General features: G+C 67.8%; 111 protein-coding genes, 1 pseudogene and 1 riboswitch. Of the genes and pseudogenes, 72 read left to right on the top strand and 40 right to left on the bottom strand.

Features of this window, described 5'->3' with window-relative positions; translation table 11 throughout:
• Positions 1-513 precede the first annotated feature (513 nt).
• Positions 514-687, top strand: coding sequence for a hypothetical protein (locus IG65_RS37955; protein ID WP_156055757.1), 174 nt, complete (start codon positions 514-516; stop codon positions 685-687).
• Between the two features lie 247 nt (positions 688-934).
• On the opposite strand, the gene IG65_RS0124930 is transcribed toward IG65_RS37955, so the two are convergent.
• The 3 genes from IG65_RS0124930 to IG65_RS0124925 form a co-directional block, all read right to left on the bottom strand.
• Positions 935-1,909 (bottom strand): HNH endonuclease signature motif containing protein, encoded by a 975-nt coding sequence (locus tag IG65_RS0124930; protein ID WP_081879742.1) that lies wholly within the window; start codon positions 1,907-1,909, stop codon positions 935-937.
• 383 nt (positions 1,910-2,292) lie between these two features.
• Positions 2,293-3,420, bottom strand: a complete 1,128-nt coding sequence (locus IG65_RS37090) for an ImmA/IrrE family metallo-endopeptidase (RefSeq protein ID WP_231509407.1) — start codon at positions 3,418-3,420, stop codon at positions 2,293-2,295.
• Positions 3,395-4,105: a hypothetical protein gene (locus IG65_RS0124925; protein WP_197039910.1), complete on the bottom strand. Its 711-nt coding sequence runs from the start codon at positions 4,103-4,105 to the stop codon at positions 3,395-3,397. The genes IG65_RS37090 and IG65_RS0124925 overlap by 26 nt, the downstream gene beginning before the upstream one ends.
• 575 nt (positions 4,106-4,680) lie before the next feature.
• Between IG65_RS0124925 and IG65_RS0124920 the strand changes: the two genes are divergently transcribed.
• From IG65_RS0124920 to IG65_RS38635, 3 genes are all read left to right on the top strand, one after another.
• Entirely contained in the window at positions 4,681-7,335 is a 2,655-nt protein-coding gene (locus tag IG65_RS0124920; RefSeq protein ID WP_156055756.1) for an FHA domain-containing protein, read from the top strand.
• Positions 7,336-7,547: 212 nt separating this feature from the next.
• Entirely contained in the window at positions 7,548-9,950 is a 2,403-nt protein-coding gene (locus IG65_RS0124915) for a serine/threonine-protein kinase (RefSeq protein WP_051756818.1), read from the top strand.
• A gap of 290 nt (positions 9,951-10,240) precedes the next feature.
• Positions 10,241-10,396 (top strand): DUF6131 family protein, encoded by a 156-nt coding sequence (locus IG65_RS38635; RefSeq protein WP_167356738.1) that lies wholly within the window; start codon positions 10,241-10,243, stop codon positions 10,394-10,396.
• A gap of 129 nt (positions 10,397-10,525) precedes the next feature.
• On the opposite strand, the gene IG65_RS0124905 is transcribed toward IG65_RS38635, so the two are convergent.
• Together IG65_RS0124905 and IG65_RS0124900 are read right to left on the bottom strand one after the other, a co-directional pair.
• Positions 10,526-11,383: a cyclopropane mycolic acid synthase family methyltransferase gene (locus IG65_RS0124905; protein WP_030517379.1), complete on the bottom strand. Its 858-nt coding sequence runs from the start codon at positions 11,381-11,383 to the stop codon at positions 10,526-10,528.
• A 162-nt stretch (positions 11,384-11,545) separates the two neighbouring features.
• Positions 11,546-13,504: a heavy metal translocating P-type ATPase gene (locus tag IG65_RS0124900; RefSeq protein ID WP_030517378.1), complete on the bottom strand. Its 1,959-nt coding sequence runs from the start codon at positions 13,502-13,504 to the stop codon at positions 11,546-11,548.
• 94 nt (positions 13,505-13,598) lie between these two features.
• Between IG65_RS0124900 and IG65_RS0124895 the strand changes: the two genes are divergently transcribed.
• Positions 13,599-13,961, top strand: coding sequence for a metalloregulator ArsR/SmtB family transcription factor (locus tag IG65_RS0124895; RefSeq protein WP_030517377.1), 363 nt, complete (start codon positions 13,599-13,601; stop codon positions 13,959-13,961).
• Positions 13,962-14,198: 237 nt separating this feature from the next.
• Positions 14,199-14,543, top strand: a complete 345-nt coding sequence (locus tag IG65_RS0124890) for a YrdB family protein (protein ID WP_030517376.1) — start codon at positions 14,199-14,201, stop codon at positions 14,541-14,543.
• Between the two features lie 34 nt (positions 14,544-14,577).
• On the opposite strand, the gene IG65_RS0124885 is transcribed toward IG65_RS0124890, so the two are convergent.
• Together IG65_RS0124885 and IG65_RS0124880 are read right to left on the bottom strand one after the other, a co-directional pair.
• Complete coding sequence (locus IG65_RS0124885) at positions 14,578-15,093, bottom strand: L,D-transpeptidase (RefSeq protein WP_051756816.1); 516 nt, start codon at positions 15,091-15,093, stop codon at positions 14,578-14,580.
• A gap of 172 nt (positions 15,094-15,265) precedes the next feature.
• Positions 15,266-16,054 carry an SDR family oxidoreductase gene (locus IG65_RS0124880; RefSeq protein WP_030517374.1) on the bottom strand — a complete coding sequence of 263 codons (789 nt, stop codon included), beginning with the start codon at positions 16,052-16,054 and terminating at the stop codon, positions 15,266-15,268.
• Positions 16,055-16,153: 99 nt separating this feature from the next.
• On the opposite strand from IG65_RS0124880, the gene IG65_RS0124875 reads away from it, so the two are divergent.
• The 4 genes from IG65_RS0124875 to IG65_RS0124860 all read left to right on the top strand — a co-directional run bounded on the left by IG65_RS0124875 (position 16,154) and on the right by IG65_RS0124860 (position 17,908).
• Complete coding sequence (locus IG65_RS0124875) at positions 16,154-16,777, top strand: TetR/AcrR family transcriptional regulator (RefSeq protein WP_156055755.1); 624 nt, start codon at positions 16,154-16,156, stop codon at positions 16,775-16,777.
• An 18-nt stretch (positions 16,778-16,795) separates the two neighbouring features.
• Positions 16,796-17,173, top strand: a complete 378-nt coding sequence (locus tag IG65_RS0124870; protein ID WP_030517372.1) for a glyoxalase superfamily protein — start codon at positions 16,796-16,798, stop codon at positions 17,171-17,173.
• A 64-nt stretch (positions 17,174-17,237) separates the two neighbouring features.
• A complete protein-coding gene (locus IG65_RS0124865; RefSeq protein WP_051756812.1) occupies positions 17,238-17,690 on the top strand; it encodes a DUF2752 domain-containing protein in 453 nt (150 codons plus the stop codon).
• Positions 17,691-17,719: 29 nt separating this feature from the next.
• Positions 17,720-17,908, top strand: a complete 189-nt coding sequence (locus tag IG65_RS0124860; protein ID WP_030517370.1) for a hypothetical protein — start codon at positions 17,720-17,722, stop codon at positions 17,906-17,908.
• 16 nt (positions 17,909-17,924) lie between these two features.
• Here IG65_RS0124860 and IG65_RS0124855 read toward each other — a convergent pair whose 3' ends face one another.
• Positions 17,925-19,226 carry an aminotransferase class V-fold PLP-dependent enzyme gene (locus tag IG65_RS0124855; RefSeq protein WP_036525640.1) on the bottom strand — a complete coding sequence of 434 codons (1,302 nt, stop codon included), beginning with the start codon at positions 19,224-19,226 and terminating at the stop codon, positions 17,925-17,927.
• A 212-nt stretch (positions 19,227-19,438) separates the two neighbouring features.
• Positions 19,439-19,552, bottom strand: a riboswitch (SAM riboswitch).
• Between the two features lie 107 nt (positions 19,553-19,659).
• The gene (locus tag IG65_RS0124850; protein WP_081879746.1) at positions 19,660-20,124 is read right to left on the bottom strand and encodes a flavin reductase family protein; all 465 of its coding nucleotides are present in this window, start codon (positions 20,122-20,124) and stop codon (positions 19,660-19,662) included.
• Positions 20,125-20,309: 185 nt separating this feature from the next.
• Between IG65_RS0124850 and IG65_RS0124845 the strand changes: the two genes are divergently transcribed.
• Positions 20,310-21,131: a crotonase/enoyl-CoA hydratase family protein gene (locus IG65_RS0124845; RefSeq protein ID WP_030517367.1), complete on the top strand. Its 822-nt coding sequence runs from the start codon at positions 20,310-20,312 to the stop codon at positions 21,129-21,131.
• A gap of 129 nt (positions 21,132-21,260) precedes the next feature.
• Here the strand turns inward: IG65_RS0124845 and ppa are convergent, their stop codons facing one another.
• Positions 21,261-21,752 carry an inorganic diphosphatase gene (gene ppa, locus IG65_RS0124840; RefSeq protein WP_030517366.1) on the bottom strand — a complete coding sequence of 164 codons (492 nt, stop codon included), beginning with the start codon at positions 21,750-21,752 and terminating at the stop codon, positions 21,261-21,263.
• A 268-nt stretch (positions 21,753-22,020) separates the two neighbouring features.
• Here ppa and IG65_RS0124835 point away from each other — a divergent pair, with 268 nt between their 5' ends.
• From IG65_RS0124835 to IG65_RS0124815, 5 genes are all read left to right on the top strand, one after another.
• Positions 22,021-23,448 (top strand): D-alanyl-D-alanine carboxypeptidase/D-alanyl-D-alanine-endopeptidase, encoded by a 1,428-nt coding sequence (locus IG65_RS0124835; RefSeq protein ID WP_081879740.1) that lies wholly within the window; start codon positions 22,021-22,023, stop codon positions 23,446-23,448.
• Positions 23,449-23,462: 14 nt separating this feature from the next.
• Complete coding sequence (locus IG65_RS0124830) at positions 23,463-24,599, top strand: zinc-dependent metalloprotease (protein WP_081879739.1); 1,137 nt, start codon at positions 23,463-23,465, stop codon at positions 24,597-24,599.
• Between the two features lie 173 nt (positions 24,600-24,772).
• Complete coding sequence (gene tilS / locus IG65_RS0124825; RefSeq protein ID WP_051756826.1) at positions 24,773-25,705, top strand: tRNA lysidine(34) synthetase TilS; 933 nt, start codon at positions 24,773-24,775, stop codon at positions 25,703-25,705.
• 24 nt (positions 25,706-25,729) lie between these two features.
• Complete coding sequence (hpt, locus tag IG65_RS0124820) at positions 25,730-26,284, top strand: hypoxanthine phosphoribosyltransferase (RefSeq protein ID WP_030517362.1); 555 nt, start codon at positions 25,730-25,732, stop codon at positions 26,282-26,284.
• A 376-nt stretch (positions 26,285-26,660) separates the two neighbouring features.
• Positions 26,661-27,542 carry a LysR family transcriptional regulator gene (locus IG65_RS0124815; protein ID WP_030517361.1) on the top strand — a complete coding sequence of 294 codons (882 nt, stop codon included), beginning with the start codon at positions 26,661-26,663 and terminating at the stop codon, positions 27,540-27,542.
• A gap of 22 nt (positions 27,543-27,564) precedes the next feature.
• Here IG65_RS0124815 and IG65_RS0124810 read toward each other — a convergent pair whose 3' ends face one another.
• The 3 genes from IG65_RS0124810 to IG65_RS0124800 all read right to left on the bottom strand — a co-directional run bounded on the left by IG65_RS0124810 (position 27,565) and on the right by IG65_RS0124800 (position 31,867).
• Positions 27,565-28,941, bottom strand: a complete 1,377-nt coding sequence (locus IG65_RS0124810; protein WP_369801585.1) for an amidase — start codon at positions 28,939-28,941, stop codon at positions 27,565-27,567.
• A gap of 554 nt (positions 28,942-29,495) precedes the next feature.
• Positions 29,496-30,335 (bottom strand): SDR family oxidoreductase, encoded by an 840-nt coding sequence (locus tag IG65_RS0124805; RefSeq protein WP_030517359.1) that lies wholly within the window; start codon positions 30,333-30,335, stop codon positions 29,496-29,498.
• Entirely contained in the window at positions 30,332-31,867 is a 1,536-nt protein-coding gene (locus IG65_RS0124800; protein WP_036525638.1) for an aldehyde dehydrogenase family protein, read from the bottom strand. The genes IG65_RS0124805 and IG65_RS0124800 overlap by 4 nt, the downstream gene beginning before the upstream one ends.
• A 469-nt stretch (positions 31,868-32,336) precedes the next feature.
• Here IG65_RS0124800 and IG65_RS0124795 point away from each other — a divergent pair, with 469 nt between their 5' ends.
• Positions 32,337-33,731 (top strand): CdaR family transcriptional regulator, encoded by a 1,395-nt coding sequence (locus IG65_RS0124795; RefSeq protein WP_030517357.1) that lies wholly within the window; start codon positions 32,337-32,339, stop codon positions 33,729-33,731.
• 4 nt (positions 33,732-33,735) lie between these two features.
• Here the strand turns inward: IG65_RS0124795 and IG65_RS0124790 are convergent, their stop codons facing one another.
• Positions 33,736-33,984: a DUF2277 domain-containing protein gene (locus tag IG65_RS0124790; RefSeq protein ID WP_030517356.1), complete on the bottom strand. Its 249-nt coding sequence runs from the start codon at positions 33,982-33,984 to the stop codon at positions 33,736-33,738.
• A 217-nt stretch (positions 33,985-34,201) separates the two neighbouring features.
• On the opposite strand from IG65_RS0124790, the gene IG65_RS0124785 reads away from it, so the two are divergent.
• On the top strand, positions 34,202-35,023 hold the full coding sequence (locus IG65_RS0124785) for a DUF1266 domain-containing protein (RefSeq protein WP_030517355.1): 822 nt from the start codon (positions 34,202-34,204) through the stop codon (positions 35,021-35,023).
• A gap of 6 nt (positions 35,024-35,029) precedes the next feature.
• Here the strand turns inward: IG65_RS0124785 and IG65_RS0124780 are convergent, their stop codons facing one another.
• Complete coding sequence (locus IG65_RS0124780) at positions 35,030-35,953, bottom strand: hypothetical protein (protein ID WP_030517354.1); 924 nt, start codon at positions 35,951-35,953, stop codon at positions 35,030-35,032.
• Between the two features lie 311 nt (positions 35,954-36,264).
• Here IG65_RS0124780 and ftsH point away from each other — a divergent pair, with 311 nt between their 5' ends.
• The 21 genes from ftsH (at position 36,265) to IG65_RS0124675 (ending at position 57,594) form a co-directional block, all read left to right on the top strand.
• On the top strand, positions 36,265-38,673 hold the full coding sequence (ftsH, locus tag IG65_RS0124775) for an ATP-dependent zinc metalloprotease FtsH (protein WP_030517353.1): 2,409 nt from the start codon (positions 36,265-36,267) through the stop codon (positions 38,671-38,673).
• Between the two features lie 75 nt (positions 38,674-38,748).
• Positions 38,749-39,420, top strand: coding sequence for a GTP cyclohydrolase I FolE (folE, locus tag IG65_RS0124770; RefSeq protein ID WP_036525602.1), 672 nt, complete (start codon positions 38,749-38,751; stop codon positions 39,418-39,420).
• 10 nt (positions 39,421-39,430) lie between these two features.
• Entirely contained in the window at positions 39,431-40,402 is a 972-nt protein-coding gene (gene folP / locus IG65_RS0124765; protein ID WP_081879737.1) for a dihydropteroate synthase, read from the top strand.
• On the top strand, positions 40,399-40,791 hold the full coding sequence (folB, locus tag IG65_RS0124760) for a dihydroneopterin aldolase (RefSeq protein ID WP_030517350.1): 393 nt from the start codon (positions 40,399-40,401) through the stop codon (positions 40,789-40,791). The genes folP and folB overlap by 4 nt, the downstream gene beginning before the upstream one ends.
• A complete protein-coding gene (gene folK, locus IG65_RS0124755; protein WP_030517349.1) occupies positions 40,788-41,324 on the top strand; it encodes a 2-amino-4-hydroxy-6-hydroxymethyldihydropteridine diphosphokinase in 537 nt (178 codons plus the stop codon). Before folB ends, folK begins: the two co-directional genes overlap by 4 nt.
• A gap of 22 nt (positions 41,325-41,346) precedes the next feature.
• A complete protein-coding gene (locus IG65_RS0124750; protein ID WP_036525631.1) occupies positions 41,347-41,817 on the top strand; it encodes a DUF3180 domain-containing protein in 471 nt (156 codons plus the stop codon).
• Positions 41,818-41,887: 70 nt separating this feature from the next.
• Positions 41,888-42,955: a DUF6779 domain-containing protein gene (locus IG65_RS0124745; RefSeq protein ID WP_030517347.1), complete on the top strand. Its 1,068-nt coding sequence runs from the start codon at positions 41,888-41,890 to the stop codon at positions 42,953-42,955.
• Between the two features lie 90 nt (positions 42,956-43,045).
• Positions 43,046-44,029 (top strand): diiron oxygenase, encoded by a 984-nt coding sequence (locus tag IG65_RS0124740; RefSeq protein WP_030517346.1) that lies wholly within the window; start codon positions 43,046-43,048, stop codon positions 44,027-44,029.
• Between the two features lie 296 nt (positions 44,030-44,325).
• Positions 44,326-45,201, top strand: a complete 876-nt coding sequence (locus IG65_RS0124735) for a Rossmann-like and DUF2520 domain-containing protein (RefSeq protein ID WP_051756823.1) — start codon at positions 44,326-44,328, stop codon at positions 45,199-45,201.
• A complete protein-coding gene (gene panC / locus IG65_RS0124730) occupies positions 45,201-46,226 on the top strand; it encodes a pantoate--beta-alanine ligase (protein ID WP_081879735.1) in 1,026 nt (341 codons plus the stop codon). Before IG65_RS0124735 ends, panC begins: the two co-directional genes overlap by 1 nt.
• 14 nt (positions 46,227-46,240) lie before the next feature.
• Positions 46,241-46,660, top strand: coding sequence for an aspartate 1-decarboxylase (gene panD / locus IG65_RS0124725; RefSeq protein ID WP_030517343.1), 420 nt, complete (start codon positions 46,241-46,243; stop codon positions 46,658-46,660).
• Positions 46,661-46,681: 21 nt separating this feature from the next.
• On the top strand, positions 46,682-47,476 hold the full coding sequence (locus tag IG65_RS0124720; RefSeq protein WP_030517342.1) for a type III pantothenate kinase: 795 nt from the start codon (positions 46,682-46,684) through the stop codon (positions 47,474-47,476).
• Between the two features lie 175 nt (positions 47,477-47,651).
• Positions 47,652-48,311, top strand: a complete 660-nt coding sequence (locus IG65_RS0124715; RefSeq protein ID WP_081879734.1) for a cysteine dioxygenase family protein — start codon at positions 47,652-47,654, stop codon at positions 48,309-48,311.
• Positions 48,308-48,745 carry a rhodanese-like domain-containing protein gene (locus IG65_RS0124710; RefSeq protein ID WP_030517340.1) on the top strand — a complete coding sequence of 146 codons (438 nt, stop codon included), beginning with the start codon at positions 48,308-48,310 and terminating at the stop codon, positions 48,743-48,745. The genes IG65_RS0124715 and IG65_RS0124710 overlap by 4 nt, the downstream gene beginning before the upstream one ends.
• Before the next feature lie 165 nt (positions 48,746-48,910).
• Positions 48,911-50,377: a lysine--tRNA ligase gene (gene lysS, locus IG65_RS0124705; RefSeq protein ID WP_030517339.1), complete on the top strand. Its 1,467-nt coding sequence runs from the start codon at positions 48,911-48,913 to the stop codon at positions 50,375-50,377.
• 114 nt (positions 50,378-50,491) lie between these two features.
• Entirely contained in the window at positions 50,492-50,857 is a 366-nt protein-coding gene (locus tag IG65_RS0124700; protein WP_030517338.1) for an Lsr2 family protein, read from the top strand.
• 238 nt (positions 50,858-51,095) lie between these two features.
• Entirely contained in the window at positions 51,096-51,719 is a 624-nt protein-coding gene (locus tag IG65_RS0124695; RefSeq protein WP_030517337.1) for an FHA domain-containing protein, read from the top strand.
• 111 nt (positions 51,720-51,830) lie between these two features.
• Complete coding sequence (locus tag IG65_RS0124690; RefSeq protein ID WP_051756810.1) at positions 51,831-52,805, top strand: triacylglycerol lipase; 975 nt, start codon at positions 51,831-51,833, stop codon at positions 52,803-52,805.
• A 323-nt stretch (positions 52,806-53,128) separates the two neighbouring features.
• Entirely contained in the window at positions 53,129-55,678 is a 2,550-nt protein-coding gene (locus IG65_RS0124685) for an ATP-dependent Clp protease ATP-binding subunit (RefSeq protein WP_030517335.1), read from the top strand.
• Between the two features lie 145 nt (positions 55,679-55,823).
• Positions 55,824-56,609, top strand: coding sequence for a phytanoyl-CoA dioxygenase family protein (locus IG65_RS0124680; RefSeq protein ID WP_036525600.1), 786 nt, complete (start codon positions 55,824-55,826; stop codon positions 56,607-56,609).
• 76 nt (positions 56,610-56,685) lie between these two features.
• Positions 56,686-57,594, top strand: coding sequence for an LLM class flavin-dependent oxidoreductase (locus tag IG65_RS0124675; protein ID WP_030517333.1), 909 nt, complete (start codon positions 56,686-56,688; stop codon positions 57,592-57,594).
• Between the two features lie 24 nt (positions 57,595-57,618).
• Here IG65_RS0124675 and IG65_RS0124670 read toward each other — a convergent pair whose 3' ends face one another.
• Together IG65_RS0124670 and IG65_RS0124665 are read right to left on the bottom strand one after the other, a co-directional pair.
• On the bottom strand, positions 57,619-58,284 hold the full coding sequence (locus tag IG65_RS0124670; RefSeq protein WP_030517332.1) for a response regulator transcription factor: 666 nt from the start codon (positions 58,282-58,284) through the stop codon (positions 57,619-57,621).
• Entirely contained in the window at positions 58,281-59,492 is a 1,212-nt protein-coding gene (locus tag IG65_RS0124665; protein ID WP_051756808.1) for a histidine kinase, read from the bottom strand. The genes IG65_RS0124670 and IG65_RS0124665 overlap by 4 nt, the downstream gene beginning before the upstream one ends.
• Before the next feature lie 126 nt (positions 59,493-59,618).
• Here IG65_RS0124665 and IG65_RS0124660 point away from each other — a divergent pair, with 126 nt between their 5' ends.
• The 3 genes from IG65_RS0124660 to IG65_RS0124650 all read left to right on the top strand — a co-directional run bounded on the left by IG65_RS0124660 (position 59,619) and on the right by IG65_RS0124650 (position 62,014).
• Positions 59,619-60,611 (top strand): ABC transporter ATP-binding protein, encoded by a 993-nt coding sequence (locus tag IG65_RS0124660; RefSeq protein WP_081879733.1) that lies wholly within the window; start codon positions 59,619-59,621, stop codon positions 60,609-60,611.
• Complete coding sequence (locus tag IG65_RS0124655; RefSeq protein ID WP_030517329.1) at positions 60,608-61,456, top strand: ABC transporter permease subunit; 849 nt, start codon at positions 60,608-60,610, stop codon at positions 61,454-61,456. The genes IG65_RS0124660 and IG65_RS0124655 overlap by 4 nt, the downstream gene beginning before the upstream one ends.
• 114 nt (positions 61,457-61,570) lie before the next feature.
• Positions 61,571-62,014 (top strand): OsmC family peroxiredoxin, encoded by a 444-nt coding sequence (locus IG65_RS0124650; RefSeq protein ID WP_030517328.1) that lies wholly within the window; start codon positions 61,571-61,573, stop codon positions 62,012-62,014.
• Between the two features lie 61 nt (positions 62,015-62,075).
• Here the strand turns inward: IG65_RS0124650 and mhuD are convergent, their stop codons facing one another.
• Complete coding sequence (mhuD, locus tag IG65_RS0124645; RefSeq protein ID WP_030517327.1) at positions 62,076-62,390, bottom strand: mycobilin-forming heme oxygenase MhuD; 315 nt, start codon at positions 62,388-62,390, stop codon at positions 62,076-62,078.
• Between the two features lie 44 nt (positions 62,391-62,434).
• Here mhuD and IG65_RS0124640 point away from each other — a divergent pair, with 44 nt between their 5' ends.
• From IG65_RS0124640 to IG65_RS0124630, 3 genes are all read left to right on the top strand, one after another.
• Positions 62,435-63,178, top strand: coding sequence for an alpha/beta fold hydrolase (locus IG65_RS0124640; RefSeq protein ID WP_030517326.1), 744 nt, complete (start codon positions 62,435-62,437; stop codon positions 63,176-63,178).
• A gap of 125 nt (positions 63,179-63,303) precedes the next feature.
• Positions 63,304-64,476: an acyl-CoA dehydrogenase family protein gene (locus IG65_RS0124635; protein ID WP_030517325.1), complete on the top strand. Its 1,173-nt coding sequence runs from the start codon at positions 63,304-63,306 to the stop codon at positions 64,474-64,476.
• 130 nt (positions 64,477-64,606) lie between these two features.
• Positions 64,607-65,437, top strand: a complete 831-nt coding sequence (locus IG65_RS0124630; protein ID WP_030517324.1) for an enoyl-CoA hydratase/isomerase family protein — start codon at positions 64,607-64,609, stop codon at positions 65,435-65,437.
• A 75-nt stretch (positions 65,438-65,512) separates the two neighbouring features.
• On the opposite strand, the gene IG65_RS0124625 is transcribed toward IG65_RS0124630, so the two are convergent.
• The 6 genes from IG65_RS0124625 to carD form a co-directional block, all read right to left on the bottom strand.
• Positions 65,513-65,809: a hypothetical protein gene (locus IG65_RS0124625; RefSeq protein WP_030517323.1), complete on the bottom strand. Its 297-nt coding sequence runs from the start codon at positions 65,807-65,809 to the stop codon at positions 65,513-65,515.
• 75 nt (positions 65,810-65,884) lie between these two features.
• Entirely contained in the window at positions 65,885-66,853 is a 969-nt protein-coding gene (gene rlmB / locus IG65_RS0124620) for a 23S rRNA (guanosine(2251)-2'-O)-methyltransferase RlmB (RefSeq protein ID WP_030517322.1), read from the bottom strand.
• A 61-nt stretch (positions 66,854-66,914) separates the two neighbouring features.
• Positions 66,915-68,300, bottom strand: a complete 1,386-nt coding sequence (cysS, locus tag IG65_RS0124615; protein WP_030517321.1) for a cysteine--tRNA ligase — start codon at positions 68,298-68,300, stop codon at positions 66,915-66,917.
• Between the two features lie 238 nt (positions 68,301-68,538).
• Complete coding sequence (gene ispF, locus IG65_RS0124605; RefSeq protein ID WP_030517320.1) at positions 68,539-69,021, bottom strand: 2-C-methyl-D-erythritol 2,4-cyclodiphosphate synthase; 483 nt, start codon at positions 69,019-69,021, stop codon at positions 68,539-68,541.
• Positions 69,022-69,035: 14 nt separating this feature from the next.
• Positions 69,036-69,812, bottom strand: a complete 777-nt coding sequence (gene ispD, locus IG65_RS0124600) for a 2-C-methyl-D-erythritol 4-phosphate cytidylyltransferase (protein ID WP_081879732.1) — start codon at positions 69,810-69,812, stop codon at positions 69,036-69,038.
• Between the two features lie 10 nt (positions 69,813-69,822).
• Complete coding sequence (gene carD, locus IG65_RS0124595; RefSeq protein WP_019931623.1) at positions 69,823-70,311, bottom strand: RNA polymerase-binding transcription factor CarD; 489 nt, start codon at positions 70,309-70,311, stop codon at positions 69,823-69,825.
• A 272-nt stretch (positions 70,312-70,583) separates the two neighbouring features.
• Between carD and IG65_RS0124585 the strand changes: the two genes are divergently transcribed.
• From IG65_RS0124585 to disA, 3 genes are all read left to right on the top strand, one after another.
• Positions 70,584-71,312 carry a hypothetical protein gene (locus tag IG65_RS0124585; protein WP_030517318.1) on the top strand — a complete coding sequence of 243 codons (729 nt, stop codon included), beginning with the start codon at positions 70,584-70,586 and terminating at the stop codon, positions 71,310-71,312.
• Positions 71,313-71,364: 52 nt separating this feature from the next.
• A complete protein-coding gene (gene radA / locus IG65_RS0124580) occupies positions 71,365-72,768 on the top strand; it encodes a DNA repair protein RadA (RefSeq protein ID WP_030517317.1) in 1,404 nt (467 codons plus the stop codon).
• A 110-nt stretch (positions 72,769-72,878) separates the two neighbouring features.
• Complete coding sequence (gene disA / locus IG65_RS0124575) at positions 72,879-74,006, top strand: DNA integrity scanning diadenylate cyclase DisA (protein WP_369801584.1); 1,128 nt, start codon at positions 72,879-72,881, stop codon at positions 74,004-74,006.
• A 36-nt stretch (positions 74,007-74,042) separates the two neighbouring features.
• Here the strand turns inward: disA and IG65_RS0124570 are convergent, their stop codons facing one another.
• Together IG65_RS0124570 and IG65_RS0124565 are read right to left on the bottom strand one after the other, a co-directional pair.
• On the bottom strand, positions 74,043-74,696 hold the full coding sequence (locus IG65_RS0124570; RefSeq protein ID WP_030517315.1) for a hypothetical protein: 654 nt from the start codon (positions 74,694-74,696) through the stop codon (positions 74,043-74,045).
• Between the two features lie 148 nt (positions 74,697-74,844).
• A complete protein-coding gene (locus IG65_RS0124565) occupies positions 74,845-75,468 on the bottom strand; it encodes a carbonic anhydrase (RefSeq protein ID WP_030517314.1) in 624 nt (207 codons plus the stop codon).
• Positions 75,469-75,629: 161 nt separating this feature from the next.
• On the opposite strand from IG65_RS0124565, the gene IG65_RS0124560 reads away from it, so the two are divergent.
• On the top strand, positions 75,630-76,517 hold the full coding sequence (locus IG65_RS0124560) for an A/G-specific adenine glycosylase (RefSeq protein WP_030517313.1): 888 nt from the start codon (positions 75,630-75,632) through the stop codon (positions 76,515-76,517).
• A 138-nt stretch (positions 76,518-76,655) separates the two neighbouring features.
• On the opposite strand, the pseudogene IG65_RS0124555 reads toward IG65_RS0124560, so the two are convergent.
• The 5 genes and pseudogenes from IG65_RS0124555 to kstR all read right to left on the bottom strand — a co-directional run.
• Positions 76,656-77,546, bottom strand: a pseudogene (locus IG65_RS0124555) (metal ABC transporter permease); the annotation flags it as partial.
• On the bottom strand, positions 77,543-78,382 hold the full coding sequence (locus tag IG65_RS0124550) for a metal ABC transporter ATP-binding protein (protein WP_030517311.1): 840 nt from the start codon (positions 78,380-78,382) through the stop codon (positions 77,543-77,545). The pseudogene IG65_RS0124555 and the gene IG65_RS0124550, both read right to left, overlap by 4 nt.
• A 230-nt stretch (positions 78,383-78,612) precedes the next feature.
• A complete protein-coding gene (locus IG65_RS0124545) occupies positions 78,613-79,542 on the bottom strand; it encodes a metal ABC transporter solute-binding protein, Zn/Mn family (protein WP_081879729.1) in 930 nt (309 codons plus the stop codon).
• A 136-nt stretch (positions 79,543-79,678) separates the two neighbouring features.
• A complete protein-coding gene (gene otsB, locus IG65_RS0124540; RefSeq protein WP_030517309.1) occupies positions 79,679-82,252 on the bottom strand; it encodes a trehalose-phosphatase in 2,574 nt (857 codons plus the stop codon).
• Between the two features lie 166 nt (positions 82,253-82,418).
• Positions 82,419-83,075, bottom strand: coding sequence for a cholesterol catabolism transcriptional regulator KstR (gene kstR / locus IG65_RS0124535; protein WP_030517308.1), 657 nt, complete (start codon positions 83,073-83,075; stop codon positions 82,419-82,421).
• A gap of 150 nt (positions 83,076-83,225) precedes the next feature.
• Between kstR and IG65_RS0124530 the strand changes: the two genes are divergently transcribed.
• The 6 genes from IG65_RS0124530 to IG65_RS0124505 are packed head-to-tail and all read left to right on the top strand — an operon-like array spanning position 83,226 to position 90,348.
• A complete protein-coding gene (locus tag IG65_RS0124530; protein ID WP_030517307.1) occupies positions 83,226-85,409 on the top strand; it encodes an acyl-CoA dehydrogenase in 2,184 nt (727 codons plus the stop codon).
• Positions 85,410-85,463: 54 nt separating this feature from the next.
• Complete coding sequence (locus tag IG65_RS0124525; protein ID WP_030517306.1) at positions 85,464-86,633, top strand: acyl-CoA dehydrogenase family protein; 1,170 nt, start codon at positions 85,464-85,466, stop codon at positions 86,631-86,633.
• Entirely contained in the window at positions 86,618-87,787 is a 1,170-nt protein-coding gene (locus IG65_RS0124520; protein WP_030517305.1) for an acyl-CoA dehydrogenase family protein, read from the top strand. The genes IG65_RS0124525 and IG65_RS0124520 overlap by 16 nt, the downstream gene beginning before the upstream one ends.
• A 22-nt stretch (positions 87,788-87,809) precedes the next feature.
• Positions 87,810-88,760 (top strand): bifunctional MaoC family dehydratase N-terminal/OB-fold nucleic acid binding domain-containing protein, encoded by a 951-nt coding sequence (locus IG65_RS0124515; RefSeq protein ID WP_036525613.1) that lies wholly within the window; start codon positions 87,810-87,812, stop codon positions 88,758-88,760.
• Positions 88,757-89,176 (top strand): MaoC family dehydratase, encoded by a 420-nt coding sequence (locus IG65_RS0124510; RefSeq protein ID WP_030517303.1) that lies wholly within the window; start codon positions 88,757-88,759, stop codon positions 89,174-89,176. Before IG65_RS0124515 ends, IG65_RS0124510 begins: the two co-directional genes overlap by 4 nt.
• Positions 89,173-90,348 carry a lipid-transfer protein gene (locus tag IG65_RS0124505; protein ID WP_030517302.1) on the top strand — a complete coding sequence of 392 codons (1,176 nt, stop codon included), beginning with the start codon at positions 89,173-89,175 and terminating at the stop codon, positions 90,346-90,348. Before IG65_RS0124510 ends, IG65_RS0124505 begins: the two co-directional genes overlap by 4 nt.
• 40 nt (positions 90,349-90,388) lie before the next feature.
• Here the strand turns inward: IG65_RS0124505 and IG65_RS0124500 are convergent, their stop codons facing one another.
• Positions 90,389-90,991 (bottom strand): TetR/AcrR family transcriptional regulator, encoded by a 603-nt coding sequence (locus tag IG65_RS0124500; RefSeq protein WP_231509404.1) that lies wholly within the window; start codon positions 90,989-90,991, stop codon positions 90,389-90,391.
• An 87-nt stretch (positions 90,992-91,078) separates the two neighbouring features.
• Here IG65_RS0124500 and zapE point away from each other — a divergent pair, with 87 nt between their 5' ends.
• The 6 genes from zapE (at position 91,079) to IG65_RS0124470 (ending at position 96,466) form a co-directional block, all read left to right on the top strand.
• Positions 91,079-92,185 (top strand): cell division protein ZapE, encoded by a 1,107-nt coding sequence (zapE, locus tag IG65_RS0124495; RefSeq protein WP_231509403.1) that lies wholly within the window; start codon positions 91,079-91,081, stop codon positions 92,183-92,185.
• Positions 92,186-92,298: 113 nt separating this feature from the next.
• On the top strand, positions 92,299-93,237 hold the full coding sequence (locus IG65_RS0124490) for a DUF4129 domain-containing protein (RefSeq protein WP_231509402.1): 939 nt from the start codon (positions 92,299-92,301) through the stop codon (positions 93,235-93,237).
• Between the two features lie 5 nt (positions 93,238-93,242).
• Positions 93,243-93,737, top strand: coding sequence for a hypothetical protein (locus IG65_RS0124485; RefSeq protein WP_030517298.1), 495 nt, complete (start codon positions 93,243-93,245; stop codon positions 93,735-93,737).
• Positions 93,738-93,786: 49 nt separating this feature from the next.
• Complete coding sequence (locus IG65_RS0124480; RefSeq protein ID WP_030517297.1) at positions 93,787-94,749, top strand: MoxR family ATPase; 963 nt, start codon at positions 93,787-93,789, stop codon at positions 94,747-94,749.
• Positions 94,746-96,020 (top strand): DUF58 domain-containing protein, encoded by a 1,275-nt coding sequence (locus IG65_RS0124475; RefSeq protein WP_030517296.1) that lies wholly within the window; start codon positions 94,746-94,748, stop codon positions 96,018-96,020. The genes IG65_RS0124480 and IG65_RS0124475 overlap by 4 nt, the downstream gene beginning before the upstream one ends.
• Positions 96,017-96,466, top strand: coding sequence for a hypothetical protein (locus IG65_RS0124470; RefSeq protein ID WP_030517295.1), 450 nt, complete (start codon positions 96,017-96,019; stop codon positions 96,464-96,466). Before IG65_RS0124475 ends, IG65_RS0124470 begins: the two co-directional genes overlap by 4 nt.
• Before the next feature lie 271 nt (positions 96,467-96,737).
• Here IG65_RS0124470 and IG65_RS0124465 read toward each other — a convergent pair whose 3' ends face one another.
• Positions 96,738-97,601 carry a MaoC family dehydratase gene (locus tag IG65_RS0124465; RefSeq protein ID WP_030517294.1) on the bottom strand — a complete coding sequence of 288 codons (864 nt, stop codon included), beginning with the start codon at positions 97,599-97,601 and terminating at the stop codon, positions 96,738-96,740.
• A gap of 124 nt (positions 97,602-97,725) precedes the next feature.
• Complete coding sequence (gene kstD, locus IG65_RS0124460; protein WP_081879744.1) at positions 97,726-99,429, bottom strand: 3-oxosteroid 1-dehydrogenase; 1,704 nt, start codon at positions 99,427-99,429, stop codon at positions 97,726-97,728.
• Positions 99,430-99,580: 151 nt separating this feature from the next.
• Here kstD and IG65_RS0124455 point away from each other — a divergent pair, with 151 nt between their 5' ends.
• The 6 genes from IG65_RS0124455 to IG65_RS0124430 all read left to right on the top strand — a co-directional run bounded on the left by IG65_RS0124455 (position 99,581) and on the right by IG65_RS0124430 (position 104,496).
• Positions 99,581-100,366, top strand: coding sequence for a 2-keto-4-pentenoate hydratase (locus IG65_RS0124455; protein ID WP_030517292.1), 786 nt, complete (start codon positions 99,581-99,583; stop codon positions 100,364-100,366).
• A gap of 10 nt (positions 100,367-100,376) precedes the next feature.
• Positions 100,377-101,288, top strand: a complete 912-nt coding sequence (locus IG65_RS0124450) for an acetaldehyde dehydrogenase (acetylating) (protein WP_030517291.1) — start codon at positions 100,377-100,379, stop codon at positions 101,286-101,288.
• 13 nt (positions 101,289-101,301) lie between these two features.
• Positions 101,302-102,351 carry a 4-hydroxy-2-oxovalerate aldolase gene (gene dmpG / locus IG65_RS0124445; protein WP_030517290.1) on the top strand — a complete coding sequence of 350 codons (1,050 nt, stop codon included), beginning with the start codon at positions 101,302-101,304 and terminating at the stop codon, positions 102,349-102,351.
• Positions 102,352-102,528: 177 nt separating this feature from the next.
• Positions 102,529-103,014: a hypothetical protein gene (locus IG65_RS0124440; RefSeq protein WP_156055753.1), complete on the top strand. Its 486-nt coding sequence runs from the start codon at positions 102,529-102,531 to the stop codon at positions 103,012-103,014.
• Between the two features lie 348 nt (positions 103,015-103,362).
• Positions 103,363-103,968: a TetR/AcrR family transcriptional regulator gene (locus tag IG65_RS0124435; protein ID WP_030517288.1), complete on the top strand. Its 606-nt coding sequence runs from the start codon at positions 103,363-103,365 to the stop codon at positions 103,966-103,968.
• 120 nt (positions 103,969-104,088) lie between these two features.
• A complete protein-coding gene (locus IG65_RS0124430; protein WP_030517287.1) occupies positions 104,089-104,496 on the top strand; it encodes a cupin domain-containing protein in 408 nt (135 codons plus the stop codon).
• A gap of 73 nt (positions 104,497-104,569) precedes the next feature.
• Here IG65_RS0124430 and IG65_RS0124425 read toward each other — a convergent pair whose 3' ends face one another.
• Positions 104,570-104,887, bottom strand: a complete 318-nt coding sequence (locus tag IG65_RS0124425) for a hypothetical protein (protein ID WP_030517286.1) — start codon at positions 104,885-104,887, stop codon at positions 104,570-104,572.
• Complete coding sequence (locus IG65_RS0124420; protein ID WP_030517285.1) at positions 104,887-106,110, bottom strand: Rieske 2Fe-2S domain-containing protein; 1,224 nt, start codon at positions 106,108-106,110, stop codon at positions 104,887-104,889. The genes IG65_RS0124425 and IG65_RS0124420 overlap by 1 nt, the downstream gene beginning before the upstream one ends.
• 225 nt (positions 106,111-106,335) lie before the next feature.
• On the opposite strand from IG65_RS0124420, the gene hsaA reads away from it, so the two are divergent.
• From hsaA to IG65_RS0124395, 5 genes are all read left to right on the top strand, one after another.
• Positions 106,336-107,505 carry a 3-hydroxy-9,10-secoandrosta-1,3,5(10)-triene-9,17-dione monooxygenase oxygenase subunit gene (gene hsaA / locus IG65_RS0124415; protein WP_030517284.1) on the top strand — a complete coding sequence of 390 codons (1,170 nt, stop codon included), beginning with the start codon at positions 106,336-106,338 and terminating at the stop codon, positions 107,503-107,505.
• Positions 107,505-108,386: a 4,5:9,10-diseco-3-hydroxy-5,9,17-trioxoandrosta-1(10),2-diene-4-oate hydrolase gene (gene hsaD / locus IG65_RS0124410; protein ID WP_030517283.1), complete on the top strand. Its 882-nt coding sequence runs from the start codon at positions 107,505-107,507 to the stop codon at positions 108,384-108,386. Before hsaA ends, hsaD begins: the two co-directional genes overlap by 1 nt.
• A 67-nt stretch (positions 108,387-108,453) precedes the next feature.
• The gene (gene hsaC / locus IG65_RS0124405; RefSeq protein ID WP_030517282.1) at positions 108,454-109,353 is read left to right on the top strand and encodes an iron-dependent extradiol dioxygenase HsaC; all 900 of its coding nucleotides are present in this window, start codon (positions 108,454-108,456) and stop codon (positions 109,351-109,353) included.
• Between the two features lie 23 nt (positions 109,354-109,376).
• Positions 109,377-109,967 carry a 3-hydroxy-9,10-secoandrosta-1,3,5(10)-triene-9,17-dione monooxygenase reductase subunit gene (gene hsaB, locus IG65_RS0124400; protein ID WP_030517281.1) on the top strand — a complete coding sequence of 197 codons (591 nt, stop codon included), beginning with the start codon at positions 109,377-109,379 and terminating at the stop codon, positions 109,965-109,967.
• Positions 109,968-110,191: 224 nt separating this feature from the next.
• The gene (locus IG65_RS0124395; RefSeq protein WP_030517280.1) at positions 110,192-111,100 is read left to right on the top strand and encodes an AraC family transcriptional regulator; all 909 of its coding nucleotides are present in this window, start codon (positions 110,192-110,194) and stop codon (positions 111,098-111,100) included.
• A 57-nt stretch (positions 111,101-111,157) separates the two neighbouring features.
• Here the strand turns inward: IG65_RS0124395 and IG65_RS0124390 are convergent, their stop codons facing one another.
• From IG65_RS0124390 to IG65_RS0124375, 4 genes are all read right to left on the bottom strand, one after another.
• Positions 111,158-111,907: a DUF427 domain-containing protein gene (locus IG65_RS0124390; protein ID WP_030517279.1), complete on the bottom strand. Its 750-nt coding sequence runs from the start codon at positions 111,905-111,907 to the stop codon at positions 111,158-111,160.
• Position 111,908: 1 nt separating this feature from the next.
• Positions 111,909-112,778: a helix-turn-helix transcriptional regulator gene (locus IG65_RS0124385; RefSeq protein ID WP_030517278.1), complete on the bottom strand. Its 870-nt coding sequence runs from the start codon at positions 112,776-112,778 to the stop codon at positions 111,909-111,911.
• Entirely contained in the window at positions 112,775-113,296 is a 522-nt protein-coding gene (locus IG65_RS0124380; RefSeq protein ID WP_030517277.1) for a DUF6879 family protein, read from the bottom strand. Before IG65_RS0124380 ends, IG65_RS0124385 begins: the two co-directional genes overlap by 4 nt.
• A partial coding sequence (locus IG65_RS0124375) for a hypothetical protein (RefSeq protein ID WP_231509401.1) occupies positions 113,274-113,685 on the bottom strand: 412 nt, incomplete at its 5' end. The genes IG65_RS0124375 and IG65_RS0124380, both read right to left, overlap by 23 nt.

The raw sequence follows: 113,685 nt of genomic DNA, 5'->3' as shown, positions 1-113,685 counted from the left end.
TGTCCACTGTCGCCGCCGCCGCACTTCGCCGCGCAGCCGCCGGACCTCCGGCAGGCTGCGGTCCGGCGGGCGCGTCGGTGCGTCGGCGGCACCCCGAGCGCGCTACGCCTAGGTACCTGACTGGCTCACTTCCTGCATCGAACAACCGAGGCAGTGCTGGGCGCGACGTCAGCCGTACCCGACCTGGCCTCCCGCAGTCGGGACCGAAGGCACCGGCAACCAGCCCAGTCAACCGGCTGTGGTCACCACCGGTAGCCGATCCCCGAGGAAGCTCACCAGGATTCCGGTAATGGTGCCGGCGCAGTTCGGTTCCGCACCAGCAGGTTTCGGCGCTCACCGATCCTTCCCCATTGCTATGGACGATCTGCCGAAGGCATACCACCGGCCTAGGGCACTCCAAAGGGCGCATTCGCGTCAGCTTCGCTGATGGGCATTCGCCCACCCTTTTCCGCACCCCACACCGATGGTCTGGACAAGCCCAGATCGACCACAGCAACGAGGAAGGACCTCCCGATGAGCACCACCACCACTTACATCTGCGGAATCCGCGGTTGCGACGCCCCCACCACCGAAATCCAGCCCGCTCTGTTCGGACGCACCACCTACCGCTGCCGGCCGCACCACCTCCAGGACCTCGCCAGCCAGGCCGCCGCCGACGCCTACGACCCCGCAGCCGCCTACGAGTGACCCGGAGGGGGCTCCGGCCCCCTTCCCACCGCTTCGGCCACCGGCAGCGCCGCCGGTGAGTGAGTCGCCAACGACGTCGACTCCGGCCGATCACCCCGGTGCTGGTCACACCGGGACACCGGTCACCCGGTGCGGACGACGGTCCTTCCGTCCGCATCGGGTCACCGCCACGGTTTCAGTTCGCGCGCTGCCGAATTCGCCTTATATCTATAGATAGAAGGAGTGCCGGCCCCCGACTCACGCTGGGTCAGCTGTCTTCCTTGCGGTGGGCGGTCCAGTGCAGTTCGAACCATGTCCGCTGCTCCGGAGTGATCGGGATCGTGAGTGGCTTGCCGTGCAACTCGCCGTAGGTCGCGAAACCGCGGTATCCGTCGGAGACGTCGATCAAGTCGTTGCCGTCGACGGCGATCTCCCCGCGGTCGAACAGCGTGTGCAGGTCCCGGCGCAGCAGGATCCCGCCGTGCTCATGATGCTTGCCAACCTTGGCGTAGCTGTACAGGTGGCAGGCGTCCAACACCGTCTCGGGCAGGTCCCCGGTGAACGCACACCGCGCCTTGTACTTGGCCAGCAAGCTTTTGCGGAATTCTTTTTGCCCGAGCCGTACCCGGGTCGGCCGTGTGGTGTGACCGCCCTGGATCTGCTTCGCCACCGCGTCGAGCGGGCCAAACACGTCCGCGCCAGCCACTCCTATCGCCGCGGCTCGGAACGCGGCCCAGTCCAACGCCCGGAAACTGTTCTGCGACTTCGGTTTGTCACAGAACGCTCGAAGTTCCTTCGCGGTGAAGTCGCCGGCCAGATCCACCCAGGCTTGTCCGTGGTCGGAACGGAAGGTCTCGACATCGACGTCTTCGAAGTCCGGATCGTCGAAGAGGTTGCCGCACCTACCGCAGCGGAAGATGGGGCGCATCGTTTTGCGCGCTTCGTAGTTCGTCGTTCGGCATTTCGCGTTCGTGCATCGACCGCGACGCTTCACCGCTCGGCCGGTCGTGATCTTCTCGATGACCGACGCACCCAACGACTCAATCTCGTCCCACAACACCACGATGTCGCCAGGACGGACGTTGCGATGGTTGGGAACCGTACTGTCCCAGCTATATCGGCGCGAAGGGTCGTCATCGTACTTGTCGCCGCCACCCAACCGGCGATACGCCGCCTTGGACATCACCAACCACGCCTGGCGATCCTTCGCGTCGGGCAACGACGCCACATCCTTCTTCGCCACAACTCCCCATAACGACTCAGAAGCCGCGCACCCCACGCGGCCGGCACAGGATCAGTATGGGCACACCCTCCGACACGTACCGACCGATCCGGGGGTAGTTGCGCGACCTCCGGCCGCGTGGCCCTGGTTGTGGCCGGCCTGCATTGTGATCCCGCGCCCCTCCAGCCTCAAGGGCGCCTACGGCGTCAGCTTCGCTGATGGGCATCCGCCCACCCTTGACCCCGGAGCCTCTACGCGAGAAGGGCAGGCCATAGCGGGCAGGCGGAAGCCAGCCCACCCATGTACGCATCCCGACCACAACCAGGGCCACGTGTGGGCATCCTCTGGCTGTGCGTCGCTGCTGAAAGACGCCAAGGCAGAAGCAACACGCAAGGTCGAGGGGTTCAGCTGGGGCCAGATCCGATCTTGTAGACGGAACCGCCTGGCTGTCTGCGACCGGAATTCTCATGAGGAGTGGGTACGACTGATCGCAAGACAGCAGGGGGAATAGCTAGAGGCTCCGCAGCGGCTCTGTATGGCCGATGTCCGAACCGTCGGCTGAGGAGAGTCCACAACAGCAGTGGGCTCTCATTGCCCACTTCCACGGGCTCTTCCTTTCGCCAGCCCTTAGCCGATAGCTGAACGAAAAGTGATCTCTTGCGGCTGTCGCTAATCAGATCGAGGGCGGCCGCTCGCATGATCAGAGCTTGAATCGAGACGCCCCAAGTCGCCTTGATTCTGGCGTAGTCCGTCAGATTCGTTTTGTCGGAGAGGATGTCGACTGCTCGAGACTGCGGAACGAGTAGCGCCGCCGCGAACTTGTTCGCCTCATCTTCGGGGTCTACAGCTCGCGGACGGAAGGTGTGCAGCACCATGTGCCCAACTTCGTGCGCAATCGTGAAGCGTTGCCGGTCTCCGTGAGTACCGGGAAAAAAGCCTACGAGCCCGATGGATCCCAAGCCTCCCCAGTACGAAGCTCCAAAATGCCCGCCACCAACAGGCGCTTCGTCGCCATCGATTTGGGAAGGAACTAGCGGCGCAACCGCAACCCCAGCGCGCTCAAGTGCTCGCGTCAGGTGTGGGATCGGAGCATTTGGCGCTAATCGCAGTGCTTCTCTCGTTTGGTCGGCGATCTCATTGATTTCCTCATCAGAGAGCGATTCCTTGCTGACGAACGGCAGATCCGCGACCGGGTACTTGCTCTCGCTGATCAAGCCGTCCGACACTCGATAGCTCTCGCCGTACCAACGATGAATCCGGCGCGTCATGGTTTTGCTCGCGCCGGATAGCTTCCGAAACCGTAGCGAATCCAAGGGGATTGAGCTCGACTCGACATGGAAGAAGCTGACGGGGGTGCCGGTCACGTTTGCGATCAGCTCTAGCTCAGCGTCGGTGGCATCGCGAGATTGGGTCTCCACATCGGAGACCCACGTCTGGCCCAGGCCTGTCATGTCGGACAACTGCTTCTGTGTGAACCCGAATAGTTCACGTAACGCACGTAGCCGTTCACCCGGAGAGGCCGGGAGCATCATCACCACCTTCCTCTTCCCCCGCGTCGGGCATCCACAGATCCAAGCCTTCGTCAGTAGGCAAGAACTCCAGCTCGGACAGCTCTTCAGCGGTCTCCGGGAGCACGAAGTCAAGGTCAGCCTTGGCTTTCTCACCGTACTTCCAGGCGCCAATAGTACGGACGATGCGGAAGGTCGGTGCCTTCGACTCTGGGTGTATAAGCCAGATGCCAAGGAGTCGATCGTTTGCCTCTCCTTCTATAGGCATCTGAGGCGGCAGCGATGGGTTGCTGTAGTAGGCCTTGCGCGCTCCGTTGGTGCCCGGAGGAGGGATGTGGTCGTCAACATGGGCATGCAACAGGCGCAACCGATAGCTCCCATCAGTCAGCCATAGAGCGCCGTTCTGGGCGTGATTGCCGCTCAAGATCCATGAGCCAAGAGTGCCGGGTGTCGCCTCGCGCAGCTTGTAATGAGCTAGCGCCCGGATGGTGTGGGTGGCAAACCACCGATAGAGGTCGTCGCCCTCTAGCTCAGGGAACTTCTCCAGCCGTGTCTGCTCGGCCCAAGCGAAGGTGTCATGAAGCGGTTCGCACAGATCGGAGAGTGCTGTACGAACCCGCTCCACGTGTTCCTTAATCATGGCGAAGATATTATCAGCCGAAAAGTTAAGTCGCACGGATGTTCGACCATGGATTTTGTCGCGTTGCACACAGAGCGACGGTGACGACACCGGTTGACGACAACGCTGACGACAACGACCGGCAACCAAAACCTTCGCGACAAGACCGCGCCAGAACCATTGGTGCTGCTCAGCGCTGTGTCACGACCCTCGTAATGAAAAGGTCGGGGGTTCGATTCCCCCAGGCGGCTCCATACTTCCTGGTAGAGCCGGTTTCCGGCTCCCATGATTCGGCCCCCGAGGGGCCGCAATCACAGCTAATTCCCAACTAATTCGGCTGACGTCGCAGGTCAGCGCGTTCCGCTGACAGCACGATCGAGCGCATCGGCAGCAGCGTGGTGGGCGCCTTGGTACAGCGGGGCTCGTGGTGACGTTCGAAGGTATGGATCCCGCGTTCGACCTGCCTGCGGGCGCTTCTGGGACCGACACCGGCCGAGCAGGTGGAAGACGCGTAGCGCGGTCACGGCTGTGGGAAAAATATGGGATGTGTCGGAATTCCGGCGCGATGAATCAATGGGAATATTCAGCTTCGACATTCTGCTCAGGTTCGATCGAATTGGTATTACCGATCCCGTCACGGTGATTTCCGCGGCTGGTTCGGTCGGGTGCCGGTGCAGCGGCTGCACTGCCTCGTCAGCGGCTGCCGGGTGGTGGTGGCTCTCCACTCGCAGGTCGTTCTCGCTGGTCAGCGCGGGTTAGGGCGGCGCGAGAATGGAGCAGAGCGGACACTGCTAGGGAATTTCCGGTCGCCGGCTTTTACGGCGGTAGGGCGTTTCAAGTCGTATACTCCCGTTATGGCGGATGATCAGTCCTCCACAGAATTTCCCGAGGCGCCCGTTCTTGTGGTGCAGACGCGAGAGCGCGTCTATCGGCTGCGCGCGGGAGGTTCATACAATGTCGGCCGCGATCTGGCAGCCGACATCGTGGTGACCGATCCGCGGGTATCTTCCGTGCACGCCGTCTTGGAGCGCGGGTCGGACGGTTGGGAAATCGAGGACGCGCACAGCCTCAACGGCACCTTTTTCGACGGTCAGCGCGTCGATCGGATGCTGATCGATCATGACGAGACGTTCCAGCTCGGTCACGCCGTGAACGGCGAGCAGTTGGCCTGTTCGGTGGAGGGGCAAAAAGGACAGCACGGCGGCGAGTCGTCCGGCGATATCGGCGGCGACACGATGCTCGTCCCCGATCCCGGCTACCAGCTCGATGATGAAGCCACGATGACGACGGTCCATCCGGGGGGCCGCCCCCGGCGGGTTGCGCGGTCGTCGCCTCCGACGGCTCATCCCACCGCGGTCGTCCGGATCGTCTCGGACACCCTCCGGATCGGGCGGGCCTCCGACAACGACATCGTCGTGCCCGACCTCATGGTTTCCCGTCATCACGCCGAACTGCGGGTGACCGGCGCAGGCGGGTATCGGGTCGTCGACCTCGACAGCCACAACGGCACCTACGTCAACGGCGCCCGGGTCGATTCGGCGGACCTGTCCGAATCCGACTTGATCGGCATGGGGCACACCACCTACCGGCTGGTCGGCGACGAACTGCGGGAGTACGTCGACACCGGTGACGTGTCGGTCTCGGTGCAGAACCTCATCGTGCGGACACCGGAAGGCAAGGTTCTCCTCGACGAGGTGAGCTTCCCGATTCCGCAGCGCTCGCTCGTCGGGGTCATCGGACCCAGTGGAGCGGGCAAATCGACGTTGCTCGGCGCGGTGACCGGGTTGCGTCCGGCGACAGAGGGGACGGTTCGTTACGACGGACGCGACCTCTACACCGACTACGACGAACTCCGCCACCGCATCGGACTGGTTCCGCAAGAAGACATCCTGCACAGCCAACTTCCGACGCGGCGCGCGCTACTGTACGCGGCCGAACTGCGCTTCCCCGGTGACACGCGCCCCGAGGAGCGCGAGCAGCGGGTCGACGAGGTCCTCGCCGAGCTCGGCTTGGCCCGGCATGCCGACACCCGCATCGATAGGCTCTCCGGTGGCCAGCGCAAACGGGTGAGCGTCGCACTGGAGTTGCTGACCAAACCGTCTCTGCTGTTCCTCGACGAGCCGACCTCCGGCCTCGACCCGGGCCTGGACAAGACGGTCATGGATATGCTGTCCGAACTGGCCCACGACGGGCGCACCGTGATCGTCGTCACCCATAGTGTCGCGAACCTCGATTCCTGCGACCGCCTCCTCGTGCTGGTACCCGGCGGTCGGCTGGCCTATTACGGACCGCCCGCGGAGGGGTTGCAGCAGTTCGGGCAGCGCAGTTGGGCCGAGGTGTTTCAGTCCTTCGAGCGCGAGGAGGACCGCGACTGGGCTGCTGAATTCCGGGAATCGCCACGCTTCGAGCAGTACGTGGCGGTCGGGCCGACCGACGATGTCGGCCCGGCGGACGTACACGCACCGGCACCCCCGCCCGCGTCGCAGTCCAAGCTCAGCCAGCTCAGTACGGTGTGCCGGCGATACCTGGCGGTCATCGCCTCGGACCGAAGTTACCTGGCGCTGCTCGGCGTGATGCCGCTGATTCTCGGTGGCTTGATCGCCGCGGTGCCGTCGGGCGAGGGTTTCGCCGGGGCGCCCGGAACAAACACCGATGCCCCCACCAAGCTCATGATCTTGATATTCGGTGCCTGTTTCATCGGCACCGGCAACTCGATTCGCGAGATCGTCAAGGAGCAGACGATCTACCGCAGAGAACGCGCGGCCGGACTGTCCGCAGGGGTCTACCTGATGTCGAAGCTCCTGGTCTTGGGCTTGATCACCATCGTGCAGGCGGCGGTGCTGTTCTTGATCGGCACCATCGGGGTGAGCATGCCGGCGAAAGGCGTATTCACCTCGGTCCCGCTGGAGTTGATCCTGGCGATGGCGATACTCGGCATCGCCTCGCTGGCGTTGGGCTTGCTGGTCTCGGTGTCGGTCAACACATCGGAGAAGACGCTGCCACTGCTGATTGTGCTGTCCATGGCGCAACTGGTGTTCACCGGCGGTTTGGTACGGCTGCCCGGCACCCCTGTTCTGGAACAGCTGTCCTACCTGTCGCCGTCCCGCTGGGGCTACGCTGCGGCAGCGTCCACCCTCGACCTGGACACCCTGTCGCCGCACAATGGCGCACCCGACCCGCTGTGGCGACATACCCTGGGCACGTGGCTGCTCGACATGGGGGTCGTCGCCGGCCTGGGGGCCGTCTTCCTCGCGCTGGCCGGATACCGGCTGTATCAGCTGCGTCCACGGCGGCGCGGCGCCCGCCCCGCACGGATTTGACGCCGACGAACCGATTACGTCACGACCTCGAAGACGTCGCCCGGCTTGATGTAGTCGTAGAAGGCCTTGGCGCCCCGGGGGCCGACCGGATGTAGCCGTGCGATTTCTCCTCGATCGGACCGCCTCTCGGGGATGATGGTGTTGGGTGTGCGGATTGCATCCAGCGCTTCACCGACCGGCCAGTGTACGGTTCGGATTCGACAGGAGCGGATATGACCGACGGCTCCGGCTCAGACAGCGGCTTCGGACGATCAACGGCCGGACTCGAATCCGGCGCGGTGGCCGCCTTCGCAGCCGCGTGGGAATCGGCTGCCCCGGCCCCGGCCATCAGCGATTACCTGCCCGACGCAGAGACCTTGCGCTTGGACGCGTTGATCGAACTGATCCGCGTCGACCTGCGCCAGCGCTGGCTGCGCCGGCCCGCGCTCACACCGTCCGGCGGACCCGAGCCGCCCCGCAAGCTGCTGCGGAACTACTGCGCGGAATTCGCCGAGCTGTCGCCGGACCGCGTTCCGGCCAGCCTGGTCTATGAGGAGTTCGTGATCCGCCGGCACAGCGGCGAGCGGGTCGATCCGCGCGAATATCTGCGCGAATATCCCGCGCAAGCGCCCGAGCTGAGCGAGTTGCTCAATGCCGACGACGAGGATCGCAGCACTCAACGCGCCGGTGCGGACCCGACTGCCATCGCCTCGACCATGGTCGCCCCCGAGGGCACCCGCACCACGGGCCACCTGTTCGCCGAACAGGAGACGACGGGATCGCAGGTCGCTCGGCTGGACAGCATCCGGGTAGGCGATTGCATCGATGATTTCGATCTGCTCACCGGGCTGGGTAGCGGAGCCTTCGCGCGGGTGTTCCTGGCCCGGCAGCGCTCGTTGCAGCGGCTGGTGGCGGTGAAGATCTCCGCCGACCGCGGCACCGAACCGCAGACGCTGGCCCAGCTCGACCACGACTACATCGTCCGGGTCTTCGACCAGCGGCTGCTGGGCGAACTGGACCCGCACGGCGATTCCCGCAGCCGCCGACTGCGGCTGCTGTACATGCAGTTTCTGCCCGGTGGCACCCTGCTGGGTCTGTTGCGCCGGGTCCGGTCCACCCCTGCCGACCAGCGCAGCGGTCGGTTGCTGCTGGCCGCGGTCGACGCCGCGATGGAGGAGAAGGGTGAGATCCGCCCGACCGATTCCAGCGTGCGCGCCGAGATCGCGGCGCTGTCGTGGCCGGAAACCGTGGCCTGGCTGGGCCGCCGGCTCGCCGAGGCGCTGGCCTACGCCGACGAGCACGGCGTGCTGCATCGCGACGTCAAACCGGCGAACGTGCTGCTCACCGCGGAGGCGGTGCCGAAACTCGCCGATTTCAACATCAGTTTCAGCCGCGAGGTGGCCGGCGCCAATCCGGTGGCGTACTTCGGTGGGTCGCTGTCGTACATGTCGCCGGAACAGTTGGAGGCCTGCCATCCCGGCTACCGCCGTTCCGCCGACGATCTGGATACCCGTTCCGACATCTACTCGCTGGGTGTGGTGCTGTGGGAGCTGCTGACCGGTGCCAAGCCGTTCGACGACAGCACCGCGGGTGAGCGCAGCGACTCCACCGCGCTGGGGGCGATGCTCGCACGTCGTCGTGCTGGTGTGGATTCTGCTGCGCTGCAACGGGTTCCGCCCGATTGTCCGGCGGCACTGTGCAGGGTGTTGCTGACCTGTCTGGCGCCCACGCGTGACAAGCGATGGTCCAACGGCAACGAACTGGCCCAGCAGTTCGAACTGTGCCTGGACGCGCGGGCCCGCGAACTGGTGGACCCGGCACCCACGAGCTGGCGTTTCCGGGCGCGGAGGTGGATGGTGCCGCTGGTGGTGCTGGCCTATGGCACCCCGAATGCGCTTGCGGCCGTGTACAATACGGTGCACAATCGAAACCTGATCATCGACCGGATGAGTGTGCCCGCCCAACAGACATGGTGGATTTTCACCATCACGGTGAACGCGGTCTTCTTCCCGGTGGGCGTCTTGACCGTGATGTACTTGTCGCGCTATCTACTCACCGTTCCGCGCGGTATGCGGCGCGGACGCGAATATGACTCCCGGATACTCGCCCGAGCCAGATCCGATGCCCTGCTGTTCGGTGATCGGTGTGTGGTGGTGGCGTTCTCGCTCTGGAGCCTGGCGGCGATTCTGTTCCCGCTCGTGCTGCACTTCGCGACCCACGAGCTCACCGGACAGGCGATCGTGCACTTCTTGGGCGGGCTGCTGGTGTGCGGCGCGATGGCGGTGGCATATCCGTTCTTCCTGGTGACGTTCTACTTGGTCCGCTGCGTCTACCCGCTGTTTCTTCGGCACGGCGACGTCAACCCCGAGGATGCGGTGCAACTGCGCCGGCTCGATCGCCGCTGCAACGGATATCTCGCGGTGGCGGCGTCGGTGCCACTGCTGGCGGTGGCCGGGGTGACATTCCTGCCGGTGAGCGATACTCCGAAGGTCATCGACGCCGTGCGGGTGTTGTGCGTGGGGTCCATCGTCGCCTTCGTGGTCGCCTATGTGCTGTTCCGGGCGCTCGAGGCCGATCTGCGCGCACTGGAGCGAGTGGTGGATCCTGAACATCAGGAGGCTGCCGGTCGGCCATGAGTTTCATGGATATCGGATCGGACCGCGGTTAATCCGCGGTGGCGGCGGTGGCACCTCCGAGTTCCTTCCCTTATCGGAAGGAAGCGGCGCGCCGACGACTCCGTTCGTCGTCGGACGCCGCGCGAAGCGATTGCTGCATCGCCTCTTCTGCGCCCTGTACAGCAGCTCATCCATCCGGTGAAGAGAGTTCGTTTCACTCCCGGATATCCGGGTATCGGATGTTTCGAGCCACCGCTGATCGCAGCCGGTCGCCGGATCGGTGCGAGGTGAGCGAAAGTGAGGAGATTGCTGTGATCACTCTCGGGGTTGTCCTTCTGGTTCTCGGTTTCCTGCTCGGGATTCCGATCCTGTGGACGTTGGGCATCATCGCGCTGGTCGTGGGGGCCGTGCTGGCTCTGATGGGAGCGCTGGGGCGCCCGGTGGCCGGCCGCGCGCACTACTTCTAGCGCACTCGGCCGCCGCGGACTACGCGCGGTAGCGGTGTGACCACGCGACCGCCCCGGAAACGCTTTCCGGGGCGGTTTTGCATCTACCGCGCGCACTCACCGAAGCAGCAGAGTTCGGTGGCGGGACCGTTATGCCAGCAGGATGTGCTGGCGGACGTCGATGTAGCCGTCGCGGAACAGGTCTGCGCAGCCGGTGAGGTAGCGGACGTAGCGGTCGTAGACGGTGGGGGAGGTCAGGGCGATGGCTTCGGGGCGGTGGTCGCGGAGGGCCTGGGCCCAGAGGTCGAGGGTGTGGGCGTAGTGCGGTTGCAGGGATTGGACGTCGTGGAGGGTGAAGCCGGCCCGTTCGGCGTATTCGCCGATCCACTGGGGCTGCGGGAGTTGGCCGCCGGGGAAGATCTCGTCGATGACGAACTTGCTGAATGCCAGATATTCGTGGGTGACGGGGATGCCCATCTCACGCAGTTGGTGGCGGTGGAAGCCGATGATGGTGTGCAGCATCATGCGGCCGTCCGGGGGCAGCAGGTCGTGGCAGCGGTCGAAGAACGCGTCGTAGCGTTCGCGCCGGAAGTGTTCGAAGGCTCCGATCGAGACGATCCGGTCGACCGGCTGGTCGAATTCCTCCCAGCCGCGCAGGTACACCTCACCGGTGCCGGGCGGCAGGCCGTCCAGCAGGTCGCGCACGTGCTCGTACTGGTTGCGGCTCAGCGTCAGGCCGATCACGCGCACGCCGTATTTCTCGACGGCGCGCATCATGGTGGAGCCCCAGCCGCAGCCGATGTCGAGCAGCGTCATGCCCGGATGCAGATCGCATTTGCCGAGCGACAGGTCGATCTTGGCGAGCTGTGCCTGTTCCAGGGTGAGGTCCGGTTCGCGGAAATACGCGCAACTGTAGGTGCGCGTGGGATCCAGGAAGAGAGCGAAGAAATCGTCGGACAGGTCGTAGTGGGCCTGCACGTCGGCGTAGAACGGTGACAGATCGGTCATGGTGACCTCTGGTGGTCGGTTTCGGGAACGTTCTGCCTCTGAAACGAGATACCCCGGCGGTGGGTTCGCCCCGCCCGCCGCACCATGCGCGCTCGACCAGTATGCACCTCTCGCTGCGGTGGGGTGGCGCGATCGGCGGATCGGCCGAGCCCGGCGAAGCCGTCAATCGGCCCGGCGTGCCGTCCCGCTCTCCCAGGCGTGGCCGCGCAGCAGGCGCAGACCGTTGAGTCCGACGATGACGGTGGAACCTTCGTGACCGGCGACGCCCAGTGGTAGCGGAAGGTGGCCGACGAGATCCCAGGTGATCAGGACGGCGATGAATATCGCGGCGATGATCAGGTTGGCGATCACGACGCGGCGCGCGCGACGGGACAGGGCGATGACCGCGGGGACGGTGGTCAGGTCGTCGCGGATGACGACCGCGTCCGCGGTGTGCAGGGTGAGGTCGGACCCGTTGCCGCCCATGGCGATTCCGGCGTGGGCGGCGGCGAGCGCGGGTGCGTCGTTGATACCGTCGCCCACGGCGGTGACGCGGTCGCCCGCGGCTTCCAGTTCCGCGATCGCGGCGACCTTACCTTCCGGCAGCAGGTCGGCCCGGATGTCGGTGAGTCCGAGGCGGGCGCCGAGCTGCCGGGCGGCGGCGAGATTGTCGCCGGTGAGCAGCACCGGTGCGGCTCCGGTGATTTCGGTCAGAGCGTCGACGGTATCCGCTGCTTCGGGGCGCGTCTGATCGGTGATGCCGAGAATCGCGATGGTTCGGCGATCGCGCCGCACGATCACAGCGGTGTGCCCCGCGTTCTGTATCTCGGCGACGACTGCCGCGGCAGCGGCGTCGGCCGAATCCAAGAGCGCAGCAGGCGATCCCACCCCGATGCGGTGACCGTCCACCGTGGCGGTGACCCCGCGTCCGGGCTGTGCGCTGAAGTCCTCGACGGACGGCAGCGTGAGTCCGCGCTCGCGACCGGCCCGGACGACCGCGGTGGCCAGCGGATGCTCGCTGGAATATTCCGCACCAGCGGCCCAGCGCAGGACCTCCTCCGCCGTGCCCGGGCAATCGGGCAGCACACGGATGTCGGTGAGTTCGGGCACGCCGCGGGTGAGCGTGCCGGTCTTGTCGAAGGCCACGCGGGTGGTGCTGCCCAGACGTTCCATCACGACCGCCGATTTCACGAGGACGCCGTGCCGGCCGGCATTGGCGATCGCGGCGAGCAGGGGCGGCATGGTGGACAGCACCACCGCGCACGGCGAGGCGACGATCATGAACGTCATGGCGCGAAGCAGCGAATCCCGCAGCGCCGCACCGAAGAACAGTGGCACGGCGAAGACCGCGAGCGTCACCGCGACCATGCCCACCGAATAACGCTGCTCGATCTTCTCGATGAACAGCTGCGCCCGCGCCTTCGTCCGGCCGGCCTGTTCGACCAGGGCGGCGATCCGGGCCACGACGGAGTCCTCGGCGCGGCGACCGACCCGCACCCGCAGGACACCGGTGCCGTTCGAGGTTCCGGCGAACACGTCGTCACCGGGCGATTTGTCGACCGGCATGGGCTCACCGGTGATGGTTGCCTGATCGACTTCGCTCGCGCCCGCGACGACCGTGCCGTCGGCCGCGATGCGATCGCCCGGGCGGACCAGGATCACATCGCCGACCGCGAGATCGGCTGCCCTGACGATCGTTTCGACACCGTCGTCGATTCGGGTGGCGGTGTCGGGTGCCAGATCGAGCAGTCCGCGCACCGAATCCTCGGTGCGCGCGGTCGCGAACGCCTCCAGCGCGCCCGAGGTGGCGAAGATGACGATCAGCAGCGCGCCGTCGGTGACCTGCCCGATCGCGGCGGCGCCGATCGCGGCCACCACCATCAGTAGATCGACGTCCAGCGTCCTTTCGCGCAGGGCGCGCACTCCGGCCAGGGCGGGTTCCCAGCCGCCGGCGAGGTAGCAGGCCAGATAGAGCGACCACCACACCTCGGGGGGTGTGTGCAGGATCCGGGCCACCGAGCCGATCGCGAAGAGCAGGAGAGCCGCTGCGGCCCAACGGATTTCGGGAAGTGCGAACAGCCGGGTCCGCCGCGCGGGTATCGCCGTGAGCGCGGCGGGACGCGTGGCGGCCGGTGCTGACACGAAAAACCTCCGAGGATCGGGAGCGGGCAACCTGAGAATAACAGAACACGTGAAGAGGTCTTCATGTATACCTGGTCGGCTAAACTTCACCGTTATGGGACATGGCGTCGAGGGCCGCGATCGGCCGATCGCCCGGCTGGACGGTGAGTCCGCCGCGCATGTGGCGACCACCCTGCAAGCCCTGGCCACGCCAAGCCGGCTGCTGATCCTCAGTGAATTGCGCCAGGGGTCGCGGCCCGTCTCCGAGCTCGCCGAGGCGGTGGGGATGGAGCAGTCCGCCGTCTCTCATCAGCTCCGTCTGCTGCGCAACCTCGGGCTCGTCACCGGAACCCGCGCCGGGCGCAGCATCGTCTACAGCCTGTACGACACGCACGTCGCGCAGTTGCTCGACGAGGCGGTGTATCACAGCGAGCATCTGCGTCTCGGCCTGTCCGATCGACCGCGAACGGCCGGCTGAGAACGTCTTCTCGGCACAGTGATCCGGTGTATTCGCCGGCTTTCCTTGTCTGCGCCCGTCGATTTCGGCGCTTCGACGGTCTCGCTCGCGCATTGGGTCGATCCTGCGATCTCCCCGGCGGGCCTGCTCTCCCAGCGCCGTCGCGTGCGGCAATCCCCAACGGTTGACAACGCCTCCGCTCTAGCGCACACTGCTCTTATTAGAGAGCGCTGCTCTCAAGTTAGCGAGAGGGCAGTCATGCAGGAGCTGTGGAAGTGGGCCAATCTGACCGTCGCGTTCGCCGCGGAGGTGGGCGCGCTGGTGGTGCTGGGACTGTGGGGCTGGCGCGTCGGCGACAACACCGTGGTGAAAGTCGTTCTGGCGCTGGGCATCCCGTTGGCCGCCGCGGTGGTGTGGGGAATGTTCGCGGCGCCGAAGGCGAGTTTCGATATTCCGCTGCTCGCGGTGATCACCAAGATCGTGGTGTTCGGAGGCGCCGCGGCCGCGCTGTGGGGGCTGGGGCACCGGGTGGCCGCGGTCGTTTTCGCGGGCATTGTGATCGCGAATCTGCTGGCGATCAAACTGGGCCACCTGAATTCGTAGCGCGCCGACCCGGAATCCGGGCCGGCGCGTACGGTCACGGCACGACTTCGAAGACGTCGCCCGGATTGACGTAGTCGTAGAAGGCCTTGGCGCCTTCGGGCGTCATCCGGATGCAGCCGTGGGACTGCTCCTCGATCGGTCCGATGTGGGTGGCGATATCGCCGTTGAAGAAGACGGCCCAACGCATTTCGGCGTTGTGCATGGTGCTCCAGTGGTACGGCTCCTTGAACGCGACGTGGAAGGTGCCGGGCGGTGTCTCATACCCGGGCCGCCCGTGCGAGATGGGGGTCGGGCCGTAGACCACGCGGCCGTTGTCCATCAGCCAGCCCTCGTTGGTCGACAGCCGCAGGCACGCGCGCGCCGCGGCCGAACAGGGCGCCGAGATCTGGCCCGGCGGGGAGGGTACGAGTTGCGGAATGCCGGGGATGTCGGGGCCGCCGGGCCACACCGGGTCGGCGCCCGCGGGCAGCGTGACAGCGAATCCGGCGGCCGCGATCGCCGTCGCGGCCGCCGCTCGGATCGTCCATCGGGTGATGCTCGTGCAGTTCATATGCGTCCGACCTCTCTACCCGGCCCGCTGTCCGGCCGGGCCGGGCGGCGGGCACATTCGTCGACAAGCTGGGACGGCACCGTAGGCGACCGATGTGTGCTCGATCACAGTGCATAGTTGATCATTGTGACCTGCCGAGCGCGCAGATGGTACGGAAGAATCCGCGTTGTTATCACAAATCGGGCAGGCCGAGTTCCAGGTTGGGTGCGGCGATACCGCCGTCGATCTCCAGAATCTTGCCGGTGATATAGCTGCCCGCGGGCGAGCAGAGGTAGACGATGCCGGCCGCGATATCGGTCGGATCACCCAGCCGATGCAGCGGCGTATCCGCCTCCATCTTCGCCTTGACCTCGGGATTCTGTGCCACGACCTCGAGTGCGGAGGTCAGCACCGAACCAACCGCGATGGCGTTGACCCGGATCCGCGGCGACAGATCCGCGGCGGCCAGCCGGGTCCAGTGCACGAGCGCCGCCTTGGCCGTGCCGTAGGCGAGGAAGCCGCGCCCGGGCGCCCGGCCCATCATCGAGGAGATGTTGACCACCGAGCCGCCCTGGCCGGCGAGCATGTGCGGAACCGCCGCGCGGGTGAGGGCGTGCGCGGTCGAGACGTTGAAGCGGAAGGCCTCTTCGAGGAATTCCGGCGAGGTGGTCAGGAAGGTGTTCGGCATGGTGCCGCCGACATTGTTGACCACGATGTCGATGCGGCCGAACTCCGTGGCGGCGGCGTCGGCCAGTGCCGTGACGGCGTCGAGGTCCGATAGATCGCAGGCCACGGCGAGGGCGCGCCGGCCCGTCGCGCGGATCTGCTCGGCGACCGCGTCCAGTTGTGACTGCGTGCGCGCGGCGATCGCCACATCGGCGCCCGCCTCGGCCAGGGCGAGGGCGGTGGCGGCGCCGATACCGCGGCCGGCGCCGGTGACGACGGCGACCCGGCCGTCGAGTCGGAATTTGTCCAGGATCATCGCTAGTCCTCTCGTTGGGTGTCCTCGCAGTGTTAAGAATTAGTTCTTAACTGTCAAGGACTAGTACTCAATTCGCTGGTAGGACGTATCGTACTCAGGGTGGAAGCAGTAAGTGCCCGGGAGCGGTTGATGATGGCGGGGGAACGGTTGATCGCCGAGCGGGGATATCTGGTCCCGCTGCGCGATATCGCCGCCGCGGCCGGGCAGCGCAACAACTCGGCGATCCCCTATCACTTCGGCTCGCGCGACGGACTCGTCGAGGCCGTGGTGCAGCAGCGGCTGGCGACCCTGGAGGTGCGCCGGCTGGAGTTGCTGGCGCAGCGGCCGGCCGCGACCGGCGACGATGTGCACACGCTGCTCGACGCGCTGGTCATCCCCATGTTCGAACTGGGGGCGCGGAACGAGAATTCGTATTACGCAAGGTTTCTCGAACAGATCCGCACCCATCCGGCGGTGTCGGACGCGGCCAATCTGGACAGCGCCGAGCGGACCTCGGTGCGGGTGATCGTGGGTGGGCTGGACCGCGCGCTCTCGGACCTGCCACCACGCTTGCGGCATCGCCGGCTGCGCAGTCTCACCACGGTGCTGTTCGCGCTGCTGGCCGACCACGAACGGGCCGTCGAGGCGGGCCGGATCGCCGCCGACGACCGCGAGGCCTGGGACCAGGTCATCGATATGCTCGCCGGCACTCTCACCGCGCCGGTCACGACGCGGGCCCGGTGAATATGTGACGATCGGGCCATGCACATCGACGCGATCGGATTCGCCGCTCCGATACCGGTATTGCGGATCTACGACGTCGGCCTGGCCTACGAGTTCTACCGGGACTTCCTGGGTTTCACCGTGGACTGGGAGCATCGGTTCGGCGCGAATTTCCCGCTGTACGCGCAGGTTTCGCGCGCGGCGGCCCGGCTGCATCTCAGTGAGCATCACGGCGACGGCACTCCGGGATCGGTGGTGTGGATCGCTGTGGACGATATCGACGCCTGGCAATCCGAGTTGGCCGCGGCGGAATACCGGTTCGCCAAACCCGGGCGCCCGGACGACGGCCCCGGCGGCCGGGGTTTCGCCGTGACCGACCCGTTCGGCAACATCCTGCGATTCGCGCAACCGGCCTGAACCGACATCCGGCGGCGGGGTGACGGCTGGCGGCTCACCCGTACCGCCGATTACCGTGAACACTGTGGATATCGCGCGAGAGCTGCCCGGCGAACGGTCGGTGCCGCGCACCGGATGGCGTACTCAGGGCGGGCCGCTGCTGGCGGCCGGTGCGGTGATCGCCGCGGCTACGGTGCTGCACTTCCGCGATCCGCACAGCCCGGGGGCGTACGGGATCTGTCCGTTCTACGCGCTGACCGGATGGTGGTGCCCGGGATGCGGTGGATTGCGCGCTGTGCACAATCTCACCGAAGGACGGGTGCTCGACGCGCTGCACAGCAATGTCTTCGTGCTTCCGCTGCTGCTCACCCTCGCACTGTGGTGGGGACGGTGGGCCCTGGGCCGCTGGCACGGCAGAGCCGACACCGCCTTTCCGTTCACCCTTCGTGGCCAGGCGCAATGGTGGTTGATCGGGCTGCTCGTGGTGTTCACCCTCGCCCGCAACACCCCCTGGGGTACCTGGTTGGCCCCGGTCTAGGCGGGCATGCTGGAAGCATGACCCAGGAAATCGCTGATTCACTGAAGGCTCGGGTGCGCGAGAAGATGCTGCGCCAATTGAACGAGGACGGCGCGCCGGACCCCGAGCAGGACGACCCGCGCCAGATCGCGATCGAGAAGGACCTCGAGGCCATCGAGTCCGTTCCCGACGGCGATCCGCTGATCGAGGAATTGGCCGCCCGCTACCTGGTGCCGTGAATCGGATCGCGCTGGATCAGAGTGTGCACGGCGCCGCGCCGTGCGCCGCCTCGGTCAAACCCGGCCGGGTCTCCGGCAGGGGCGACCACTGTCCGCCCGCATACGTGTAGTTCCACGCAGCGCCGTCTCGAACCAATCGACGCAGCGCCTCGAGCAGTCGATCCACATCCGCGACCGACGTGCCCAGGCCGACGCTCGCGCGCACCGCGCCGTCGACGCCCAGCCGGTGCAACAGTGGATGAGCGCAGAATCGCCCGTCGCGGACGCCGATGCCGAACTCGGCCGACAGATACGCCGCGACGCGTCCGGGCTCGAACCCGTCGACGGTGAACGCCACGATGCCCACACCGTCGGCGCTGTCGGAGAAGATTCGCAATTGCCGCACTCCCGCAACGGTTTCCAGTCCGTCGCGCAGGCGGCGAATCAGGTGGTGTTCGTGCTCGACCACGGCTTGTTCGTCGAGAGCGCTCAACGTTTCGCAGGCCGCCGCGACGGCCGCCGCGCCCAAGACGTTCGGTGATCCCGCCTCGTGCCGCTGCGGTGCGGGCGCCCAGTGCGCCTGTTCGGTGGTGACGGCGGTGACCGCTCCGCCCCCCGCCAGATACGGCGGGGCCGCGTCCAGCCAGTCCCGCCGACCCACCAGCACACCGGCGCCGAAGGGCGCGTACAGCTTGTGCCCGGAGAAGGCCAGATAGTCGATGCCGGTTCCGCCGGATTCCGCGAACGCCTGCAGGTCGATTCGGCGGTGCGGGGCCAGCTGCGCGGCATCGACCAGGATGCGGGCGCCGTGCCGATGGGCGAGCGCGGTCAGTTCCGCCAGCGGCAGCACCTCGCCGGTCACATTCGACGCCCCCGTAATCGCAAGCAGCGCAGCCGGTTCGGCGCACAGCTCGGCCTCGATCCGGTGCAGCGTCTCCGCGATCGTCTCGGCGGCGGGGACCACCCGGCGGCCGCGGCGCGTCCAGGGCAGGAAGTTCGCGTGATGCTCGATATCGAGCACCACAGTGTCGCCGGGAACGCAGCAGGCCAGCAGATTCAGCGAGTCGGTGGTGTTGCGGGTGAACACCACGACCTGGTCGTCGGCGCAGTTCACCGCCCGGGCCACCGAAACCCGTGCCGCCTCGTAGCAGTCGGTGCTGATGCGGGAGGCGTATCCGGCGCCGCGGTGCACGCTGGCGTAATAGGGGAGCAGCTCGTTCACACGGTCGGTGACCTGGGCCAGGGCGGGGGCGCCGGCGGCGTAGTCGAAGTTGGCGTAGGTACGGAAACCGCCCTGTACCAACGGAACTCGTAGATCGCACCCGGAGACCCGCGCGATCGGTTCACCGGTGCGGCAGGAACGGGTGCCATTGCCGGCGCAGTCCGACGCCGAGCAGGTGCAGGCGGTGCCGGAGCGGGAGGCGCAGCCTCGGTGAGAGCAAACCTGTTCCGGGACAACGGTTTCGGCGGTGGCGGCGGCAATTGTCGAGACAGCAGTACGCATCGGGACGATCCCTTTGTTCAGGGACTCCGGATGTGGAGGGTGATCGGAGTCCGCGCTTGCCGTGCTCGGTCGAGCAGCGGCCAGGTCGTCACCCGGAGCACCCCACCGCGGAGGAGGGTTGCCGACCAGCTAGCCGGGGCTTGACGCTGGTACTCGTGACCTGAGCCGAGATTGGCAGAATTCGCCGGGCATTGTCAAGCGCCGACATCCGGCGAGAAGGTGCGCCGCGCCGCCCGGCAATCGTGAGATGCGTGAAACAGCTTGTGGCTCAGTCCAATCCGGCCGGGCGATGATAGGTGCCGTTGTAGTACAGCAGCGGGTTGCGCATCGGTTCGCCAACGGTGTCGTCGTGTACGCGGGTGACCAGTCCGACGACCAGAGTGTGGTCGCCGATGGGGATCAACCGGTGCACCGTGGCGCGCACCCAGATCGGGGTGCCGTGCAGCACCGGCTCGCCCGTGTCGAGCGTCGACCACAACTCCGGGTCGGCGAAACGCTGTTCGGCGGCGCGCGAAAACCGCTGTGCCAGATGCTGTTGATGTTCGCCGAGGAAGTGCACGACGACCGAATCGGCCTCGGTCATCGCGTCGATGGACGAGGAGGTGTGCGCGATGTTGAACGAGATCAACGGCGGATCCAGCGACAGCGAGGCGAAGGAGGTGGCGGTGAATCCCACCGGGCGTTCCGGCCGGCTCAGGGTGACGATCGTCACTCCCGCGGGGTAGTGGCGCATGGCGGCTCGGTACTGCGCTGCGGTGACGCCGTCGTGCTGAGGTCGGAGATGCTCGGGTTCGAGATCGGCCAGCTCGGCGTCGGGTCGCTGGGAACTGCTCACGCTTCCAACCTACGTCGTGCCCGCTCTCCCGCAATCCCGACCGCTGTTCCGGTGCCGCCGAACTGCCCCGATACGCTGTACGAATGAGTGATTGGAAGGCTTTCGACGTCGAGCGCACCGGTCACGTCGCGCGAGTGACGCTGACCGGACCCGGCAAGGGCAATGCCATGGGCCCGGATTTCTGGAGCGAGTTGCCGCTGATCTTCGGCGAGCTGGACGCCGACCCGGAGATCCGCGCGATCGTGCTCACCGGTTCCGGTAAGCACTTCTCCTACGGTCTCGATCTGCCCGCGATGAGCCCGACCTTCGGTCCGCTGCTGGCCGAAAAGGCCCTGGCCGCACCGCGCACAGATTTCCTCTACGAGATCCGGCGCATGCAGGCCTCGGTGACCGCGGTCGCCGACTGCCGCAAACCCGTGATCGCCGCGATCTCCGGCTGGTGCGTGGGCGGCGGACTCGATCTGATCGCCGCCGCGGATATCCGTCTGGCCAGCGCGGAGGCCAGCTTCAGCCTGCGCGAGGCCAAGGTCGCCATCGTCGCCGACATCGGGTCGCTGCACCGGTTGCCGGGCATCATCGGCGAGGGCCATGTGCGCGAGCTCGCCTACACCGGCAAGGACATCGACGCCGCGCGCGCGGAGAAGATCGGCCTGATCAACGACGTCTACCCGGACCAGGAGGCGGTACTGGCCGCCGCGCACACACTGGCGGAGGAGATCGCCGCGAATCCGCCGCTGGTCGTGCAGGGCATCAAGGACGTGCTCGATCAGCCCAAGGCCGGCAAGGTGGCCGACGGGCTGCGGTACGTGTCGGCGTGGAACGCGGCCTTCCTGCCCTCGGAGGATCTGACCGAGGCGATCCAGGCCGTCTTCGAGAAGCGCAAGCCGAACTTCCAGGGCAAGTAGCGCTCGAGCCGGCGGCCTGCCGACACGGCTGCCGAATCGGCGAGAGCGCCCGCGGGACGCATACGCCCGCGAGCGCCCTCGCTCGGTAGGGATGCCCGGCGGCCCGGCGGCGCGGGTCGCCGGCGGCACTCAGTGCCCGCCCTGCTCCTGCAGCCGCTTGAACGCCTCATCGGCGAGAGTCTCGGCCTTGGCCCGGCCGTCCCAGCCGTCGACCTTGACCCACTTGCCGGGCTCGAGGTCCTTGTAGTGCTCGAAGAAGTGCTCGATGGCCTTGCGCTCGAACTCCGGGATGTCGTTGACGTCCTGGATGTGATCCCAGCGCTTGTCACCGGCCGGAACCGCGACGACCTTCTCGTCGCCGCCGGCCTCGTCGCTCATCAGCAGCACACCCACCGGACGGGCCTCGACGATCACGCCGGGGAACACCGACTCGGGCAGCAGCACCAGGCAGTCCAGCGGGTCGCCGTCGGACCCCAGGGTGTTCTCGATGTAGCCGTAGTCGGCCGGGTAGACCATCGGGGTGTAGAGGTAGCGGTCCAGCCGCACCCGACCCGTCTCGTGGTCGACCTCGTACTTGTTGCGCTGCCCCTTGGGGATCTCGATGGTGACGTCGAACTCCACGTAATCTCCTTCGTCCGATGCGTATGCGTTGATGCGGTACGGCTGCTCGCCGGCGTGTGCCGCGGCCGACTCGCCGACCGGTTCGGTGGCCTGCCGACTCGCCAGCTCGTTCGGTGGAACGCCGGCGAGGTGAGGATAGTGTGGTCGATGCGCGCATGGGTGCGGCAGGGAGCGTCCGCCTCACACGGGTGAATAGGGAGACAGCTGTCACGTGGTAGGTCGAGGTAGGAAGAACATCGGTGGGCTGGCCGCTCGCCGACGCCGCAATATGTGGGTCGCGGTGCTGGTCGCAACCGTTGTCGCCGTCGTCGTGGCCACGGTCGCCCTGGTGACGGTGCGCCCGTGGACCGAGGAATTCCGGCACGGGGGTTTGACGATAGCCGCACCCCCGGCCCCCGTGAAGCCTTTTCCGCAGCTGAATCCCGCCTCGGCGAGTGCGCCCGAACCCAGCCGCCAGGGCCTGGCCGATGCCCTGTCGCATGTGGCGACCAGTCCGGACCTGGGCAATTTCGCCGGATCGATCTCCGACCCCGACACCCGCGCCACGCTGTGGAGCGCCGATCCGGACAAGCCGATGATCCCGGCGTCCACCCTCAAGGTCATGACCACGGCGGCGGCCCTGCTGGTCCTGCCGCCGGACCATCGGCTCACCACCCGGGTGGTGGCCGGTGCGGCGCCCGGTGAGGTGGTGCTGGTCGGCGCCGGCGATCCCACCCTGACCGCGCAGGCCGACGGCAAGGGGTACTACCCGGACGGGCCGAAGTTGTCGGATCTGGTGGCCCAGATTCGTGCCGCCGGCCATTCGGTCGACACGGTCGTCGTCGACACCTCGCTGTATTCGGGCCCGACCTCACCGGCCGGCTGGGATCCGGCCGATATCGCGGGCGGTTCATGGGCGCCGATCGAACCGGTGATGATCGATGGCGGTCGCCTCGACCCGCTCGTCGAATATTCGCCGCGTTCGGCCACTCCCGCCTTGGACGCGGGTCGCCGGCTGGCGCTGGAGTTGGGCGCCGATCCCGCGAAGGTACGGCTGGGCAAGGCCGCGCCCGGCGCCGCCGAACTGGCCCACGTGGAATCCGCGCAGCTGCGAGACCGGTTGCGGGACATGATGATTCACTCCGACGATGTGCTCGCCGAGACGATCGGCCGGGAGATCGCCGCGGCGACCGGTGGTGAGCAGTCGTTCGCCGGTGCCGCCTCCGCCACCTTGACGGCGTTGAAGGCGGCGGGTTTCGACACCGCGGGCGTCACCCAGATCGACAACAGCGGACTGTCCACCGACGACCGGGTTCCGGCGCGATTGCTCGACCGGATCATCGCCGAGTCGGCCGCGTCCGCGCGGCCGGGCGGTGCGGATCCGGGCGGGACCGCCGCGCCCTCGGTCGTCGACACCGGTGACAGCGCCGCGGTCGCCTCTCCGCTGGCGCCACTGCTGGACTATCTGCCGGTCGCCGGTGGTACCGGATCGCTGGCCGTGCGGTTCGTCGACGGCGGTCCCGAACGCACCGGAGCGGGCTGGGTGCGCGCCAAGACCGGAACTCTGTCCGTGTCGAGCGCGTTGGCTGGGTATGTGTTGGATCGCGACGGCCGGGTCATGACCTTCGCGCTGATGTCGAACGATCGGCCCCCCGAGGCCAGCCGCCCGGCATTGGACGCCGTCGCCACCACGCTTCGCAACTGTGGATGCTCCTGACGGGTGGAAATGCGATGACCGGATCCGGTGACCCCGCCGATGGCCGTACCGCCGACGATGCCGCGGTCGCCGGTCGCGAACCCGTGGAGGTGGCGACGAACTCGGCCGCGAAGCGCTCGGTGCTGGCCGGCTCGGTCGATTGGCAGCTGGCCGCACGCGCCGGTAGCGCCGTCGTGCCGTCCGGTCCCCGCACCACGCGGTATTCGGCCGAACAGGTCGTCCAGGAACTGTCCGAGGCGTCCGTGCGGGCCGAGGGCCCGGTGCGCGAGGTGAGTCTGCTGCTCGACGACCAGCCCGTTCCGCAGGCCACGATCGTCGATCGCCGCGGCTGGATCCGCGCGGCCGCCGAATCCATGTCCGAACTCACCGGGTCCGCCGACGACGAGCGCGGCCGTTTCGCCGGGAAACCGGCCGGTGTCCAGGCCGGGGCGATGCTGGCCTTCCTGTCCACCGCGATCCTCGGCCAATACGACCCGTTCAGCGGGCCGGACGGCACCCTGTTGCTGGTCGCCCCGAACATCATGGCCGTGGAACGCGCACTCGGCGTCTCGCCCAGCGACTTCCGGCTGTGGGTGTGCCTGCACGAAGTGACGCATCGGGTGCAGTTCTCCTCGGCGCCCTGGCTGGGCGACTACATGAAGCGCAACGTCGACACTCTCGGCGCCGTCGGCGACGAATCGGTGAACGAGGTGCTGACCCGGCTGATGGAGGAGTTACGCCGCCGGCGCGACAACGGTGTCAGCGACGATCCGGCCGATCGCGGGATCCTCGGCCTGCTGCGCGCCACCCAGCCGCCGCCGCAGCGCGAGGCGCTGGACCGGCTGCTGATGCTCGGCACGCTGCTGGAGGGCCATGCCGACCACGTGATGGATGCCGTCGGCCCGGCCGTGATTCCCACCGTCGCGCAGATCCGCGAGGCCTTCGATCAGCGCCGGCGGCGCCCGGCCAATCCGGTCCAGCGTCTGTTACGTGCCCTGCTCGGCGTCGACGCGAAGGTCGCGCAGTACGTGCGTGGCAAGGCGTTCGTCGACGAGGTCGTCGGCAAGGTCGGCATGCAGCGGTTCAACACCGTCTGGACCGACGCCGACACCCTGCCCCGCCCCGACGAGATCAGCACCCCGCAACGATGGATCGACCGAGTCCTGGGATGAACCCGGCGGATCTGCCCGCAGAGGCGCCGGGAACGGATCCGGTGTCGGCGGCGCAGATCCGATCGCCCGACGATGCGCAATCGCCGTCGGCGTCCGAGCCGGTCCGACTGGGCGCACAGGAGGCGCGGGCAGTGGACCCGGCGCGGTTGCCCGAGACCCGAGCCGTCTTGGTCATGCGGCACGCGGTGCGGGATTGGCTTGTGCGGCACGCGCCGGAGGGCGTGGTTGCCGTCGCGCTCTCCGGCGGGGCGGATTCGCTCGCACTGACGGCTGCGGTGGTGGCCGAGGCCGCGGCGGTCGACGCGCTCATCGTGGATCACGGGCTGCAGGACGGGTCCGCGGAGGTCGCCGCCGAGGCGGCCGCCGTCGCCCGGCGACTGGGATGCCGATCCGCGCGGGTGTGCCGGGTACGGGTGAGCGGTGCGGGTGGCCCGGAAGCCGCCGCCCGGGAGGCGCGCTACCGGGCACTGGACGCGGCGCGCGACGGGCTCCCGGTGTTGTTCGGGCACACCCTCGACGACCAGGCGGAAACCGTGCTGCTCGGATTGGCGCGCGGATCGGGTCCGCGTTCGATTCGGGGGATGACGGAATTCGACGAGCCCTGGGGCCGGCCGCTGCTGGGGGTGCGGCGCGCGGTCACTCGGGAGATGTGCCGGGATCTGGGCCTGGTGCCGCACGAGGATCCGCACAACGCCGCCCCCGAATTCACTCGTGTCCGGCTGCGGACCGAGGTGCTCCCGCTGCTGGAAGAGGTCCTGGGTGGGGGTGTGGCGCCGGCGCTGGCTCGCACGGCCGCGCACCTGCGCGAGGACGGCGAGGCGCTCGATGCGATTGCCGATCGATTGCTGATCGACGCGCGTGATGGTTCGTCACTGTCGGTCGAGACACTCGCCACGGTGCCGTCCGCGATTCGTCGGCGTGTCATCCGGGCCTGGTTGCTCGACGGCGGTGCAAAAGCCTTGACGGACAGGCATTTACGCGCGGTCGAGTCCTTGATTACCGAGTGGCACGGCCAGGGCGGCGTCGCGGTCGGCGGAGGAATGCCGGGGATCAGGTTGGTTGCCAGGCGCGAACGTGGCAGGCTGACGTTGGCGTTCGCACGATAACGACCCGAAGGGAAGCCAGCACACGTGTACGGGGACGACATAGCGTCGGTGCTGATCACCGAGGAGCAGATCCGAGCCAAGGTCGACGAGCTGGCCGAACTGATCGCGAAGCGATATCCCCCCGACGCGCCCGAGGGTGATCTGCTGCTGGTCGGCGTGCTCAAGGGTGCGATCTTCTTCATGACCGAGCTGGCGCAGGCGCTGCCGATCCCGACGCAGATGGAGTTCATGGCCGTCTCGTCGTACGGGTCGTCCACCTCGTCCTCGGGTGTGGTCCGGATTCTGAAGGATCTGGACAAGGACATCGCCGGGCGCAACGTGCTGATCGTCGAGGACATCATCGACTCCGGTCTCACGCTGTCGTGGCTCATGCGAAACCTCTCCAGCCGCAACCCCGCCTCGCTGGAGGTGGTGACGTTGCTGCGCAAGCCCGATGCCCTGCGCACCCACATCGAGGTCGCGCACGTCGGCTTCGACATCCCGAACGAATTCGTCGTCGGGTACGGACTCGACTACGCCGAGCGTTACCGCGATCTGCCCTACATCGGCACCTTGAACCCGCGGGTCTACAGCGCCTGAACTGGGCACATGACCGAATTGGTGACCGAATTCCGCCGGGCTGTGGCGAAAATCACCGTTTGAAGATGTTCCCTGCGCAATCGCTATCGATGGAAGTTGCTGGTCGGCCCGGATAGTGGGCCGTCTCGGCGGCGGAGATCTACGCGCTGCGCCGAAAGTGACATCACCGCTGGTCGTCGCACGCGGTGAAGCCGTTTCATCGGCTCTCGGCGACGACAGTCGCGTTCGCTGGAAATTTTCCGAGGCGATTGTGCTGGAGTTATGGCGTAGCCCTATGCTGTCGGTAACAAACCGTTTGGCTGTTTCTGACCCTCTATTCGGACTCGAAGGTCTAAAGCGGCTGGATTTCCAAGACCGATTCTGATAGCAAGGTGCTATGGACCCGCATTTGCGCGACCTGCGGTACTTCGTCGCCGTCGCTGAGGAACTGCATTTCACCAATGCCGCCCAGCGGCTGCACATCGCTCAACCCACCCTGTCGCGGCAGATCCGCCAGCTCGAGCGTCAGCTCGACGTGGTCCTGTTCGATCGCAATCAGCGCAGCGTGGCGCTGACCGTCGCCGGTAAAGAGCTGCTCGAGGGCGCCCGCCGCATCCTGGAGCTCTGGGAGGTCACCAACGTGGCTCTCCAGGAAGCCGGCGAGGTGTTGCGGGTCGGTATCCAGAGTTCGATCGGACGCGGTCTGATCGCCGAACTGGAAAGCGCCAGCGGACATCGGCTGGCGCTGCATTCGGCGTCGTGGACCGATCCCTCCAGCGGCCTCGCGGGCCGGCAGGCCGATCTGGCGTTGATGTGGCTGCCGGTGCCCGATTCCGGGCGCTACCGCTGGCAGGTGCTGCGCACCGAGGCGAGGTGGGTGCTCCTCCCGGAGAATCACCGGCTGGCCGATCAGGAGACGATCGAATTCGCCGATCTGATCGACGAACCGTTCATCGCGATGCCCGCTGAAGCCGGTGCGGCACGCGACTTCTGGCTCGGCGGCGACGCCCGCGGCGGCCGTCAGGCCAAGATCGGCGGCGAGGCCGCCACGGCCGAGGAGCGGCTCGAGGCTGTCAGCCTCGGACTCGGGGTCTGCCTGCTGGCCGAGAACAACGTGCCGATGTATCGATGGCCCGGGCTCACCGCCCGCCCGGTCGCCGGCCTCGCGCCGTGTGAACTCGCGATGGTGTGGCGCGCGGACGACGACCGGCCGACCATTCTCGATTTCGCCAATCGCGTTGTCGCCGGGGGCTTCTCCGTCGTCGAAGACGACCGATAACGCGACCGAACGATAGGCGCGGTCAGGCGGTGCGTTGCCAGGGCTGGGCCGCCTCCAACTGGGCGGCCAGCCGGAGCAGCGTCGATTCACTGCCGGGTGGCCCGGCCAGCTGCGCCGCCACCGGCGTCCCGGTGCGCGGATGCAGTCCCATCGGGACGCTCGCCGCGGGCCAGCCGACCAGATTCCACAGCGGCGTGAACGGCGAGAAGCGAACGTTGGCAACGACATTGGCCAGCCAGCCGCGGGCGTGCCAGTTGCGTGCCGCCGGAGCGGGGGCGGCCAGGGTCGGGGTGATCACCACATCGTGCTGCTCGAAGAAGTCGAGCAGCCGCGCCTCGAGCCGATCGACCTGATTCGGCCGGACCAGACCGGCCTTCAGCACCGCCCGGCCCAGCGCGATATGCACGCGGCTACGGCGTTGCAGCAGTTCCGGATTCGCCACCGCACCCGCCTCGCGCGCCGCATTGGCCAGCCAGCGCCACGCCAGCGCGGTGGTGGCGCCCTGGTAGGGCAGTGCGGCGGGAGCAACGCCGTGACCGGCCTCCCCGGCGAGCCGGGCGGCGGTCTGCACGGCCGCCGCCCAATGCTTGTCCACCCGTACCAGTGGGGACGGCGATCCCGCCGCGATCGCGATGCGCAGCGGCGTCGGCGGTTCCAGATCGGCCAGGGCGGGCCGGTCGGCCAGCACCGAAAGCATGAGTGCCGCATCGGCCACCGTGGTCGCGAGCACTCCGTTCTCGGTCATGCCGCTCCAAGAGTCGACACCGACCTGGGCCGGGACCACGCCGCGCCCCGGCTTGATGCCGAATACGCCGCAGCACGCGGCGGGTATGCGCACCGACCCGAGTCCGTCGTTACCGTGGGCCACCGGCACGAGTCCGGCGCCGACCGCGGCGCCCGACCCACCCGAGGAGCCGCCGGCGCTGTAGCGAATATTCCACGGAGAACGCACAATTCGCTCGGGCGTGTCGGAGGTGCCCCAGAGCCCGCCCTCCGGCATCTCGGTCAGGCCGACCACGACCGCGCCCGCAGCGCGCAACCGTCGCACCACCGGATGATCCGAGCCGGCGGGGACGCCCGACCCGGCGCGCGAACCCGCGGCGGTGATCTCACCGGCCACATCGATGTTGTTCTTCACCGCGACGGGAACGCCGGCCAGCGGGAGGATGTCGAGATCCGCGCGGTCGGCCAGGGCCCGGCTCTCGGCCCGTGCCCGCTCCGCGCGGACGGTGTGGAAGGCGCCGACTCGCGTATCGCCCCCGGCGATGCGATCCAGCGCGGCGTCGACGACCTGCCCGGCGGTGACCAGACCGTCGCGCACCGCGGCGGCGATCGCGGTGGCGGTCGTCAATGCTGCCGGGTTCGGGGCGGTCTCGGCGGTGTCCGCGGCACCGCCCACGAGGAGCGGCTCATCGTCAGCCAGCCGCGGGGGCGCGTCGGGGCGCTGGGCCGGGTCCGCCGACTGCCCTGTGTCGCCGGGGTGCTCATGGGGTGTGGCCTGTGCCTTCACGGTGGCCGCGTCCTCCGCCGGAACTGCGGCGGTGGGCGATCGCGACGGGTCGGCCGGGGCGGTCGCCTCGGCGTCGGCAGGGGAATCCTGCTGGAGCTCAACTGTTTCGGATTCGGAACCGGAGGCCGGATCCGCTGGTTCCGTACCGGTGGTTTCGTCTGCGTCCACTGCTACCTCCCGGGTGGCGCGCGAGACGGCGTTCGATATCGCGTCGGCTAGTGCGGTGCCCTCGTTGTGCATATGTCAAAGCCCCCGTCGCGTTTGTGGTCGATATGGGCTGTTTCGATGTTGTCGCGCAAGTTATCACTTTCGGCGATGCACACCGTCGATGATCACAGGGCGTGGCGGATGGTGCCGCGAAACCACGACCGCGTCGACGTCGAATGCACGGTGGCCGCGGCGCCCACTGGACACCGCGGCCGGACAGCTCGTTTCGCTCCGCGCTATTCGGTTCCGCTGCGGACCCGTTCCTCGTACGCCTTGCGGGCCGCCGAATCGACGTCGCCGAGGAAGGTCTGCTGCGCGCCCAGGGCACGCCCGATCGCATCGCCCACCGATTCCGGCAGCAACCCGACCACCTGCGAGATGGCGCCGGCCACCCTGGTCACGCGCACCTTCGACTTCGGCGCCACCAGGAGTTTCGCGATGGCCTCGGCGATCTCCTCCGGCTCGGCCGGGCGCATCAGCTTCGGCGCCGAAACACCCGATCCCAGTTCGGTGTTCGTCAGCGTCGGCAGCACCGAGGAGAACGACACGCCGGTATCGCGGTACTCCTCCCGCAGCGTGTCGGTGAAGCCCAGGACCGCGTGTTTGGTGGCGTTGTAGGTCGCCAGGCCGGGGATGTGGGTCTCTCCGGCGAGGGAGGCGATGTTGATGATGTGGCCGCTGCGCCGCGGCAGCATCCGGGCCAGCGCCAGCTTCGAGCCGAGGATGACGCCGTAGACATTGATGTCGATGATGCGGCGGGTCAGCGCATCCGGTTCGTCGACCACCTTGCCGGTGGGCATGATGCCGGCATTGTTGATCAGCACATCGATCGGGCCGAGCGCCCGTTCCACCTCGTCGAGGAAACTGCCGAACGACTGCTGGTCGGTCACGTCCACTCGGCCGTAGTGGTCGAAATCGTGGTCGGTGCCGGACTGTTTGACGGCCGTCTCGTCCACGTCGCCGATGGCGATCTTCGCGCCGAGTTGCTGCAGCCGCGTCGCGGTCGCCAGGCCGATACCGCGGGCACCGCCCGTGATGACGACGACCTTGCCGTTGATCTTGCCGAAGTCGGTCACTTCTTCCCTCCGACCGTGTCGAGCATGTCCTTGATACCCAGCCGGCGCATGCCACGCGCACCCGCGGCGCGCATCGCGGCCAGCGCGAATCCGAGTTTGGTGGTGTTGTACGGGAACCACATGAGTTCTTTTTCCTGCGTGGGCAGGATCGGCACGGTGATGGCCTGTTTGCGGCAGTATTTGCGCACGCCGTCGGCGCCGCCCCAGCGCGCGCCCACACCGGACTGCTGCCAGCCGCCCATGGGCAGCGCGAAGCTGAACATGTTGGCGAAGACGTCGTTGATATTCACCGCGCCCGCATTCAGTTGACGCGCAATGCGTTCCCCGCGCGCCTTGTCGCCGGTCCACACCGACGCGGACAGGCCGTAGATCGAATCGTTGGCCAGCCGAACGGCTTCGGCCTCGTCGGCGACCTTCATCACCGGGATGGTCGGGCCGAAGGTCTCCTCGGTCATACAGCTCATCGAGTGGTCGACGTCGGCCAGCACGGTCGGCTGGTAGAAGGTGCCCACACCGGTGGCCTTGCCGCCGGTCACGGCCCGCGCACCCTTGGCGATCGCATCCTCGACGTGGTCGGTGACGATGGATTTCTGCGCGTCGTTGGCCAGCGCGCCGACGTCGTATTTCGGCTCCCGGCCGTCGGCGCCCTGCCGCAGTTCGCGCACGTGCGCGGCCAGTTTCTCGACGAAGGTGTCGTAGATCGGCGCCTCGACGTAGACCCGCTCGACCGAGATGCACACCTGCCCGGCGTTGAACAGGCCGCCGAACGCGACGCCGTAGGCGGCGCGGTCGATATCGGCATCGGCCAGCACGATCGCCGGATCCTTGCCGCCGAGTTCCAGGCTGTAGGGGATGAGCCGCTCCACGCAGGCGGCGGCGATCCGCTTACCCGTCTTCGTCGACCCCGTGAACTGCACGTAGTCGACGTTGTCGACGACCGCCGCACCCGTCTCGCCGGCGCCGGTCACCACGGCCAGCACCGGCGGCGCACCGATTTCGGACCAGCCGCGCGCCAGTTCCAATGCGGACAGCGGAGTCACCTCGGAAGGCTTGAGGACGACCGCCGCACCCGCGGCCAGCGCCGGAATCACGTCGATCACCGGCATCGCCAGCGGGAAGTTCCACGGCGTGATCACGCCGACCACGGGATAGGGCCGGTAGGCGGTGGTCAGCTTCTTGACCCGGGCCAGCGGGCTGTGCGGGGAGGGATGTTCATCGGAGAGGAATTTGCCTGCGCGCCGGGCGTAATAGCCGGTGAGGTCGACCGAGAAGCTCGGATCGATCAGCGCGTCGACGCGGGCCTTGCCGGTTTCCGGCTGCAGCACATCGGCGAGATGATCGGTGTGATCGATGATCCAGTCCTGCAGCTTCAGCAGCCATTCCTTGCGGCCCTCCGGCCCGATGGCCTCCCATTCGGGCTGGTAGAGCCGCAATTCGCGCACCTTGGCGGCCACCGCGTCGGCCGATTCGGCGGGGACGGTGCCCACCAGTTCGCCGGTCGCGGGGTTGCGTACCTCGATCTCGGTGGCCACCGCGGTCGCGACCGCCGTCGCCTGCTGCCCGGACGAGGGGGCCTGCTCGGCGGCGGCCGGTGCCGATTTCTCGGCGGCCGCGGCGCGCGACTTCGCAGGGGTGGTCGACTTCGCGGCCGGGGCGGACTTGGCCGCCGACTTCGCGGGCGTCTTCTTGGCCGCGGTGCGGCCTGCGGTCTTGCGGGCGGCCGGCTTGTCGGCGCCGGTCGGCTTCCCGGCCGTGGATTCGCCGGGTGACGGTTCGGTATTCGGCACGATGCTGTCTTCTCCCCACGTGCGCTGCGCTGCGAACGGTTGACATTGTGAATCACTTCACTGATCTATGATCGTGTCACAATGAATCGCGCGCTGCTTGGTCTTTGCGGTCAAGGACTCGCCCGGAATTTGGCATCAAAGCACAACTTTTCGCCGCCGGTGACAGGTGGTCGGCGGCCGCGGAACGAGATCGTGTGACGGAGGGGGATCGGTGATGGCGACAGCTGCGTCCGATGTGGCGGTGCGGCAGTGGATGGCCGATTTCGTCGCCGAGACACTGCGCGGGGAGACCCTCGAACAGATGGTGGCCCGGCTCGACGCGCAGATCATCGGCCGCGTGCCGGAGCTGACCGATCGTGATCTGCGCCGCGACCTGGAATCCAGCACCCGGGCGCACGCCCTGGCGGTGCTCAGCGGTCTCACCCAGGACGCGATGGACTACGCGGTTCCCGAGCAGGCACACGCGTTCGCGCGCACCCTGGCCCGCCGTGGCTACGACCTGCGGTTGCTGCTGCGGGTCTACCACGCCGGCCAGGAGGCCGCGAACGATTACATGACCGAGGTGATCGACGAGCGCCGGCTGCCCGAGCAGTTCGAACGCTCGGCGTTGATCCGGCTGTTCGAGCGCTCCACCCGCTGGGTCAACACCTCCGTCGAGGCGCTGACCGACACCTATATGCAGGAGCGGGAGCGCGGTCTGCGCGCGGCGCTCAACCAGCGCACCGAAATCGTGCGCACCTTGTTGTCGGGCGAGGATGTCGACGCCGACTACGCCTCGGCGCGGCTGGGTTTCCGCCTCGCGCAACGCCAGGTCGCAATCGTGCTGTGGACCGATCCCGCCGCGCGCGGGGCCGCTGCGTTGCTGTCCGCCGCGGCGGACGGGTTCGCCGGCTGGATCGACACCCCCGGCGCGGGCGACGGCGAGGATGCCCCGACCGGGCTGCCCGGGAATGCAGTCGCAGGAAACGATGGCCGCGCGGGGGAGCGTGCGCCGGGTGACGACCGGCTGGCAGGCGGCAGCGACGAACTCGGGCGGCTGGAACGTACGGCCACGCGCCTGGCCAACGCGCTCGGCGGGGTCGGAGTCCTCACCGTCCCGGCCGGATCGGCGGCGCTGTGGGCATGGATCGCGGCCGATGCCGAGGCGGTCGCGGCAGTCGCGGCGGATATCGTCGCCGCCCCGATGCGCCTCACACTGGGTTCGTCCGGGACGGGCGTAGCGGGGTTCCGGCAGAGCCACCGCGAGGCGATCGCGGCTCGGCAGGTGGCCGAGCGCGCGGCCGTCGAACTCGGCCGGGTGCTGCCGTACGCGCAGGTCGAACCGGCATATCTGGCCGGTGCGGACGTCGCGGCGATGCGTGCGCTGATCCGGCGGGAGCTCGGACCGCTGGCCGCGCCGGATGCGAGTTCGGCGCGGCTGCGCGAGACGCTGCTCGCCTATCTGCGCTGCCACCGCAGCCCGGAGGGCGCGGCGGCGCGCCTGGGCGTGCACAAGAACACGGTCCGCTACCGCGTTCAGCGCATCGAGGAAACGCTCGGGCGCCGCATCGAGGAATGCGGGCTGCGACTAGAGCTCGCGCTGGAATGCGTCGCGGTCTACGGGGTGTGAGCGCTCAGACCCGATCCCCGGTCGCGCGCAGCGGCGGTTCCGCCGCCGCGGTCACCGGATGGTCGGGCAGTTCCGCCAGCAACGTCGTCGTTGCCGCCGCCACCGCGGCCACCGCCTTGTCGAAGGCCGGTTTCGTGACATACGACAGACCGGTCAGGCCACCCACCTTCCGCACGTATTCCTGTGCGGCAGCAAAGATTTCCTGCTCGGTGGCACGGGGTTCGAGCCCGCGCAGCACGGTGATGTTGCTCATGGCGCCGAGAGTAGCCCTAGGTAGGGGCTTGCGGCGCCCGATGAAACGGCAAATGTGAAAAATGTGTGTATCGGACTGCGGCGAAGCGTCCAGAAGCCTCGAAATCCGCGTCTCGCGCGCCCGGATCGGTGAACGCGGCGAATCGTGCGGGTCACAGTCGACACGGCATCGGGAGATAATCGAACTCCCGCATCGCCGATACGACACAATCGGAACTATGGCTGCCCGCGACATGCCGACCCTGACCACATTCCCCTACCCGGAACTGGACGAGCGCGAGGACGATCACTGGTCCGGCGCTCAGGTTTCCGACGACGAATTGCGCGCGCTGTCCCTGGGGGCGTTCTATTCCGCCCGCTGGGACGCGTTCCACGACGCGCTCTTGCTCGGGCCCGAGCGGGAACATCCGCTCGGCGACCGCCGCGAACTGGCCATCGACACCCTGACCGGAGCCTGGGGAATCACCGACGGGACCGAGGCGATGGCGTCGATGGAACAGCTGCTCGAAGGGATGCACGCGCCGCTGTACGCATTGGTCCATCCGCTGGTCAACGCGGCCCTCAACTCGCCCGAACGCGACCGCTTCGGTGAACGCGCCGATCGGCATCGCGCGTTCCTTCGGCAGGTCGGGGCGTTCCGGGGAATGGACAATCCGGAGGCGCTGGTTCGCGACTACGACATCTGGTCCCAGGCGATCAAACTCGATCTGACCGGCCATCTGGTGCAACCGCTGCCGGCCGATATCCAGGCCTGGGACCTCGCCCGGGTGGTGGCGGTGGCACGGATGGCCTTCACCGCCGGCTACCTCGAGACCGATACCGCCTGGGATTATGTGATGCGCGCGCTGCCGCCGGCGCAGAAGCGCTACCGCAATTGGCGGCAGTTCGGCGACGCCTATCTCACCGGCTGGACCTACTGGCAGGCCTGTGAGGATCTGGCCGAACTCAAGTCCGGCGGCACCGATCGGCGGCTCGAACTGGTCCGACTATGGATGCGGCCGACCAGTCCGTGGCGGCGCATCGCACTCCAGGGGGAGTAGCGCGTCTCAGTCGGGGAGCGAGCGCAGGATCCCGCGGCCGTAGCGCTGGAACTGCGCATCGTCGACCATCGCCAGTGAATGACGCTCGACCAGCAGTTCCCACTCCGAATACAGCTGTGACACACCGGGGTCCGGCGGCGCTACGGCGCCGTCGGCGGACTCGCGCTGAATCGCGAAATTCACCGCGCCGACGATCCGATCGGTATCGGCCCGGTCGGTCCCCAGAAAACTCAGCGTCCGGTTGCCGTCGGTGAGGTCGATGCCGTAATCACCACCCGGCTCGTCGCCCGAACCCTTGCCGACCTCGGCCGAGATCAGCGCGGAAACCGGCATCTCGTGCGCGTAGCGGGGAGTGGATCCGATCGAGAGCAGCAGCACCCGCTCGGTGGTGACGGCCATGAGCCCGCGCCCCCGTCCGGCCGGCGGGACCGCGGTGACCATCGCCGTCTCCAACATGAATTCCTCGGGTGTGACCATCGTGTGCAGCGCTCCGGCGGCCGCGCGGGTCTCGCGCCGCGGCGCCATCCGCCGGACCGCGCGGTCCACGTCGGCCCGGGTCGGTCCGGTTTTGCCCCAGACCGGCGCGGGAGGCACCAGATCGGGTGCCGACATATCGATGCGCTGGGTGGACAGGATCTGGGAGTTGATCCGCTCCACGATCACGGTCGCGGCCGGTACGTCGTGTTCGGCGATCAGCACCGGGAGCGGGGTGCGGTCGGCCGGGACGCCGGTGAGGACCGGACTCGGATAACGCAGATAGATCTCGATCACGACGGCGTCGTCGGCGCGCCGGTTCAGCCGGACCTTGAGCAGGTCCGACACCGGTACGTCGAGCACCCGCTCGCCATCGGTGCCCGGCCGCAGAACCTGGAGTCGCCCGCCGCCGTGGCGCAGTATCGCTGTGGGTGTCCTTAGCTCGACTATGTCCATACCCCCTGCGTTCGTCCTGTGTTGTCGCTCACAATAGGTCGTGCATGCCATGATTGGGACCACTTGGACGGACACCGTGAGGTGATCGCCCGATAGGCCGGGAACCACCAGCGTTCTCCGACCGTTTACCTGTTGAACTGCATCAGCTGCCGAACTGCGCGATGTATCGAGTAGACCGTACGCGGTAACGTGGCTTGTCCGCATCCGTTCTGCCCGACCCGGTCGGTGCCGGTATGGATACGGCCCCGCCCGACGCATAGTAGGCATACACCGGAAACACCGGAAAGGACTGGCCCGCCGGCCGACGCTCTATGAACCGCAAGACAGTGTTTCGCAACCTGGCCATAGTCGCGGGCATCCTGCTCGTGATCTATCTGGTCAGCTACTTCAGCAACGACACGCGCGGCTGGAAGAACGTCGATACCTCGGTGGCGCTCACCCAGCTTGCCGACAAGCAGAACGTCAAGCAGGTCCAGATCGATGACAAAGAACAGCAGCTGCGCATCACCCTGAAACAGGGCAACGACGCCACCGGCGGCCAGACCCAGATCATGGCCAAGTACCCCGGCGGCAGCGAGGTCTCCGCGCAGATCCTGCGCGACGTGCAGCAGTCCGGAGCGCCGTTCAACACCGCGGTCAAACAGGACAGCTGGTTCACCCAGGTGCTGCTGTTCGTGCTGCCGATGGTGATTCTGCTGGGCCTGTTCGTCTTCGTGATGGCCCGGATGCAGGGCGGTGGTCGCGGCGGCATGATGGGCTTCGGTAAATCCAAGGCCAAACAGCTGTCGAAGGATATGCCCAAGACCACATTCGCCGATGTGGCCGGTGCCGACGAGGCCGTCGAAGAGCTGTACGAGATCAAGGACTTCCTGCAGAACCCGGCTCGCTACCAGGCGCTGGGCGCCAAGATCCCCAAGGGCGTGCTGCTCTACGGGCCGCCCGGAACCGGTAAGACGCTGCTGGCCCGCGCGGTCGCGGGTGAGGCCGGGGTGCCGTTCTTCACCATCTCCGGTTCCGACTTCGTCGAGATGTTCGTCGGTGTCGGCGCCTCCCGCGTGCGTGACCTGTTCGACCAGGCCAAGCAGAACAGCCCCTGCATCATCTTCGTCGATGAGATCGACGCGGTCGGCCGCCAGCGCGGCGCCGGCCTCGGCGGTGGGCACGACGAGCGCGAGCAGACGCTGAACCAGTTGCTGGTCGAGATGGACGGTTTCGGCGACCGCACCGGTGTGATCATCATCGCGGCCACCAACCGCCCGGACATCCTGGACCCGGCGCTGCTGCGCCCGGGCCGCTTCGACCGCCAGATCCCGGTCGGCAATCCGGACCTCGCCGGTCGGCGCGCGATCCTGCGGGTGCATTCGCAGGGCAAGCCGATCGCCCCCGATGCCGATCTGGACGGCCTCGCCAAGCGCACCGTCGGCATGTCGGGTGCGGATCTGGCCAACGTGATCAACGAGGCGGCGCTGCTCACGGCGCGTGAGCACGGCAACGTCATCACCGGACCGGCGCTGGAGGAATCGGTCGACCGCGTGATCGGCGGCCCGCGGCGCAAGAGCCGGATCATCAGCGAGCACGAGAAGAAGATCACCGCCTACCACGAGGGTGGTCACACCCTGGCCGCGTGGGCGATGCCGGATATCGAGCCCGTCTACAAGGTCACCATCCTGGCCCGCGGTCGCACCGGCGGCCACGCCATGACCGTGCCCGAGGACGACAAGGGCCTGATGACCCGTTCGGAGATGATCGCCCGCCTGGTGATGGCGATGGGTGGCCGTGCCGCCGAGGAGTTGGTCTTCCACGAGCCGACCACCGGCGCCTCGTCCGATATCGACCAGGCGACCAAGATCGCGCGTGCGATGGTCACCGAATACGGCATGAGTGCCCGGCTGGGCGCGGTGCGCTACGGGCAGGAACAGGGCGACCCGTTCCTGGGCCGCACGATGGGCACCGGCTCGGACTATTCGCACGAGGTCGCCCGCGAGATCGACGAGGAGGTGCGCAACCTCATCGAGGCCGCGCACACCGAGGCCTGGGCGATCCTCAACGAATATCGCGACGAACTCGACGCGCTGGCCACCGCGCTGCTGGAGCGCGAGACCCTGCACCGCAAGGACCTCGAGCAGGTGCTCGCCACCGTCGACAAGCGTCCGCGCATCACCGCCTTCAACGATTTCGGTGAACGCGTGCCCTCGGATCGGCCGCCGGTGAAGACCCCGCGCGAGCTCGCCGCCGAACGCGGTGAGTCGTGGCCGGAGGAAGCCGAAACCCGCAAGCCGAACCAGCAGCCCGCGCCGCAGCCGGTGCCGGCCAACGGTTATCCGCAGGAGGGCCATCGCAACCCGGCCCCGGCTCCGACCGGCTACAGCTATCCGGCCCCGCAGCCCGGGAACTACCCGCGGCCCGCGGGTGGCCCGGGATATCCGCGGCAGAGTACGCACGGCTCCCGGCCGGACTACGGCGCTCCCGCCGGCTGGTCGGCTCCGGGCTGGCCGCCGCAGGAGGATCCGTCCGCGGGCGGATCGCCGCAGCAGCCGGAGTACGGCGGCGCCCCTCAGGGCGGCGGCTCCCAGGGATACGGCGAGCCCCAGCGCTATGGCGAGCCCCAGCGTTACGGCGGCGGTCACCGCCGGCCCGAGTGGCCCGGGGATCAGGACGGATCGACGCAGAACGGCACTCAGGATCACGGCGATTGGGACGGACCGAACAGCCACCGCTGACCGGCTGCGATTAGGCTCGACGGTCGAACCGCGCTGTCGGCGCGTTGATTTACGTGATTGTGGAGGTGTCCTCGTATGTCGGCCAACAACAGCGCTCCCGCCGGGTCCGATTCGGCGTCGGGCGCGGGTGCCGCCGTGGTTGCGGAGGAACCGGCCCTGATCGCGCTGGGTACCGGTCGGCCCTTCGATCAGAAGCGGGCCGAGGCCGCGGTACGTGAACTACTGGTCGCGGTCGGGGAGGATCCCGACCGCCCCGGGCTGATCGATACCCCCGCCCGGGTCGCGCGCGCCTATCGCGAGATGTTCGCGGGCCTGTACGTGGAACCCGATTCGGTGCTGAACACCACCTTCGACGAAGGGCATCAGGAATTGGTGCTGGTGCGCGACATCCCGATGTACTCGACCTGCGAACATCACCTGGTGTCCTTCCACGGGGTCGCCCACGTCGGATATATCCCGGGCCCGCAGGGCCGGGTCACCGGTCTGTCCAAACTGGCCCGCCTGGTCGACCTGTACGCCAAGCGGCCGCAGGTCCAGGAGCGGCTGACCAGCCAGATCGCCGATGCGGTCATGCGGAAGCTGGATCCGCGGGGCGCCATCGTCGTGGTGGAGGCCGAGCATCTGTGCATGGCGATGCGCGGCATCCGCAAGCCGGGTGCGAGCACCACCACGTCCGCGGTCCGCGGCCTGCTGCAGACCAACGCGTCCTCGCGCGCCGAGGCCCTCGACCTGATCCTGCGCAAATGAGCGATCGCCCATGAGCGCATTGATGACTCCCCGGGACGGGCGCTCGTGCGTGGTGATGGGCGTGGTGAACGTCACCAGCGACTCCTTCTCCGACGGTGGCCGCTACCTCGATCCGGCTGTCGCGGTCGCCCACGGGGTGCGGCTGTACGAGGCGGGCGCCGACATCATCGACGTGGGCGGTGAGTCCACCCGCCCGGGCGCCGTTCGCATCGATCCGGAGACCGAGGCCCAGCGGGTGGTCCCGGTGATTCGCGGTCTGGTGGAAGCCGGCGTGCCGACCAGTGTGGACACCATGCGGGCGAGTGTCGCGGCCGCCGCGATCGACGCCGGAGTGAGTGTGGTCAACGATGTATCCGGTGGTCGCGCGGATGCCGAGATGGTGAAAGTCGTTGCCGCCGCCGAGATCCCGTGGATTTTGATGCACTGGCGGGCGAATGCCGACCATCGCCACATCGGCCCCGCCGATCACTACGACGACGTCGTGCGCGAGGTGCTGGCCGAACTCTCGTCCCAGGTGGATCTGGCCATGGCGGCCGGCGTGCATCCGAGCCGGCTGGTACTGGACCCCGGCCTCGGCTTCGCCAAGAACGCCGAGCACAACTGGGCCCTGCTGGGCGCACTGCCGGAACTGACGGCCCAGGGGTTGCCGATTCTGGTCGGCGCCTCCCGCAAGCGTTTCCTGGGTTCGCTGCTGGCCGACGAGTCCGGACCGCGCCCGCCCGACGGGCGTGAGGTCGCCACCGCCACCATCTCCGCCCTGGCCGCTCAGCACGGCGCATGGGGCGTGCGAGTGCACGATGTGCGGTCGTCGCTCGACGCCATCGCCGTCGCGGATGCCTGGCGGCGAGCCGCCGAATCTGCGGGGCGGCGGGCCGCCGAATCTGCGGGGCGGCGGGCCGCCGAATCTGCGGGGCGGCGGGCCGCCGAGTCGGTACAGCGGCGAGCCGCCGAAGCCGGTTCACACAATCAGGGGAGCGAGTGAGTACCGATCGCATCGAGCTGCGCGGTCTGCGCGCCTACGGTCACCACGGCTGCTTCGACTTCGAGCGCCGCGACGGCCAGGAATTCCTGGTCGACATCACCCTGTGGCTGGATTTCGCGAAGGCGGCCGCGACCGATGAGCTGTCGGCGACCGTCGACTACGGCGAGCTGGCGCAACGCGCGGTCGCGATCGTCTCCGGCCCGCCGCGCAATCTCATCGAGACCGTCGCCGCCGAGATCGCCGACGATGTGATGCGCGACGAGCGCGTCACCGCGGCGGAGGTGGTCGTGCACAAGCCCTCGGCGCCGATTCCGCACACCTTCGCCGATGTCCGCGTGGTGGCCACCAGGCGGCGAGGATTACCGCCGACCCCGGAGGTGGCCGGATGAGCCGTGCGGTGCTGTCGATCGGGTCGAATCTGGGGGATCGGCTCGCCCATCTCCGCAGTGTGGTGGAGGCGCTGACGCCGCAGCTGGTCGCCGTCTCGTCGGTGTACTCGACCGCTCCGTGGGGTGGAGTGCCGCAGGAGGACTACCTCAATGCCGTTGTGGTGGTCGAGGATTCGGAGCTGGGCCCGCGCGATTGGCTCGAACGCGGACAGGGGTTGGAACAGCGGTCCGGGCGTGTCCGCGAGATCCGCTGGGGCGCACGGACTCTGGATGTCGACGTGATCTGGTGCGCCGAGCGCGGCCCCGCGGGGCTGCATCCGGTGACCAGTGCGGACCCGGAACTGACACTGCCGCATCCGCAGGCGCACAATCGCGCGTTCGTCCTGGTGCCGTGGGCCGAAGTCGAACCCGAGGCGACGCTGGAGGTGCTCGGCCGGACCCGGCCGATCCGGGAACTGCTCGCCGAGCTCGATCCGGACGAGATCGACGGCGTCCGGCTCACCGACCTGACGCTGTCCGCGGCGCAACGATGAACGGCGGCTGGTCATGAACGTCATGAGGCCGACCAAGATTCTGGATCTGCTCGCCAATGTCGTGATCGCCGCCGCGGTGGCGTGGGTGGCGACTCGGTGGGCCTATTCGAGCTTTCCGCCGATCACGGTGATCGCAGCCGCCTCGCTGTATCCGGTGGCCGCCGTGGAAGCGGTGCTGGCGTTCGTGATTCGCGCCCGCGTCGGCGATCACCGCATCGGTGACGGGCCGAGACAGCTGCATCCGATCACCGCGGCCCGCGCGGTGGCGCTGGCGAAGGCTTCGGCGCAGGTGGGGTCTCTGGCGGCCGGCGTGTGGCTGGGCTTCCTGATCTGGGTGCTGCCGCAGCGGTCGGATATCCGCGCGGCCGCCTCGGACACCCCCGGCGCCATCGTGGGTTTGATCGCCGGTGTCGTGTTGGTCGCTGCCGCGCTGTGGCTGGAGTATTGCTGCCGCGCGCCACATGAGCCACCAGACGAACCGGCTACCTCATAGCTAACGCAATCTAGTGGAGTTCCGGACCGGCTGCGCGCCGGAATCCGCTATTCGAGCTACCCTTGCGGACATGGTTTCACCCTCCCGTAGCAGTGCTTCCCCGCGACAGCGGGACAACGCGGGAAAAATCGTCGTCGGTGTATTAATTCTGCTCGGTCTGATTGCCAGTGTGTTTCTGATTTTCAGCAACAATGTGCAGTTGGTCCGGGTTGGTTTGGTCGCGGCTCTGTGGGCCGCCGCGGTGGCCGCGCTGGCGGCGACCCGCTATCGCCGGGATGCGGCGATCGATCAGGCCAAGGCTCGTGACCTGCAGAAGGTCTACGAGTTGCAGCTCGAACGCGAGATCACCGCCCGCCGCGAATACGAACTCGGTGTCGAGTCGCGGGTGCGCCGGGAGGTCGGCGCGGACGCCGCCGAACTGGCCGCGCTGCGCAGTGAACTGACCGTGTTGCGCGAAAGCCTGCAGCGGCTGTTCGACGGCGACCTACTGGTCGACCGACCGGCGCTGCGCGCCGAGGCCGTGCGGGTGCAGGAGCTCACCCACGCGACCGTGGCGAACGGTAGCTCGCAGGAAACCGACACCTGGGACGCGTGGAGCGCACCTGCCGTGCCGCTGCACGTGGTCTCGCCGGTCTTCGATCCCGATCATCCCGAACCCCCGGCCTTCGCCAGTCCGTACGACGATCCGGTGACGGCCGAGACCGCCGTGGTGTCGGCGGAGACGCCGGATGAGGAGGGGGTTTCGTCCAGACCGTCGGTGAACGGCGACGGAAACGGCGGTCGCCAGGGCGGGGACGCGCAGTCCGGACCGTCGGAGTCTCAGCCGCCGGAGTCCCTGTCGCCGGAGTCCGGATCGGCCCCGTCCGGCGACCGGCAGAGTGACGATCCCTCGGCGAGCTCGGCGCAATCCGCCACCGCGTCGGCGAACGGCACTTCCGAGCCGGCGGCCACCGAGTCCGGCGACTCGCGCCCGAGTTCCTCGGTGCCGCGGCTGGCTCCCGTCCAGCCCACGACGACCATGGGTACCGCCGGTTCCCGCCGTCGTCGCCACGCCGATTCCGACGAGGATCAGCCGGGGCGCAAGCTCACCGTCGCGGAGATCATGGCGAATCTGCGATCGGAGCAGAACAGCTCGTAATGCCCGCGATCACGCCTGTGAAACAGGTTGCATGTGACGCTCAGTATCGGTAACTTTCGCAGGAGGAGTACTGCGAAGGAGACACCGAAGATGCTGTCCACTGCCGTAAAGAACACGTCGGCCGATCCCGAGTATCACGAGATCCTGCGCGGTCTCTCCGAGGGGTCGGTGCACAAGAACTTCGACCCATACGTCGACATCGATTGGGATTCACCGGAATTCGCGGTGGATCCCACCGATACCCGCTGGATCATGCCGGACGAGGATCCGCTGGGACGTCATCCCTGGTACAAGGCGCAGCCGGTGGAACGCAAAATCGCCATGGGTATGTGGCGGCAGGCCGGTATCGCCAAGGTCGGCCTGGACTTCGAGCAGCTGCTGATCCGCGGTCTGATGCAGTACCTGGTGTCGGTGCCCAACGGCGATCCGGAATTCCGCTACGTGACGCACGAGGCGGCCGAAGAGTGCAACCACACGATGATGTTCCAGGAGATGATCAACCGCATCGGCGAGGATGTGGTCGGCATGGGCACCGTCGACCGCAAGCTGACCATGATCATCTGGCCGGCCGTGAAGTACTTCCCGGAACTGTTCTTCACGATGATCCTCGGCGGTGAGGAACCCATCGACCACCTGCAGAAGTCGCTGCTGCGCGCCGGTACCGACCTGCATCCGATGGTGCAGCGGGTGATGCAGATCCACGTGGCGGAAGAGGCGCGCCACATCTCGTTCGCACACGAATATCTGCGCCGCAACGTGCCCGGCATGAATCCGGCCACGAAGTTCGTGCTGTCGCTGCTCTTCCCGACCGCGATGCGGATCATGCTCGACATGATCATGACTCCGCCCAAGGAGTTCGTGGAGAAGTTCGACATCCCCGCGGAGGTGATGCGCGAGGCCTATTGGGGCAGCACCGAATCCCAGGTCACCATGCGCAACATCTTCGGCGACGTCCGAGCACTGGCCACCACCAGCGGCCTGATGAACCCCGTGGCCAAGGTCGCCTGGCGCCTCCTGGGCATCCACGGCCCCACCTCCCGCTACCGCAGCGAACCCGCCCGCAAGGCCGCGTAGGGGCGGCGGCCGAGACGCCTGCCGAAGCGAAGCGGAGGCCAAAGGTCCGAAGCGAAGCGCAGGCCGAAGGTACTGAGGGAAATATCACGCGCGGGTCCTCTGGCAGCGCCCCCGGTCACTACCTATTCTCGATTCGTAACGTCCGGTACCCGCCATGCGGGACTGGAACGCCTTCCGAGAGGACAACGGTGACCTCCGATTTTTCGCGGCCCGACGAGGCCGATTCGTCGCGCCCCGCCGCGCCTGCGGTCTCGGGCTCGTCCGCTGTACCCGGCAGTGATCCGGCGCCGGCCCGGCTGACGGTCGGCATCGTGTCGGCGGGCCGGGTGGGTTCGGCGCTGGGTGTCGCGCTGGAGCGGGCCGGGCACGTGGTGTTCGGGGTGTCGGCGATTTCCGATGCGTCGCGGCATCGGGCGCACACGCGGTTGCCGGAGTCGCAGATCTTGCCGGCCGAGGAGATCGCGGCGCGCAGCGAACTGTTGATCCTGGCCGTACCGGACAGTGAACTGCCCGGTCTGGTGGCCGGTTTGGCGGCGGCGCGGGTGGTCCGTCCGGGAACGATCGTCGCGCATACCTCGGGGGCCAACGGCGTGGCCGTCCTGTCCCCGCTGACCGATGTCCGCCCGCTGGCGATCCATCCGGCGATGACCTTCACCGGCCACGACGAGGACACCGCCCGCCTGGCGAATGCCTGTTTCGGCATCACCGCGGCCGACGAGATCGGCTATGCCATCGCGCAGTCGCTGGTGATCGAGATGGGCGGCGAGCCGGTGCGGGTCCCGGAGGAGAATCGCGCGTTGTATCACGCGGCTCTCGCGCACGGCAGTAATCATCTGGTCACCCTGATCGTCGATGCGGTCGCGGCGTTGCGGGCGGCGCTGGAGGGTCCGGGCCTGCTGGGACAGCAGGTGGTCGACGACCAGCCCAACGGATTGGCGGAGCGGATGTTGGCGCCGCTGGTCTCGGCGGCGCTGGACAATGCGCTGCGGCGCGGCCTGCCTGCGCTGACCGGCCCGGTGGCGCGGGGTGACGCCCTCGCGGTCTCGGCGCACCTGGAGGCACTGGCCGCGGCCGATCCGGAGCTGGCGGCCGGCTATCGCGCGATGTCGCTGCGCACGGCGCAGCTGGCCCGCACGAATCCGGATCTGATCGGCCTGCTGGAGGGACACTGATGTCGAATTCGGGAGCGAAGAAGCTGACCCCGGAGCAGCTGCGCAAGCTGTATCGCCCGGGCGAGCTCACGGTCGTCCACGAGCCGGCCGATGTTTCGGCGGTGACCTCCGCACTGCGCGCGGTCGGTCGCACGGTCGCGCTGGTGCCGACGATGGGTGCTCTGCACGAGGGCCATCTGGAGTTGGTGCGCCGCGCCAAGCGCACGAATCAGGTTGTGGTGGTGTCGATCTTCGTCAACCCGCTGCAATTCGGTGAGAACGAGGACTTCGACAAGTACCCGCGCACGCTCGACAGCGATGTGGCGCTGCTGCGCGAGGAGGGCGTGGCGCTGGTGTTCGCGCCGAGCGTCGCCCAGATGTATCCGGACGGCCCGCGCACCTCGGTCCATCCGGGACCGCTCGGCGCCGAATTGGAGGGCGCCAGCCGCCCGACCCATTTCGCCGGGATGCTGACGGTGGTGGCGAAACTGCTGCAGATCGTGCGTCCGCACGAGGCGTTCTTCGGCGAGAAGGACTATCAGCAGCTGACGTTGATCCGGCAGATGGTCCGGGATCTGAACTTCGACGCCGATATCGTCGCGGTGCCCACGGTGCGCGAGTCCGACGGCCTGGCGCTGTCCTCGCGCAACCGCTACCTGGACGAACAGCAGCGGGAGTTGGCGATCACACTGTCCGCCGCGCTGGCCGCGGGCCGGCATGCGGCGAGGCGCGGGCCCGACGCGGTGGTGGCCGCGGCTCGTTCGGTGCTCGACGGTGCGACCGGTGTCGACGTCGACTACCTGGAGTTGCGTGGTTCGGATCTGGGCCCCATTCCGAGCAGCGGGAACGCTCGCCTGCTGGTGGCCGCCCGCATCGGCGCCACCCGCCTGATCGACAACGTGCCCGTTTCCGTCCCTCCCGCGGTGTCCGATGCGGCGTCCGCGGGGCCCTCCGTGGTTACGCAGGCTGCCGCCTCCGGACCCGTCGCTCCCGCCGACGGCCACAACGCTGTCCCCGATTTCCAGCCTGCCCAGGCCGACGCATAGGAAAGGCGACCACGATGTTGCGCACCATGATGAAGTCGAAGATCCACCGTGCCACGGTGACTCACGCCGATCTGCACTATGTGGGTTCGGTGACCGTGGACCCGGATCTGATGGACGCTGCCGATCTGCTCGAGGGTGAGCAGGTCTGCATCGTCGACATCGACAACGGCGCCCGGCTGGAAACCTATGTGATCGCCGGTGAGCGCGGTTCTGGCGTGATCGGAATCAACGGCGCCGCAGCGCATCTGGTGAATCCGGGTGATCTCGTCATCCTGATCGCCTACGGCATGATGGACGAGGCCGAGCTGCGCGAGTACCAGCCGCGGGTGGTGTTCGTCGACGACCGCAACCGTCCGGTGGAGCTGGGTTCGGACCCGGCGCATGCCCCGGAGGGTTCGGGGTTGACCTCGCCGCGCTCGCTGACCTTCGCCTGAGCCGCGGGCAGCGGGGCGAGGATGCTGCTGACGATCGACGTCCGCAACACCAGTATCGAGATCGGCCTGTTCTCGGGCAGTGGTGCGCATGCGGAATTGGTGCACACCTGGCGCGTGCACACCAATCCGCTGCTGACCGCCGACGAATTCGCCATGCAGGTGCGGGGTTTGGTGGGCGAGCGGCTGGACCAGGTGGTCGGGGTGTCGGCGTTGTCGACGGTGCCGCCGGTGCTGCGGGAGTTGCGCACCATGTTGGGCCGCTACTGGTCGCACGTGCCGCACGTGCTGGTGGAACCCGGTGTGCGCACCGGAATTCCGCTGCTGGTCGACAATCCGAAAGAGGTCGGCGCGGACCGGATCGTGAATTGCCTTGCGGCATATCATCGTTTCGATTCACCGGCGATCGTGGTCGATTTCGGCACCGCCATCTGTGTCGACCTGGTTTCGGCGAAGGGAGAGTTCCTCGGCGGGACGATCGCCCCCGGCGTGGAGATCTCCACCGAGGCGCTGGTGGCCCGGAGTGCGCTGCGGCGCGCGGAACTGACCCGCCCGCGTTCGGTGGTGGGGAAGAACAGCATGGAGTGCATGCAGTCCGGCGCGGTATTCGGCTTCGCGGGCCTGGTGGACGGTTTGATCGACCGGATTCGCGACGAACTCGACGCCTTCGCCGGTGACGATGTGTCGGTGGTGGCGACGGGCCCGACCGCTCCGCTGATCGTCCCCGAATCCGAGACCATCGACCACCACGAGCCGCATCTGACCCTGGACGGCCTGCGTCTGGTCTACGAGCGCAACCAGCAACGCCGCCGCCCGTGACCGGCGCGCTGTGGGGTGAAACACACCGCCTTGTACGCGCTGGTCACCCTGCTACACTTCGGCTCGTGACTTTCCGCGTGAGCACCCAGGAGTGTTGTCGAGGCTGATTCGCCTCGGCTGATTGTCGAGGCTGCGTATCCGCCCTCGGCCATCCACTACTCCTGGAGCTTCGCTCATGCGTTCCTCTGTCCTCACCTCTGCTGTTACCTCCGCCGCGAGCGGTGACGCCGCGCGGCGGCGGACGGGGCAGTTGCCGCCCGCTCGTCCGGCCAACCGGCTCACCGCCGAGATCACCGATCGCTCGGTGTCGTCCGCATTGCCGACCCGGCTGCGCCCGGCGGATCTGCTGCGGCTGACCGACGAGGGCGCCGAAGACGTCATGGCCGGCCGCTTCGACCACCTGCTGCCGTCCGGTGGCGTGTGGCCCACCGAAAACCGTTGGGCCGTCCGGCTTCTCGCCGACGACGAGGTCGATGTCTGGCTGATCAGCTGGGTGCCGGACCGGTCGACGGAATTGCACGACCACGCCGGCTCGCTCGGCGCGCTCACCGTGCTGAGTGGTGCGCTCTCGGAATTCCGCTGGAACGGCAAGGAATTGCGCCAGCGCACTCTCACCGCCGGTGATCAGGCCTCGTTCCCGCTCGGCTGGGTGCACGACGTGGTGCGTGCCCCGGATCAGTTCGCGGGTGTGCCCGAGCCGTCGAATCCGACGCTCTCGGTGCACGCGTATTCACCACCTCTGTCCGCCATGTCGTATTACGAGGTGACCGGCCACGGGACGCTGCGACGTACCCGGACCGTGCTCACCGACCAGCCCGAAGGCGATGTGAAATGACGTACCCGCATCTCACCATCAACGACATGCTGGAGGCGGCGCGTGCGCGATTGACGCGCATGTACGCGTTCGAATTGCCGGAGGCGATCGCCCGCGGCGCCCTGCTGGTCGACATCCGCCCGCAGGCCCAGCGGGTCAAGGAGGGCACCCTGCCGGGCGCCCTCGTGATCGAGCGCAATGTGCTGGAGTGGCGGCTGGACCCCACCAGCCCCGCGCGGCTCGCCCTGGCCACCGATCACGATCGCGAATGGGTGATCGTCTGCTCGGAGGGTTACACCTCCAGTTTGGCGGCCGCCACACTGCAGCAACTGGGTCTGCACCGGGCCACCGATCTGGTCGGTGGCTATCAGGCGGTAAAGGCCGCGGGGCTGCTGTCGGTGGCCGCCGGCGCACCGCATCTGGCCGGTGAGATCAGCGCACTCGTCTCGCTGTAATAGCCCGGGTGAGCGGGGGTCGGGCGCGCGCAAAACGATTTCCGGCGCACGATAGGGTGGTTCGCTGTGAGCACCCCGAAAAGCCCTTCGTCCGGTGGCTCCGCGGGCCGGGTTCCTGCGGGGCAATCGCATCCTGCCGCAGCGGAAGTCGACGTTCCCGAGCAGATGCGGATCCGCCGGGAGAAGCGTGAGCGGCTGCTCGACGCGGGCGTAGAGCCGTATCCGGTGGTGGTGCCGCGGACCCACACCCTCGCCGAGATCCGCGCCGCCTATCCCGACCTCGAGCCCGACACCAGCACCGGCGTGCAGGCCGGTGTGGCCGGCCGGGTCATCTTCATGCGCAATACCGGCAAGCTCTGCTTCGCCACGCTGCAGGAGGGGGACGGCACCAAGCTGCAGGCGATGATCAGCCTGAACGGTGTCGGCGCCGATGCGCTGGCGGCGTGGAAGGCCGATGTCGATCTGGGTGATTTCGTCTTCGTGCACGGCGAAGTGATTTCCTCCCGCACCGGCGAATTGAGCGTGATGGCCGATTCGTGGTCGATGGCGGCCAAATCGCTGCGTCCGCTGCCGGTGGCGCACAAGGAGATGAGCGAGGAGTCGCGGGTCCGCCAGCGCTATGTCGACCTCATCGTGCGCCCGGAGGCGCGGGAGATGGCCCGCACCCGGGTGGCGGCCGTGCGCGCACTGCGAAATGCGTTGGAGCGCAGGGGTTTCCTCGAGGTCGAGACGCCGATGCTGCAGACTTTGCACGGAGGTGCGGCAGCGCGTCCGTTCGTCACCCATTCCAATGCGCTGGATATGGATCTGTATCTGCGCATCGCGCCGGAGTTGTTCCTGAAGCGCTGCGTGGTTGGCGGGATCGAGAAGGTCTTCGAGGTCAATCGCAACTTCCGTAACGAGGGCGCCGACTCGACGCATTCGCCCGAGTTCGCGATGTTGGAAACTTACGAGGCCTACGGCACCTACGACGATTCCGCGCGGATGATGCGGGAATTGATCCAGGAAGTCGCACAAGAGGTCTTCGGCACTCAGGTCGTCACACTCGCCGACGGTACGGAATACGACCTGAGTGGTGAGTGGAACACGATCGAGATGTATCCCTCGCTATCCGATTCGCTGGGGGTCGAGGTAACGCCGGAAACTACTGTTCCGGAATTGCTCGCGCTAGCCGATCGGGTCGGTCTGGAAATTCCTCCGGACAAGGGTTACGGCCACGGCAAACTTGTCGAGGAACTGTGGGAACACAGCTATGGCGACAAGCTCTATGCGCCCACTTTCGTGCGGGACTTCCCGGTGGAGACCTCACCCTTGACGCGCCAGCATCGCAGTAAGCCGGGCGTCACGGAGAAGTGGGATCTGTATGTCCGCGGATTCGAGTTGGCCACGGGCTATTCGGAACTCGTGGATCCGGTCGTACAGCGGGAACGTTTTGTCGACCAGGCCAGACTCGCCGCCGCCGGTGACGACGAGGCCATGCGGCGGGACGAGGACTTCCTCGCCGCCATGGAACACGGTATGCCGCCGACAACGGGTACCGGTATGGGAATCGATCGGTTGCTGATGGCACTGACCGGACTTGGAATCCGGGAAACCATACTGTTCCCAATTGTGCGTCCGTCCGGTCGCTGAGTACCGGGTTTGAATGCCGATTCCCCGTCTTGGAAATTTCGTATCTAGAGGTATTCTCGACTCGGGCATCGGCCTGGTATCCGGGTCGCACGATTTCGAGAGGACGTTCATCTCATGGCAAAGAAGGTCACCGTTAGCCTGATCGACGATGTCGATGGTGAGTCCATTGCGGACGAGACCATCGAGTTCGCGATCGACGGTGTTTCGTACGAGATCGACCTGTCGGCGGCGAATGCGGCGAAGCTGCGGGACGGGCTGGATGTGTGGGTTGCCAATGCCCGCCGGGTGAGCGGTCGCCGGCGCAGCAAGCCGGTCGGTGCGACCACCGGTGCGCCGAAGGGCCGAGTTTCCATGGATCGCGAACAGAGTGCGGCAATTCGGGAGTGGGCGCGGCGTAAGGGCCACAAGGTTTCCGCGCGCGGTCGCATCTCCGCCGATGTCGTGGAGAGCTACCACAAGGAAGTCGGCCGCAACAACTAGTGCGGTCGAAAGGACCCGGCTGCGTCTGTGCCGCTGCCGCCCGGAGGAATCGTGCGACGTCCGGGCGGCAGCGGCATTTCGATGCCTCAGCGGTATTTCCGTGCGGTCGCGGTATTTCGGTGCGGCCGTACCCAGACGGCCCCGGCGTGGTGATCTTGCTCGCCGCCGCGTCGGCGCGGCACCATGGGGCCTATGCAGACCACGTCACTGGCGGTACGAGGGTGGGGGTAGCAACGCGGTGACGGATATTCACGAATCGTTTCTCCGGTTCATCGACGACACCGGCCGCCGGCACGAACTGACGCTGACCCCGGATCATCAACGCATCACGATCGGGCGTTCGCCGCAGGCCGATCTGTCCCTGGGCTGGGACGCCGAGGTGTCGCGACTGCATGCGGCAGTGGAATACCTCGGCGCGCACTGGACGATCGTCGACGACGGACTCTCGCGCAACGGCACCTTCGTCAACGGCGAGCGGCTGGCCGGCCGCCGCCGGCTGGAGGCCGGCGACCGCATCCGGGTCGGGACCTCGACGCTGTCGTTTCACGACTACACCGGCACGGTCGACGACGCGACCCGGACGTCCGTCGGCTCGGTGCCGAGTCCCCGTTCACTCACCGATACGCAGCGCGCGGTTCTGATCGCGCTGTGCCGCCCGTACCGCGGCAATACCGAATTCGCCACGCCCGCCTCCAATCAGCAGATCGCCGACGAGTTGTATCTGAGCGTGGATGCGATCAAAACCCATCTGCGCGCGTTGTTTTCGAAGTTCGGCGTCGAGGATCTGCCGCAGAATCAGAAGCGGGTGCGGCTGGCGGCGCTGGCCATCCAGAACGGCATCATCTCGCACCGCGATCTCTGAAACCCGTCCGCCGGATGTGACGCGCGATTCCGGTTACCCGCCGGTATTGATCCGCACGGTCCCCTGCTCCCGCTAGCGTGTTGAAACGCGTTCTAGTTTTTGGAGCTCTCGATGTCGTCTCGTCCCGTGCGTGCGTCGCGTCTGCTGCGCCGGTTACCCGGATCCATCCTCGTCCTGGCGGTATTGAGCACCCTGTGGGTGACCGCCGCAGCGGCGGCCCACGCCGAATATCCGGTGGACTACAACTTCTTCTCCGGCATTCCGTACGAGCTGCGAAATCCGGGTGGTTCCCTGCCCGGCGCCGACGACTGGTCGTGCCGGCCCAGCGCCGCGCATCCCGAACCCGTGGTGCTGGTGCACGGCACCGGCGGCGGGGCGCAGACGAACTGGGGCGTGTACGCGCCGCTGCTGGCCAACGAGGGATATTGCGTCTACTCGCTGACCTACGGCGCCTACGACCTGCCCTGGCCGCTCTCGGCGATCGGCGGCATGCGGCCGATCGAGGACAGTTCGGCGCAGCTCGCGGAGTTCGTGGACCGGGTGCTGGCGGCGACCGGCGCCGCGAAGGTCGATCTGATCGCGCATTCGCAGGGCAATCTGGTGGGCAACTACTTCGTCAAGCGGCTGGGCGGTTCGGACAAGGTCGACAAGTTCGTGGCGATCGCCGCGCCGTGGCTGGGCACCTTCGGCCCGGTGATCGATCCGGCTCGCGATTTCGCGCGGCGTCTGGGCGCGGAGCCGGCCTTCGACGGCGTCCTGGGTGTGAGCCCCTGTGCCGCGTGCGCGCAGATGACGGGCAGTACGGATTTCATCCGCTCCCTGAACGCCGACGGCGTCTACGACCCGGACGTCACCTACACCAATATCGAGACCCAATACGACGAACTGGTGGTCCCGTACACCGTCGCCCTGGTGCCCGGACCGACGACGACGAACATCGTGGTCCAGGACGGCTGCGCGTCGGACTATTCGGAGCACGCGGGCATCGCGGGCAGCGACCGGGCGGCCGCGTTCGCGCTCAACGCCCTGGATCCGGACGATCCGCACCCCGTGCCCTGCCATTTCATCCCACCGCTCACCGGATAGTTCCGTCGGCGAGGACGTCGCGCGGAGATTCGCGGCCGAGCTTCGGGGCCGCGAACCCCGACGTCGGGAGGGGGGCCCGAAAATTCAGCTGTGGGCGTAGTTGCTGGGGAAACGTTCCGGGTTGGAGCCGCGTTAGAACGGTATGACTCGCGTTGTCGCCCGTTCGCAATAGGGTGGACGGACGACGGCCGTGACCCCCGCCAACTACAGTAGAGGCGGGGCATGCAACCCCAGGGCTTCATGGCAGGCTGGCGCCACAGGTGTGAAGCACGAAGCAAGCAGCGCCGGATGCCGTGGATAGCGGAGCAGGAAGTGAGGGAGCGATGTTCGAGAGGTTCACCGACCGCGCGCGGCGGGTCGTTGTCCTGGCCCAAGAAGAGGCTCGGATGCTCAACCACAACTACATCGGCACCGAGCACATCCTGCTGGGCCTGATCCACGAGGGTGAGGGTGTCGCGGCGAAGTCCCTGGAGTCGCTGGGAATTTCGCTCGAGGGTGTGCGCAGCCAGGTCGAGGAGATCATCGGGCAGGGCCAGCAGGCGCCGTCCGGTCACATCCCCTTCACCCCCCGGGCCAAGAAGGTGCTGGAGCTGAGCCTGCGCGAGGCGCTGCAGCTCGGCCACAACTACATCGGCACCGAGCACATTCTGCTCGGCCTGATTCGTGAGGGCGAAGGCGTCGCGGCCCAGGTGCTGGTGAAGCTGGGCGCCGACCTCAACCGGGTGCGGCAGCAGGTCATCCAGCTGCTGTCCGGCTACCAGGGCGGTAAGGAGGCGGTGGAGTCCGGTGCTCGTGGCGAGTCCGGGACCCCGTCCACCTCGCTGGTCCTCGACCAGTTCGGCCGCAACCTGACCCAGGCCGCACTCGAAGGCAAACTCGACCCGGTCATCGGCCGCTCGAAGGAGATCGAGCGCGTCATGCAGGTGCTGAGCCGCCGCACCAAGAACAACCCGGTCCTGATCGGTGAGCCCGGCGTCGGTAAAACCGCCGTCGTCGAGGGTCTCGCTCAGGCCATCGTCAACGGCGAGGTGCCGGAGACGCTGAAGGACAAGCAGCTCTACACCCTCGACCTGGGTTCCCTGGTCGCGGGCAGCCGCTACCGCGGTGATTTCGAGGAGCGCCTGAAGAAGGTGCTCAAGGAGATCAACACCCGCGGCGACATCATCCTGTTCATCGACGAGCTGCACACGCTCGTGGGTGCGGGTGCCGCCGAGGGCGCGATCGACGCGGCCTCGATCCTGAAGCCGAAGCTGGCCCGCGGTGAGCTGCAGACCATCGGTGCCACCACACTCGACGAGTACCGCAAGTACATCGAGAAGGACGCCGCCCTGGAGCGCCGGTTCCAGCCGGTCCAGGTGGGCGAGCCGACGGTCGAGCACACCATCAACATCCTGAAGGGCCTGCGCGACCGCTACGAGGCGCACCACCGGGTGTCCATCACCGACGGTGCGCTGGTGGCCGCGGCCACGCTGGCCGACCGGTACATCAACGACCGGTTCCTGCCGGACAAGGCGATCGACCTGATCGACGAGGCGGGCGCGCGGATGCGCATCCGCCGGATGACCGCTCCGCCGGACCTGCGCGAATTCGACGACAAGATCGCCGATGCCCGCCGGGAGAAGGAAAGCGCCATCGACGCGCAGGACTTCGAGAAGGCCGCGCGGCTGCGCGACAAGGAGAAGCAGCTCGTCGCCAAGCGCGCCGAGCGGGAGAAGCAGTGGCGTTCCGGTGATCTGGACGTCGTGGCCGAGGTCGACGACGAGCAGATCGCGGAGGTGCTGGCCAACTGGACCGGTATTCCGGTGTTCAAGCTCACCGAGGAGGAGACCACCCGTCTGCTCCGCATGGAGGACGAGCTGCACAAGCGGATCATCGGCCAGGAGGACGCGGTCAAGGCCGTGTCGAAGGCCATCCGCCGTACTCGCGCCGGCCTGAAGGATCCGAAGCGTCCGTCCGGTTCGTTCATCTTCGCCGGTCCGTCCGGTGTCGGTAAGACCGAACTGTCCAAGGCGCTGGCGAACTTCCTGTTCGGCGACGACGACGCGCTCATCCAGATCGACATGGGCGAGTTCCACGACCGCTTCACCGCCTCGCGGCTGTTCGGTGCCCCTCCGGGCTACGTCGGCTACGAGGAGGGCGGCCAGCTCACCGAGAAGGTGCGCCGCAAGCCGTTCTCGGTCGTGCTGTTCGACGAGATCGAGAAGGCCCACCAGGAGATCTACAACACCCTGTTGCAGGTGCTGGAGGACGGCCGCCTCACCGACGGCCAGGGCCGGACCGTGGACTTCAAGAACACGGTGCTGATCTTCACCTCGAACCTCGGCACCTCGGATATCTCGAAGGCCGTGGGTCTGGGCTTCTCGCAGTCCAACGCCGAGGGCTCGAACTACGAGCGGATGAAGCTCAAGGTCAACGACGAGCTGAAGAAGCACTTCCGTCCGGAGTTCCTCAACCGTATCGACGACGTCATCGTCTTCCACCAGCTCACCAACGAGCAGATCGTGCAGATGGTGGATCTGATGATCAACCGCGTCGCGACGCAGCTGCGGAACAAGGATATGGAGATCGAGCTCACCGAGAAGGCCAAGAGCCTGCTCGCCAAGCGCGGTTTCGATCCGGTGCTGGGCGCTCGCCCGCTGCGCCGGACCATCCAGCGCGAGATCGAGGATCAGCTCTCGGAGAAGATCCTGTTCGGCGAGATCGGCCCCGGCCAGATCGTCGAGGTCGACGTCGAGAACTGGGACGGCGAGGGCGCCGGCGAGGATGCCAAGTTCACCTTCGCCGGTAAGGCCAAGCCCGCCAAGGCGGAAGCCGAACCGGTCGCGGCGCTGGCCGGCGCCGGTGAGACCGCTCCGGAGGCCTCGGGCGAGTAAGTAGTCCGTACGAACCGACCGATGCCGGTCATCCCGACGGGGTGACCGGCATCGTCGTATCCGGGCCGCCTGCCCTGAAAATGAGTGGCGGCCGCGCGGGAACCTGTTCCATGCTGGCGATGTTCGCGAGCGGAATGAGGGCTGTGTGCTGACCGATGCCGAGGTGAAAGACTTCATCTCCGACGGTTTCGTCCGAGTGGAGGGTGCGTTCTCCGAGTCCACCGCGGCCGAGGCGCGGGAAATACTCTGGCGCGCGACCGGATGCGATCCGGCGGATCCCGGAACGTGGACGCGGCCGGTGGTCCGGCTGCCCGGTTTCGGGGACCCGCCGTTCGCCCGGGCCGCGCGCAGCCCACTGCTGGCCCAGGCATGCGATCGGCTGGTCGGTGCGGGCCGATGGGTCGCCGCTCAGGGACTGGGCACCTTCCCGATTCGCTTCCCCAGCGAGCAGCCGCCGGGTGACGACGGATGGCATATCGATGCGAGTTTCCCGGGCGAGGATCCGCAGGACTATCTGCGGTGGCGCATCAACGTGCGGTCGCAGGGGCGGGGGCTGCTGATGCTGTTCCTGTTCTCCGATGTCGGCCCCGACGATGCGCCGACACGGATCCGAGTGGGCTCGCATCTGCGCATGGCGAAGGTGCTGGAACCGTACGGCGCGGCCGGAGTCGCGATGTCGGACCTGGTCGAGGACTTCGCCGCCACCGCGGACCTTCCGGAAGTGGCGGCGACCGGACGGGCCGGAGATGTGTATCTGTGCCATCCGTTCCTGGTGCATGCCGCCCAGGCGCATCGAGGCCGGAACCCGAAGTTCATGGCCCAGCCGCCGCTGCTGCTGCACGAACCGTGCGTGCTGGACCGGCCCGACGGTGCGTATTCGCCGGTGGAGCAGGCGATCCGACAGGGGCTGGAGCTCGGCGCCACCCGCTGACTACGCGCGGGGACGTACCCGGGATGTGTTCTCCGGACGGATGGTTCGCGCTGCCGCGAGGCAGAGGGTGAGAGTCATGGATATCGGATTGCATCTGACGAACTTCGCGCTGGACACCCCCTCCGAACGCATCGGATCGCGCCTGGCCGATGTCGTCCGCACGGCCGAGGACAGCGGGTTCGCGGTCGTCGCGGTGGGTGATCATCTCTGGCAGAGCCCATGGCTGGGACGGGTGGAACAGAATGTGCTGGAGGCGTATTCGACGCTGTCGTTCATCGCGGCGCACACCTCGCGAGTGGAGCTGACCGCGGTGGTGTCGGGGGTGCACTATCGGCATCCGGCCATGCTCGCAAAGCTGGTCACCACCCTGGATGTGCTGTCCGGCGGCCGGGCCTGGCTGGGGATCGGGACGGGCACCTCCACCGGTGATGTGGAAGGGTACGGCCTGCCGTTTCCGCCGCTGCGCGACCGCTACGACATGCTGGAGGAGGCGCTGCGGATCTGCCGGGCCATGTGGACCGGTGCGCGAGGCGGTCCGGAAGCCGTATCCGGCAGACACTTTCACGTCGAGCGCCCGCTGAACGCTCCGCAGGTGGTGCGGAATCCGCCGGCGGGCGGGCATCGCCCGCATCCACCCGTGCTCATCGGCGGCGACGGTGAGCGGCGCACATTGCCGCTGGTGGCGCGCTACGCGGATGTGGCGAGTCTGCGGCCGGGGCCGGAGCTGGCGAGCAAGATCGAACTGCTGGACCGGCTGTGCGCGGAGATCGGCCGCGATCCGCGCGAGATCCGCAAGAGCTGTGTCTTCGCCTTCGATCTCGGGCGGAGCGGGGGCGGCGTGGGCCAGGTGCTGAGGCAGCTGGAGCGAATGGCGGAGATGGGAATCGATCTGGTGATCGGACGGGTGGCCGGCGTCGACGAGCTGACGCCCCTCGAGGTGCTCGGGCGCGAGGTGATCCCGGTCGTCGCGGAATTCGGTCGCTGACCCCGAGCCGCGACCGACCCCGGATTACTGCCAGCCGGGGCGGACCAACCCCGACTCGTAGGCAAGGACCACGAGTTGCGTTCGATCACGGGCGTTGAGTTTCACCAGGATTCGGCTCACGTGAGTGCGAGCGGTGGCGGGGCTCATGAAGAGGCGCCGGCCGATTTCGGCATTGGTGAGCCCCTCCGCGACCAGGGCCATCACCTCGCGCTCGCGGTCGGTGAGCTCCGACAGCGCCGCGGCGGGCGCGGGTTTGGCGTGGGTGGCGAATTCGGCGACCAGGCGGCGGGTGACGCTGGGCGAGAGCAGCGCGTCCCCGGCGGCCACCACGCGCACCGCCTTCACCAGATCCGCGGGTTCGGTGTGTTTGACCAGGAACCCGGTGGCGCCCGCGCGCACGGCTTCGAAGACGTATTCGTCGAGTTCGAAGGTGGTGAGTACCACGACCTTCACCTCGGACAGGCCGGGGTCGGCGGCGATCTCGCGGGTGGCCGACAGGCCGTCGAGGACCGGCATGCGGATATCCATCAGCACCACATCGGGATGCAGCTCCCGGGTCATCCGCAGCGCCTGGTCGCCGTCGCCGGCCTCCCCGACGACCTCGATGCCGTCCTGGGCGTCCAGCAGCGCGGCGAATCCCGCGCGAACCAGAGCCTGGTCGTCGGCGACCAGGACGCGGATCTCGTTCACGACACCTCCTGTAGGCCGGCGTCCGGCCGATCCGGAATCGGCAGCCGGGCCCGCACAGCGAACCCGCCGTCCGGCCGTGGTCCTGCCGAGAGCTCGCCACCCAGTGCGCGGGCGCGTTCGATCATGCCCGGAATTCCGTTCCCGCCACCGGTTGTGGACGACTGTGGAGAATTCGGGGAGCGCTCGTTGTCCACAGTGATGCACAGCTCGCTCGGCGAATAATCCACAGCCACGGTCGCTTCCGCGCCGGGCGCATGCCGCAGCACATTGGTCAGCGATTCCTGCACGATGCGGGCGGCGGCGACGTCGACCACCACCGGCACCCGGCGCGGTGTGCCGGAAATCCGGGTGTGGACCGGCGTGCCGGCGGCGCGCATCGGAGCCAGCAATGATTCCAGGTCGCCGATGCCGACCGCCGGGCTGGTCGGCGCCGCAACGGTTTCCGCGCCGGCGCGGATCGAGCGCAGCAGACTGTGCACCTCGCCGAGCGCATCGCGGCTGACCTCTTTGATCGCCGAAAGGGCGGTCGCGGCCTGTTCGGGTTTGCGGTCGAGCAGTTCCAGCGCCACCGACGACTGCACATTGATCAGCGACAGGCTGTGGGCGAGCACATCGTGCAGTTCGCGCGCGATGGCCAGCCGTTCCTGGGCCGCGCGCTGTTCGCGCTCGGCCAGTTCACGGGCACGCTCGGCTTCCCGGTTGCGCCGCGCGGCCTCGACCCGCTGCCGCCGCGCGATCAGCGCCGAACGCCGCTGCCGGATGCCCTCGGCGATCGCGATCAGCACCACCAGCCAGGCCAGAATGCCGACGACCGGCCAGCCCCCGGGCCCGTGGCCGCGCAGCGCGGGCACCGGCCACACCATCAGCAGGAATCCCAGCGGCACCAGCGGATAGGTGTACCAGCGGGAGCCGCGCGAGGCCGCGGTCAGGAAGGCGATGACCAGCGATACGAAGACCGGCCCGTAACCGTAGCCGACCAGCAGATAGGCGACGGTGACCGCGAGCACGCCCACGAAGACCGCCCGGGGATACCACGCGCGCAGCGTCAACAGCAGCGGGCCGGCCACCAGCAGCGCATATCCCAGCGCATCCAGTGGACGCACGCCGGACTGATGCGCATTCGCCGCATGCCCGCCGCCCAGCTGGACGACGGCCACGACAACGCACAGCAGCACATCCGGGGCGCCGGGCCGTTTACTCGACTGCACAGTTCGAACGGTAACCCCGCCGCGCCGCCGCACGAGCCCGCGCGCCGCGAATTACGTCCAGATACGTACGCCGACCCGGGCGCCCCGGCGGATGTGTCGGCGCACGTCGAAGCGGATGGTCGAGATATGAACAGATCGAATGCCGATCCGGCCGGCGAGCTCCCCGGCACGGTCACGCGGACCCGGACCAGCGCCACCGAGGTCGTGGTTACCGAGTCTCTCACCAAGAAGTACGGCGACCACATCGCTGTCGACGCCGTCTCCATGACCGTTCGGCGCGGCGAGATCTACGGATTTCTCGGCCCCAACGGCGCCGGTAAGACGACGACGCTGCGAATGCTCGTCGGGCTGATCGCGCCGACCTCCGGTACCGCGACGGTGCTGGGCCTGAATCCGGGCGGACCGGAGTCGTTGCGGCGCATCGGCGTTCTCATCGAAGGGCCCGGCTTCTACCCGTACCTTTCCGGCCGTGACAACCTGCGCGTGCTGGCCCGCTACCACCGGACCGAGCGCACCGCCGGTTCCCGGCTTCGCGACCGATTCGCCGAGGTGGACGAGATCCTGGCGCGAGTCGGACTCGCCGACCGGGCAGGCGATCGGTTCCGCACCTACTCGCTCGGCATGAAGCAGCGCCTCGGCGTCGCCGCGGCCCTGCTCGGCAACCCGGATCTGCTCATACTCGACGAGCCGACCAACGGTCTGGACCCGGCCGGAATGGCCGAAATGCGAGAACTGGTGACCGGTTTGGCCGCCGACGGGCACACCGTCGTGCTCTCCTCGCATCTGCTCAGCGAGGTGCAGGAAATCTGCGATCGGGTCGGCGTCATCTCCGGCGGGAAATTGCTCACCGAATCGACCGTGAGCCAATTACGCGGCGCGGCAACACTTCTCGTGCGCGCCGAGCCGATGGAGAAGGCTTATCCGGCCGTGCGCCGGGTGGTGGGTGAACACCGTGCGTTACCGACCGCCGTCGGCATCAGAGTCGATGCCGGCAGGGCAATGGCGCCCGAGGTGGCGCGCGCGGTGATCGCATCCGGCGCGGATCTGCTGGAACTGCGCACCGACGAAAAGTCGCTGGAGGAAGTGTTCTTCGAGATGACGAAACAGGAGCACCGATGAACGACGTAGTGGCCTGCACCAGAGCCGAATTCGCACGGCTGCGGAAGTGGCCCGCGTTCTGGATCGTGCTCGGCACCTGGATCGCGCTGAATCTCGTCTTCGCGTATCTGTTCAACTATCTGGCCTACACCTCGGGCAGCAGTTCCCGGATGTCGAACGGGCAACCGCGCGAGGTGCTGTTGCAGTTGATGCTGCCCGCGGCCGTGCCGGAGGTGTTCACCCAGGGCATGGCGATGTTCGGCGGTGCGCTCATGCTCGTCCTGGGCGCGCTGGTGGTGGGAAGCGGATACGGCTGGGGCAGTTGGAAAACCGTTTTCACCCAGGGACCCTCGCGCCGTGCGGTGGTCGGCGGAACCGTGGTTTCCCTGATGAGCGTGGTGGTCGGCCTGGTCGGTGCGGCGTTCGTGGTGGATACCGGGGTGGCCGCGATGATCGGGGCCGCCGAGCATCGGACGCCGACGCTGCCGACCGCCGCGCACACCCTGCTCGGTCTCGCGACCGGCGTGGTGATCCTCGGTATGTGGACGCTGGCCGGCGCGCTGATCGCGGCGATCGCCCGTGGTCCGGCACTGGCGGTGGGCCTGGGCCTGGTGTGGGTGCTCGTCGTGGAGAATCTGCTGCGCGGCGTCGCGTCGATCTTCTCGCCTGTCCGGGCGCTCACCGACCATCTGCCGGGGACCGCGGCGGGTTCGGCGGCCGGGGCCATGCGCACCGTGGGCGGCACGGCGACGCCGGGCGTCCTGGACATCCTGTCCCGACCGGCGTCGTTCGTCGTGCTGGCGGTGTACATCACGGTATTCGCCTGCGGCACAGTGGCACTGATGGTGCGCCGCGATATGGCGTGAACAGCGCCGCGGCGTCGCGCCGGAATCGCGCCGGGCCGGACAGCGGTGAGTCGAACGCGCGCGGCGAGTAGGTTCGATCGCGACGGCTCATTCTCACTCGACGAAAGGACAGCGATGCCTACACGCAGCGCGCGTACCGCATGGACCGGTGGCTTGCAGGACGGTTCCGGACAGGTCGACCTGGCCAGTTCCGGTGTCGGCAAATTCGACGTCTCGTTCCCGAAGCGCACCGCCGATACCGCCGAGGGCACCACCAGCCCCGAGGAACTGATCGCGGCGGCGCATTCGTCCTGCTACGCGATGGCGCTGTCCGGTCAGATCGGCGCCGCCGGCGGCACCATCGAAAGCCTGGACGTGAATGCCGACGTGACGCTCGGCCCGGATCCCGCGGGCGGTTTCCGCATCTCGGCGATCAAGCTGACCGTGCGCGGCCGGGTCTCGGGTATCGACGCCGGCGGCTTCGAGCAGGCCGCCCAGACCGCCAAGGCCGGTTGCCCGGTCAGCAAGGCTCTGGCCGGCGTCGAGACGATCGAACTCGACGCCGCCCTCGAGAGCTGAGCCGGGGCGGACCGGCGCACCTCACCCGGTGGTCGGACCGACCACCGGGTGCGGAAAAAAACTACTGAGCGGGCTTCGCCGCGACGTCGAGGACGACCTCGAATTCCAGCAGCGAGGCGCCCGTGGCGACCGGCTGGCGGGCCTGGCCGGCATGCGCCTCCTTGGCCGGTCCGTCTCGCCACGCGGCGAACGACTCCTCTGAATCCCACTGCGTCACAACGAAATACCGGTTGTCACCGGCGACCGGGCGCAGCAACTGGAAGCCCAGGAAGCCGGGGGAATTCTCCACCGCGTGCGCCCGATGGGCGAAGCGCTTCTCGAGTTCGGGTCCGGCTCCCTCGGGAACCTCGATCGCATTGATCTTCACAACAGCCATGAGCACAGGCTAATCCCACCGCGCGGCACGTATCGTCGGTGCCGATGTTGTACGACGAGGGTGGCACCGGGGTGCCGATTCTGCTGCTGCACGGATTGATGGGCAGCGCACGGACCTGGGCGGGCCAGGTGCCGTGGCTGCGCGAATTCGGCCATGTCCACTCCTTCGACGCCGCCGGGCACGGCCGACCGGCCCCGCCGGAGCTCACCACCGAGGCATTCGTCGCCGACTTGGCCACCGCGACCGCCGCGATATCGGAACCGATGGTGGTGATCGGCCATTCGATGGGCGGACTGCACGGGTGGATGTTCGCGGCCGCGCACCCGGAGCGGGTCCGGGCGCTGGTGGTCGAGGATATGGCGCCCGATTTCCGCGGGCGCACCGCGCGGCACTGGGCGGAGATGATCGAGGCCTGGCCGCAACCGTTCCCCGACGCCGACGCGGTACTGGACTATTTCGGCCCGGTCGCCGGTCGCTACTTCCTCAACTCGTTCACACGCGGCGGAGACGGCTACCGGTTGCACGGTTCGGTCGCGACCTTCCGCGACATCTCCGAGGAGTGGGGCACCCGCGATTTCTGGGCCGAATGGGCCGCGGTGCGCGTGCCGACCCTGCTGATCGAGGGCGAATACACGATCACGCCGCCGGGTCAGATGCGGGAGATGGCGGCCGCTCGGGCGGGTGTGCGCCATGTGGTCGTCGGTGCCGCCGGACATCTCGTCCACGACGACCAGCCCGCTGTCTATCGCGCCGAAGTCGAACGGTTTCTGCACGAAAATGTGGGTTGATCGGATCGCCTGCGCGCGGGTCCGGGCGAGGGGAGACCTGAGGTCCGGCAGTTGCGGGCAATCGCCTTCAGTCTCGGGCGGGAGGCGACGTATGCTCCACTGAGGCCCCGACCATAAGGTGAATCATGATTAACTTCTCGATACCCGCCGACCTCGCCGCCGAACGTGACCGCATCCGCCGGTTCGTCATCGACAAGATCGTTCCGTTCGAGCGCGACCCCCGCCTGACCGCGCACGGGCCCAACGACGATCTGCGCCAGGAATTGGTCGAATTGGCGCGGGCCGAGAAGCTGCTCACCATTCAGGCGCCCGAGGCACTGGGCGGCCGCGGGCTCACCCACGTCGAACAGGCCGTGCTGTACGAGGCGGCCGGGTGGTCCACCCTGGGACCGGTCGCGATGAACTGCGCCGCGCCCGACGAGGGCAACATGTTCCTGCTGTCCAAGGTCGCCGACACCGAGCAGGTCGACCGCTTCCTGATGCCGGTGATCGACGGCCGTCAGCGCTCGGTCTTCGCGATGACCGAGCCGGGCGGCGCCGGATCCGATCCCGGCCAGCTCGCCACCACCGCCACCTTCGACGGTGAGAACTTCACCGTCAACGGCCGCAAATGGCTGATCACCGGGGCCGACGGGGCCAAGACGTGGATCATCATGGCCAAACTCGAGGACAACGACCACCTCCCCGCGGGCCCGACCCTGTTCCTCACCGAGGGGGACGCGCCCGGAATCGTCATCGAGCGAACCATGAACACGATGGACCGCAACTACGTCGGCGGCCACGGCGTCGTGCGCTTCGAGAATCTGATCCTGCCCAAGGAGTCGCTGCTGGGAGAGAGCGGCCAGGCGCTGCGCTACGCCCAGCTGCGACTGGCCCCCGCCCGCCTCACCCACTGCATGCGCTGGCTCGGCGCCGCCGAACGCGCCCAGAGCATCGCCGTCGAACACGCCAAGACCCGCACGGCCTTCGGCAAGCCGATCGGCGAGCACGAGGGCGTGTCCTTCATGCTCGCCGACAACGAGATCGCCCTGCACCAGTGCCGCCTGACCATCTGGCACGCCTGCTGGTTGATGGACCAGGGCCACAAGGCTCGCCACGAGAGTTCGATGGCCAAATCGTATGTGTCCGAGGAACTGTTCAAGGTCGCCGACCGCTGCGTCCAGGTCCTCGGCGGCATCGGCATCAGCGACGAAACCGTGGTCGAGATGATCTTCCGCGATATGCGCGCCTTCCGCCTCTACGACGGCCCCACCGAGGTCCACAAGTACGCGATCGGCCGCCAAGTGTTGCGGGGATAGCGGTCCTGCGCCTGCTGCCGTCTGTCAAGGCGTACGTCTATGAGCCGTAGACCCCGCCGCAGCGAAGCGGAGGCAGATAACACAGCCAGTAAGGTGGTCGGGAAAGATCACCCAAACCTAGGATCGTCGCATGAGTTCGGAACTGCAGGTCGATGTGTCCGCCGGTGTCGCCGTACTCACGCTCAACCGTCCCGCGCAGCAGAACGCCATGACGCCCACGATGGCGGCGGAGCTCGGGACCGCGCTGCGGCGCTGCGATACCGAGGACGCGATTCGGGCGGTGGTGATCACCGGGACGCCGCCCGCGTTCTGCGCGGGCGCCGATCTGTCCGCCCGCGTCGGTGACGTGCGCGGCACGATCGATCCGCCGCCGTGGCAGATCCGCAAGCCGGTGATCGCGGCCGTGAACGGGCATGCCGTGGGGATCGGGCTGTCGCTGGCCCTGCAGTGCGATCTGCGATACATGGCGACCGATGCCGTATACGGGCTGAATCAGGTGCGTCGCGGCGCGATGGCCGACGGCTACGCGCACTGGACACTGCCGCGGCTGGCGGGAATGGCCAACGCGGCCGACATCATGCTCACCGGCCGCACCTTCGACGGTGAGGAAGCGCGCCAGATGGGCGTGGCCAACAGCAGTCTGCCGGCGGGCGAGGTACTGCCGACCGCCTTGGCCGTGGCGCACGACCTGGCGGCCGGTTCCGCGCCGCTGCCGACCGCTCTGACCAAGCGGCTGCTCTGGGAGGGCCTCGGAATGAGCCCCGAGGCGGTCGGCCGGCTGGAATCCGAGCTGCACGGCTTCGTCGGCAAGAGCGTGGACGCGGCCGAGGGCATGGCGGCGTTTCGCGACCGCCGCCAGCCGCAGTGGAAGGGCAGTATCAGCGCCGAATGGCCCGCGGGCGAGTTGTCGTCGCCGAGCGAGCGTCGCGGTCTCGACGGCACCGCCGAGGAACCGGCCTAGTCCTGCGAAGCCGGGCGCTTCGACATCGGACCGGTTCCGGAGCCACCGTCGGCGAGTTCCCCCGGAGCCGCCCGGTCAGCGCCCGCCGATGAGCATCAACAGAAAGACGCACGCGTACAACACCATCAGTAGGGTGCCGACGATCCCGACCACATAGCCGACCACCACCTGCGATCGGCCGCCGATGGTGCCGCCGGACATCTCGATCTGGTCGAGCGCCCGCTTGCCCATCACCCACGCCACCGGACCCAATGCGCCACAACACAATAGGCTCAGCACACCCAGGATCAGCACCGTCGTCGCATGGGGGTGTTCGACCGGGTTACCGGTCGGCGGCTCAGGCAGCGATCCCCAGTAGTCGGGTTGATTCATGGCCACCGTGCGAGTCTAAGGTGCGCCCACCCGAAAAGCTTGGCAGACGGGCATCTTGGGAGTTTCCGCCCCCGCTCAGCGGCGTTGGCGGGCGATGTCGGCCAGTACGACTCCCGCTGCCACCGAGGCGTTGAGCGATTCCACCGGCCCGGCCATCGGGATGCTGATGATGGTGTCGCAGGTTTCGCGGACCAGGCGCGACAGGCCCTTACCCTCCGAGCCGACGACCACGACGGTCGGTGTGGTGCCGTCGAAGTCGTCGAGGACGGTGTCGCCGCCGGCGTCGAGGCCGACCACCTGCAGACCTGCCTTGGCCCAATCCTTCAGTGTGCGAGTCAGATTGGTCGCACGCGCCACGGGCAGCCGGGCCGCGGCGCCGCTGCTGGTGCGCCAGGCGACCGCGGTGACGCTGGCGCTGCGGCGCTGCGGAATCACCACGCCGTGCCCGCCGAACGCGGCGACCGAACGGATCACGGCGCCCAGGTTGCGGGGATCGGAGATGTTGTCCAGCGCCACCAGCAGCGGGGCGGTCCCGGAAGCGCGGGCGCTGTCCAGCAGATCCTCCGGATGGGCGTAGCGGTACGGCGGCACCTGCAGGGCCATGCCCTGATGTAAACCGTTGGTGCTCATCCGATCCAGGTCGATGCGCGACACCTCCAGGATGGAGATTCCGGCATCGGCGGCGCGCTGCACGGACTCGGTGAGGCGGTCGTCGTTCTCGGTGCCCAGCGCGACGTACAGCGCGGTGGCCGGAACCTCCGCGCGCAGACACTCCACCACCGGATTGCGGCCGAGCACCAACTCCGGCCCGTCGTCGCCCTTGCGGGTACCCGGCCGGGCGCGGTTCTGCCCCTGCGTCGCCTTGGCCGCTTTCGCCGCCGCCGCAGCGCGTTTCGCGGCGGGGTGGTTCTTGCGCATGGTGGCGGGCGGGGTGGCGCCGCGGCCCTCGAGTCCGCGACGGCGCTTACCGCCGCTGCCGACGACGGCGCCCTTCTTGGTGCCGCCCTTACGGATCGCACCTCGTCGCTGCGAATTTCCTGCCATCAGTATGCCTTTCGTGTCGGTCGCGACACCCGCACCCGATCAGCAGGCTTCGCTGGGAGAATCATTTGGCCAGCGACCAATCCGAGCCGCCGGGAGTGTCGACGACGTCGATTCCGGCCGCGCCCAGCCGGTCGCGCACGGCGTCGGCGGTGGCCCAGTCCTTTTCGCGGCGGGCCTGCTGGCGGCGTTCGAGTTCGGCCCGCACCAGGACGTCGAGCGCGGATTCGGCCGCCGAGGTGTCCTTCGGGCCGGCCCAGTGCGCATCCAGCGGATCGACGCCCAGAATTCCGAGCATCGCCCGCACCTGTCCGGCGGCCTCGCGCGCCGATTCGCCCGCGCCCGCTTCCAGCGCCCGATTGCCCTCGTGCACCACGCGATGAATCTCGGCCAGGGCCTTCGGGATCGCGAGATTGTCGTCCAGCGCCTCGGCGAAGGCGTCGGTCCATTTCCCGACCGCGACCTCACCCACCCGCTCGACGGTGCGCTGCACGAATGCCTCGAGTCGCTGATAGGTCTGCGCGGCATCCCCCAGCGCCTGCTCGGAATATTCGAGCATCGACGCGTAATGCGCACTGCCCAAATAGAACCGCAATTCCACGGCCCGCACCTGGGCGAGAATATTCGGCACCGAGAGCGTGTTGCCGAGCGATTTCGACATCTTCTCGCCGCCGAGCGTCACCCACCCGTTGTGCAGCCAGTACTGCGCGAATCCGTCTCCGGCGCCGCGGGATTGGGCGATTTCGTTCTCGTGGTGCGGGAAAACCAGATCCATACCACCGCAGTGGATATCGAATTCGGGCCCGAGGTAGAACTCGGCCATCGCCGAGCATTCCAGATGCCAGCCCGGACGCCCGGGTCCCCACGGCGAGGGCCAGGTCGGCTCGCCCGGTTTCGCGGCCTTCCACAGCGTGAAATCGCGCGGATCGCGTTTACCCTCGCCGGCGCTCTCGCCCTGCTGCACATCTTCGAGTTTGTGCCCGGACAGCGCACCGTATTCCGGATAACTGCGCACATCGAAATACACATTGCCGCTCGACGCGTAGGCGTGCCCGCGGTCGATGAGCCGCTGCATCATCTCGACCATCTGGGTGATGTGCCCGGTGGCCCGCGGTTCCACCGACGGCGGCAGCACCCCGAGCGCCTCGTAGGCGCGGTCGAAGGCGCGTTCGTGCGTCGCGGCCCATTCCCACCACGGGCGGCCCGCCGCGGCGGCCTTGGCGAGGATCTTGTCGTCGATATCGGTGACATTTCGCACGAAGGCCACGTCGCAGCCGTTCGCGGTGAGCCAGCGGCGCAGCACGTCGAAAGCGACGCCGCTGCGGACGTGCCCGATATGGGGTTCGCCCTGCACGGTGGCGCCACACAGGTACACCGACGCACGTCCAGGGACCAGCGGGGTGAAATCCCGCAGGGTCCGCGTCGCGGTGTCGAACAGGCGCAGAGTCACGACCAGCCATCCTAAGGCTTGTTGAACAACGGTATGGGTGGGCCCCTCCTATGGTCCACGGTCCATCGAATGCGATGACACCGCGGGTCCGGAACGGATTCGACGGGGCATGTTTCCGGAGCGGGTGTGGGGCCGACGGTGCGGCCGCCCGGCGCGGATGCGAATACGGCGGCCGGCGCCGAGTTCGCCGCGGTCGATCGGCGCGAACGATAAATCCGCACCGAATCGCCGACTGCGGTTACGCGGTACTACATCGCCCGTCGTGCACGAGTAATGCGGTCGCGACCGCGGCGATTCCCTCCCCACGGCCGGTGAGCCCCAGACCGTCGGACGTCGTACCGGATACCGAAACCGGGGCGTCGAGTAATTCGCCGAGTATTTTTTGCGCTTCGGCGCGTCGCGGCCCGATTTTGGGGCGATTACCGATGATCTGCACCGCCGCGTTCACGATCCGATATCCGGATTCGCCGAGCAGGCGCCGTACCTCGGTCAGCATCGCGGCGCCGGAGACGCCCTCCCACTCGGGACGTCCGGTGCCGAAGACCGCGCCGACATCGCCCAGGCAGGCGGCCGACAGCAGCGCATCGCACAGGGCGTGGGCGGCCACATCGCCGTCGGAATGTCCGGAGCAGCCGTCGTCGCCCTCGAACAGCAGTCCGGCCATCCAGCAGGGCCGGCCGGGTTCGATGGGATGCACATCGCTGCCGATGCCGGTGCGCAGCGCGGTGAGATCGGTCATCCGGTCACCGCCGCCCCGGTCGTCGTGGTGATCGCGGTCTCGGCGTTCGCCGCGCCGGAAGCCCCGCTCGCGGCGGTGGAGTCGTCCGCTACCAGCGCGTTCGCGAGTCGCAGATCCAGTGGGCCGGTGATCTTGAATGCCAGGGGATCGCCCGGAACCACCGAGACGGTCGCGCCCATCGCCTCCACGAGGCCGGCATCGTCGGTGGCGGGCAGGTCGACCGCATAGGCCTCGCGCAGCAGCGCTGCGTCGAAGCCCTGGGGAGTCTGGATCGCCCGCAGTCCGGAGCGGTCCGGTGTCCCGGTGACATCACCGGCCGCGTCGACTGCCTTGATGGTGTCGGCCACCGGGATACCGGGGACGACCGCGCGATGACCGGCGTCCAGCGCGTCCACGACCCGCGCGATCAGCGACGGCGGCGTCAGGGCGCGGGCCGCGTCGTGCACGAGGATATGGGTGGCTTCCGGGGCGGCGGCCAGGCCGGCGCGCACCGAGTCGGTGCGTTCTATGCCGCCGGCCACCACATCGACCGGTATCGAGCTGGCCGCGTGGGCACGAGCGGCGAGCAGTTTCCGGGCCGCATCGATCATCTCGATGGGCGCCATGATCACGATGCGGTCGACGACCCCGGACGCGATCAGACCGTCTACTGCGTGTACGAGCATGGGACTGCCGCCGACCGGGACGAATGCCTTGGGTGTCGATTCACCCAGGCGAACGCCCCGACCGGCGGCAGGAACCAATGCCACAACGCGGCGGGAGTTGAGCGTCAAGGCGATGCGGTCAGGAGGCCGCGGCGAGAACCTCGTCGAGCAGGGTCTCGGCCTTGACGTCGTCGGTGCCCTCGGCGAGCGCGAGCTCACCGACCAGGATCTGCCGGGCCTTGGCCAGCATCCGCTTCTCGCCGGCGGACAGGCCGCGGTCCTGCTCCCGACGCCACAGGTCGCGGACGACCTCGGCCACCTTGTTCACATCGCCGGAGGCGAGCTTCTCGAGGTTGGCCTTGTACCGCCGAGACCAGTTCGTCGGCTCCTCCGTGTGCGGAGCGCGTAGCACCTGGAAGACTCGGTCGAGACCTTCCTGGCCGACGACGTCGCGGACGCCGACGTACTCCGCGTTCTCTGCGGGAACCCGAACGGTGAGATCGCCTTGAGCGACCTTCAGGACCAGATACTCTTTCTGAACACCCTTGATGGTGCGAGTCTCGATTGCTTCGATCAGCGCCGCTCCGTGGTGGGGGTAAACGACGGTGTCTCCGACCTTAAAAATCATGTGTCCCGTGCCCCTTTCGATGTTCACAGTTTAACATGCGACTCGATAACGCCGCGATCAACGGCGCAGGTCAGGGGCCACAACAGGCCGACCTTGGGGCTTGACAGATCGCGATGCGTGTGCATCCCGTTGCGGCAGAACGGGATACGCGGCTCGCGGGTCGCCGCGGAACATTACACCGGACCGGTCCACACCGACCACCCTGCGAACTACTACGCTGCCTACTACTACTCTCCATCGTGGAGTGAGCCGGTCGACATGGAGGACAACCCGTGACTGCCCTGAAAGCCACCACAGCGTCGAATGTGACCAAGGTGTCGCGGCGCGCAATCGCTGTTGCCGCGCTGGCCACCGGTGCGGCGCTGGCGTTGTCCGGATGCGGTGCCGGCCAGATCTCGCAGACCGCGGGTCAGGTGCCCGCCGTCAACGGTAGCGCGGCCACCGTCGGCAACGTGGCGCTGCGTGACGTGCGCATCCTGCTGCCGCAGTCGGAGGAGTACACCAACGCCAAGGGCGGCAAGTCCGTCGTCGCGTTCAGCGCGATCAACGAGGGCTCGTCCAAGACCGACCAGCTGGTCAGCATCACCACCGACCTCGGTCAGGTGAAGATCACCCCGGCCACGCCGGAACTGGTCCCCGGCCAGACGGTCGTCGCCGCGAGCCCGGAGGCCGCCAAGGCCGCCCAGGCGGGCGCCGAGAACGCCTCGCCGACCACCGGCGCCGCGCAGCCCACCAGTTCGCCCGCCACGCCCACGCCGGAGCACAGCGCGTCGCCGCGCCAGGAGGGCGCCGGTTCGCCCGATCAGCCGGCCGACCCGAACGCGCATCCGATCCTGGTCGAGATCACCGGACTGACCAAGGACATCGTGCCGGGCCTGACCTACGGCGTCACCTTCAACTTCAAGAACGCCGGCACCGTGCAGGTGCAGGTGCCCGTCGACGCCGGCCCGAACACCCCGCGGCACGAGGGCGCGACGGTCGCCGAGCACGGCGGCCACTGAGGTTCGCCCCTGCGCACCGGCCCATGTCGGCCCCCTTATCTAGGCTGCGCACGTGGCCAAGGTGAAATCGCTGTACCGCTGCTCGGCATGCGGGAACGAGGTTGCCAAATGGGTGGGGCGCTGCCCGGGGTGCAACGAATGGGGAACCGTCGACGAGGTGGTGTCGGCCGGCGCCGGGGCGGGAGCGCATGCCGCCGGGCGCCGGGCGCTGCTGCCCTCGACGGCCGCGGCGCCCATCTCGACCATCGACTCGAAGGTCACCCGCGCCCGGCCCACCGGTGTCGCGGAATTGGATCGCGTCCTCGGCGGCGGGGTGGTGCCCGGATCGGTCGTGCTGCTCTCGGGTGAGCCGGGCGTGGGCAAGTCGACGCTGCTGCTCGAGGTCGCCCACCGCTGGGCCCGGGAGCGCGAGGAGCGTGCGCTCTACGTCACCGCCGAGGAGTCCGCCGGGCAGGTGCGGCTGCGCGCCGACCGGACCGGGGCGGTGCACGAAAGGGTTTATCTCGCAGCCGAATCCGATCTCGCCACGATTCTCGGCCATGTCGATCAGGTCCGGCCGACGCTGCTGGTGGTCGATTCGGTGCAGACCATGCTGGCCGCCGACGCGGACGGGGTGATCGGCGGTGTGACCCAGGTGCGCGCGGTGACCGCGGCTCTGACCTCCCTGGCCAAGGCGAGCGGTATCGCGGTGCTGCTGGTCGGCCACGTCACCAAGGACGGCAATGTCGCCGGGCCGCGCACCCTCGAACACCTGGTGGATGTGGTGTTGCAGTTCGAGGGCGACAAACACTCCACCCTGCGCATGGTGCGCGGCATCAAGAACCGCTTCGGCAGTGCCGACGAGGTCGGCTGTTTCGAACTGCACGACGACGGCATCGCCGGGGTGAGCGATCCGTCCGGGCTGTTCCTGCATCACCGTGCGGATCAGGTTCCCGGGACCGCGATCACGGTCGCGATGGACGGTAAGCGGCCGCTGCTCGGCGAGGTGCAGGGGCTGACCGTATCCACCCAGGTACCCGCCCCGCGACGCGCGGTGAGCGGTCTGGACTACAACCGCGTCTCGATGGTGCTCGCGGTGCTGCAGAGCCGTTGCGGTGTGTATCTGGGCAAGCACGACGTCTACGCCGCCACGGTCGGCGGCATGCGGTTGACCGAGCCCGCCGCCGATCTGGCCGTCGCGGTCGCGATCACCGGCGCCGAACGCGATATCCCGCTGCGCGCGGGCATGGTGGTGCTGGGCGAGGTCGGCCTCGCCGGTGAGGTCCGGCGTGTCACGGGGGTCGGGCGCAGGTTGCGCGAGGCCGAGCGGCTAGGTTTCACGGAGGCGTTGGTACCGCCCGGAACCGACCTGTCCGGCATCGGAATGAAGGTGCACGAGGTCGCGAGTGTTCGTGCGGCTCTCGCCTCGAGTGGTTTGTCGAAGCGACGACGCGAGCGTGTGGAGGCTGTGGAATGATCCCGGGCCGTTGGGTGACACACCTGCTCGGCCGTCCCGCACCGCGCCGCAGGTTCGTGACTCCAGCGGATGTGCCGGCCACGGTGGATGCGGTAACTCCGGTAGATGGGGTGGCTGCGGCAGATGGGTCGCCCGTGGCCGAGGCGGTCGAGGCCGATGGTGACCCCGGTCTGAGTACCACCATCGCCCGGCTGGTGCCGGGCACCGAACTGCGCGACGGTATCGACCGGATCCTGCGTGCCCGCACCGGCGGTCTGATCGTGCTCGGCTACGACGAGGAACTGGAGCGAATCTGCGACGGCGGATTCGAACTCGACGTCGAATTCTCGCCGACCCGGCTGCGTGAGCTGTCGAAAATGGATGGCGCCGTGGTGCTTTCGACCGACGGCGCACGTATCCGCCGCGCCAATGTCCATCTGGTTCCCGACCCCGGCCTGCCGACCACCGAATCCGGCACGAGGCACAAGGCGGCCGAGCGCACCGCCGCGCAGACCGGTTATCCGGTGGTGTCGGTGAGCCGCTCGACGGGCATCGTCACCGTCTATCTCAACGGGCACCGGCGTCCGATCCAAACCTCGGAGACCATCCTGTCGCGCGCCAATCAGGCGATGGCGACGCTGGAGCGCTACCGTTCGCGCCTGGACGAGACCACCCGGCAGCTGTCGCTGGTGGAATTGAACGACTGCGCCACGGTGCGCGATGTGCTGGCGGTGGTGCACTGCCTGGAGCTGGTCCGCCGCGTCGCGCGCGAAATCAGTTCCGACGTGGCCGAACTCGGCGTCGACGGCCGGCAGCTGGCGCTGCAATTGGCCGAACTCGTCGGCAACACCGAGGCCCTGCGCCGCCTGCTGGTCCGTGACTACATCCGCACCGAACCGGTCGACGACGCGATGGTCGACCGCACGCTGGCAGCGCTCGACGGGCTGCTCGAGGTGGATCTGCTCGAACTCACCAATCTCGCTCCGCCACTCGGCTTTCCGGCGACATACGAGGCCCTCGACACCGCCGTGGGACCGCGCGGATATCGGGTGCTGGCCGAGATTCCGCGGGTGCCACTGCGCCGCGCCGAACCCGTGATCGCCGCATTCGGCTCGCTGTCGGGCCTGGTTTCGGCGAGCGCCTCGGAGATCGAGGGCGTCGACGGTATCGATGCGCATCTGGCCCGGCAGATCCGCGAGGGCCTGTCCCGGCTGTCGGAATCCGGCGCGGTGCGATCGGCGGAATCCGGCACGGTCTGAACCGGCTTCGGGCGCTACCGGTTTCGAGCCGGTGAGTCAGGCGATGTTGAAGGTCTCCGGCGCGCTGCGCACCGAACCGAACTGCGCCACCACCGCGTATCCGCCGGCCGGCACCGGAACGCGATCGCCGGCACAACCCGGCTGCGACGTGGTGCCCGACCAGGTGAGAGTGAACGCCGCCTGCTGGCCGCCGTTGAGCGTGCGGAGATCGGCCGGACCGCCCTGATCGCAATCGGTGTTCGACCACAGCTTGCGCTGGCCGTCCAGCGACTGCACCCACACCTGCTGCAGGCCCGAACCCATATCCCGAGTGCAGCCCGCGGTGGAGATGTTGGTGAGCACGATGGTGAACACCGGCTGATCACCGGCCTTGTAGGTCGGCTGGCCGACGGTAACCTTCACCGCCAGCGACTGATCCGGGCACGGGGCGGGGATGCCGCTGGCCGTGGCGTTGACGGTGCCCGAGGCCGGCACCTTCGAACCGCTGGGATCGGCGGTGGTGGATCCGCCCGCCTTCGCGGAAGTGGAGGTCGCCCCCGCGGCCTTGGGGTCCTTGTCGTCCCCGCCGCCGCGCAGCAACATCAGCGCCAGCCAGATGACCAGAGCGAGCGCGACGATCAGCGCGCCGATGGCGAGCAGGCGGCGACGCCAGTAGATCTCCGGCGGCAGCGGTCCATTCGGTTCCAGCACGGCAACAACGGTAAGGGCACGATCGTGCCGTTCCGCTCAGGTACGCGGCGTGTCGGCGCCGAAATGGCGGTGACGCCGGGTACATTTTCGCGCCGCCTTCCGCGGCGGTGTCGGCACCCGGCGATCACCGTGTGAGAACCGTTGTGGTTCAGACTGTTTCGCCGATATCGCCGATCACCTTGTGCAACTGCGCGCGGCCGTCGGCAAGCTTGTAGTTCACACAGGCGATCGCGCACTGGCCGCTGTCGACCCGATCGGAGACGATCTTCGAGCGATCGGTGAGCAGGCGCGCGGTCTCCTGCACGTGGCGGGCCTCGAGTTCGTCGACTTCGGTGAGTCCGTCGCGGCGGCCGGTGAGGATGGACGGCGATACGCGCTCGACCACGCTGCGGATGAATCCGCCGGGCACGTTGCCGTCGTCGAGGGCGTCGATGGTCGCGCGGACCGCGCCGCAACTGTCGTGTCCGAGGACCACGATCAGCGGCACGTTGAGGATGGCGACGCCGTATTCGATCGAGCCCAGCACCGACTCGTCGACGACATGGCCGGCGGTGCGGACCACGAACATATCGCCGAGGCCCTGGTCGAAGATGATCTCCGCGGCGACGCGGGAGTCGCCGCACCCGAACAGGATGGCCCGGGGCTGCTGGCCACCGACGAGTTTGGCGCGGTCGGCGGCGCCCTGGCTGGGGTGCTGCAGTGTGCCGTTGACGAACCTGTCGTTACCCTCGCGGAGAGACTTCCAGGCACTGATCGGGTTGGTATGAGGCATGCGTCCCATTTTCCACAGCTTGCGGGCTACCGGCGAGTCCGATTGGCTACACGTGGGCAAATTTCGGATCACCGGCGGGCGGGCACGGCGGTGATGTCGTGAGCTCGAAGGCGGCGAGCGAGACCACGCGCGACCCGGTCGCGGGCGTCGACAGCGACGTTCTGATCGACTGGTACGAGCAGTCCGCCCGGGACCTGCCCTGGCGGCGGCCCGGCGTGAGCGCCTGGCAGATCCTGATGAGCGAGATCATGCTGCAGCAGACGCCCGTGGTGCGGGTGGAGCCGATCTGGCGGGAATGGGTGCGGCGCTGGCCGGTGCCCTCGGCGATGGCCGCCGCCTCGCCCGGTGAGGTGCTGCGCGCGTGGGGCAAACTCGGATATCCGCGCCGTGCCCTGCGGTTGCACGAATGCGCCCGGGTGCTCGCCGCCGAATACGGCGACGTGGTGCCCGACGATGTCGAGGTGCTGCTCACCCTGCCCGGCATCGGCGCCTACACCGCGCGGGCGGTGGCCTGTTTCGCCTACGGGCAGCGAGTTCCGGTGGTGGACACCAATGTTCGCCGAGTGGTTGCCCGTGCGGTGCACGGCCGTGCCGAGGCCGGCAATCCGCGCGCTCGCGATCTGGCCGAAACCGAGGCCCTCCTCCCGGTCCGGATCGACCGGGCGGCGGTCTTCTCCGCGGCGTTGATGGAATTGGGAGCCACCGTCTGCACCGCTCGCACTCCCGACTGCGAGCGCTGCCCGCTGCCGCGCTGCACGTGGGTCACATCCGGTCGTCCGGCATCCGATGTGGTGCGCCGTACCCAGAAATACGACGGCACCGATCGACAGGCTCGCGGCCGCCTCCTGGACGTGCTGCGCGCGGCCACCGGACCGGTCGAACGCGTGGCTCTCGACCTGGCTTGGACCCGCGATCCGGGCCAGCGCGACCGGGCACTGGATTCGCTGCTCGTCGACGGTTTGATCGAGCAGACCGCCGAGGGGCTGTTCGCGCTGGCCGGCGAGAGCGGCGCCGTCATGCTGTCCGGACCGGCCGGTCGGTCCTGCTGACCGAATCGACCCGAGGCGGGCGATCGACGACCGCGGGCCTCACCCGCGGACCGGCAGCTGTTCCTCCGCTCGGTTCCGTCGCGAATCCGGGTCGTTCGAGGCGTCGATGTGCGGAGCCGGACCCGGCGCCGGTGTCGCGGCAGGCGCCGGGGTACGCAGGGCCCTCCGACGGCGGGCTTGCAGGATCGGGCGGCCGATGAACCGGCAGGCCAGGTAGATCACGAACGAGATGGTCGTGATGAAGGTCGAGACCGGGACGCCGGGCGCCAGGGACAGCAGAATCCCGCCCACGGCGGCGATTTCGGCGAACAGCACCGACAGCAGTGTCGCCCGCAGCGGGCTCGCGGTGAGCTGGGCAGCGGCCGCTGCGGGGGTGATCAGCAGCGACAGCACCAGCAGGGCGCCGACGATCTGCACCCCGAAGGCAGCGGTCACGCCGAGCAGCACCGCGAACACCACCGAGAGCGCGCGCACCGGAACCCCGCGCGCCACCGCGACTTCCGGGTCGGTGCTGGCGAAAAGCAAGGGGCGGTAGATGAACGCGAGCACCGCCAGCACGCCGACGGTGCAGAGCGCGAGCGAGGTGAGACCGGTGCCGCCGACGCTGACCACCTGCCCGGTGAGCAGGGAGAATTTCGATCCGGCGCGACTCGGCCCCAGCCAGAGGAACAGCACCGAGAGGCCGAGCCCGAACGACATCACCACCGCGATCACCGAATCACGTTCGCGCGCCTTGGAACCCAGCAGACCGAACATGACCGCCGCGATCACCGATCCCGCGATCGCCCCCGCGCCCACGCCGATGCCCACCAGCAGCGCGGCCGCGGCACCGGTCAGCGAGAGTTCGCTGGTGCCGTGCACGGCGAACGACATCTGCCGGTTCACGATGAGCGGCCCGATCGCCCCGGCGAGCAGTCCCAGCAGGGCGGCCGCGAGCACCGCCTGCTGCACGAAGTCGTAGGACAGCAGGTCGGCAGTGGTGTGCAGATCCAGCATCTTGGTGAGGACGTCGGAGAGTTTCTCGTTCATTCGCCGGCTCCCTCGGTGTGGTGGGTGCCCAGTGCATCGATTTCGTCGCCGGTGCCGACGACCACCAGCCGGCCGCGGACGCGCAGCACGTCGACCTCGGTGCCGTAGAGCTCCGAGAGCACCTCCGAGGTCATCACCTCGTCGGGTGTGCCGATCCGGAACCTGCCCTCCACGAGATACAGCACCCGATCCACCAGCGGCAGAATCGGATTGATCTCGTGCGTCACGAACAGCACCGCGGTGTCGTGGGTGCGGCGGCGGCGATCGATGAGTTCGGACACCAGCCGCTGATTCGCCAGATCCAGGCTCAGCAGCGGTTCGTCGCACAGCAGCACGCGCGGATCACCGGCCAGTGCCTGCGCCACCCGCAAGCGTTGCTGCTCACCGCCGGACAGCGATTCCAGCGGTGCGTTCGCGAAATCCTCGGCTCCGACCTGGGCGATGGCGTCGGCGACCCGGCGCCGGCGCTCGCCCCGGCCGCGCCAGCCCAGCCCCCAGCGATGCCCGTCCACGCCCAGCCCGACCAGATCGATCCCGCGCAGTTGCACACCGGCATCGATCGTCTTCTGTTGTGGCACATAGCCGATACGCGGATTGCCCAGCCGGGCGGGCGCCCCGCTCACCTCGACCGTCCCCGCACTCGGCGCGAGCTGCCCCAGCAGCATCCGCAGCAGCGAGGTCTTACCGGATCCGTTGGGTCCCAGCACCGCGACGAATTCGCCGGGCGCGACATCGAGATCGAGGCCCTGCCAGAGCGTGCGCGGGCCGAACGCCAGGCTCGCACCGCGCAGCGATACCGCGGGTGTCGCCGCCGCCGCTGATGTGGTCGCGGGAATCGTCGCTGCCGCGCCGGTCTCCTCGCAGAACGCGCACTCCGCGCCGTCGAAACGGGTCGTGTTCGCGACAGAGCCGGGCCGGGCCGCTGTATCCGGGGTGTCGTCGGCGGTCGGCCGGGTCCGCTGGTCGCCGTCCGTATCGGTGCGGCCGTCGCCGGACAGTGTGTCGGCTCCGCTGCCGGCGGATTCCGGCGCTTCGGTTCGGGTGCGTCCCGCCATCACTACCTCCCTCAGCCGAGCGCGGCGGCCAGCGCCGTCGCGTTGTCGGTCTGCCACTTCACGAAATCGGTGTTCGCCGGGAGGGTTTCGGTGACCTCGACGATCGGCACACCCGCGGATTTCGCGGTCGCGGCGACATCCTTCGTGGTCTTGTCCTCGGTCTGGATGTTGTAGACCAGCGCACGAACCTGCTTGCCGGTCAACAGGTCTCGCACCGCCGCCAGATCCGCCGGCGAGGGATCGGTGCCCTGTTCGATCGCCTCCTCGAAGGCGTGCGGGGTGCGGTCGTCGGTGTCGGCGGCCAGCAGCAGATAGTGCGCGAGCGGTTCGGTCTGCAGTACGGGCGTCTTCGGGTGGGCGGCCGCGGCTTTCGCGGTGATCGCGGAGATGTTCGCCAGCTGGGCGCGGAATCCGGCGGCGCGATCGGTGAAGGCCTGCTTGTGCTCGGGATCGATGCGGCCGAGTTCGTCGGCGATCCGCCCGGCCACGGCGTCGACGGTCTTCATGTCGTACCAGACGTGCTCGTTCTCGTCGTTCGGCGTCGAGCGCAGGTCGAACGCGGCGATGCTGGGTTTGCCGCGCCCCGCGGCCGCCTTCTCGGCGAACTCGTCGTAGTGGCCGCCGTTGTAGAGCACCAGCGCGGCATCGCGGATCGCGGCGGCATCGGTCGGGCTGGTTTCGTAGGAGTGCGGGTCCACGGCCGGGCTGTCGATGATCGACTTCACCTCGACGTCGGGACCCCCGACCGCCGCCGCGACGCTGCCCCAGACATCGGTGGAGGCGACGATTTTCGGCTTCCCCGAATCCGAGGACGATCCCGAGCAGCCGGCCAGCGTGACCGCGGTGGTGATTCCCAGCGTGACGACAGCGATTCGAGCGGCGAAACTTCTGATCACGCGGGGTACTCCTGCACACGAGCTCTTAACGGAAACGATTTCCATTTAAATGTAGCGTATGTGGCGGGCCCGGACCCCATCGATCGGACCGGCCGGGATGTGAACCGCACCACGAACAGGGCCCGCGACCGCTCGATCCGAGCGACCGCGGGCCCTGGAACGGGAATCCGGCGACCGGTGGCTACTGCACCATGGCCGCTACCGGCTGGCTCAGCAGCTGAGCGCAGCGCAGCAGGCCCAGATGGCTGTAGGCCTGCGGGTGGTTGCCCAGGGAGCGTTCGGCGACCGGGTCGTACTCCTCGCTGAGCAGTCCGGTCGGACCGGCGACATCCACCAACTGGGCGAACAACGCCTCGGCATCCTCGCGCTTGCCGATCAGCAGGTAGGCCTCCACCAGCCAGGCGGCACACAGGTGGAAGCCGCCCTCACCGCCGGGCAGGCCGTCGTCGTGGTGATAGCGGTATACCGTCGAGCCGCTGCGCAATTCGGCCTCCGTGGCGACGACCGTGGCCGCGAAGCGCGGATCCGACGGTTCGATCAGTCCGCTGAGGCCGATGTGCAGGGTCGCGGCGTCCAGATCGGTGCCGTCGTAGGCGGCCGTGTAGGACTGCACCTGCTCGTTCCAGCCCTTGGCCTTGACCTCGTCGGCGATGGTCTCGCGCAGTTCGACCCACACCGGGTCGATGCTGCGGTCGAACCGCTCGGCCAGCTTCAAAGCCCGGTCGACCGTCAGCCAGCCCATCACCTTCGAATACACGTGGTGACGCGGGTTGCCGCGGATCTCCCAGATGCCGTGGTCCGGTTCGCGCCAGCGGCGCTGGACAGCCTGGATCATGGCCTCGACGAGTTCCCAGTCGCGGTCGGGCAGTGCCTTGGCCGGGTCGAGAATGCCCTTCCCCTCCCGGGCCTCGGCCAGGGCCGCGATCAGATCCACGATCGGGCCGAACACATCCAGCTGGACCTGCATATTCGCCGCGTTGCCCACGCGCACCGGCCGCGAGCCCGCGTAACCGGGCAGCTGGTCCAGCACGGCCTCCGGGGGCAGCGTCTCGCCGTAGAGCGTGTACAGCGGGTGCAGGCGTTCCGGTCCGGCCAGCGTCTCGAGCACGCGGTGCGTCCAGGCCAGGAAATCCTCGGCCTCCGCCAGCGAGCCCAGGGTGACCAGGGCGTGCGCGGTGAGCGAGGCGTCGCGCAGCCAGCAGTAGCGGTAGTCCCAGTTGCGGACGCCGCCGATGTCCTCGGGCAGTGAGGTGGTGGCCGCGGCCAGAATCGACCCCGACGGGGCGTGTACCAGCCCGCGCAGGGTCAGCGCCGAACGCTTCATCAGATCGGGCTTCAGCGGCGGCAGGTTCAGATCGGCGGCCCAGTCGCGCCAGTACCGCTCGGCCTCGTTGCGCCGATCTGCCTCGCTGACCATCGCGGGGGCGAGATCGGAGGTGCCGCAGCGCATTTCGAGCACGATCGGCCCTTGCGAAGGGTCGACCACCGCGCGGGCGACGTGGTGGATGCCCTCTTCGGAGATCTCCCACTGCACGCCGGGGGAGCGCAGCACGATCGGATCGTTGGTGCCGTGCACGCGCAGGCCGGCCGGTTCGCGGACCAGCGTCACCGGCACCTGCCCGAACTCCGGGCGGGGTGCGAAGGTGACCACCGCGCGCGCGTCACCGGTGATCACGCGGGTCAAGTCAGTGCGTTCCAGCGCGACGTCGTGCGGCAGGTAGTCGACGATTTTCAAACTGGACCAACGGGTTTCGACGGTCATGGTGCCGTCGACGTAGCGCTGGGACAGCGGCAGGCTCTGACGCTCGGGGGCGATGGTGAAGTGTCCGGCCGCCGGGCCGCCCAGCAGATGGGCGAAGACCGCCGCCGAATCCGGTTCGGGGTGGCAGAACCAGCTGACGGTCCCGTCGGGGGTGAGCAGCGCCTTGGAGCGCGGCGAGGCCAGCATGGTCAGCCGCTCGATGCGCGGCGCCGAGGCGCCCGCCAGCCAGGTGCGGCGCTCCTCGAGCAGGAACGCCAAAGCTTTGGCGACCTCCTCGGTGCTGGGCACCCGGTACTCGGCGAGGCTCTCGCCGTCGCCCACCTTGATGCCGATGTCCGGCCCCGACAGCCGCGCGAAGGCCTTCTCGTCGGTGACGTCGTCACCGAAGAAGACGGCGGCCGAGGCGCCCTCCTGATGGCGGATGATGTCGAGAGCCGCGCCCTTGTCGGTCTGGATGACGGCCAGTTCGATGACCGCCTTGCCCTCGGTGACCTGGATGCCGACCCAGCTCGCCGGGCCCTGCCGGGCCTGCTGCAGCGCACGCCGGCCTACCTCGGGAGTGGCGTTGCGCACATGCAGCGCGATGCTGGCCGGCTTGGCCTCGACGGTGACGCCGGGATTGTCGTCGGCGATGGCGGCCAGGGCGTGGCGCACCTCGGTCAGCAACTGCTTGGCGTCGTTGTCGATGGCGTGCACGAAGCCGACATCGAATTCGGAGCCGTGGCTTCCGATCAACTGCACCTCGACGGGAAGCCGGGAAAGCGCCGCGAGATCTCGCAGCGCGCGGCCGGAGATGACGGCCGCAGTAGTGGTCGTCAGGCCGGCGAGCGCACGCAATGCGCTGACCGATTCCCGATGGGGATAGGCCTTTGCCGGATCGGAGACTATGGGCGCGATTGTCCCGTCGTAGTCCGAAGCGACCAATAGCCGCGGCACGCGGGCTACGGCCGACAAGGCACGGCGAAGTTCGTGTGGCAGATCCTGTGCGCTCACGCATCCAACCTAGTGATCGGAGGAGATTTTTCAGGGCGCGAGAAACTTTACTGGGTCAGGTTTGCCCGCGTGTTGGCGCAGTGATACGTGCTGTTTACACGAGCTCGCCAGGCAGGTTTCGAACGCCGGACCTACATTGTCCGGCAATCCGCTCCCTGCCGCGCGCTCAGGACTTTTCGCCCAGCAAGAGGTCGACGGTCAGGTCGAGGCGCTCGGCCACATCGGTCGCCGAGGCGCGCCGGGTGAGCCACGCCACCAGATTCGACAGCCACACGTCGCTGATGACGCGGGCGATGGCCAGATCGCGCTCGGTGGGCTCGCCCTCGTTCACGGCCCGCGCGAAGAAGCGGTCCATCACCTTGCCGACCCGGTCGACCTCGGCGGCCGCGGAGGCGTCGGCGAACATGAACGCTCGCGTCATGGCCTCGGTGAGCAGCGGATCGCGCTGCATGGCGCGGGTGACCTGAGTCAGCATCACGTGCATGCGTTCCTGCGGGGTCTGCCCGGCCAGCGGCTTGCGTTTGCTGTCGAACTGCTCAAATTCCCGGGCCAGTGCCGAGACCAGCAGATGCACCTTCGAGGGGAAGTACCGATACAGCGTGCCGACCGCGACGTCGGCGCGTTCGGCGACCGCGCGCATCTGCACCGCGTCGTAACCGCCCTTGGAGGCGAGCGCGAGGGTGGCGTCGAGGATCCGCTTGCGCCGTTCGCGCTGGGCCGCCGAGCTCAGCTCGTCCTCGCTGAGGGTGCTGACCGTCGCGCGATTGCGGGCTCCGTTCTGCGCACCCGAGTCGGCTGCCTGCTCTCGGGAGGGACTGGCCATTCGTGAAAGTCCTTTCCTGCACGCACGTCGGTTCCGGTGGCCGACGAGCGTAGTTCAGCGGCGGCGACGGACGCCCCTTGACTTACGCCCGACCGTCACATTAGAACATGTTCTAGGTGTGGGAGTCACGCCGGAAAGGCGGTATGGAGTGTGACCATCGCCACCACTGACGAGCATAAAGCCGTCCAGGAGTCGATGCGCGGATGGGCCGCAGCGGTGCACCCGATTGCAACAATGCGCAGTGGCGCGCCCGGGTACTGGCGTGAATTCTGGCCGGGCCTGGTGGGCCTCGGCATCTTCCGCGTCGCGGTTCCCGAGGAGGCCGGCGGCGCGGGCGGCTGCGTGAGCGATCTGGCCGTGCTGATCGAGCAGGCGGCGCATGATCTCGTGGGCGGACCGGTGACGGCTACCGCGCTGGCCGGCCTCGTTGCCGGCGACACCCTCGACGAGGATACGCCCTGCGGTATCGCCCTGGGCGAGCCTGTTGTGCTGTCGCACAACGCAACCGACGCGCTGGAAGTGACCGGCACCTGGGAGACCGTGCTCGGCGCCGACGAGCAGACCGCGCTGTTGCTGCCGGTACGCTCCGGCGACCGCGAGCTGTGGTGCCTGCTGCCGGCGGGCACGCCGGGCGTGACGGTCGAAGCGCTCGAGCCCCTGGACCCCAGCACTCCGCTGGCCCGCGTGGTCTGCGCAGGCGTCGCAGTGCCGGCCGGGCACATCTTCGAACCGCCCTACGCGGTGGGCGATCTCGTGGCCGCGCTGATCGCGGCCGAGGCCGCGGGGATCGCGGGCTGGTGCCTGGAGACGGCGGTCGACTACGCCAAGGTCCGGGAGCAGTTCGGCCGCAAGATCGGCGAATTCCAGGCGATCAAGCACATCTGCGCCTGGATGCTGTGCCGCACCGAACAGACCCGCGCCGTGGCGGCGGACGCGGCGGCAGCGGCCGATCCGGCGACCGCGGCGGGATCTACCGATGCGGGGGGTGGCGAACTGCGACTGGCCGCCGCCGTCGCGATGGCGATCGCGCTGGACGCCGCCGTGGAGAACGCCAAGGACTGCATCCAGGTGCTGGGCGGTATCGGCTTCACCTGGGAGCATGACGCGCACCTGTACCTGCGGCGCGCGACCGCGCTGCGGGCGTTGCTGGGCGGTTCGGCACACTGGCGGGCCGAGGTGGCGAAACTGACGCATGCCGGAGTGCGGCGCAACGTGTCGGTCGACCTCGGTGACGCCGAAGGCGGATCGGCATGGGAGGCAGCGGGTCTGGACACGGCCGAGGGGACTGTGCTGGCCGCCGACCTGGCCCGTATCGCCGCGCTGCCCGCCGGAGAGCAGCGCAGCGCACTGGCCGAGGCGGGACTGCTGGCCTGCCACTGGCCGGCTCCCTACGGTCGCGACGCCGACCCGATTCAGCGCAGTCTCATCGAGGATCAGATCCGTAAGGCCGGAATCGAGCTGCCGGATCTGGCGATCGCCAACTGGGCGATTCCGACCCTGCTGCAGTGGGGTACGCCCGAGCAGATCGAGCGCTACGCGCTGCCCACGCTGACCGGTGAGGTCATCTGGTGCCAGCTGTTCTCGGAGCCGGGCGCCGGCTCCGATCTCGCGGCGCTGCGCACCGTCGCCGAGCGGGTCGAGGGCGGCTGGAAGCTGCGCGGCCAGAAGGTGTGGACCTCGCTCGCCGACCGTGCCACGTGGGGAATCTGCTTGGCGCGCACCGATTCGGCCGCACCGAAGCACAAGGGCATCAGCTACTTCCTGGTCGACATGAAGAGTGCGGGGCTCGAGATCCGGCCGCTGGTCGAGATCACCGGGGAGGCGCGCTTCAACGAGGTCTTCCTCGACGACGTGTTCGTCCCCGACGACTGCCTGGTGGGAGAGCTCGGCAACGGCTGGCGCATCGCTCGTTCCACGCTTTCGGCGGAGCGAGTGGCCATGGGCGGCAAGGGAATCGGCGACGAGCTCGAGGCCCTGATCACGGCAGCTCCCACCACAGGCCCGGGTGCGGAGGTGGTCGCCGATCGCCTCGGCGCGCTGGTCGCCGATTCGGTGGCAGGCACGTTGCTGGAGGCGCGTGCGGCCGCGAAATTGCTGTCCGGCGGTGACCCCGCGGCGGAGAGCAGCGTCCGCAAACTGGTCGGCGTCCGGCACCGGCAGGCAGTGGCCGAATTCGCGGTCGAACTGTCCGGCACGGCCGGTGCGCTGGATACCGACGTGGTGAAGGAATTCCTGCTCACTCGCTGTCTGTCGATCGCCGGCGGCACCGAACAGATCCTGCTGACCGTCGCCGGTGAGCGGATTCTCGGGCTGCCGCGCGAATCGAAGGGCTGATACCGCAGGGCCGGGGCCACCAGAGCAGCCCACATCCGACAGGGAGCAAAAGAATTGGACTTCACCAGAGACGAGAGTCAGGACGCGGTCGCCGAAGTCGTCGTGAGCCTGCTCGAACACGACAGCGCGCGTGATCTCGCGTTGTGGCCCGCGCTGGTCGACAGCGGGCTGCTGGCGCTGCCGCTGCCGGAGCAGCACGGCGGCGACGGGATGGGACTGCTCGAGGTCTCGACCCTGCTGACCGAACTCGCGACCGACGCGGTGGCGGTGCCGGCGCTGTCGACCCTCGGATTCGGCGTACTGCCGCTGGTCGGCCACGTCGGAGACGACTTGGCGGCCAAGGTCTTTCCCGCCGTCGCCAAGGGCGCGATCCTGACCGCGGCACTGCACGAACCGGGCGCCCCGTTCGTCGCCGAACCGCAGACGAAGGCGGTGGCCGACGGCGATTCGGTGCGGATCACCGGCCGCAAGATCGCGGTGCCGTACGCGGAACAGGCACAGTGGATTCTGGTGCCGACCGATCGCGGTATCGCGGTCGTCGACGGTGACGCGAACGGCATCACCCGCACCGAGAGCCCGAGTTCCACGGGCGCGCCGGAATTCTCGGTGGCCTTCGACGACACGGTGATTCCGGCGGCGCAACTGCTGGATATCCCACTGGAGGACCTGCACCGCATCGCCCTGGCCACCCTCGGGGCGGTCGCCGACGGTTTGCTCAAAGGCGTGCTGGCGCTGACCTCGGAACACCTGCGGACCCGGCAGCAGTTCGGCCGCCCGCTGGCCGAATTCCAGGCTGTCGCACAGGAAATCGCCGACGTCTACGTGGTCTCGCGCGCCTTGCAGGTGGCCGCGACATCCGCGAACTGGTCGCTGGCGCAGTATGTAGGTCGCAGCCCGGCTCGGGCCTGGACTGACGGAGCGGGGGAGCGAAGCGGAGGAGCGAAGGAGGGAAGGACCGAGCCATCGGGGGCTGCGACCCGCGACGCCGGAGGTGGCGCCAAGGACACTGCACGTGTCGATGACGACCTCGATGTGCTGGCGTTCTGCGTGGCCTCCGAGCTGCCGGCGGCCATGCAGCGGTGCCATCACCTGCACGGCGGCATCGGCGTCGATGTGACTCACCCGCTGCACCGCTACTACTCACAAGCCAAGGACATCGCCCGCTGGCTCGGCGGTGCGTCGTTCCGGCTGGACCGGTTGGGAGCCAGATGTACATCGATCTGACCGCTGAACAGCACAAGCTGCGCGACGAATTACGCGCCTACTTCGCCGATCTCGTCACTCCCGAGGAGGAGGCCGAGATGGCGGTGAACCGCCACGGCGACGCCTACCGCGCGGTGGTCAAGCGAATGGGCCGCGACGGGTGGCTGGGCGTGGGCTGGCCCAAGGAGTACGGCGGCCAGGGCTTCGGCCCGCTGGAACAGCAGATCTTCTACAACGAGGCGGTCCGCGCCGATGTGCCGGTGCCGCTGGTGACGCTGCTGACCGTCGGCCCGGCGCTGCAGTCGTTCGGTACCGACGAGCAGAAGCGCAAGTTCCTGCCCGGAATCCTCACCGGTGACATCCATTTCGCCATCGGATATTCCGAGCCGGACGCCGGCACCGACCTGGCCGCGCTGCGGACCTCGGCGGTGCGCGACGCCAACGGCGACTGGATCGTCAACGGGCAGAAGGTGTTCACCACCGGAGCGCACGAGGCGGATTTCATCTGGCTCGCGGTGCGCACGGGTTCGGTCGAGTCCCGGCACAAGGGCATCTCGATCCTGATCATGGACACCACCGATCCCGGCTACTCGTGGACGCCGATCATCACCGCCGACGGCGCGCATCACACCAACGCCACCTACTTCGACAACGTCCGCGTGCCGGCGGAAATGCTGGTCGGGGAGGAGAACGGCGGCTGGAAGCTCATCACCACCCAGCTCAATCACGAGCGGGTGAGCCTGGGACCGTCCGGCAAGATCGAGCAGCTCTACGAGCGCGTGCGTGACTGGTCGCGGCGCCAGGGTGTCCTGGAGGAGCCCGAGGTGCGGCGCGCGCTGGGCCGCCTGCACGCCATGGTGCGGGTCAACGAACTGCTGAACTGGCAGGTCGCCTCGAATATGGAGCGCCCCGATTCCGATCAGCGGGATGTGATCGCCGACGCCTCGGCGACCAAGGTGTACTCCACGGAGGCGCTGCAGGAGGCGGGCCGGCTGGCGGAGGAGATCGTGGGGCGCTTCGGCGATCCGGCCGATCCGGCCACCGCGGAACTGCTGACCTGGCTGGACAAACGCACCAAGCAGAACCTGGTCGTGACCTTCGGTGGCGGCGTCAACGAGGTCATGCGCGAATTGATCGCGCAGATGGGCCTGCGCCTGCCCCGCGTACCGAGATAGGAGTTTTCGCGTGTCGGAAACCATGACGGCGGAAGAGATCCGCGCCGCCGGCGAGAAGATCCAGCAGCTGGGCGAGTCCGCTCCGCGCCTCGGCCGCGACCCGGTGAACCAGCCGATGATCAACAACTGGGTCGAGGCGCTGGGCGACGCCAACCCGATCTACGTCGACGACGAGGCCGCCCGCGCCGCCGGACATCCCGGCATCGTCGCACCGCCGGCCATGGCCCAGGTGTGGACCATGCCCGGTCTGCACGGCTCACGGCCCGCCGACGACCCGATGAACGCGGTCAACGATCTGCTCGACGCCGCCGGTTACACGTCGGTGGTGGCGACCAACTGTGAGCAGACCTACCACCGCTACCTGCGCCCCGGCGAGCGCCCGGTGGCGCGGACCAGACTGCGAGAACTGGTGGGGCCCAAGCGGACCGGCCTCGGCGAGGGCTGGTTCGCGACCTATCTGCTGACCTGGTACGTCGACGACGAACCCGTCACCGAGATGTTGTTCCGGATGTTGAAGTTCGCACCCGGCGCGGCCGAGTCCGCCGCCACCGAACCCGGCGAGGTGTCGGCGGAGGATCTGGCGAAGCGGGTCCGGCCCACCGTGTCCAAGGACACCGAATTCTTCTGGGCCGGAACCGAACTCGGTGAGCTGCGGATCCAGCAGCGCCCGGACGGATCGTTGCAGCATCCGCCGGTTCCGGCGCTGTGGAAGGACCACACCGAACAGTCCGACTACGTGGTGGCCTCCGGTCGCGGCACCGTCTTCAGTTTCGTGGTGCACCACGCGCCGAAGGTGCCCGGCCGTCAGGTGCCGTACGTCGTCGCCCTGGTCGAACTCGAGGAGGGCGTGCGCATGCTCGGTGAGCTGCGCGGCATCGACCCCGCCGAGGTCGAGGTGGGCCTGCCCGTCGAAGTGGGCTTCCAGCAGCTCGACGACGACAACACCGTGCCCTACTGGAAGGCCGTGCGATGACATCCACGATTCAGCCGACCGCCGTGCAGGTCGGAACCACTCTGCCCGAGTTGGTGATTCACGCCGACCCGACGTTCGTGGTCTCCACCGCCCTGGCCACCCGCGACTTCCAGGACGTGCACCACGACCGCGACAAGGCCGTGGAGCGCGGGTCCAAGGACATCTTCGTCAACATCCTCACCGACACCGGTCTGGTGCAGCGTTTCGTCACCGATTGGGCGGGGCCGGGGGCGGTGGTGAAATCCATCGCCCTGCGCCTGGGTGTGCCGCTGTACGCGGGCGACACCCTGACGCTCAATGGAACCGTGGCGGCCGTGGACGGCGCGGACATCACCATCGACGTGGTCGGCAAGGACAGCCTCGGCGACCACATCACGGCGAAAGCCGTTATCTCCCTGCAGGAGGCACGCCAGTGACGGGTCTGAGCCGCCGCGCCGCCATCGTCGGCATCGGCGCCACCGATTTCTCCAAGGACTCCGGCCGCAGCGAGCTGCGCCTGGCGGCCGAGGCCGTCACCGCCGCGCTCGCCGACGCCGGCCTGACGCCCGCCGATGTGGACGGCCTGACGACCTTCACCATGGATACCAACACCCAGGCCGCGGTCGCGCGGGCCACCGGTATCCCGAGCCTGAAGTTCTTCAGCAACATCCCGTTCGGCGGCGGCGCGGCGGCGGCGACCGTGCAGCAGGCCGCCATGGCGGTCGCCACCGGAGTCGCGGATGTCGTGGTGGCTTACCGCGCGTTCAACGAGCGGTCCGGAAATCGCTTCGGGCAGTTCGCCACTCATCTGGCGACCGGCAATCCCAGCTCGTCGGGTGTGGACAACGCATTCTCCTACACCCACGGCCTGGGCACTCCGGCCGCGCAGGTCGCCATGGTGGCCCGGCGCTATATGCACGTATACGGCGCGAGCAGTGCGGATTTCGGCCGGGTGGCGGTCGCCGACCGCAAGCACGCGGCGGTGAATCCGGCGGCCCACTTCTACGGCAAGCCGATCACGCTCGACGACCACCAGGCCTCGCGCTGGATCGCCGAACCGTTGCATCTGCTGGATTGCTGCCAGGAGACCGACGGCGGGGTCGCCATCGTGGTCACCAGTGCCGAGCGTGCCCGGGACCTGCCGAACAAGCCCGCGCTGATCGCCGGTGCGGCCCAGGGGTCGGGTGCGGACCAGTACGTGATGACCAGCTACTACCGCGACGCCCTGACCGGCCTGCCGGAAATGGGCCTCGTAGGCGACCAGCTGTGGGCGCAGAGCGAACTGCGGCCGGAGGATATGCAGGCGGCCATTCTCTACGACCACTTCACTCCGTTCGTGCTGATGCAGCTCGAGGAGCTGGGCTTCTGCGGTCGCGGCGAGGCCAAGGATTTCGTGGCCGACGGGGCGATCGAAATCGGCGGCCGGCTGCCGCTCAACACCCACGGCGGCCAGCTGGGCGAGGCCTACATCCACGGGATGAACGGCATCGCCGAGGGAGTGCGCCAGATCCGCGGCAGCTCGGTGAACCAGGTCGAGGGCCTGGAGAACATCGTCGTCACCGCCGGCACCGGTGTGCCGACCTCCGGACTGGTACTGACCGCGGCCTGATCCGGGCGCCCGTGGGGCATGAACGGGCCGGACACGCCGGCTATTCGGCCCCCGCGCGCAGTTGTGCTCGTAGCGGGCGGGCCAGCTGTTCGACACTCCGCGCTGTTCCGGCCGCCAAACCTGTTCGCGCACCGGCGAATCGGTCGAAGACCAAGCCCTCGATGACGGCGATGTAATCGGACGCGGCCGTGTCGGGGTCGGTGGCGCCCAGCGCGCGGAACAGCTCACGGGCGTGCCGATGGGAGAACAGGCTCGCGACCAGGCGGGGATGCAGGTCGGGGTCGCCGAGCAGGTCGGTGATCAGCATGTGGCGGGCGATCAGATGGTTACGGCGTTGCGCCAGTAGGTTGTCCAGCCACGCGGCGACCGCGGCGGCGATGTCGTCCGGGTCCGAGGCCGGTAGGTCGGCGGCGCGGAAATCGGTGCGCGATCGTTCGGTGATCGCGTCGACGATCGCCTCGATCAGTGCTCGCTTGGTGCGGAAGTAGTACGAGGTAGACCCGGGTGGCAAGCCGGCCTCGGTATCGAGCGCCCGATGAGTCAGCGCCCGCAGCCCCTGGCGGGCGATCAGGTCGATCGCCGTGCCGACGATGAGTCCGCGCCGGTCCGTCGCACCCATCTCACCCGCTGGACGTGTGGACATCGTCACCTTCTCTCGTTTCCCACCGGATCATCCTCTACAAGTGTAGAGGTGCTCTACGGGTGTAGAGCCCTCAGGAGGGTGGAGACCGTGGACGGATTGGTTCTCGATGACGCTCAGCGCACAGCCGCGGCGGCACTGGCCACGGTGGCCCGGCGATGGGGCCGGCGCCGGTGGTCGTTCCCGCGGCCTGTCCCGCACGGGGTCTATCTGCACGGTCGTCCCGGCCGCGGCAAGACGATGCTCATGGACGAGTTCTTCGATCGGGTGGATTCGACACGTAAGTGCCGCTTCCACTTTCACCAGTTCTTCGCGCGGCTTCATATGGCGATCGCCGAATCCGGCGCGCTGCCGGCCGCGCTGGACGCAGTACTCGGCGACACCGAACTGATCTGTTTCGACGAATTCCACGTGCACGACGTCGGCGACGCCATGCTGATCACCCGGCTGCTCGAGGCCCTGTTCGCGCGCCGCATCGTGCTGGTGGCGACCTCGAACTATCCGCCCGAGGAGCTGCTGCCCAATCCGCTGACGCACGCGAAATTCGAACCTGCCATCGCCCTGCTGCGTGCGCATCTGGCCGTGCTCGCGGTCGACGGGCCGCAGGACTACCGTGCCCGCGGGGACCATCCCCGGACCGGATTCGCGAGCGGGCGCTATGTGCGCGGGCGCCGGCCCGGCGCCGACCGGCCGGCCGAGGTGCCGATCGCGCACCTCCGGCTCCGAGCACGAACCGCGGAGGCGGACCTGCTGGTGGTCGACTTCGACCAGATCTGCGCGAAGCCCTTGTCGGCCATCGACTTCCTGACCCTCACCCACACCTACCGGCGCTGGGTCCTGTGCGCGGTGCCGCCGCTGCGGCGGGTTCCGGTCGACGCGGTGACGCGGTTCGTCAACCTCGTCGACGTGCTCTACGACGCCGATCTGGCACTCACCCTCTACGCCGAGGTTCCGCTGCCGGAGTTGATCCGCGACGTCGCCGCCGCCCCGGATCTGGACCGCACCGCGAGCCGGCTGGGCCGGTTGCCCGGCGCTCGCCCGGCGAGCGTCGTCGAGTCGGCCGAGTCGCGGAGCGCGGTGACCGAGCACCCGTCGGCGTCCACCGAAGTGAAGTGCGTTCGTTTGGACGGACGTGCCGTCGACGAGCCCGAATGCTGTGCGTGGTCACAGTTTCTTCGGCTGTCAACTGGCGGCTAGGGGCATAGACCGGATCGGTCACCGTCCGGTGTCACGATTTCCCTCCTCACGGACCGTTCGGCATGTAACGATGTGCCTGTTTGCGCAGTTCGGATGTTTTCTGGGAGAGGCCCGTGGCCGGGGTGAGAACGGCGATACCACGTGCGATCGGGCTGATCGCACTGATGGCGTGCGTCGTCTTGGCGCTGCGCGGATACCTGCCGGGTACCGGCGGTCCGCATGCACCGTCCCCGCCCTCGGCGGTGACGGTGGCACTCATGCCGGTGCTGTCGCTGGTGTCGGTGGTGATCCTGCTGGCCGGGGTGCTGACCAGCCAGCACCACCTGCCGCTGGCGATGGCCGAGGTCGACCGTGACCGTAAGCGGCAGCCGTTCCGGTTGAGCCGGTTCGGGATCGTGGTCCTCATCGGCACCGCGGTCGCGGCCGTGCTGACCGCGATCGTCTGGGCGGTGTATCTGCTCGCCGGTGGGCGCGAGGAAGCCGCCGCGCCGCGATCGAATCCGCCCGCCACCGCACAGCAGCCCGAAACCACCGCGCCGCCGACCACCCAGCCGTTCTCCGGCAGCCCGGAGCTGAGCGGTCACGCCCTGCTGTTCGTCGGCGCATGCGCCGCGGTGCTGGTGGCGGTCGCGATCCTCGGTCTCGGCGTGGTGGCCTTCGGCGCTCGGGATCGTCGGGGCGCGCCGGCGCTGCTGCCCCCACCCGTGGCCGCCGATGCGCCGGTCTCGCTGGCGCAGGTCGCCGAGATGGGCCTGGCCGCGATGATGGCCTCGGGCAAGGACGCGCGCGCCGCGATCATCGCCTGTTACGTCGCGATGGAAAGCGGTCTGGCGCAGGCTCGCGAGGTGGCGCCACTGATCTCCGATACCCCCTCGGAGGTGCTGGCTCGGGCCTTCGATCGCGGTGTCCTGCACGACGCCTCGGCCCGCGAACTCGTGACGCTGTTCGAGGAGGCCCGGTTCAGCCCGCATTCGATCCTGGAATGGCAGCGCATGCGCGCTGAACAACTGCTGCGCATCGTGCTGGCGGATCTGCAGGGGGCGCGGCTGTGACCCGGATGACGATCGTGGTCGGCGCGGTGCTGATGATCGCGCTGATCGAGCTGGTCGGCCTGAGCAACCAGCGCGAGATGTTGCCGATTCTGGTCGGGGTGCCGGTACTCGGGGCCCTGGCACTACTGCTGTGGTCGCTGGTCGCGCGTTCTCGGGCCCAGGCCCGCGCCGACCTCGACGACCACGACTTCGAGAACGGCCCGGCCGAAATGCTGAGCCGCTGGCACGCGCGAGCACAGATGCTCGCGACCCGTGCCGACGGCACCCGGGCCGATTGGGATCGCTATCTGCGCCCGCTGCTGGCCAAGGAGTTCGAACTGTCCAGCGGGCATCGGATCGCGAAGAACCGCAAGGCCACCGAGGCCGCCGGACGGCTGCAGTTCGGTCCGGAGCTGTGGCGCTGGGTGGATCCGGCCAATTCGTCGCCGCGTGATCAGACCTCGCGCGCGCCGGGCCGGGCCGCACTGGACGAGATTCTACGTCGCTTGCAGAGCATGTGAGCCGCTTGCAGAACATGTGAAATGGGTTGGAACTAGTGCGAGATCGGATATGACGACACCTTTGGATGTGACCATCAAACGCACCGATGCGGTGCTGCGGGAGATCGCCCGCGTCGTGGTCGGCAAGCGCGATGAGCTGCAGCTGATCATGGTCGCGGTGCTGTCGGGCGGCCACGTCCTGATCGAGGACCTACCGGGCTTGGGTAAGACGCTCATCGCCCGATCTTTCGCCACCGCATTGGGGTTGGACTTCACGCGCGTGCAGTTCACCCCGGATCTACTGCCCGCGGACCTGATCGGTTCGACCATCTACGACATGGCCTCGGGGCGGTTCAATTTCCGCCGCGGGCCCGTGTTCACCAACATGCTGCTCGCCGACGAGATCAACCGCACACCGCCCAAGACGCAGGCCGCACTGCTGGAGGCGATGGCCGAGGGGCAGGTGAGTATCGACGGCGAAACCTTCCCGCTGCCACAGCCGTTCATCGTGCTGGCCACCGACAACCCGATCGAGTACGAGGGCACCTATCCGCTGCCCGAGGCCCAGTTGGACCGATTCGCCATGCAGTTACGGCTGGGATATCTGTCGGAGAAGGACGAGACCCAGATGATCCGCCGCCGGCTCGAACGCGGCGCGGTCACCCCGCAGGTGGGTCAGGTGGTGGACGCGCAAGGTCTGGTGGAGATGCGCCAGGCGGTCGAATTCGTCACCGTCCACCCGGATGTGGTGACGTATGTGGTCGCCCTGGCCGCCGCCACCCGCGGTCATCCGCAGGTCGAGGTCGGTGCGAGCCCCCGCGCCGAACTGGATCTGGTGCAGATGGCGCGCGCCCGGGCGCTGCTGCTGGGGCGCGACTACGTGATCCCCGAGGATGTGAAGGCGCTGGCGGTTCCGGCCATGGCGCACCGGATCACGCTGCGCCCGGAGATGTGGGTGCGCCGGATCCGCGGCGAGGATGTCATCTCCGAATTGCTCCGCCGTCTGCCCGTACCGCGCGCGACGGTGACATGAGACATCGCGATACCACCTCGGCGAGCGAGGTCGATCTGCGCTGGCGGCCCGCGCCACTGGTGTACATGCTGGCGGTCGCCGCCGCGGTCGCGCTGGTGCCGGCGATCATGCTGGAGCGCTGGCAGCTGGCGGTCTTCGCGGCGCCGATGCTGGGTGTGCTGGCGACCGCGCCGATTCAGTTGTCGCGCACCAGGATTCAGGTCGACGGCGGGGGAGTGCTGCGGTGTTTCGAATCCGAGGAGGTCGAACTCGCGGTCGCCGCCTTCGTCGAACAGGGGCATGCGCTGCTGCGCTGTCGCCCCGAGGAGGCGAACGGACTCGAGGTGCGCGTGGAGGAGTCGTCCGATTCCGGACCGGCTCCGGCGGGCCTGCGGTTGGCACTGTCCACGCAGCGCTGGGGCCGCTATCCGGTGACCGTGCGGCTGACGGCATTGAGTCCGGCCGGTCTGGCCCAGGCCGCGGCGAGTGTCGTGGCCGGCGAGGTCTACGTATATCCGATCGCGGACCCACAGCGAATGCGCCTGCCGCGCACCGAGCTTCCGGAACGGATCGGTACCCATCTGACCCGCCGGCACGGTCCGGGCGTGGAATACGCCGATATTCGCGCCTACGCTCCCGGTGACGAATTGCGCATCGTCAACTGGCCGGTGAGTGCGCGTCGCGGCCGGTTGTACGTCACCCAACGGCTCACCAATCGCGCCGCGGATGTCGTTGTGCTGGTGGATACGTCGTTGCAGGCGCCGGGTCCGGCCTCGGATTCGATGGAGCTGACGGTGCGCGGCGCCGCACAGGTCGCGCAGACCGCGCTGCAGGCGGGCGACCGTACCGCCGTGGTGTGCCTGGGCCGTGCGCCGCGCTGGCTGCGGCCCGATATCGGACGCCGCCAGTTCTATCGCATCATCGACACGGTGCTCGGCGTGGGCGACGAGCACATTCCCAATGTCGGCACCCTGGCCCCGCATACGGCGGTACCGATCGGCGCGGTCGTGGTCGCGTTCTCGACCCTGCTCGACACCGAATTCGCGCTGGCCCTGATCGACCTGCGCAAACGCGGACATGCCGTAGTGGTGGTCGACGTGTTGCGCGGCACGCCGTTCAAGGACGGGCTGGATCCGACGCTGGCCCGGATGTGGCAGTTGGAACGCACCGCGATGTACCGCGACATGGGCACGGTCGGTGTGGATATCGTGCCCTGGCCCGAGGGGGCACGCCTCGACCAGGCGATGCGCCTGCTGCCCGAACATCGGCGAATGGTGCGGGTGAAGCGATGACGAGATTTCTGGCCGTGCTGTCGGGGCTGCTGCTGACCACCGCGGTGGGCATCGTGCTGCCGTGGGCCGCGATTCCGGTGTTCGTGACGGTGGTCGCGGGCTGGTGGTTCCGGTCGGTCGCGGTGGTGGCGGTGCTGATCGCGCTCGGTGCGCTGGCGTGGGCCGATACCGGGGCACTGGCCGCCGCCGGGACGGGTCTGGTCGCCACCACCTATCTGCTCAACACCGCCACGCTGCACGCCCCGGCGGGTGTGGTTCCCACCACACTGCCCTCGGTGATCGGCGCGCTCGGATTCGCCGCCGCGGCGGTGCTCGCAACGCTGATTCCGGGACGGCTGGCCTGGCTGCCGCTGGCCGCGCCCGTGCTGGTCATCGTCCTGTACGCCGCGATCGTGCAGGGCCTGACAGTGCGCGGGGACGCTCCGGATTCGGCGGAACCGACGTAGTCGAACGAGCGTGATATACCCCACAACCAGGGTGTTTGCCCTACTACGCGATGTCGTGGTTTCCTACTACACCTTGTAGTCTGATGGCATGTGGATTATCCCGATCATCGCTGTCATCTGTTCCGTCGCGATCGCCGGCCTGTTCGCCACCGGCTTCCCGGACTGACGCCGACAGGCACCACCCGGAACATCAGCGAACCGGGATGAGACGAAACCGCCCGACCGGCACTGCCGGTCGGGCGGTTTCTCGTTCGGCGGCGGGCAGCCGGGATCAGGCCGAGAAACTCAACCGCACATCACTCAGCACCGGGGCGTCCTCGCGTTCGACCACGGTGGCGCCGATGACGAGTTCGTCACCCTCGCGCCAGATCCGCGACCGGATCGTCTCGCCCGGATAGAGCACTCCCGCGAACCGCGCCCGGAAGCCGGTCACCCGGCTCGCGTCCGAGTCCAGCACGGTGTCGGTCGCGGTCTTGCACACCAGACCGTAGGTGCACAGGCCGTGCAGGATCGGATTGGGAAAGCCTGCGGCGCGGGCGAATTCGGGATCCGAATGCAGCGGGTTGCGGTCACCGCACATGCGGTACAGCAGCGCCTGCTGCGGCAGTGTCGGGGTGAGGACCTCGAAATCCGGGGTCCGGTCGGGCAGTTCGGCCTTGGTGCTCGGGCCGCGCTCACCACCGAAACCGCCCTCGCCCTTGGCGAAGATCGAGGAACGCGCCGTCCACAGCGGCTGCCCGTCGGATCCGGTGATCACCGTCTCGTGTGCGATCACCGCCGCCGATCCCTTGTCCCACACCTCGGTGATCCGCCCGGTGCTGCTCGCCTTGCCCTCGGCCGGAATCGGCCGGTGCACAACGATTTCCTGGCTGCCGTGCACGACCTTGGCCAGATCGATCTCTACGCCGGGATAGCTCACCTTCGGCGGTTCGGTGACCCGCATCGTCGGTGCGACGGTCGCGAAGGTCGGCAGCACCTGCGGCTCCCGATCGTCGAGATATCGCAGTTCACCCGGATCGGTCCAGCGGGTACCGGCGCTCAGGCCCAGGTGGTACAGCTGCACATCCGACGGCGTCCAGGAGAACTCCTGGGCCGGAAGTTCCGCTCCCAGAGCGGTTTTCAAGTCAATCGGCATGATGTTTCCTTACTCCGCCACGTCGCGATCGCACCCGCGGCGACCGAGGGCGTCCCCGGTGCGCCCGGCTCCATTCGTCTCGGCCGGGCCGGGCGCACGGTAGGGGATGTCCCACTGAACGGTTCTACTTGCTCGCCGCGCCGGTGGGGGCCTTCTCCTCGCGCGCCTTCTCGACGATATCCATGACCGCCAGATAACCGAAGGTCAGCGCGGGTCCGATGGTCGCGCCGGGACCGGCGTAGGTGTGGCCCATGACCGGGGTCGAGGAGTTGCCGGCGGCGTAGAGGCCCTCGATCACGCTGCCGTCCGCCCGCAGCACGCGCGCCGCGGTGTCGGTGACCAGGCCGCCCTTGGTGCCCAGGTCGCCGGGCACGATCTTGGCGGCGTAGAACGGGCCCTGCACGAGGGCCGCCAGGCACGGGTTCGGCTTCACCGTCGGATCGCCGTAGTAGCGGTCGTAGTGGCTCTTGCCGCGCCCGAAGTCCTCGTCCACGCCCTTTTCCGCGAAGGCGTTGAAGCGGGCGACGGTGGCGGCGAGATTGTCCGCCGGCACGCCGAGGCGCTGGGCCAGCTCCTCCAGGGTGTCGGCCTTGACGATGTTGTCGTTTTCCATCCAGCGGGACGGAAAGCGCTGGCCCGGCTGCAGCCCGGCGAAGATGTAGCGGTTGCGGTAGCGCTGGTCGAACACCAGCCAGGCCGGGATGTTCTCGCCCGGACCGTCGCCCTGACCCCATTTGCCGCCGTACATGGTGTGCACGGCCTCGACGTAAGGAGCGGACTCATTACCGAATCGCTTACCGTCGGCGTTCACCATGATCGCGCCGGGCAGATTGCGCTCGGCCAGCGCGAACCACGGCTTGCCGCCCTTGAAGATGGTCGGCCCCCACCAGGCGTCCTCCATGAACCCGATGTCGCCGCCGACCTCCATACCGGCCCGGATGCCGTCACCGGTGTTGGCCGCCGCGCCCGTGGTCCACTCGGTGGTGATGGGCTTGCGCTGGTACTGCTCGCGCATCTCGGCGTTGTGCTCGAAACCGCCGGTGCCCAGCACCACGCCGTAGCGGGCCTTGAAGATCGTCGGCTCGCCGTCGATGGTCGCCTCGACGCCGACGACCCGGTCGCCGTCGGTGATCAGCTTCGTCAGCGGGGTGTCGAGCAGCACCGGGACATTCGCGTCCATCAGGCCCTTGCGCATCGCGGCGATGATCGCCTGGCCCATGCCGACGATGTGCTTGCCGGTGAATTTCGCCAGGTAGGTGCGGGCGCCGACGCGCATGGCCCGCATCATGCCCTTCGGGTGGCGGCGGATCAGGTTCAGCCGGACGAAGTCGGTCTGCATGACCACGACGTTCAGCGGGGCCTTCGCATACGGCGGTTCCAGCTTGGCCGCCTCGGCGCCGAGCACCTTGAGGTCGAACGGCTTCGGCTCGCAGGAGCGGCCGGAGCCCAGGCCACCCGGGGCCTCGGGGTGGTAGTCGGAGTAGCCGGGGACCCAGGTCATCCGGAGCGGGCTGTGATCGAGAACGAAGTCGAAGGCCTCCGCGCCGCGATCGATGTAGGCGTCGATCTTCTCCTTCGGCACCACGTCACCGATGATGCTGTGCAGGTAGCGGCGGGCCTCCTCCCGGTCATCGGGCCGGCCGGACGCCTGGAGCGCCTTGTTGCCGGGGATCCACACACCGCCACCACTACGCGCGGTCGAACCGCCGTAGTGTGCGGCCTTCTCGATGAGCACCGCACGCAGGCCGTGGTGCGCGGCGGCGAGGGCGGCGGTCATCCCGGCGGCGCCGCTGCCGACCACCACCACGTCGTATTCCCGATCAGTCATGTAGAACACGTTATAGAATCGGATCAGGTTCGGTCTATATTGGTCTGGCAGATGGGACTGCTGACACGAGAAAATGCAGGAAAACTCGTTTCAGTTTGTATCCGCTCACCGGCTGGTCACCAGACCGAGCGCCCCAATGGAAGGAACAAGCGTGCTGTCCGACGCGGTACGGAATGAACTGGCCGCGGAGCTCGCGGTCGCCGAACGAGACCGGGTGCCGATCGATCCGCTGGTCACGCGGTATGCGGCGATCGATGTGGTCGACGCCTACGAGATTCAGCTCATCAACATCCGGCAGCGGCTGGCCGACGGCGCGAAGGTGGTCGGGCACAAGGTCGGGCTCTCCTCGAAGGCCATGCAGGAGATGATGGGCGTCGACGAACCGGACTACGGCCATCTGCTCGCCGATATGCAGGTGTTCGAGGATGTTCCGGTCGACACGTCGAAGTACCTGTTCCCGCGCGTCGAGGTCGAGGTCGGTTTCGTGCTGGGCGCGGATCTGCCCGGCGAGGAGTGCACCGAGGCCGACGTGCTCGCCGCGACGGTGGCCTACGCCCCCGCGATCGAGCTGATCGACACCCGCATCAAGAACTGGAATATCGCGTTGTGCGACACCATCGCCGACAACGCCTCCTCGGCCGGCTGGGTGCTCGGTCCGGAGCGGGTGGCCCCGGATGCCTTGGACATCAAGGCGATCGACGCGACTCTGACCCGCAACGGCGAGGTCGTCGCGCAGGGCCGCAGCGACGCGGTGCTCGACGATCCGACCATCGCGGTGGCCTGGCTGGCCCGCAAGGTCGCCTCGTTCGGGGTGCGGTTGAAGGCCGGCGACATCGTGTTGCCGGGTTCCTGCACCCGCGCCATCGACGCCCGCCCGGGTGACGACTTCCATGCCGAGTTCGCTGGACTCGGTTCCGTCCGTTTGACATTCAGCTGAGGGAGATCAAGTGACTGACAACGGGAAGGTGACAGCCGCGATCGTCGGCTCCGGCAACATCAGCACCGATCTGCTGTACAAGCTGCTGCGGTCGGAGCGGATCGAGCCGCGCTGGATGATCGGTATCGATCCGGACAGTGAGGGGCTCAAGCGCGCCCGCGGGCTGGGTCTGGAGACCTCGCACGAGGGCGCCGACTGGCTGCTCGCGCTGCCGGAGAAGCCGGACATGCTCTTCGAGGCCACCTCGGCCTACGTACATCGCGAATACGCGCCGAAGTACGAGGCGGCCGGTATCCGCGCGGTGGATCTCACCCCCGCCGCGGTCGGCCCGGCGGTCGTGCCGCCGGTGAACCTGGGCGCGAATATCGACACCCCGAACGTCAACATGATCACCTGCGGTGGGCAGGCGACGATTCCGATCGTCGCGGCCGTCTCGCGCGTGGTCGAGGTGCCCTACGCCGAGATCGTCGCCTCGGTGTCCTCGGTCTCGGCGGGTCCGGGTACTCGCGCCAATATCGACGAGTTCACCAAGACCACCAGCAAGGGTGTGGAGACCATCGGTGGTGCGAAGCGCGGTAAGGCGATCATCATCCTCAACCCGGCCGAGCCGCCGATGATCATGCGCGACACCATCTTCGCCGCCATTCCCGAGGATGCCGACACCGATGCGATCAGCGAATCCATCCACAAGATGGTCGCCGACATCCAGGAGTACGTGCCCGGCTACCGCCTGCTCAACGAACCGCAGTTCGACGAGCCGAGCGTGATTTCCGGTGGGATGGCGAAGGTTTCGGTCTTCGTGGAGGTCGAGGGCGCGGGCGACTTCCTGCCGCCCTACGCCGGCAACCTCGACATCATGACCGCCGCCGCCACCCGGGTGGGCGAGGTCATGGCCGAACAGATCCTCACGGCTCGGGTCTAGGAGGGACCAGATCATGAACTACGTATTGCAGCCGTTCTCCCAGGAACTCGACGTCCGCGTCACCGACACCTCGCTGCGCGACGGTTCCCATCACAAGCGTCACCAGTTCACCGCCACCGAGGTGCGCGATATCGTCGCGGCCGTCGACGCCGCGGGCGTGCCGGTGATCGAGGTGACCCACGGTGACGGCCTGGGTGGATCCTCGTTCAACTACGGGTTCTCCAAAACCCCTGAGCAGGAACTGATCACGATCGCGACGCAGACCGCGAAGCAGGCCAAGATCGCGGTCCTCATGCTGCCCGGCGTGGGCGTCAAGGAGGACATCAAGATCTCCCAGGACAACGGCGCGTCCATCGTCCGCATCGCCACCCACTGCACCGAGGCCGACGTCTCGATCCAGCACTTCGGCTACGCCCGCGACCTCGGCATGGAAACCGTCGGCTTCCTGATGATGTCGCATTCGCAGCCGCCGGAGGTGCTCGCGAAGCAGGCGCGCATCATGGCAGACGCGGGATGCCAGTGCGTCTACGTCGTGGACTCCGCCGGTGCGCTGGTGCTGGACCAGGTGTCCGACCGCATCGCCGCGGTCGCCGCCGAACTCGGTGACGACGCCCAGGTCGGTTTCCACGGCCACGAGAACCTCGACCTCGCCGTCGCCAACTCGATCTACGCGGTGAAGGCCGGCGCCAAGCAGATCGACGGCAGCGCGCGGCGTTTCGGCGCCGGTGCGGGCAACACCCCGGTCGAGGCGTTCGTCGGCGTCGCCGACAAGATCGGCATCAAGACCGGTATCGACTTCTTCGCGATCGCCGACGCCGCCGAGGATGTCGTGCGCCCGGCCATGCCGCAGGAATGCCTGCTGGACCGCCAGGCCCTGATGATGGGCTACGCCGGGGTGTACTCGAGCTTCCTCAAGCACGCCGAGCGCCAAGCCGAGCGTTACGGCGTCTCTGCGGCCGAAATGCTGGTGCGCGCCGGTAAGCGCAAGCTGGTCGGCGGCCAGGAGGACCAGTTGATCGACATCGCGCTGGAATTGCAGCGGGAACAGACCGCCTCCGCCTAAAGCGTATCGAGATCGACGGGCCGCGAACGTGAATCGTTCGCGGCCCGTTCTCGTGTTCCGCCGTTAACGCGCGTGAGGTCCGAACCGATCCGAATAGTGGGTCTGGGACGCGCTGTACCATTGCGCGGCAAGCAATTCTGTTCTCGGGTGATCGTTCGGACAAATAGAGGAGTTGCTGTGAACATGCGGGCGTTGATCGGTGGATCCGTTGCCGCCGTCGCGATTACGATGGCCGGTGGGGCGGTGGCAGGTGCGGAGCCGTTCGTCGCCGCGAACGGGCCCACCATGCAGAATCCGGCGGATTATCTGGTGGGCGACACGGTGTATTTCAGTGTTGGATACGCCAGTTGCTCGATGCATCCCAACGGTGACGTGGGCTGTGACATCAGCCCCGGAATCGCCAACCTGTTCGGAATTCCCATCACCAATGTGGCCATCGATCTGCCGTTCCTGCCGGCGCATCCGACCTTCGGGCTGACCGGCCCGCTCGGTCGCGCGGGCAGCCGTTCCATCGACTCGGGGCCCGCATCCGACGGCTACGACTACGGCGGCGTCATCAACTACGGCGGCGCCACCTGCACCGCCGGTGGACGCGGTGGGTTGCAGTGCAGCTCGAAGGGACACACCTTCAACTTCGGCTGGTCGGGCACCAACCTCAGCTGACGGCAGCACCGATCGGGCTCAGCGGGCCGCGAACGCTCCCACGTTCGCGGCCCGCTGCTATACCGGTGCGCACCGACGCCGAGCCGCGTGGGTGCGAATTCCGCGTCGCGAACAAGCTGCTCTCGGCCGTAAGGGGAACCGTCGGCTCACCCGGTGCGTGGCAATCGGTGGCGCGTTATCGCGCCCCGCGTTTTTTCGATCGTCGGCACGGAATTGCAGGTTGATACACTCGTGTATCCACGTGTCCATGGAGAGGAAGCGTTCGTGACGTCCCTCGGTGCCCGGCGTTCATCCGAGCCCGGGCGTGGCCGGTCCGGTCCGAGCGGCACCGCCACGCGCGAACCGCGAATGACCAAGCGGCGGGCCGAGACTCGGCAGCGGTTGCTCGACGCCGCCTTCGACGCCTTCGCCGACGAGGGCTTCGGGCGCTGCACGGTCGAAAAGATCTGTGAGCGCGCCGGATTTACCCGGGGCGCGTTCTACTCGAACTTCAGCTCGCTGGAAGAACTGTTCCTGGCGATGTGGGAGTTGCGATCGGCCGAGATGCTGCGCGAACTGACGGCAGTGCTGGAGTCGGAGACCGGCGCCGACGTCCATGATCTGCGCGCCGGTGTGGAGCAGGTGCTGCGGGCGGTTCCCCTGGACGACAAGTGGTTTCGCATCACCGCCGAATTCACCGCCCACGCCCTGCGCAACCCGCCGCTGCGGCGGGTGATGGTCGCGCGGGAGAACGCGATCGTGGCGGCCCTGCTGCCGGTCCTGGAGGCGCTGCTGAGCCGCGCCGGACGCACCGTCACCGACCGCGAGGGTCTCGGCCGCGCGGTGGTCGCGGTCCACGACGGAACCTCGCAGCAGTGCCTGCTCGAACCGGACGACGCCGCCGCCCGAGAACAGCGCACCACTCTGTTCACTCACGTCGCGATGGCCTACAGCGTCGGGCGCGACGCGCGATGACCCGCGGCTGGAATGTCTGCGCCGATCCGCGGGAGCGGGCCGGCGCCATGCCGCCGAGTTCGCGGCGTCGGCCGTAGCCGCGCACAATCCGGGGGGACGACAACTGTGCAGGAGGCGACGATGTCCGAACGACCCGCGCTGGCCGAGGCGCTGGATCTGCAACCGCATCCAGAAGGCGGCTGGTTCCGCGAAACCTACCGCAGCCCGGTCGAATTCGAGCCAGAGGGCTACGACGGGCCGCGCGCATCCGCCACCGCCATCCACTTTCTGCTGCTGCCGCACGAACGTTCCGCGCCGCATACGGTGCGCTCGGACGAGATCTGGCTGTGGCAGCGCGGTGGTCCGCTGCTGCTGAACATCGGCGGCGACGAAGTGATTCTCGGCCCGGACGTCGAGCGAGGCCAGCTCCTGCAGGCCGTGGTCCCCGCCGGCGTCAGCCAGGCCGCAACCCCGGCCGGTGATGAGTACGTGCTGGTGAACTGCGTAGTCGCGCCCGGGTTCGATTTCGCGGACTTCCGGCTGGACTGATCACACGAATAGTTCGGGCCCGCCCACCGAATCCCTGTCGGATACGGTGTGCGGGCCCGAGCAGCGCGGCTGCCTACTCGTCGATCGCCAGAATGCCCTCATCGATCGCATACTGGATCGACTTCTCCAGGTCCGGGCACGGATCCGGCCGCCCCGGCCCGGCCAGCTTCGCGAAGACCGGGCAGTGTTCGGCCGGGCTGACCGTCCACTGCACCGAGCGCTGGTGCGAGGAGGACTTGCGGACCAGGACTTCCACTCCGCATGCCCGGCAGGCCACCGGCGTCAGGCCGTCTTCGAGATAGCGCTGCTTGTCGACGACCGTCTGGGCACGCACCTGTTCCCGGCGTTCCGGGCGGTCCGCGAAATCGGGTGCTTTGGCCCAGGAGACCATCAGGCACCCGCCTCCTGCTTGACGGCAGGGTCCGTCTTGCCGGCCGCCTCTTCTTCTTCCTTCTTGCGCCGCAGATTCTCGGCGACCTCGGCCTCCCAGTGCTCGTTGGCCTTGGTGGTGTCGACCTCGAATTCGAAGCGCTGCACCATCTTCGGGTCGATATCGGCGACGTCCACGTAGAACTGGTCGTACCAGCGGCGCAGCTGGTAGACCGGGCCGTCCTCCTCGCAGAGCAGCGGGTTGTCGATCTTGGACTTGTGCTTCCAGATCTCCACGTCCTGCAGGAAGCCGTCGCCGAAGAAGTCGGTCATGGACTTGGCCAGCTTCTCCGCCGTCTCGTCGTCGATGCCCTTGGGCTTCTCGACCGACAGGCCGTACTGCAGCACGAACGAATCCTGCGTGACCGGGTAGTGGCAGTTGATCAGCTGGACCTTGATCTGGTAGCCGCCGTAGATATTGGTCAGCGGATTGATCATGTAGGACGGGCCGAAGTAGGACGCCTCCGACTTCAGCAGCGTCTCCCCGCCGTACTTGGCGGCCATGCCGATGTCCGGACGGCCCTTGGTCTCGAGGAACTGCGTGGCCACGTGGCCTTCGAAGACGTTCTTGAAGTACGTCGGGAAGGCGAAGTGGATGTAGAAGAAGTGGGCCATGTCCACCACGTTGTCCACGATCTCGCGGCAGTTGGCGCCCTCGATCAGCATCGTGTTCCAGGTGAACGGGGTCCAGTCGCTGTTGCGCTCCTCCGCCGGGTTGCCGTCGGCATCGGTGTAGGGCCCCTCGATGTAGGGGATCGTGACGTCGTCCGGCGGCGGGTTGCCCTCGTGGTCGTGCCAGACGTACAGCTGGCCGTTGCGCTCGAGGGTGGTCCAGGCGCGGGTACGGGCCAGCGGCGGCACGCGGCGCGCATAGGGGATCGAGGTGCAGCGGCCGTTGCCGCCCCAGCGCCAGTCGTGGAACGGGCACGCGATGGAGTCGCCCTTGACCTCGCCCATGCTGAGATCGCCGCCCAGGTGGCGGCAGTAGGCGTCGAGCACCTTCAGCTCGTCGTTGCTGTCGGCCCACACCACGAGTTTGGTGCCGAAAGCCTGCACGGCATGCGGCTTACCGTCGCGAAACGTCTCGGCCAGGCCCAGGCAATGCCAGCCCCGCGCGTACCGCGTCGGTGTCGAGCCGACGTCGATCTCGCGGACCTTCCCGCTCCGCTGTGCGGTTTCTGCCATCGTCATCCCTCCTCTGGAAGTACTAGAACACGTTACAAAATTGAGCGGCTCAGCGCCAGCTATTCCGTTGACTACCAGGCAAAGGTGTTCGTTGTGGGACAATGAACACCCGTTCTCGACATAAATAAGAACGTGTTCTAGTCTCAAGACAAGTATCGGTTCCGCAGAACGGAATGCGACCCGATACACCGTTCCGATTTCGATCAGGCAGGAGCAGCCCCCGAGATGACGCAAGAAGTGACCGAGCGGGTCGAAGCGCTGTTGCCGAAGCTGCGCGAACAAGCGCAGGAGGCAGAAGATCTGCGCCGGATTCCCGACGAGACCATGAAGGCGCTGCAGGAGACCGGTTTCTTCAAGCTGCTGCAGCCGCGCCAGTGGGGCGGATACGCCGCCGATCCGGTCGTGTTCTACGACACCGTCCGCAAGATCGCCAGCGCCTGCGGTTCCACCGGCTGGGTGGCCGGCATCATCGGCGTGCACAACTGGCATCTGGCGCTGTTCGACCAGCAGGCACAGGAAGAGGTCTGGGGCGAGGACACCCAGGTCCGCATCTCCTCCTCTTACGCCCCGATGGGCGCCGGCGTGGTGACCGAGAGCGGCGACGGCTACATCGTCAACGGCTCCTGGGCCTGGTCGTCGGGTAGCGACCACGCCACCTGGACCTTCGTCGGCGGTCCGGTGATCAAGGACGGCAAGCCGGTGGATTTCGGCAGCTTCCTGGTTCCGCGGACCGACTACCGCATCGACGACGTGTGGAACGTGGTGGGCCTCAAGGGCACCGGTTCCAACACGCTGGTGCTGGAGAACGTCTTCGTGCCGCGGCACCGGTTCCTCAGCTACAAGAGCATGAACGATCTGACCGCGCCGGGTCTGCAGCAGAACACCGATCCGGTCTACAAGATGCCGTGGGGCACCATCCATCCCACCACCATCTCCACGCCGATCGTCGGCATGGCCTACGGCGCGCTGGACGCGCACGTGGAGCACCAGGGCAAGCGCCTGCGCGCGGCCTACGCCGGTGAGAAGGCCAAGGACGACCCGTTCGCCAAGGTGCGCATCGCCGAGGCCGCCAGCGATATCGACGCCGCGTGGCGCCAGCTGTCGGGCAATGTCGCCGACGAGTACAAGCTCCTGGTCGCCGGCGAGGAGATTCCGTTCGACCTGCGCGTGGCTGCGCGCCGCGATCAGGTCCGCGCCACCGGCCGGGCCATCGCCTCGATCGACAAGCTGTTCGAGAGCTCGGGTGCGACCGCGCTCGCGAACGGCACTCCGCTGCAGCGGTTCTGGCGTGACGCGCACGCCGGTCGCGTGCACGCCGCCAACGATCCCGAGCGCGCCTACATGATGTACGGCACCCACGCGTTCGGCCTGCCGGTCACCGACGGGATGGTGTGATGACCGCCGTTTCGGAGCTGACCTACGAGTCCACCTCGAAGTTCGCCCAGGTCCGCCCGGATCTGAAGCTGCACTACCACGAGGCCGGTGAGGGTAACGGCCCTACCATCGTGCTGTTGCACGGCGGCGGTCCGGGCGCCTCGTCGTGGTCGAACTTCGCGCGCAACATCCCGGTGCTGGCGCAGCACTTCCACGTGCTGGCCGTGGACCAGCCGGGCTTCGGGCAGTCGGACAAGCCGACCGATCACCCGCAGTACTTCGTGCACAGCGCCTCGGCGCTGAAGGATCTGCTCGACACCCTGGGCATCACCGACCGCGTTCACCTGCTGGGCAATTCGCTGGGCGGCGGCGCGGCGGTGCGCTTCGCCCTCGACTATCCGGACCGGGCCGGCAAGCTGGTGCTGATGGGTCCGGGCGGACTGAGCACCAACCTGTTCGCCCCGGACCCCACCGAGGGTGTCAAGGCGCTGGGCAAGTTCAACGTCGAGCCCACCCGCGACAATCTGGAGAAGTTCCTGCGGATCATGGTCTTCGACCAGTCGCTGATCACGCCGGAACTGCTCGACGAGCGCTTCGCCTCGGCCAATACGCCCGAAGCGCTGGCCGCGACCCGCGCGATGGGAAAGTCGTTCGCCAGTGCGGATTTCGAGAAGGGCATGCTGTGGCGGGAGGCCTACAAGCTGCGCCAGCCGGTGCTGCTCATCTGGGGCCGTGAGGATCGGGTGAATCCGCTCGACGGCGCGCTGGTGGCGCTGAAGACCATCCCGCGCGCGCAGCTGCACGTGTTCGGCGGTTGCGGGCACTGGGCGCAGCTGGAGAAGTTCGACGAATTCAACCGGCTGGCAACCGATTTCCTCTTCGGTGTGAAGGAGGCCCGATGACCTACCATGGCGCAGCCGGTCATCGGGCCGACCGGGTGCGGGTGTCCCGCAAAGCAAAGGAGGCTCGATGAGTATTCGTGCGCTCGGTTATATGCGCATCGAGGCGACCGACGTGGCCGCCTGGCGCGAGTACGGGCTCAAGGTGCTCGGCATGATGGAGGCCGACGGGCCCAATCCCGACGCCCTCTACCTGCGGATGGACGATTTCCCCGCCCGCCTGGTGATCGTGCCGGGCGAGAAGGACCGCCTGCAGGTCTCCGGCTGGGAGGTCACCGACGCCCCTGGGCTACAACGACTTCGGGAGACGCTGACCAAGGCCGACGTCGCCTTCGAAGAGGGCACCAAGGACGAGCTCGCGGAGCGGCGCGTCGAGGGCATGATCCGCTTCCAGGATCCCTCCGGCAATACGCTCGAGGCGTTCTACGGCGCCCAGTACCTGGCCCGGCGCTTCGTCAGCCCCTACGGCCACAAGTTCGTCACCGCCGAACAGGGTCTGGGCCATGTGGTGCTGACCTGCAACGACGATGCCGAAGCGCAGGCGTTCTATCAGGATGTGCTGGGCTTCCGGCTGCGCGATTCGATGCGGCTGCCACCGCAGGTCGTCGGCCGGCCCGCCGACGGCGACCCGGCGTGGCTGCGCTTCTACGGCTGCAATCCCCGCCACCACGCGCTGGCGTTCCTGCCGCTGCCGAATCCGACCGGCATCGTGCACCTCATGGTCGAGGTGGAGAATTCCGACGACGTCGGACTCTGCCTCGATCGCGCGCTGCGCAAGAAGGTCAAGATGTCGGCCACCCTCGGCCGGCACATCAACGACAAGATGTTGTCGTTCTACATGAAGACCCCCGGCGGATTCGACATCGAATTCGGCTGTGAGGGTTTGGAAGTCGACGACCACTCCTGGATCGCGCGGGAATCCACCGCGGTGAGCCTGTGGGGTCACGACTTCACGGTGGGATTCAAGTAGCGAGCGCGGAGAGGGCGACAACCATGACCGCCACGGGCGAATACCCGGAGATCGACGGCCGGCAGTTCCGGAATGTGCTGGGGCAGTTCTGCACCGGTATCACGGTGATCACCACCTTCACCGAGGCCGAGGACGCCGAGCGGGCGCCGATCGGTTTCGCCTGTCAGTCCTTCGCCGCCCTCTCCCTCGACCCGCCGCTGGTGCTGTTCTGCCCGACCAAGGGCTCGCGGTCCTGGGCCGCGATCGAGCAGTCGGGGCGGTTCTGCGTGAACGTCCTGGCCGAGGAACAACAACAGGTGTGTGCCCGCTTCGGTTCCCGCGAGCCCGACAAGTTCGCCGGAATCGGCTGGAGCACTTCGGAGCTGGGACTTCCGGTCCTGGACGACGCGCTGGCCACGATCCAGTGCACGGTGGACAGCGTCGTCGACGGCGGCGATCACTACATCGTGATCGGCCGGGTACAGGCCCTGTCGGAGTCCACGGACTCCGGCAGGCCGCTGCTCTTCTACCGCGGCCAGTACACCGCCATCGAACCCGAGAAGACCACCCCGGCCCCCTGGCGAGCCGACCTCGAACACTTCCTCACCACCACCACCCTGGACACCTGGTTGTAGGTCCGGGCGATCGTCGAGGGCGGGCACCTTTCCGGGTGGCCGCCCTCCGCTGTTTCGCGTGGCCGGCCGGGGATCCGGAAGGCGTCGGGCGGGTCGTAGTGGGCCCGCGCGTCGGCGTCGCACGGTGACAGCCGGGCGCCGCCATGCCGGTGCGTTGACCGTGGCCGGATCGGTCAGCATGCTGGTGATCGTCGCGGTGTGAGATCGGCCGAGTGGGGCAGTGTGTGGATATCTTGAGCGAGACGGTGGCGGCGGTGCGAACCGGAATGCCCGCCTCCGGGCTGTTCGTGCGGCATGCACCGTGGGGGAGGCGGTATCCGCTGGTTCCGGGCGCCGGATTCCATATCGTGTTGCAGGGTGAATGCTGGTTGGTGGCACCGGATTCGGAGCCGGTGGTGATGGGGCCGGGCGATGTGCTGTTCATGCCACGCGGTGCGGCGCATGTGATAGCGGACAGTCCGCACAGTGCGGTCACCGAGGTGGCAAGGCCGGGGGAGCCACGGGAACTCCCCGGACCGGGGGCGCGCACGACACTGCTGTGCGGTGCGTACGAGGTCAGCCGCAGCCGCAGCCACCCGCTGCTGGACCAACTGCCCGACTTCCTGCATCTACCCGCCGATCCGGGCCGCTCCCCGGCGCTGCGTGCCGCGGTGGATCTGCTCGTCGGCGAGCTCACCGAACCGCGGCCGGGCACCGACGCCGCCGTACCCGCGCTGCTGGATACGCTGCTGCTGTTCGTCCTGCGCTCCTGGTACGAACAGGCCGAAACCTCCGGCTGGGCGGGCGCTTTTGCCGATCCGGCGGTGTCGGCCGCGTTGCGCGCCATCCACGCCGAACCCGCGCGGGCCTGGACCGTGCCGGAGCTGAGCGCGGTGGCGGGAGTCTCCCGTGCCACCCTGGCCCGCCGCTTCGCGGCGACTGTCGGCGAAGCGCCGCTGGCGTATCTGACCCGCTGGCGCATGCTCACCGCCGCGCGCCTGCTGCGCGAGACCGACCTGCCGATCGCGGCGGTCGCGCGCCGGGTCGGCTACGGCTCCGAATTCGCCTTCGCCAAGGCGTTCAAGCGCGAGTACACCCTCGCTCCCGGGCGTTATCGCCGCGCCGAGGAGTTGCCGCCCGTCCTCGCGGTGTGAGGAGATCGGAGGCGTCCGGAAAGCCCTGTGCCGGCGGGCCGGAGGTAGCGCCGTGATTCAGCTGAACGGGGTCGAGTGTTCCTGCCGGACCCCGTCCACGTACAGCTCGACCTTCTCGTTGTAGAAGCAGACCAGCCCGGCGACCTTCTGACTCTCCGGCAGGGGAGTGCGGTAGTACCAGACCAGATCGGGATATTCGGTCTCGCCGATGCGGATGTTGTAGTACTCGGCGGTGCCCTTGTAGGGGCAGCTGGTCGTGGTGGCCGAGGGCGTGAGCAGATCCATCCGGACATCGGTCAGCGGCAGGTAATAGCGCGGGACGAGTCCGGTCTCGTAAAGAATGTGCGGCGAATTCGATTCCGCCACAACCTCTCCGCCGATCTCCACCCGCACCGTGCGGGAACTGGCGAGGATGTCGACGCGCGTATAGGGATTGCGCGGATGGACGTAGATCGGCTCGTCCTCCTCGAACCACCGATCCATCTGTTCCCACTCCAAGCGGACGTGCTCGCGCAGCTCCGGGATCGGCGATTCCGGATAGCGAAGGGCCGCAGCGGGTCTGGTGCTCCCGCCGATCACCACGTCGTAGATGTCGCCCTCGCCGCGACTGGTGGAATGCTTGATCGACCCGGTCGCGACCAGTTCCGCGCGAACGTCCTCGACCGGCACATAGTAGGCGGGATAGTAGGGGCTCTCCCAGACCAGCAGCGGACGGATGGTATCCGCGACGACCTGCCCGTCCACAAAGGCCCGAATCCGCCGATGCCCCGCCTCGGTCCGTACCCGCCCGCGATTCGTCTCGGTCATTTCACCACGGTACGCGCGGAAGGTGACGCGGTGTTTCGGCCGTCCGAGACTCGATCGCGCGGCGGATGATCTCCCGGGACCTGTCTCCAGTCACGGATTGCTCGGCGAGGTCAGCGAACAATCGACCGTACACAGCGATCTCTCGCGGCTGAGTAATCGTCAACTCGGCTGTGACAGCTTCCACGAGTGTCAGTCGTTCATCGAAGATGACGAAATTGGTCGTTTGCATCGGTACTTCGGCTTGTGCCGGAACGATGCCGAGTAGGACGCGGGGGAGCCCGATGATGGCTAGAAGCCGGTCGAGTTGTCCGAGCACTACGGCGTCTGTGCCGACAGTGGTGTGTAGGGCTTGCTCGGCCACCAGGATATGAAACCGGTGATCGCCGCGGTACAACATTTGCTGGCGCTCGAGCCGTTTCGACACGCCCTCGTCCAGGTCATCAGGTACCTGGTAGAAGTCGATGTACCGGCGCAAGACGGCTGTCGCATATTCGGCGGTTTGCAGGATGCCGGGGATGATGTTCGGCTGAAAGATCCGCATCAGTTTCGACTCTTCGGCGAGCTTCACCGCTTCCTGCTGGCGACGTTTCGTACCGGTGCCGAGAACCTTCCGCCATTCGAGATATGCGGCTTGGACGTTTCGCAGCGTGGCTATGAGGTCCGGCAGCTGGTCCTCGTTACCGGTGTGGGCGCAGTAGGCGTGTAAATGTGCTTCTGTCGGGCTTCTGTCGCCGGTCTCGATCTTCGACACCACCGACTCGTGCCAGCCGGCCAGGGCGGCCAGCTGGCGGCCGGACATGCCGGCGTCGCGACGAAGCCCTCGGAGGATCGCCCCGAGGGCTCGCCGTTGTTCATGGATTGCGTTCGTCACTGCTTGGCGTACTCCGCATACGGGATTGCGAGCTTCCACAGACGTTCGCGTACTCGAAGGCAGTACTCGACGATTTCGGGATCGGTGGTGACCGCTAGGCCGCCGGCGGGCGCTCCGGCCGAATCAGTCAGGTTGTAGACCACGCGTTGTGCATCCATCAACCACCAGTCGTCCGGCGGTACTTGTCCAGCGATGTGGCGGGGTACGTATCGGATGTCCTCGCCGGCATCGATGTTGGACCCGGTAACCGACAGCAACCACCGCTGGTAGTCCGAATGCGGTTCGGTAACCACGCGTACCCGGGACACTGTCACGCCTCGGGCGGTCGTTTCTCGCATGAGGTCTTGCCAGGGCGTGCGGCTGTACGGTGCCGGCTCGCCGGCCAGGAATGCCCGTACCCGGGATTCTTCGTCGGGTACGTGGTATTCGTCCCGAACTTCGAGATGGAAGGCGCTCCGCGTGAGTTCCCGAAACAGGTTCGGCCACAGGTCCGGCTCAGTATTGGGACGCAGCAGCATTGCCGTAGTACCTCCGTACTTGTTTCGGAACCTCGATCGCCGTCTCATTCTCTGCCAAGGTGAGCATGCTGAACACGTCCGGTTCGGTGATCGGGCGGCCGGACACCGCGAACGTACCGCGGCCGGTGTCGGTCATCGTTGAGCCGATGAACGTTTCCGGCTCCGCAAATGCCGGCAGTAGATGCGGGATCTCAACGGTTCCAACAGTTGTCGTCTCCCATCCCTGCACGATGTAGGTGCCTCGATCGGTTGCGTAGAGGCTGGGGCAGCCGCCTGAGTCGGACCCGCCTTGGTTGAGTCCAGCAGGATGGTGTACGACCGGACGCCAGCAAATGTCTGAGCGTGTCGTAGCCGGATAGAGGGTGGTCACCGCGTGATCCTTCAAAAGA

Source organism: Nocardia sp. NRRL WC-3656, from assembly GCF_000720265.1.
GTDB classification, from domain to species: Bacteria; Actinomycetota; Actinomycetes; order Mycobacteriales; family Mycobacteriaceae; genus Nocardia; species Nocardia nova.
The sequence above is the reverse complement of the archived record's forward strand: the minus strand, read 5'-3'. Positions and strand labels throughout refer to the sequence as shown.

Excerpts from the sequence above, each read along its gene's own strand:
- IG65_RS37955 (WP_156055757.1), top strand. The coding sequence starts at position 514 with ATGAGCACCACCACCACTTACATCTGCGGAATCCGCGGTTGCGACGCC.
- IG65_RS37090 (WP_231509407.1), bottom strand. The coding sequence starts at position 3,420 with ATGATGCTCCCGGCCTCTCCGGGTGAACGGCTACGTGCGTTACGTGAA.
- IG65_RS0124915 (WP_051756818.1), top strand. The coding sequence starts at position 7,548 with ATGACCGACGGCTCCGGCTCAGACAGCGGCTTCGGACGATCAACGGCC.
- IG65_RS0124905 (WP_030517379.1), bottom strand. The coding sequence starts at position 11,383 with ATGACCGATCTGTCACCGTTCTACGCCGACGTGCAGGCCCACTACGAC.
- IG65_RS0124895 (WP_030517377.1), top strand. The coding sequence starts at position 13,599 with ATGGGACATGGCGTCGAGGGCCGCGATCGGCCGATCGCCCGGCTGGAC.
- IG65_RS0124890 (WP_030517376.1), top strand. The coding sequence starts at position 14,199 with ATGCAGGAGCTGTGGAAGTGGGCCAATCTGACCGTCGCGTTCGCCGCG.
- IG65_RS0124885 (WP_051756816.1), bottom strand. The coding sequence starts at position 15,093 with ATGAACTGCACGAGCATCACCCGATGGACGATCCGAGCGGCGGCCGCG.
- IG65_RS0124880 (WP_030517374.1), bottom strand. The coding sequence starts at position 16,054 with ATGATCCTGGACAAATTCCGACTCGACGGCCGGGTCGCCGTCGTCACC.
- IG65_RS0124870 (WP_030517372.1), top strand. The coding sequence starts at position 16,796 with ATGCACATCGACGCGATCGGATTCGCCGCTCCGATACCGGTATTGCGG.
- IG65_RS0124850 (WP_081879746.1), bottom strand. The coding sequence starts at position 20,124 with ATGCGCCACTACCCCGCGGGAGTGACGATCGTCACCCTGAGCCGGCCG.
- IG65_RS0124845 (WP_030517367.1), top strand. The coding sequence starts at position 20,310 with ATGAGTGATTGGAAGGCTTTCGACGTCGAGCGCACCGGTCACGTCGCG.
- IG65_RS0124835 (WP_081879740.1), top strand. The coding sequence starts at position 22,021 with ATGTGGGTCGCGGTGCTGGTCGCAACCGTTGTCGCCGTCGTCGTGGCC.
- IG65_RS0124830 (WP_081879739.1), top strand. The coding sequence starts at position 23,463 with ATGACCGGATCCGGTGACCCCGCCGATGGCCGTACCGCCGACGATGCC.
- tilS (WP_051756826.1), top strand. The coding sequence starts at position 24,773 with ATGCGGCACGCGGTGCGGGATTGGCTTGTGCGGCACGCGCCGGAGGGC.
- IG65_RS0124815 (WP_030517361.1), top strand. The coding sequence starts at position 26,661 with ATGGACCCGCATTTGCGCGACCTGCGGTACTTCGTCGCCGTCGCTGAG.
- IG65_RS0124795 (WP_030517357.1), top strand. The coding sequence starts at position 32,337 with ATGGCGACAGCTGCGTCCGATGTGGCGGTGCGGCAGTGGATGGCCGAT.
- IG65_RS0124790 (WP_030517356.1), bottom strand. The coding sequence starts at position 33,984 with ATGAGCAACATCACCGTGCTGCGCGGGCTCGAACCCCGTGCCACCGAG.
- IG65_RS0124785 (WP_030517355.1), top strand. The coding sequence starts at position 34,202 with ATGGCTGCCCGCGACATGCCGACCCTGACCACATTCCCCTACCCGGAA.
- IG65_RS0124780 (WP_030517354.1), bottom strand. The coding sequence starts at position 35,953 with ATGGACATAGTCGAGCTAAGGACACCCACAGCGATACTGCGCCACGGC.
- ftsH (WP_030517353.1), top strand. The coding sequence starts at position 36,265 with ATGAACCGCAAGACAGTGTTTCGCAACCTGGCCATAGTCGCGGGCATC.
- folE (WP_036525602.1), top strand. The coding sequence starts at position 38,749 with ATGTCGGCCAACAACAGCGCTCCCGCCGGGTCCGATTCGGCGTCGGGC.
- folP (WP_081879737.1), top strand. The coding sequence starts at position 39,431 with ATGAGCGCATTGATGACTCCCCGGGACGGGCGCTCGTGCGTGGTGATG.
- folK (WP_030517349.1), top strand. The coding sequence starts at position 40,788 with ATGAGCCGTGCGGTGCTGTCGATCGGGTCGAATCTGGGGGATCGGCTC.
- IG65_RS0124750 (WP_036525631.1), top strand. The coding sequence starts at position 41,347 with ATGAGGCCGACCAAGATTCTGGATCTGCTCGCCAATGTCGTGATCGCC.
- IG65_RS0124745 (WP_030517347.1), top strand. The coding sequence starts at position 41,888 with ATGGTTTCACCCTCCCGTAGCAGTGCTTCCCCGCGACAGCGGGACAAC.
- IG65_RS0124740 (WP_030517346.1), top strand. The coding sequence starts at position 43,046 with ATGCTGTCCACTGCCGTAAAGAACACGTCGGCCGATCCCGAGTATCAC.
- panC (WP_081879735.1), top strand. The coding sequence starts at position 45,201 with ATGTCGAATTCGGGAGCGAAGAAGCTGACCCCGGAGCAGCTGCGCAAG.
- panD (WP_030517343.1), top strand. The coding sequence starts at position 46,241 with ATGTTGCGCACCATGATGAAGTCGAAGATCCACCGTGCCACGGTGACT.
- IG65_RS0124720 (WP_030517342.1), top strand. The coding sequence starts at position 46,682 with ATGCTGCTGACGATCGACGTCCGCAACACCAGTATCGAGATCGGCCTG.
- IG65_RS0124715 (WP_081879734.1), top strand. The coding sequence starts at position 47,652 with ATGCGTTCCTCTGTCCTCACCTCTGCTGTTACCTCCGCCGCGAGCGGT.
- IG65_RS0124710 (WP_030517340.1), top strand. The coding sequence starts at position 48,308 with ATGACGTACCCGCATCTCACCATCAACGACATGCTGGAGGCGGCGCGT.
- lysS (WP_030517339.1), top strand. The coding sequence starts at position 48,911 with ATGCGGATCCGCCGGGAGAAGCGTGAGCGGCTGCTCGACGCGGGCGTA.
- IG65_RS0124700 (WP_030517338.1), top strand. The coding sequence starts at position 50,492 with ATGGCAAAGAAGGTCACCGTTAGCCTGATCGACGATGTCGATGGTGAG.
- IG65_RS0124690 (WP_051756810.1), top strand. The coding sequence starts at position 51,831 with ATGTCGTCTCGTCCCGTGCGTGCGTCGCGTCTGCTGCGCCGGTTACCC.
- IG65_RS0124685 (WP_030517335.1), top strand. The coding sequence starts at position 53,129 with ATGTTCGAGAGGTTCACCGACCGCGCGCGGCGGGTCGTTGTCCTGGCC.
- IG65_RS0124675 (WP_030517333.1), top strand. The coding sequence starts at position 56,686 with ATGGATATCGGATTGCATCTGACGAACTTCGCGCTGGACACCCCCTCC.
- IG65_RS0124660 (WP_081879733.1), top strand. The coding sequence starts at position 59,619 with ATGAACAGATCGAATGCCGATCCGGCCGGCGAGCTCCCCGGCACGGTC.
- IG65_RS0124655 (WP_030517329.1), top strand. The coding sequence starts at position 60,608 with ATGAACGACGTAGTGGCCTGCACCAGAGCCGAATTCGCACGGCTGCGG.
- IG65_RS0124650 (WP_030517328.1), top strand. The coding sequence starts at position 61,571 with ATGCCTACACGCAGCGCGCGTACCGCATGGACCGGTGGCTTGCAGGAC.
- mhuD (WP_030517327.1), bottom strand. The coding sequence starts at position 62,390 with ATGGCTGTTGTGAAGATCAATGCGATCGAGGTTCCCGAGGGAGCCGGA.
- IG65_RS0124640 (WP_030517326.1), top strand. The coding sequence starts at position 62,435 with ATGTTGTACGACGAGGGTGGCACCGGGGTGCCGATTCTGCTGCTGCAC.
- IG65_RS0124635 (WP_030517325.1), top strand. The coding sequence starts at position 63,304 with ATGATTAACTTCTCGATACCCGCCGACCTCGCCGCCGAACGTGACCGC.
- IG65_RS0124630 (WP_030517324.1), top strand. The coding sequence starts at position 64,607 with ATGAGTTCGGAACTGCAGGTCGATGTGTCCGCCGGTGTCGCCGTACTC.
- IG65_RS0124625 (WP_030517323.1), bottom strand. The coding sequence starts at position 65,809 with ATGAATCAACCCGACTACTGGGGATCGCTGCCTGAGCCGCCGACCGGT.
- rlmB (WP_030517322.1), bottom strand. The coding sequence starts at position 66,853 with ATGGCAGGAAATTCGCAGCGACGAGGTGCGATCCGTAAGGGCGGCACC.
- carD (WP_019931623.1), bottom strand. The coding sequence starts at position 70,311 with ATGATTTTTAAGGTCGGAGACACCGTCGTTTACCCCCACCACGGAGCG.
- IG65_RS0124565 (WP_030517314.1), bottom strand. The coding sequence starts at position 75,468 with ATGCCTCATACCAACCCGATCAGTGCCTGGAAGTCTCTCCGCGAGGGT.
- IG65_RS0124545 (WP_081879729.1), bottom strand. The coding sequence starts at position 79,542 with ATGGAAATCGTTTCCGTTAAGAGCTCGTGTGCAGGAGTACCCCGCGTG.
- kstR (WP_030517308.1), bottom strand. The coding sequence starts at position 83,075 with ATGGCCAGTCCCTCCCGAGAGCAGGCAGCCGACTCGGGTGCGCAGAAC.
- IG65_RS0124520 (WP_030517305.1), top strand. The coding sequence starts at position 86,618 with ATGTACATCGATCTGACCGCTGAACAGCACAAGCTGCGCGACGAATTA.
- IG65_RS0124515 (WP_036525613.1), top strand. The coding sequence starts at position 87,810 with ATGACGGCGGAAGAGATCCGCGCCGCCGGCGAGAAGATCCAGCAGCTG.
- IG65_RS0124510 (WP_030517303.1), top strand. The coding sequence starts at position 88,757 with ATGACATCCACGATTCAGCCGACCGCCGTGCAGGTCGGAACCACTCTG.
- IG65_RS0124500 (WP_231509404.1), bottom strand. The coding sequence starts at position 90,991 with ATGTCCACACGTCCAGCGGGTGAGATGGGTGCGACGGACCGGCGCGGA.
- IG65_RS0124485 (WP_030517298.1), top strand. The coding sequence starts at position 93,243 with ATGACGATCGTGGTCGGCGCGGTGCTGATGATCGCGCTGATCGAGCTG.
- IG65_RS0124480 (WP_030517297.1), top strand. The coding sequence starts at position 93,787 with ATGACGACACCTTTGGATGTGACCATCAAACGCACCGATGCGGTGCTG.
- IG65_RS0124475 (WP_030517296.1), top strand. The coding sequence starts at position 94,746 with ATGAGACATCGCGATACCACCTCGGCGAGCGAGGTCGATCTGCGCTGG.
- IG65_RS0124470 (WP_030517295.1), top strand. The coding sequence starts at position 96,017 with ATGACGAGATTTCTGGCCGTGCTGTCGGGGCTGCTGCTGACCACCGCG.
- IG65_RS0124465 (WP_030517294.1), bottom strand. The coding sequence starts at position 97,601 with ATGCCGATTGACTTGAAAACCGCTCTGGGAGCGGAACTTCCGGCCCAG.
- kstD (WP_081879744.1), bottom strand. The coding sequence starts at position 99,429 with ATGACTGATCGGGAATACGACGTGGTGGTGGTCGGCAGCGGCGCCGCC.
- dmpG (WP_030517290.1), top strand. The coding sequence starts at position 101,302 with ATGAACTACGTATTGCAGCCGTTCTCCCAGGAACTCGACGTCCGCGTC.
- IG65_RS0124435 (WP_030517288.1), top strand. The coding sequence starts at position 103,363 with ATGACCAAGCGGCGGGCCGAGACTCGGCAGCGGTTGCTCGACGCCGCC.
- IG65_RS0124430 (WP_030517287.1), top strand. The coding sequence starts at position 104,089 with ATGTCCGAACGACCCGCGCTGGCCGAGGCGCTGGATCTGCAACCGCAT.
- IG65_RS0124425 (WP_030517286.1), bottom strand. The coding sequence starts at position 104,887 with ATGGTCTCCTGGGCCAAAGCACCCGATTTCGCGGACCGCCCGGAACGC.
- IG65_RS0124420 (WP_030517285.1), bottom strand. The coding sequence starts at position 106,110 with ATGGCAGAAACCGCACAGCGGAGCGGGAAGGTCCGCGAGATCGACGTC.
- hsaA (WP_030517284.1), top strand. The coding sequence starts at position 106,336 with ATGACGCAAGAAGTGACCGAGCGGGTCGAAGCGCTGTTGCCGAAGCTG.
- hsaD (WP_030517283.1), top strand. The coding sequence starts at position 107,505 with ATGACCGCCGTTTCGGAGCTGACCTACGAGTCCACCTCGAAGTTCGCC.
- hsaC (WP_030517282.1), top strand. The coding sequence starts at position 108,454 with ATGAGTATTCGTGCGCTCGGTTATATGCGCATCGAGGCGACCGACGTG.
- hsaB (WP_030517281.1), top strand. The coding sequence starts at position 109,377 with ATGACCGCCACGGGCGAATACCCGGAGATCGACGGCCGGCAGTTCCGG.
- IG65_RS0124390 (WP_030517279.1), bottom strand. The coding sequence starts at position 111,907 with ATGACCGAGACGAATCGCGGGCGGGTACGGACCGAGGCGGGGCATCGG.
- IG65_RS0124380 (WP_030517277.1), bottom strand. The coding sequence starts at position 113,296 with ATGCTGCTGCGTCCCAATACTGAGCCGGACCTGTGGCCGAACCTGTTT.